Origin of the sequence: Bacteroides caecicola (assembly GCF_023337095.1) — a bacterium.
In the GTDB taxonomy this organism is placed as follows: domain Bacteria; phylum Bacteroidota; class Bacteroidia; order Bacteroidales; family Bacteroidaceae; genus Phocaeicola; species Phocaeicola gallinarum.
On the sequence record NZ_JAMBLM010000002.1, the window covers coordinates 173,014 to 288,356 of the forward strand.

Annotated in this window: 86 protein-coding genes, 6 tRNA genes and 1 pseudogene (1 of these 93 running past the window's edge); 32 read left to right on the forward strand and 61 right to left on the reverse strand. The window is 46.4% G+C overall.

Annotation, left to right across the window (positions count from 1 at the left end; translation table 11 throughout):
• The 5 genes in view from M3085_RS02435 to M3085_RS02455 are tightly spaced (at most 46 nt apart) and all read right to left on the reverse strand, a layout consistent with a single transcriptional unit that may run on beyond the window.
• A protein-coding gene (locus M3085_RS02435; protein ID WP_249052212.1) for a beta-N-acetylglucosaminidase domain-containing protein crosses the window boundary here: on the reverse strand, nucleotides 1-2,066 show its 5' portion. It extends 496 nt beyond the left edge of the window; only the first 2,066 of its 2,562 coding nucleotides appear in the window; it begins with the start codon at nucleotides 2,064-2,066; its stop codon lies beyond the left edge, outside the window.
• A gap of 35 nt (nucleotides 2,067-2,101) precedes the next feature.
• Complete coding sequence (locus tag M3085_RS02440) at nucleotides 2,102-2,875, reverse strand: prephenate dehydrogenase (RefSeq protein ID WP_191710401.1); 774 nt, start codon at nucleotides 2,873-2,875, stop codon at nucleotides 2,102-2,104.
• A gap of 26 nt (nucleotides 2,876-2,901) precedes the next feature.
• On the reverse strand, nucleotides 2,902-3,969 hold the full coding sequence (locus tag M3085_RS02445; RefSeq protein ID WP_178255682.1) for a bifunctional 3-deoxy-7-phosphoheptulonate synthase/chorismate mutase type II: 1,068 nt from the start codon (nucleotides 3,967-3,969) through the stop codon (nucleotides 2,902-2,904).
• A gap of 46 nt (nucleotides 3,970-4,015) precedes the next feature.
• A complete protein-coding gene (locus tag M3085_RS02450) occupies nucleotides 4,016-5,203 on the reverse strand; it encodes a pyridoxal phosphate-dependent aminotransferase (protein WP_178255683.1) in 1,188 nt (395 codons plus the stop codon).
• Complete coding sequence (locus M3085_RS02455) at nucleotides 5,178-6,020, reverse strand: prephenate dehydratase (RefSeq protein WP_178255714.1); 843 nt, start codon at nucleotides 6,018-6,020, stop codon at nucleotides 5,178-5,180. The genes M3085_RS02450 and M3085_RS02455 overlap by 26 nt, the downstream gene beginning before the upstream one ends.
• Nucleotides 6,021-6,423: 403 nt before the next feature.
• Here M3085_RS02455 and M3085_RS02460 point away from each other — a divergent pair, with 403 nt between their 5' ends.
• Nucleotides 6,424-7,599 carry a MalY/PatB family protein gene (locus M3085_RS02460; protein ID WP_249052213.1) on the forward strand — a complete coding sequence of 392 codons (1,176 nt, stop codon included), beginning with the start codon at nucleotides 6,424-6,426 and terminating at the stop codon, nucleotides 7,597-7,599.
• Between the two features lie 48 nt (nucleotides 7,600-7,647).
• On the opposite strand, the gene M3085_RS02465 is transcribed toward M3085_RS02460, so the two are convergent.
• From M3085_RS02465 to M3085_RS02545, 17 genes are all read right to left on the reverse strand, one after another.
• Complete coding sequence (locus tag M3085_RS02465; protein WP_249052214.1) at nucleotides 7,648-9,009, reverse strand: M56 family metallopeptidase; 1,362 nt, start codon at nucleotides 9,007-9,009, stop codon at nucleotides 7,648-7,650.
• A gap of 21 nt (nucleotides 9,010-9,030) precedes the next feature.
• A complete protein-coding gene (locus M3085_RS02470) occupies nucleotides 9,031-9,396 on the reverse strand; it encodes a BlaI/MecI/CopY family transcriptional regulator (RefSeq protein WP_178255686.1) in 366 nt (121 codons plus the stop codon).
• 203 nt (nucleotides 9,397-9,599) lie between these two features.
• Complete coding sequence (gene carB, locus M3085_RS02475) at nucleotides 9,600-12,827, reverse strand: carbamoyl-phosphate synthase (glutamine-hydrolyzing) large subunit (RefSeq protein ID WP_191710397.1); 3,228 nt, start codon at nucleotides 12,825-12,827, stop codon at nucleotides 9,600-9,602.
• 46 nt (nucleotides 12,828-12,873) lie between these two features.
• A complete protein-coding gene (gene carA / locus M3085_RS02480) occupies nucleotides 12,874-13,950 on the reverse strand; it encodes a glutamine-hydrolyzing carbamoyl-phosphate synthase small subunit (RefSeq protein WP_178255688.1) in 1,077 nt (358 codons plus the stop codon).
• A 50-nt stretch (nucleotides 13,951-14,000) separates the two neighbouring features.
• Nucleotides 14,001-15,884 (reverse strand): amidophosphoribosyltransferase, encoded by a 1,884-nt coding sequence (locus M3085_RS02485; protein ID WP_178255689.1) that lies wholly within the window; start codon nucleotides 15,882-15,884, stop codon nucleotides 14,001-14,003.
• 386 nt (nucleotides 15,885-16,270) lie between these two features.
• The gene (leuB, locus tag M3085_RS02490) at nucleotides 16,271-17,332 is read right to left on the reverse strand and encodes a 3-isopropylmalate dehydrogenase (protein ID WP_178255690.1); all 1,062 of its coding nucleotides are present in this window, start codon (nucleotides 17,330-17,332) and stop codon (nucleotides 16,271-16,273) included.
• Nucleotides 17,333-17,367: 35 nt separating this feature from the next.
• Nucleotides 17,368-18,894: an alpha-isopropylmalate synthase regulatory domain-containing protein gene (locus M3085_RS02495; protein WP_178255691.1), complete on the reverse strand. Its 1,527-nt coding sequence runs from the start codon at nucleotides 18,892-18,894 to the stop codon at nucleotides 17,368-17,370.
• A gap of 9 nt (nucleotides 18,895-18,903) precedes the next feature.
• On the reverse strand, nucleotides 18,904-19,500 hold the full coding sequence (gene leuD, locus M3085_RS02500; protein WP_191710395.1) for a 3-isopropylmalate dehydratase small subunit: 597 nt from the start codon (nucleotides 19,498-19,500) through the stop codon (nucleotides 18,904-18,906).
• A 15-nt stretch (nucleotides 19,501-19,515) separates the two neighbouring features.
• Complete coding sequence (gene leuC, locus M3085_RS02505; protein WP_178255693.1) at nucleotides 19,516-20,913, reverse strand: 3-isopropylmalate dehydratase large subunit; 1,398 nt, start codon at nucleotides 20,911-20,913, stop codon at nucleotides 19,516-19,518.
• Between the two features lie 14 nt (nucleotides 20,914-20,927).
• On the reverse strand, nucleotides 20,928-22,424 hold the full coding sequence (locus M3085_RS02510) for a 2-isopropylmalate synthase (RefSeq protein ID WP_178255694.1): 1,497 nt from the start codon (nucleotides 22,422-22,424) through the stop codon (nucleotides 20,928-20,930).
• 320 nt (nucleotides 22,425-22,744) lie between these two features.
• Entirely contained in the window at nucleotides 22,745-23,917 is a 1,173-nt protein-coding gene (pncB, locus tag M3085_RS02515) for a nicotinate phosphoribosyltransferase (RefSeq protein WP_178255695.1), read from the reverse strand.
• A gap of 11 nt (nucleotides 23,918-23,928) precedes the next feature.
• A complete protein-coding gene (locus tag M3085_RS02520; protein ID WP_249052215.1) occupies nucleotides 23,929-24,606 on the reverse strand; it encodes a cell division ATP-binding protein FtsE in 678 nt (225 codons plus the stop codon).
• A gap of 6 nt (nucleotides 24,607-24,612) precedes the next feature.
• Nucleotides 24,613-25,224 (reverse strand): bifunctional phosphoribosyl-AMP cyclohydrolase/phosphoribosyl-ATP diphosphatase HisIE, encoded by a 612-nt coding sequence (gene hisIE / locus M3085_RS02525; protein ID WP_178255697.1) that lies wholly within the window; start codon nucleotides 25,222-25,224, stop codon nucleotides 24,613-24,615.
• Between the two features lie 27 nt (nucleotides 25,225-25,251).
• Complete coding sequence (gene hisF, locus M3085_RS02530; RefSeq protein ID WP_249052216.1) at nucleotides 25,252-26,004, reverse strand: imidazole glycerol phosphate synthase subunit HisF; 753 nt, start codon at nucleotides 26,002-26,004, stop codon at nucleotides 25,252-25,254.
• A gap of 4 nt (nucleotides 26,005-26,008) precedes the next feature.
• The gene (gene hisA, locus M3085_RS02535) at nucleotides 26,009-26,728 is read right to left on the reverse strand and encodes a 1-(5-phosphoribosyl)-5-[(5-phosphoribosylamino)methylideneamino]imidazole-4-carboxamide isomerase (protein WP_178255699.1); all 720 of its coding nucleotides are present in this window, start codon (nucleotides 26,726-26,728) and stop codon (nucleotides 26,009-26,011) included.
• A 12-nt stretch (nucleotides 26,729-26,740) separates the two neighbouring features.
• Nucleotides 26,741-27,331: an imidazole glycerol phosphate synthase subunit HisH gene (gene hisH, locus M3085_RS02540; RefSeq protein WP_178255700.1), complete on the reverse strand. Its 591-nt coding sequence runs from the start codon at nucleotides 27,329-27,331 to the stop codon at nucleotides 26,741-26,743.
• A gap of 73 nt (nucleotides 27,332-27,404) precedes the next feature.
• The gene (locus tag M3085_RS02545) at nucleotides 27,405-28,340 is read right to left on the reverse strand and encodes a tetratricopeptide repeat protein (protein WP_204500845.1); all 936 of its coding nucleotides are present in this window, start codon (nucleotides 28,338-28,340) and stop codon (nucleotides 27,405-27,407) included.
• 369 nt (nucleotides 28,341-28,709) lie between these two features.
• Here M3085_RS02545 and M3085_RS02550 point away from each other — a divergent pair, with 369 nt between their 5' ends.
• From M3085_RS02550 to M3085_RS02595, 10 genes are all read left to right on the forward strand, one after another.
• Nucleotides 28,710-29,057 carry a PadR family transcriptional regulator gene (locus M3085_RS02550; RefSeq protein ID WP_178255702.1) on the forward strand — a complete coding sequence of 116 codons (348 nt, stop codon included), beginning with the start codon at nucleotides 28,710-28,712 and terminating at the stop codon, nucleotides 29,055-29,057.
• Nucleotides 29,054-30,103, forward strand: a complete 1,050-nt coding sequence (locus M3085_RS02555) for a PspC domain-containing protein (RefSeq protein WP_178255703.1) — start codon at nucleotides 29,054-29,056, stop codon at nucleotides 30,101-30,103. The genes M3085_RS02550 and M3085_RS02555 overlap by 4 nt, the downstream gene beginning before the upstream one ends.
• Before the next feature lie 50 nt (nucleotides 30,104-30,153).
• Nucleotides 30,154-31,323 (forward strand): formate-dependent phosphoribosylglycinamide formyltransferase, encoded by a 1,170-nt coding sequence (gene purT / locus M3085_RS02560; protein WP_204500854.1) that lies wholly within the window; start codon nucleotides 30,154-30,156, stop codon nucleotides 31,321-31,323.
• 282 nt (nucleotides 31,324-31,605) lie between these two features.
• On the forward strand, nucleotides 31,606-32,208 hold the full coding sequence (locus tag M3085_RS02565; protein WP_178255705.1) for a porin family protein: 603 nt from the start codon (nucleotides 31,606-31,608) through the stop codon (nucleotides 32,206-32,208).
• A 264-nt stretch (nucleotides 32,209-32,472) separates the two neighbouring features.
• Nucleotides 32,473-32,664 (forward strand): type II toxin-antitoxin system HicB family antitoxin, encoded by a 192-nt coding sequence (locus M3085_RS02570; protein WP_178255706.1) that lies wholly within the window; start codon nucleotides 32,473-32,475, stop codon nucleotides 32,662-32,664.
• Between the two features lie 24 nt (nucleotides 32,665-32,688).
• Entirely contained in the window at nucleotides 32,689-33,486 is a 798-nt protein-coding gene (locus tag M3085_RS02575; protein ID WP_191710391.1) for a UDP-2,3-diacylglucosamine diphosphatase, read from the forward strand.
• Nucleotides 33,483-34,598 carry a glycosyltransferase family protein gene (locus M3085_RS02580; protein ID WP_249052217.1) on the forward strand — a complete coding sequence of 372 codons (1,116 nt, stop codon included), beginning with the start codon at nucleotides 33,483-33,485 and terminating at the stop codon, nucleotides 34,596-34,598. Before M3085_RS02575 ends, M3085_RS02580 begins: the two co-directional genes overlap by 4 nt.
• A gap of 316 nt (nucleotides 34,599-34,914) precedes the next feature.
• Nucleotides 34,915-35,376 carry a hypothetical protein gene (locus tag M3085_RS02585; RefSeq protein WP_191710388.1) on the forward strand — a complete coding sequence of 154 codons (462 nt, stop codon included), beginning with the start codon at nucleotides 34,915-34,917 and terminating at the stop codon, nucleotides 35,374-35,376.
• Nucleotides 35,377-35,522: 146 nt separating this feature from the next.
• On the forward strand, nucleotides 35,523-37,595 hold the full coding sequence (locus tag M3085_RS02590; protein WP_249052218.1) for an RNA degradosome polyphosphate kinase: 2,073 nt from the start codon (nucleotides 35,523-35,525) through the stop codon (nucleotides 37,593-37,595).
• A 22-nt stretch (nucleotides 37,596-37,617) separates the two neighbouring features.
• Complete coding sequence (locus M3085_RS02595) at nucleotides 37,618-38,541, forward strand: Ppx/GppA family phosphatase (RefSeq protein WP_178255711.1); 924 nt, start codon at nucleotides 37,618-37,620, stop codon at nucleotides 38,539-38,541.
• A 123-nt stretch (nucleotides 38,542-38,664) separates the two neighbouring features.
• On the opposite strand, the gene M3085_RS02600 is transcribed toward M3085_RS02595, so the two are convergent.
• The 7 genes from M3085_RS02600 to M3085_RS02630 form a co-directional block, all read right to left on the reverse strand.
• Nucleotides 38,665-38,737 (reverse strand) — tRNA-Thr (locus M3085_RS02600).
• 328 nt (nucleotides 38,738-39,065) lie between these two features.
• Nucleotides 39,066-39,938: an aldose 1-epimerase family protein gene (locus tag M3085_RS02605; protein WP_249052219.1), complete on the reverse strand. Its 873-nt coding sequence runs from the start codon at nucleotides 39,936-39,938 to the stop codon at nucleotides 39,066-39,068.
• A 275-nt stretch (nucleotides 39,939-40,213) separates the two neighbouring features.
• Nucleotides 40,214-41,407, reverse strand: a complete 1,194-nt coding sequence (locus tag M3085_RS02610; RefSeq protein ID WP_178257421.1) for a pyridoxal phosphate-dependent aminotransferase — start codon at nucleotides 41,405-41,407, stop codon at nucleotides 40,214-40,216.
• Nucleotides 41,408-41,588: 181 nt separating this feature from the next.
• A complete protein-coding gene (locus M3085_RS02615) occupies nucleotides 41,589-42,290 on the reverse strand; it encodes a Bax inhibitor-1/YccA family protein (protein ID WP_178257422.1) in 702 nt (233 codons plus the stop codon).
• An 11-nt stretch (nucleotides 42,291-42,301) separates the two neighbouring features.
• Nucleotides 42,302-43,516 carry a bifunctional 3,4-dihydroxy-2-butanone-4-phosphate synthase/GTP cyclohydrolase II gene (locus M3085_RS02620; protein ID WP_249052220.1) on the reverse strand — a complete coding sequence of 405 codons (1,215 nt, stop codon included), beginning with the start codon at nucleotides 43,514-43,516 and terminating at the stop codon, nucleotides 42,302-42,304.
• Nucleotides 43,517-43,537: 21 nt separating this feature from the next.
• Entirely contained in the window at nucleotides 43,538-45,448 is a 1,911-nt protein-coding gene (locus M3085_RS02625) for an LptF/LptG family permease (RefSeq protein WP_178257424.1), read from the reverse strand.
• A 76-nt stretch (nucleotides 45,449-45,524) separates the two neighbouring features.
• Nucleotides 45,525-45,908, reverse strand: a complete 384-nt coding sequence (locus M3085_RS02630; RefSeq protein ID WP_178257425.1) for an START-like domain-containing protein — start codon at nucleotides 45,906-45,908, stop codon at nucleotides 45,525-45,527.
• Nucleotides 45,909-46,355: 447 nt separating this feature from the next.
• Here M3085_RS02630 and M3085_RS02635 point away from each other — a divergent pair.
• The 3 genes from M3085_RS02635 (at nucleotide 46,356) to M3085_RS02645 (ending at nucleotide 47,574) form a co-directional block, all read left to right on the forward strand.
• Nucleotides 46,356-46,429: transfer RNA gene (locus tag M3085_RS02635), tRNA-Met, on the forward strand.
• A gap of 57 nt (nucleotides 46,430-46,486) precedes the next feature.
• Nucleotides 46,487-46,560: transfer RNA gene (locus M3085_RS02640), tRNA-Met, on the forward strand.
• Nucleotides 46,561-46,725: 165 nt separating this feature from the next.
• Nucleotides 46,726-47,574 (forward strand): helix-turn-helix domain-containing protein, encoded by an 849-nt coding sequence (locus tag M3085_RS02645; RefSeq protein WP_249052221.1) that lies wholly within the window; start codon nucleotides 46,726-46,728, stop codon nucleotides 47,572-47,574.
• Between the two features lie 292 nt (nucleotides 47,575-47,866).
• Here M3085_RS02645 and M3085_RS02650 read toward each other — a convergent pair whose 3' ends face one another.
• Nucleotides 47,867-48,262 (reverse strand): hypothetical protein, encoded by a 396-nt coding sequence (locus M3085_RS02650; RefSeq protein ID WP_178256764.1) that lies wholly within the window; start codon nucleotides 48,260-48,262, stop codon nucleotides 47,867-47,869.
• A 383-nt stretch (nucleotides 48,263-48,645) separates the two neighbouring features.
• Nucleotides 48,646-49,221: a DUF308 domain-containing protein gene (locus M3085_RS02655; protein WP_204500110.1), complete on the reverse strand. Its 576-nt coding sequence runs from the start codon at nucleotides 49,219-49,221 to the stop codon at nucleotides 48,646-48,648.
• Nucleotides 49,222-49,681: 460 nt separating this feature from the next.
• Between M3085_RS02655 and M3085_RS02660 the strand changes: the two genes are divergently transcribed.
• The 4 genes from M3085_RS02660 to ccsA all read left to right on the forward strand — a co-directional run bounded on the left by M3085_RS02660 (nucleotide 49,682) and on the right by ccsA (nucleotide 56,577).
• The gene (locus tag M3085_RS02660) at nucleotides 49,682-51,040 is read left to right on the forward strand and encodes a hypothetical protein (RefSeq protein ID WP_249052222.1); all 1,359 of its coding nucleotides are present in this window, start codon (nucleotides 49,682-49,684) and stop codon (nucleotides 51,038-51,040) included.
• Between the two features lie 37 nt (nucleotides 51,041-51,077).
• Nucleotides 51,078-52,346 (forward strand): imelysin family protein, encoded by a 1,269-nt coding sequence (locus M3085_RS02665; RefSeq protein WP_249052223.1) that lies wholly within the window; start codon nucleotides 51,078-51,080, stop codon nucleotides 52,344-52,346.
• Between the two features lie 77 nt (nucleotides 52,347-52,423).
• The gene (locus M3085_RS02670; RefSeq protein WP_178256767.1) at nucleotides 52,424-54,091 is read left to right on the forward strand and encodes a di-heme oxidoredictase family protein; all 1,668 of its coding nucleotides are present in this window, start codon (nucleotides 52,424-52,426) and stop codon (nucleotides 54,089-54,091) included.
• Nucleotides 54,092-54,360: 269 nt separating this feature from the next.
• Complete coding sequence (ccsA, locus tag M3085_RS13885; RefSeq protein ID WP_317239266.1) at nucleotides 54,361-56,577, forward strand: cytochrome c biogenesis protein CcsA; 2,217 nt, start codon at nucleotides 54,361-54,363, stop codon at nucleotides 56,575-56,577.
• A 16-nt stretch (nucleotides 56,578-56,593) separates the two neighbouring features.
• Here ccsA and M3085_RS02685 read toward each other — a convergent pair whose 3' ends face one another.
• Nucleotides 56,594-57,214 (reverse strand): LuxR C-terminal-related transcriptional regulator, encoded by a 621-nt coding sequence (locus tag M3085_RS02685; RefSeq protein WP_249052224.1) that lies wholly within the window; start codon nucleotides 57,212-57,214, stop codon nucleotides 56,594-56,596.
• Nucleotides 57,198-59,093 carry a tetratricopeptide repeat-containing sensor histidine kinase gene (locus M3085_RS02690; RefSeq protein WP_249052225.1) on the reverse strand — a complete coding sequence of 632 codons (1,896 nt, stop codon included), beginning with the start codon at nucleotides 59,091-59,093 and terminating at the stop codon, nucleotides 57,198-57,200. Before M3085_RS02690 ends, M3085_RS02685 begins: the two co-directional genes overlap by 17 nt.
• 206 nt (nucleotides 59,094-59,299) lie before the next feature.
• On the opposite strand from M3085_RS02690, the gene M3085_RS02695 reads away from it, so the two are divergent.
• The 3 genes from M3085_RS02695 (at nucleotide 59,300) to M3085_RS02705 (ending at nucleotide 63,448) form a co-directional block, all read left to right on the forward strand.
• Nucleotides 59,300-61,183, forward strand: coding sequence for an Ig-like domain-containing protein (locus tag M3085_RS02695; RefSeq protein WP_249052226.1), 1,884 nt, complete (start codon nucleotides 59,300-59,302; stop codon nucleotides 61,181-61,183).
• A 116-nt stretch (nucleotides 61,184-61,299) separates the two neighbouring features.
• Entirely contained in the window at nucleotides 61,300-62,118 is an 819-nt protein-coding gene (locus M3085_RS02700; RefSeq protein WP_191710378.1) for a putative phage abortive infection protein, read from the forward strand.
• 586 nt (nucleotides 62,119-62,704) lie between these two features.
• A complete protein-coding gene (locus M3085_RS02705) occupies nucleotides 62,705-63,448 on the forward strand; it encodes a hypothetical protein (protein WP_191710377.1) in 744 nt (247 codons plus the stop codon).
• A gap of 87 nt (nucleotides 63,449-63,535) precedes the next feature.
• Here the strand turns inward: M3085_RS02705 and M3085_RS02710 are convergent, their stop codons facing one another.
• A complete protein-coding gene (locus tag M3085_RS02710) occupies nucleotides 63,536-65,974 on the reverse strand; it encodes a glycoside hydrolase family 127 protein (RefSeq protein WP_191710376.1) in 2,439 nt (812 codons plus the stop codon).
• 344 nt (nucleotides 65,975-66,318) lie between these two features.
• On the opposite strand from M3085_RS02710, the gene M3085_RS02715 reads away from it, so the two are divergent.
• Entirely contained in the window at nucleotides 66,319-70,305 is a 3,987-nt protein-coding gene (locus M3085_RS02715; protein ID WP_249052227.1) for a hybrid sensor histidine kinase/response regulator transcription factor, read from the forward strand.
• A 122-nt stretch (nucleotides 70,306-70,427) separates the two neighbouring features.
• Here the strand turns inward: M3085_RS02715 and M3085_RS02720 are convergent, their stop codons facing one another.
• Together M3085_RS02720 and M3085_RS02725 are read right to left on the reverse strand one after the other, a co-directional pair.
• A complete protein-coding gene (locus M3085_RS02720; protein WP_249052228.1) occupies nucleotides 70,428-70,811 on the reverse strand; it encodes a hypothetical protein in 384 nt (127 codons plus the stop codon).
• Entirely contained in the window at nucleotides 70,811-71,224 is a 414-nt protein-coding gene (locus M3085_RS02725) for a PqqD family protein (RefSeq protein WP_249052229.1), read from the reverse strand. The genes M3085_RS02720 and M3085_RS02725 overlap by 1 nt, the downstream gene beginning before the upstream one ends.
• A gap of 360 nt (nucleotides 71,225-71,584) precedes the next feature.
• Here M3085_RS02725 and M3085_RS02730 point away from each other — a divergent pair.
• Nucleotides 71,585-71,656, forward strand: a tRNA-Glu gene (locus M3085_RS02730).
• A gap of 50 nt (nucleotides 71,657-71,706) precedes the next feature.
• Nucleotides 71,707-71,781: transfer RNA gene (locus tag M3085_RS02735), tRNA-Glu, on the forward strand.
• Between the two features lie 52 nt (nucleotides 71,782-71,833).
• Here M3085_RS02735 and M3085_RS02740 read toward each other — a convergent pair.
• The 4 genes from M3085_RS02740 to mutY form a co-directional block, all read right to left on the reverse strand.
• Complete coding sequence (locus M3085_RS02740; RefSeq protein ID WP_249052230.1) at nucleotides 71,834-72,472, reverse strand: 4'-phosphopantetheinyl transferase family protein; 639 nt, start codon at nucleotides 72,470-72,472, stop codon at nucleotides 71,834-71,836.
• Between the two features lies 1 nt (nucleotide 72,473).
• On the reverse strand, nucleotides 72,474-73,826 hold the full coding sequence (gldE, locus tag M3085_RS02745; protein WP_178256240.1) for a gliding motility-associated protein GldE: 1,353 nt from the start codon (nucleotides 73,824-73,826) through the stop codon (nucleotides 72,474-72,476).
• Between the two features lie 73 nt (nucleotides 73,827-73,899).
• Entirely contained in the window at nucleotides 73,900-74,328 is a 429-nt protein-coding gene (locus M3085_RS02750) for a single-stranded DNA-binding protein (RefSeq protein WP_191710373.1), read from the reverse strand.
• A gap of 11 nt (nucleotides 74,329-74,339) precedes the next feature.
• The gene (gene mutY, locus M3085_RS02755; protein WP_204500132.1) at nucleotides 74,340-75,395 is read right to left on the reverse strand and encodes an A/G-specific adenine glycosylase; all 1,056 of its coding nucleotides are present in this window, start codon (nucleotides 75,393-75,395) and stop codon (nucleotides 74,340-74,342) included.
• Between the two features lie 152 nt (nucleotides 75,396-75,547).
• Here mutY and M3085_RS02760 point away from each other — a divergent pair, with 152 nt between their 5' ends.
• Both M3085_RS02760 and M3085_RS02765 read left to right on the forward strand, forming a co-directional pair.
• Entirely contained in the window at nucleotides 75,548-75,823 is a 276-nt protein-coding gene (locus M3085_RS02760) for an HU family DNA-binding protein (protein ID WP_191710371.1), read from the forward strand.
• A 322-nt stretch (nucleotides 75,824-76,145) separates the two neighbouring features.
• Nucleotides 76,146-77,720: a ribonuclease E/G gene (locus M3085_RS02765; protein ID WP_178256095.1), complete on the forward strand. Its 1,575-nt coding sequence runs from the start codon at nucleotides 76,146-76,148 to the stop codon at nucleotides 77,718-77,720.
• Between the two features lie 100 nt (nucleotides 77,721-77,820).
• Here the strand turns inward: M3085_RS02765 and M3085_RS02770 are convergent, their stop codons facing one another.
• The 4 genes from M3085_RS02770 to M3085_RS02785 all read right to left on the reverse strand — a co-directional run bounded on the left by M3085_RS02770 (nucleotide 77,821) and on the right by M3085_RS02785 (nucleotide 80,713).
• Nucleotides 77,821-78,477, reverse strand: coding sequence for a DUF2490 domain-containing protein (locus M3085_RS02770; protein ID WP_178256096.1), 657 nt, complete (start codon nucleotides 78,475-78,477; stop codon nucleotides 77,821-77,823).
• Nucleotides 78,478-78,851: 374 nt separating this feature from the next.
• The gene (locus M3085_RS02775) at nucleotides 78,852-79,484 is read right to left on the reverse strand and encodes an outer membrane beta-barrel protein (RefSeq protein ID WP_178256097.1); all 633 of its coding nucleotides are present in this window, start codon (nucleotides 79,482-79,484) and stop codon (nucleotides 78,852-78,854) included.
• Nucleotides 79,485-79,501: 17 nt separating this feature from the next.
• On the reverse strand, nucleotides 79,502-80,134 hold the full coding sequence (locus M3085_RS02780) for a DUF4136 domain-containing protein (protein ID WP_178256098.1): 633 nt from the start codon (nucleotides 80,132-80,134) through the stop codon (nucleotides 79,502-79,504).
• A 24-nt stretch (nucleotides 80,135-80,158) separates the two neighbouring features.
• Nucleotides 80,159-80,713 (reverse strand): DUF4251 domain-containing protein, encoded by a 555-nt coding sequence (locus M3085_RS02785; RefSeq protein ID WP_249052231.1) that lies wholly within the window; start codon nucleotides 80,711-80,713, stop codon nucleotides 80,159-80,161.
• Nucleotides 80,714-80,861: 148 nt separating this feature from the next.
• On the opposite strand from M3085_RS02785, the gene M3085_RS02790 reads away from it, so the two are divergent.
• On the forward strand, nucleotides 80,862-81,509 hold the full coding sequence (locus tag M3085_RS02790; RefSeq protein WP_191710414.1) for a hypothetical protein: 648 nt from the start codon (nucleotides 80,862-80,864) through the stop codon (nucleotides 81,507-81,509).
• Nucleotide 81,510: 1 nt separating this feature from the next.
• On the opposite strand, the gene M3085_RS02795 is transcribed toward M3085_RS02790, so the two are convergent.
• From M3085_RS02795 to M3085_RS02870, 16 genes and pseudogenes are all read right to left on the reverse strand, one after another.
• On the reverse strand, nucleotides 81,511-82,095 hold the full coding sequence (locus tag M3085_RS02795; RefSeq protein WP_178256100.1) for an epoxyqueuosine reductase QueH: 585 nt from the start codon (nucleotides 82,093-82,095) through the stop codon (nucleotides 81,511-81,513).
• The gene (locus tag M3085_RS02800) at nucleotides 82,095-82,463 is read right to left on the reverse strand and encodes a MarR family winged helix-turn-helix transcriptional regulator (RefSeq protein ID WP_178256101.1); all 369 of its coding nucleotides are present in this window, start codon (nucleotides 82,461-82,463) and stop codon (nucleotides 82,095-82,097) included. The genes M3085_RS02795 and M3085_RS02800 overlap by 1 nt, the downstream gene beginning before the upstream one ends.
• Before the next feature lie 4 nt (nucleotides 82,464-82,467).
• Complete coding sequence (locus M3085_RS02805; RefSeq protein ID WP_249052232.1) at nucleotides 82,468-84,918, reverse strand: FAD-dependent oxidoreductase; 2,451 nt, start codon at nucleotides 84,916-84,918, stop codon at nucleotides 82,468-82,470.
• Nucleotides 84,919-85,087: 169 nt separating this feature from the next.
• Entirely contained in the window at nucleotides 85,088-85,582 is a 495-nt protein-coding gene (locus M3085_RS02810; protein ID WP_178256103.1) for a GNAT family N-acetyltransferase, read from the reverse strand.
• A gap of 216 nt (nucleotides 85,583-85,798) precedes the next feature.
• Nucleotides 85,799-85,880: transfer RNA gene (locus M3085_RS02815), tRNA-Leu, on the reverse strand.
• Nucleotides 85,881-86,108: 228 nt separating this feature from the next.
• Nucleotides 86,109-89,815, reverse strand: a pseudogene (locus M3085_RS02820) (TIM-barrel domain-containing protein); the annotation flags it as partial.
• Between the two features lie 178 nt (nucleotides 89,816-89,993).
• Nucleotides 89,994-94,046, reverse strand: a complete 4,053-nt coding sequence (locus M3085_RS02825) for a glycoside hydrolase family 2 TIM barrel-domain containing protein (protein ID WP_410554086.1) — start codon at nucleotides 94,044-94,046, stop codon at nucleotides 89,994-89,996.
• A gap of 385 nt (nucleotides 94,047-94,431) precedes the next feature.
• Nucleotides 94,432-95,457, reverse strand: coding sequence for a S41 family peptidase (locus M3085_RS02830; RefSeq protein ID WP_249052275.1), 1,026 nt, complete (start codon nucleotides 95,455-95,457; stop codon nucleotides 94,432-94,434).
• 8 nt (nucleotides 95,458-95,465) lie between these two features.
• Nucleotides 95,466-96,314: a DUF3316 domain-containing protein gene (locus tag M3085_RS02835; protein WP_204500139.1), complete on the reverse strand. Its 849-nt coding sequence runs from the start codon at nucleotides 96,312-96,314 to the stop codon at nucleotides 95,466-95,468.
• A 5-nt stretch (nucleotides 96,315-96,319) separates the two neighbouring features.
• Nucleotides 96,320-98,959: a DNA gyrase/topoisomerase IV subunit A gene (locus tag M3085_RS02840; protein WP_249052233.1), complete on the reverse strand. Its 2,640-nt coding sequence runs from the start codon at nucleotides 98,957-98,959 to the stop codon at nucleotides 96,320-96,322.
• A gap of 140 nt (nucleotides 98,960-99,099) precedes the next feature.
• On the reverse strand, nucleotides 99,100-100,269 hold the full coding sequence (locus M3085_RS02845) for a TolC family protein (RefSeq protein ID WP_249052234.1): 1,170 nt from the start codon (nucleotides 100,267-100,269) through the stop codon (nucleotides 99,100-99,102).
• A gap of 3 nt (nucleotides 100,270-100,272) precedes the next feature.
• Nucleotides 100,273-103,368: an efflux RND transporter permease subunit gene (locus tag M3085_RS02850; RefSeq protein WP_249052235.1), complete on the reverse strand. Its 3,096-nt coding sequence runs from the start codon at nucleotides 103,366-103,368 to the stop codon at nucleotides 100,273-100,275.
• Nucleotides 103,369-103,613: 245 nt separating this feature from the next.
• A complete protein-coding gene (locus tag M3085_RS02855; RefSeq protein ID WP_178256398.1) occupies nucleotides 103,614-104,753 on the reverse strand; it encodes an efflux RND transporter periplasmic adaptor subunit in 1,140 nt (379 codons plus the stop codon).
• Nucleotides 104,754-104,860: 107 nt separating this feature from the next.
• Entirely contained in the window at nucleotides 104,861-105,274 is a 414-nt protein-coding gene (locus M3085_RS02860) for a DUF6769 family protein (RefSeq protein ID WP_178256088.1), read from the reverse strand.
• Nucleotides 105,275-105,297: 23 nt separating this feature from the next.
• Nucleotides 105,298-105,975, reverse strand: a complete 678-nt coding sequence (locus M3085_RS02865) for an FKBP-type peptidyl-prolyl cis-trans isomerase (protein ID WP_249052236.1) — start codon at nucleotides 105,973-105,975, stop codon at nucleotides 105,298-105,300.
• Between the two features lie 14 nt (nucleotides 105,976-105,989).
• Nucleotides 105,990-107,531, reverse strand: coding sequence for a glycine--tRNA ligase (locus tag M3085_RS02870; RefSeq protein ID WP_178256086.1), 1,542 nt, complete (start codon nucleotides 107,529-107,531; stop codon nucleotides 105,990-105,992).
• Between the two features lie 172 nt (nucleotides 107,532-107,703).
• On the opposite strand from M3085_RS02870, the gene M3085_RS02875 reads away from it, so the two are divergent.
• From M3085_RS02875 to M3085_RS02895, 5 genes are all read left to right on the forward strand, one after another.
• Nucleotides 107,704-109,065: an MATE family efflux transporter gene (locus tag M3085_RS02875; RefSeq protein WP_191710359.1), complete on the forward strand. Its 1,362-nt coding sequence runs from the start codon at nucleotides 107,704-107,706 to the stop codon at nucleotides 109,063-109,065.
• A gap of 176 nt (nucleotides 109,066-109,241) precedes the next feature.
• Nucleotides 109,242-110,165, forward strand: a complete 924-nt coding sequence (gene metA / locus M3085_RS02880; protein ID WP_178256084.1) for a homoserine O-succinyltransferase — start codon at nucleotides 109,242-109,244, stop codon at nucleotides 110,163-110,165.
• Complete coding sequence (locus M3085_RS02885; RefSeq protein WP_249052237.1) at nucleotides 110,165-112,012, forward strand: peptidase U32 family protein; 1,848 nt, start codon at nucleotides 110,165-110,167, stop codon at nucleotides 112,010-112,012. The genes metA and M3085_RS02885 overlap by 1 nt, the downstream gene beginning before the upstream one ends.
• Complete coding sequence (locus M3085_RS02890; protein WP_249052238.1) at nucleotides 111,999-112,952, forward strand: hypothetical protein; 954 nt, start codon at nucleotides 111,999-112,001, stop codon at nucleotides 112,950-112,952. Before M3085_RS02885 ends, M3085_RS02890 begins: the two co-directional genes overlap by 14 nt.
• Nucleotides 112,953-112,965: 13 nt before the next feature.
• Nucleotides 112,966-114,363, forward strand: coding sequence for a methyltransferase RsmF C-terminal domain-like protein (locus M3085_RS02895; protein WP_178256081.1), 1,398 nt, complete (start codon nucleotides 112,966-112,968; stop codon nucleotides 114,361-114,363).
• Between the two features lie 2 nt (nucleotides 114,364-114,365).
• Here the strand turns inward: M3085_RS02895 and M3085_RS02900 are convergent, their stop codons facing one another.
• Nucleotides 114,366-115,319: a hypothetical protein gene (locus M3085_RS02900; protein WP_225230950.1), complete on the reverse strand. Its 954-nt coding sequence runs from the start codon at nucleotides 115,317-115,319 to the stop codon at nucleotides 114,366-114,368.
• Between the last annotated feature and the right edge of the window lie 24 nt (nucleotides 115,320-115,343).

The window sequence follows — 115,343 nt, forward strand, 5'->3', positions numbered from 1 at the left end:
ACAGCGTGGTCGAAATAATCCACATCATCTACTGAGTTTCTACCCTGTATAATCGTAACCGCATTTACATCGCGTACGTCTCTCAAGTCTACGCCAATCCAGTCGTTCGGCTTCTGACCGATACCCGAAGTATAATGAGTATTCAGGTCATTATCAAGCATCAGTTTGCTGAGCACGGTTGTCGAGTTGCTGAACGAGCCGATTCCCTTATACTGTTTCGGAGTTTCGCCCGTCAGTTTTTTGAGGAATCCGAACGCCATGTCATCCATGATGTTCAGGTAGAAAGGTTGCAGCTTCAGCGTACCCGACTTGTGTTCTTCGAATGCCTTGCGGTCATCGGCATCCATCAGGTTCTGAACGTATTTGTTCCAGAAACCGGCATCGTCGTTACCGGCACGGTAAATGCGTGCCAACTCTATCGCCTGCTTGCCGCGCGTACCTAATTTGCCGAACTCTACCAGCCACGGACGTAACTCGCCTTTCAGCAAGTTATTGGAACATCCCTGCTCCATCTGTGCAGGCACTTTCTCGATGCGTTCAAATTCGTCTTCCAAAGCCTGAGCCGCTTGGTCTGACCAATCAGCCAACCGGAAAGTTTTCGTTTCCCACGATTCATCGCGGCGGTATCCCGTTTCCGTGTCACACGAGTGGATGGCAAAAGTCCGGTACGCTTCGCGTGCGTCGGGAGCCAGCTCGCCAAGTCCTCTTTCCCAGTTATCTATCGGGTTATAGGCAGCCACGTTCCACGTATAGTCTGCCACGCCATACAACGCAAGTTTCGATGCTTCACCATGCTCCATCGGGTTACTTACCACACCGCACGTTTCTTTGTCGGTAAGCGAAGTATCCAGTCCGTACACCGGTCCTTGAAGAAGGAAATTGCGTGCATAGTCGGTTACAGGATAGTTCCACCAATAGTAAGCCGGACGCTTGATACGTGAATCCACAAATTCCAATGTCTCCGGAGTCAGGTCGCTACAAACCACATCACCCGTCCAGAACACTTTGATTTCCGGATTCATCGTATTACCGTAAATGGCAAGACTGCCTTTCGGCGTGGGGTTTGCCCACAGCTTAGAGTAGTCGGTAGGACAAACGGTAAGCGGACTAACGTCTCCTTTTTCTTTCACGAACTCATCGGTCAGGCGGTTCAGCAACTCGGTTTGCTTGTAAGGATTGGTTCCCTCGCCTGAAATGTCATCAAAGAAAATAGCAAAATGACGCACGCCCAAGTCGTACATCAGATTAAACTTATTGACCAGATTGTTATAGTCTTCTTCGTTCCACTTGATGTCCTGTCCCGGATGGATTGCCCAAACAAAATCCACATAATTACGGTTACAAGCCTCTATCAGCTCTTTGATGTTTTGAGCTTCTTTTTCAGGATAAGGCAGACGCCAGTTCGGACAACTGTGATACGGGTCGTCTTTCGGTCCGTAAAGGTAAGTGTTCATTTTAAACTTGCCGTAGAAATCAATCAGCGACAGACGCACGGCGTGCGACCACGGCGTACCGTAAAATCCTTCTACCACTCCGCGGTTGGGCAAGTCGGGATAATCATTGATATCCATATACGGCAACTCACCGTCTTTCACTGCCGGGCTTTCCAGCAACTGGCGAAGAGTTTGAATACCATAAAAAGCTCCCCGCTCGTCATAACCAACGATGGTAACACCTTTTTTGTCGATACGCAGCATGTATGCGCCCGACACTTCTTTCACTCCAGCCTTTGCAGCAGCTTTGCCGCCGAAATCAACATTCAGCTTAACGCCTTTCTTGTCGAGGGTAGTAAAGCCAAAGGCATTGGCAAACTTATTCTGCTTGTCTTTCAAAGCAAACCCTTCAGAAACGTTCCATACATTGGCTCTATCGACCGTCATCCGGTGCGGCATCGGATTGACAATGAGACCCTGATGGTCTAATTTCTTACCCGTGACCGGCAAAACGTTCTGCACTTCCGATCGCTGAGACGACAGGTCAAACTCCGCCTCTTGAGCTGCCAAAGTGCCACACGCCATCGCGCAAGCAATCGCAGCTATCATCGATTTGTTACGACTTAAATACATACTCCTAAAATTTAAATATACACTAAATTTATAATTTACTTAATCTTTTCCCGAATCTTGCTAAGATAGGCGTGCATCCCCTCAGCATCTTTCCGGCTGATAATATCCAGCAGTTCGTTAAGCTCTGTGCGGATGCCTTCTACCTGTTCGGGGGTATGCGGGTTAAACAATATCTCTTGCAACAAGTAATCGTCTTCACTCAACACGCCTTTGGCTATGTCCATGTGACGCTTGAAAGTAGTACCCGGAGCGTCCTGATGCTTCATTACGGCAGCGAAGACAAAAGTAGACACGAAAGGAATGGAAAGCGAGTATGCCACCGTTTCGTCGTGTTCCTTAAACGTGTATTCAAAGATATTTAATCCCAAACGCTGATAGAGGTCTTTGAAAAAGATTTTCCCTAAATGGTCGCCTTCTTTAATGATGATGGCGTTTTCGGTACTCAGCTTATCAAGATTGGCAAACGTAGGGCCGAACATCGGGTGGGTAGACACGTAACGGAAGCCGCACGTATCGTAAAATTCCTTTAATCCGGTTTTAACCGAAGCTATATCGCTGATGATACAGTCTTTCGGAAGAACCGGAAGTACCTGATGAAAAGCATCGAGCGTATATTTCACTGTGGCGGCGTTAATCACCAGTTCCGGTTTAAACTCAGCGATTTCTTCCAACGAAGTAAACCGATAGCAGTTATACATAAACCGCAAGCGTTGGGGATTTACATCGTAAACAGCCGTTTCGTGCTCGAAACTCAATATGTCGGTAAAGAAGGAACCCATTTTTCCGGCTCCCAATATCAATATTCGCATTTATTCTTGATTTATATATTTATGGTTTATTTGTTAATGATTTCCATTTGCTGACGAACACTTTCTTCGTGAATCAGTTCAAAGACTTGCTTTACAAAATTAGCATCCATGCCACACAACGAACCTTGCGCACCGCGCTTGTCTAATATTTCATTGTAACGTCCGGTTTGAAGGATGGTCATGTTATGTTCTTTCTTGAAAGTACCGATTTCGCGGCATACACGCATACGTTTTGCAAGCACTTCCATCAGATCGTTATCACATTCGTCTATCTGCCGGCGCAGTTCGTTCAGGTTTTCGGTAGACTGGTGCTCGCTGCGGATAACCAACAGGTTTAAGATGTAATCTAATACATCGGGAGTAACCTGCTGAGAAGCGTCACTCCATGCTCCGTCGGGGTTACAATGAGATTCTACAATCAATCCGTCGAATCCCAAGTCCATAGCCTGCTGGCAAAGCGGAGCAATCAGTTCACGTTTTCCTCCGATGTGGCTGGGGTCGCACAATATCGGCAGATTCGGGATGCGGCGGCGCAATTCTATCGGAATATGCCATTGCGGAAGGTTACGGTATATTTTCTTGTCGTAAGACGAGAATCCGCGATGAATGGCTCCAATACGTTTCAGTCCGGCATTATTGATACGTTCCAATGCTCCAATCCACAGTTCCAAATCAGGGTTCACGGGATTCTTTATCAATATAGGAATGTCTACGCCTTTCAGTGCATCGGCTATTTCCTGTACGGCAAAGGGGTTTGCAGTAGTACGCGCACCTATCCACAACAGGTCGATACCTGCTTTCAGACATTCGTACACGTGTTTGGCAGTGGCAACCTCTGTGGTAACATACATACCGGTTTCTTTCTTCACTTCTTTCAGCCAAGCCAATCCCTCTACGCCGATCCCTTCGAAACCTCCCGGTTTTGTACGGGGTTTCCAGATTCCGGCACGGAATATTTTGATACCTTTGTCTGCCAACTGCTTGGCGGTAGACATTACTTGTTCTTCAGTTTCGGCGCTGCAAGGTCCTGCTATTACCAACGGACGTTCTTTAGATACGCCTTCCAATTCGATAGGTTGTAAATCAAGTTCCATATCTTTAAAGTTTTTAAGTATTCACATTCAGAGGACAAAACTTTCGTCAGTCCATAATCTTTTTAATACGGTTCAATGCCTCTGCCAGCTTATCTTCCTTTGCACAGAGCGAGATGCGGATGTAGCGTTTTCCGTTGCTGCCGAAAATAAATCCCGGCGTAATGAAAACGCGAGCCTCATGCAAAACTTTTTCTGTTAGTTCTTCTACATCGGCATAGCTGTCGGGAATGCGTCCCCACAAGAACATGCCCACCTGTTCGGGGTCGAACGTACAACCCAACGTGGTCATGATTTCTTCTGCCAGCCGGCGACGGCGACTGTACACTTCGTAGTTTGCTTCTTCATGCCACTCGGCACTGTTATGGTAGGCTTGGGCAGCAGCCAACTGCATGGGGCGGAATGTACCGGAGTCGATGTTACTCTTTATCTTCAATATCCATTGTACGAAGGTGGCATTGGTAGCCAGAAGCCCTACACGCCAACCGGGCATATTGTGGCTCTTACTCATTGAGTTAAACTCGATACAACATTCTTTTGCTCCCGGAACATTCAGAATACTAATCGGCTTGCGGTTCAGGATAAAGCTGTACGGATTATCGTTGACAATAACGATGTTATGACGGCGGGCAAAATCCACCAAACGCTCGTAAAGCTCCATCGTAGCATTGGCTCCCGTAGGCATATTCGGATAGTTGGTCCACATGATTTTCACGCGGCTCAAATCCATACGCTCCAGTTCCTCAAAGTCCGGTTGCCAGTGATTGTCTTCACGCAGGTTATAGTTCACTATCTCACTGCCTAAAATTTTGTTTAGCGAGGTATAGGTAGGATATCCCGGATTAGGTACCAATACTTGGTCGCCGGGATTTACCAGTGCCAGTGTCACGTGAAGTATTCCTTCCTTCGAACCGATAAGCGGTTGGATTTCCGTAGCCGGGTCAAGGTCTACATCGTACCAGCGTTTATACCAGTCTGCCATCGCCTTGCGCAGTTCGGGTATCCCCACCGTGGGCTGATAACCGTGGGCGTCGGGCTTACGGGCATTTTCACACAATACATCGATGGTTTCGGGCGAAGGCGGCAGGTCGGGACTTCCGATACCCAGACTGATCACGTCTTTACCTTCGGCGTTCATCTTTGCCACTTCTTTCAGCTTGCGGCTGAAATAATATTCGCTTACGCTTGCCAAACGGTCGGCAGGCTGTATATTATATGGTTGATTCTCCTTCTGCATATTCTCCTAATATTTTAAGTGCTTTAGTCAATGGGGTTACGGCGTCGATAGACTGTTTATAGCGCAAATAGTCGTTAAACATCACATCGACGTAAAACATATATTCCCATTCGCGTCCGATGATGGGCAACGACTGGATTTTGGTCAGGTTTATTTTATAGAACGAAAAGATAGACAATACTTGCGACAAACTGCCTTCGCTGTGAGGTAATGAAAATACGATATTCGCCTTGTTTACCTTCGAACGGTCTTTCAGTTCGTCTGCCAGCCACGGATCACAAATCACCAGAAAACGGGTAAAATTATGCTTGTTTGTCTCAATGCCTTCCTGCAAAATTTTCATGCCATACAGTTGGGCAGCATATTTCGAACAAATGGCAGCATGTCCTTTCAGTCCTTTTTCTTTTATATCACGTGCGCTTGCTGCAGTATCTTCGGTTTCTACCACCTTCAACTGCGGATGGTGTTGCAAGAAGTCACGACATTGCGCCAACGCCACCGGGTGAGAATTCACCTCGGTCAGTGTCCCCCACTCTTCACCGGGCAAACACATAATGCTGTGACTGATACGGAGTTTATGCTCTCCGATAATCGTTGCACCACTTTCGCGCAACAATTCATAATTATGGAGCAGGCTTCCTGCAATGGTATTCTCGATGGCTATCAAGCCCAATACGTTACTGTCTTTGCGCATCTGTTCGAACACCTCCTCGAACGTATTACAACAAATCAGCTCTATTTCTTCGTCTTTGAAATATTTATGGGCTGCAATGTCGTGATACGAACCCGGAACGCCTTGTATCGCTACTCTCTTCATTTTCATAATGCTTTCTTAACGTTAAAAAAAAGTCCCGCTTTCTTACGGAAGCGGGACTTTGAAATCTATCTATCGTATTACAATTTTATTCAATTATACACGCACAAACTCCCGCTTCACTTCATTGCTAAAGTAAAAGTAATAAAAGGAAAAGAAGAAGTAAGTCGCAATTGTTTTCATTGTTGTTATTTTGTTATGGTTTACGTTGCAAAAGTAATAATTTTCTTGAACAAACAAATATTTTGCAAACTTTTTCTCATATTTTTTTTCGACTCAAACAGACTTCTTCTTTTTTGTATTACCTTTATCCTTCGATTTACGTCCGTACAGACGTATGTTCCATCAATCCGGAAGTGAGAAATAAATCCGACAATTCAATAAACCAATAATTACTGATTTTACAATGAAGTATAATTTCGATGAAGTGATAAACCGAGCCGGAACAAGCGCAGAAAAAGTAGACGGCATGAAAGAGATTTGGGGACGGACGGACTTGATACCGCTCTGGGTGGCAGACATGGATTTTGCCACGCCGCCGTATGTCATCAACGCCATCCGCAAACGTTGCGAACATCCTATTTTAGGTTATACCGCCAAACCTGAAAGTTATTACCGGGCGATTACCGACTGGGTAAAGCGACGTTACGGCATGGAAATTGAAACGAAACACCTGAACTATGTGCCGGGTATCGTACCGGGGCTGGGCATGGCGCTGAACTGTTTCACCCGCCCGGAAGAGAAGGTCATGATTATGCCTCCGGTGTATCATCCTTTCGCGTGGTTAGTAAAACGGAACAACCGCCGTTTGGTGGAATGCCCGCTGCAACTTACCGACGGTCATTACCGTATGGACTTAGAGGCTTTCCGCCGCAACATCGAGGGGGTGCGTGTATTCATCCTCTGTAATCCACATAACCCCGGAGGAGTGGTATGGACGGAAGAAGAACTGAACGCCGTAGCCGACATTTGTGCCGAGCATCACGTGATTGTGTTCTCCGACGAAATCCATGCCGACCTTACGCTTCCTCCTTACCGGCATCGTCCGTTCGCCATGATTTCGGAACGCGCCAGAAATAATTCGGTTACGTTCATGGCTCCCAGCAAGGCGTTCAACATGCCGGGGATGGCGGCTTCGCATACCATTATATATAACGACAGTCTGCGCCGGCAGTTCCGTACTTATTTGGATGCGGGCGAGCTGGATATGGGGCACGTATTGGCATATCCGGCAGTAGAAGCGGCTTACACACAGGGCGAAGAGTGGTTGGAGCAGTGTCTGGCATACATTCAGGGAAACATTGATTACATCGACGATTTCCTCAAGACGCATACGCCGAAGATAAAGGCTATGCGTCCGCAGGCTTCTTATTTAATATGGTTAGACTGCCGCGAATTGGGATTGACGCACGACGAACTGAATGATTTCTTCGTCTCGAAGGCAGGATTGGCACTGAACGATGGGGAGATGTTCGGCAAGGAAGGGGCTGGCTTCATGCGGCTGAACGCAGGTTGCCCGCGTTCGGTGCTGGAGCAGGCGATGAAGCAACTCCGAACAGCTTACGAAGGTTTGGATTCTTGATCAGTACACACGCAGGCACGCCCGAAAGCGTGCCTGTATTATTTCTGTTTATTTAAGTGCAAAAACGATTGGGATAGTATACTTACAACGTACCTCTTTCCCCTTGTCTTTACCCGGAGTCCATTTAGGCATTTCCCGAATAACCCGCATGGCTTCGTTGTCTAAAGTTTCATTCACGCTGCGAAGCACCTTTATGTTGCTCACCGCTCCGTCTTTCTCTATAACAAATTGCAGGACAACCCGTCCTTGCCATGCATTTTTCATGGCTTCCTCCGGATAACTGACATTTTTCGATATGAATTCTAACAGAGCTTTATATCCGCCGGGAAATTCCGGCATTACTTCTGCCACCTCCAGTATGTCCTCTTCCGCTGAAGATGCTTCCGGTATAGCCTGCCCTTCCCCTACTTCAGCCACAGACACTGTCACGTTGGAAGATTCCGAAGGTACAGGTTGCTCTTTACCCGGCTCAGCCTCAACCGCAACTTTTTCCGGATTTTCTTGAACAGCCTCATCTGCCGGCTTGGTTTCGGAAGTACACGATACGTTTCCGGCTACCAGCAGGGCGAAAGCCGGGAGAGCGAACAGCACATACTTCAGATGCGCCGCGCCGTTGGTTTGCTTTTTGTTCATCATGATAATACGTTCTTTAAGGTGAGTGAAATTGAAATGATTCGACAATCCGATTTCAGGAAAACTGCATACCGCCTGTAACAGATGGTATTGATAATGGCGGGGAGCAACGCCCGACGCAATGACGCTGCGGTCGGCAAGGTACTCCAGATTGCGGCGCACCTCCTGCCTTACTAACCACGCGAAAGGATTCCACCAACAAATAGCGGTCAGCGCCTCCATCAGCAGGATATCTACCGAATGCCATTGGCGGACGTGTGCCAACTCGTGTGTCAGTACCTCTTTTACTTCATCGGGCTTCACCGAGTCTTTGCAGACGAATATCCATCCGAAGAAAGAAAATGCACCGGAAGGCTCTTGCAGGTAACGCACCCGCACCCCTTCCAGAACCCCTGAGGGGCTTATTCGGGCAAGCCGGAAAAGGCTGATTAACTGGATTAAAATTCTACCGCAAAGACACACCATTCCTACCCATAGGACGAGGGAACACAAGCGGTAGAATCCTACCGTTCTTCCCATAGAGTTCAGAGGCGTTACCAACACCTCCGGCAGAGCCAGTGTTTCGTAGTAATCTGCCACCCGGGTAACTGCCGTCTGCCCCTGCATCCAGTCGCTCATACCCACCCACGGGAGCAGGAAAGAAAGTACAGGTAACAAGAGCAACACTACCCTGCGCCACACCAAAAAGGTATCGCGGCAGCAGAACAATTTATAAAATGCATAAAACAGCGCTATACCTGCATTTACTTGGAGCAGATAGATAAACTCAGTAGCCATATCGGGTGTAAATTAGTACGGTTATTTTTCTTTTCCTTTCTCTATCAGGTTGATGATTTCTTTCAAATCGTCGACCGATACTTTCTGTTCTTTGGCGAAAAAAGAAACCATCTCTTTATACGAATCGGCGAAATAATTCTGCACGAAAGTGCCTACCGATGTTTTTTTATACTCGCTCTGAAGAACCAGCGGGGTGTACTGGTATGTATTTCCATACCGCTTCGCTTCCACAAAGCCTTTCCGCTTCAGGTTGTTGACAATAGACGCTACCGTAGTATAAGGCGGACGGGGTTCGGCATATTGATTTACTATATCTTTTATAAAACATGCCCCTATCCGCCAGATGTAGCGCATTACTTCTTCTTCTTGTATTGTTAATCGTTCCATGCTATATATAAGTTAATTACGAACTTTTCGCAAATCTACGATTTTTTCGTAATAAAACAAATCTTTTTATGTGAAATAATATAATCATCTGCCTTTAACGCAAAAAACACGGCTGATACAGGCAGTGCGGCTTTGTTTGTACCGCATCTGTCCGTATCAACCGTGTTACTATATAATTGAACGAGATGTCTTACCCGACGGGATTATTTATATTCATCCCAACCTTTGATGGCGATATCGTCAATCGTCATGGTGCAGAACGCATTGATAAATGCACTGGCAAGACGGGCGTTGGTTATCAAAGGAATATTCAAGTCGATGGCTGCACGGCGAATCTTGTAACCGTTATCCAGCTCTCCTGCCGACAAGTCGCGCGGGATGTTCACCACCATGTCTATCTCTTTGTTATGCAACATTTCCAACGCTTGCGGATGACCTTCTTCGCTGGGCCAGAACACGCGCGTATTTTCCACGCCGTTTTCGGTCAGGAATTTAGACGTACCGCCCGTAGCGAAAATGTTATACCCTTTAGCCTTCAATGCTTGAGCCGCTTGCAGCATATCCACTTTCTGCTTGGGCGCACCGGTAGACATAAGGATGTTTTTCTGCGGGATACGGTAGCCAACAGACAACATGGCTTTCAGAACAGCACATGAGGTGTCTTCGCCGATACATCCTACCTCGCCTGTCGATGCCATATCCACGCCCAACACCGGGTCGGCTTTCTGCAAACGGTTGAATGAGAACTGGCTGGCTTTGATTCCCACGTAATCCAATTCGAACAAGTTCTTTTCGGGCTTCTCTACCGGAATACCCAGCATCACTTTCGTGGCAAGCTCGATGAAGTTTATCTTCAGCACTTTGCTTACGAACGGGAATGAACGGCTGGCACGCAAGTTACACTCGATAACCTTGATGTCGTTTTCGCGGGCAAGGAACTGGATATTGAACGGTCCGGAGATGTTCAGTTCTTTGGCAATCTGACGGGAAATACGCTTGATGCGGCGCACCGTTTCAACATACAGCTTTTGAGGCGGGAACTGGATGGTTGCGTCTCCGGAATGTACGCCGGCAAACTCGATATGCTCGGAAATTGCGTATGCCACGATTTCGCCGTTTTGAGCCACTGCGTCCATTTCCACTTCCTTTGCATGTTCGATAAACTGGCTCACCACAACCGGGTGTTTCTTCGATACGTTGGCTGCCAACTGAAGGAAACGTTCCAGCTCTTCTTGGTTGGAGCATACATTCATAGCCGCTCCCGACAACACGTACGACGGACGAACCAGCACAGGGAATCCCACCTTTTCGATAAAGGCATTGATATCTTCCATCGAAGTCAACGCGCTCCATTCAGGCTGGTCGACACCGATACGGTCGAGCATTGCCGAGAACTTGTCACGGTCTTCCGCATTGTCGATGCTCTTGGCAGACGTACCGAGGATGTTTACTTTCTGAGCATCCAGACGAAGAGCAAGGTTGTTCGGAATCTGACCACCCGTAGAAACGATTACACCGTGCGGGTTCTCCAAGTCGAGGATATCCATCACACGCTCGAAAGTCAGCTCGTCGAAGTACAGACGGTCGCACATATCGTAGTCCGTAGAAACGGTTTCGGGGTTGTAGTTAATCATAACCGAACGGTATCCTTCCTTACGGATGGTGTTCAGCGCCTGCACGCCGCACCAGTCGAATTCTACCGACGAACCGATGCGATAAGCTCCCGAACCCAGTACCACAATACTCTTATGATCGCCTAAATAATGAACATCGTTAGCCACGCCGCTGTAAGTAAGATACAGATAGTTTGTCTGTGCCGGATATTCCGCAGCCAGCGTATCAATCTGTTTCACCACTGGAACAATGCCTACGCTCTTGCGGTAACGACGCACCTCAAGAATGCCGTCTTCCATATCGCCTTGATAACCAATCGCACGGGCTACTTGGAAATCGGAGAATCCCTGACGTTTTGCTTTATACAGCAGGTCTTGCGGGAGCTGGGCGATTTGGTTGTGATTGTTTCCCCAATCGTTCAGCTCTTTTGAAGTCTGCATGATGTTTTCCAACTTATAGAGGAACCACTTGTCAATCTTGGTCAACTCGTGAATCTGGTCAACGGTATATCCCGCACGCATAGCCTTTGAGATTACAAAGATACGTTTGTCGGTCGGCTCGCGCAACGCCTTGTCGATGTCAGCGATAACCAGTTCTTTGTTCTCTACAAAGCCGTGCATTCCCTGACCAATCATGCGCAAACCTTTCTGAATGGCTTCTTCAAACGTGCGTCCGATAGCCATCACCTCACCCACAGACTTCATACTTGAACCCAATTCGCGGTCTACGCCGTGGAATTTACCCAAGTCCCAACGCGGAATCTTACAAACCACGTAGTCTAATGCCGGTTCGAAGAATGCCGAAGTGGTCTTAGTAACCGAGTTCTTCAGGTCGAACAGTCCGTAACCCAAACCTAACTTCGCAGCCACGAATGCCAACGGATAACCCGTGGCTTTAGAAGCAAGCGCAGACGAACGAGACAGACGTGCGTTGACTTCGATTACGCGGTAATCTTCTGATTCGGGGTCGAAAGCATACTGCACATTACATTCTCCTACGATACCGATGTGACGGATGATGCGGATGGCAAGCTCACGCAACTTATGGTATTCGCTGTTTGTCAACGTCTGGCTCGGAGCGATAACGATACTTTCACCCGTGTGGATTCCCAGCGGGTCGAAGTTCTCCATGTTGCAGACCGTGATACAGTTGTCGAAACGGTCGCGCACCACTTCGTACTCCACTTCCTTCCATCCTTTCAAGCTCTTTTCCACCAATACTTGCGGAGAAAACGAGAATGCTTTTTCGGCAAGTACGTTCAGCTCGTCTTCATTGTCGCAAAAACCACTACCGAGTCCGCCCAGCGCATAAGCCGCACGGATGATAACGGGATAGCCCAAATCACGGGCAGCCTGACGTGCCTGTTCGATGTTCTCGCAAGCCTCGCTCTTTATGGTTTTGACATTTATCTCATCGAGTTTCTTTACAAATAACTCACGGTCTTCGGTATCCATGATAGCCTGAACGGGCGTACCGAGTACCTGCACATCGTACTTCTCGAATACGCCTGCACGATACAGTTCCACACCGCAGTTAAGCGCTGTCTGTCCTCCGAACGACAACAACACGCCGTCGGGACGTTCTTTTGCAATCACCTTCTCTACGAAATACGGAGTAACGGGAAGGAAATAGATACGGTCGGCAACCCCTTCCGAAGTCTGCACCGTGGCGATATTAGGATTGATAAGAACGGTTTGAATACCTTCTTCTTTCAACGCCTTGAGCGCCTGCGAGCCGGAGTAATCAAACTCACCTGCCTCTCCGATTTTCAAGGCTCCGGAACCTAACAACAATACTTTCTTTATATTTTCTTTCATAATAGCTTTCGTTAAAGTATGAGAATTAATAAACTGTGGATAACGGTTAGAGAAGTTTCACGAACTCATCAAACAAAAACTCGGTATCCGTAGGACCGCTGGCTGCTTCGGGATGGAACTGCGCCGAGAACCACGGATTCTGTTTGTGACGGATTCCTTCGTTCGACCCGTCGTTCATATTGATGAAAAGCGGTTCCCAATCTGCCCCCAGCGTATTGTTGTCTACGGCGTAACCGTGATTCTGACTGGTGATGAAACATTTTTCCGTACCCACCATACGCACCGGCTGATTGTGGCTGCGGTGACCATACTTCAACTTATAAATCTTGGCTCCCCCTGCTTTCGACAAAAGCTGGTTTCCCATACAGATACCGAAGATAGGCAACTTTTCATTCTGCATAGCCTTACGGATATTCTGCACAGCCTCATCGCAGGTGTCCGGATCACCGGGACCGTTTGAGATGAACAGTCCGTCGAATTCCAGTCCGTTGAAATCATAGTTCCACGGAACACGGATAATCTCTACGTCGCGCTTCAGCAGACAGCGGATGATGTTCGCTTTCACGCCACAGTCAACAAGCACCACTTTCTTCTTGCCTTCTCCTTCGTTATACCGAATCACCTCTTTACATGACACCTTATCAACATAATTCACACCCGCATAAGTAGCTTCGGGGATGTTATCCGGCTCATCGTCGAAAACAATTTTCCCCATCATTACGCCATGCTCGCGCAATACCTTTGTCAGCTCGCGCGTGTCTATACCCGTAATACCCGGTATCTGCTCTCTTTTCAACCAGTCGGCAAGACTTTCTACCGCGTTCCAGTGATTATACTTCTCGCTGTAATCGCTCACGATAATTGCCTCTGCATGAATTTTTTCACTCTCCATAAAAGTAGGCAGTCCGTTGGCCTCGATGGTAAACGGAGGTACACCATAGTTTCCTACAAGCGGATAAGTAAGCGTCATCAACTGTCCCGCATACGAGGGGTCTGTAAGGCTTTCGGGATATCCGGTCATGGCTGTATTAAACACAACCTCGCCCGCTACGGGCTTTTCGTAGCCGAACGACTTGCCGCTGAATCGGCTCCCGTCGTCAAGGATAAGGGTTACGTTTCTCATTAATTCGTTCTGTTAGTATGTTGTTATCTTTTTATAAATATCATCGGAAGTCAAAACGTGTAGTTCTGTTCTATATAGTCGATAAATGCCTGATTAACCAACTTCACGCCGCCCGGAGTGGGATAATCACCGCTAAAGTACCAGTCGCCTTCGTGCGACGGACATGCTTCATGCAATCCATCCAGTGTTTGGTAGACTATCTCTACTTTCGCCTGTGTTCCGGCAGGGGTGAGCAGTTCTACCATCTTGGCAGAAACTTCTTCGTCGGTAAACGGTGCATAGATTTCTTTCACATAGTTTACCATCTGTTCTTTCGGCAAACCCAGTTGGGCTTTCGATTTGCGGTATGCCGACTCGATGGTATCACGCATCCCCCGCTCTTCCAGCAGGGCGATGGCTGCACGGAAAGCGATAAACTGCTCCATGCTTGCCATGTCTATTCCATAATAATCGGGGTAACGCACTTGCGGAGAAGAGGATACGATGACGATTTTCTTCGGATGCAAACGGTCGAGGATGCTGATGATACTTTGCTTCAGGGTAGTACCGCGCACGATGCTGTCGTCGATAATCACCAGATTGTCTTCGTAAGGAATCAGACTTCCGTACGTAATATCATATACATGGGCGGCAAGGTCGTTGCGGGTGTTTCCTTCGGCGATGAATGTACGCAGCTTAATGTCTTTTATAGCCACCTTCTCGCTGCGGATACGCTGCGAAAGAATTTGCTCCAGCTCTGTATGGCTGGGCTTATGCCCCAAAGCCTCGATGCGCTGTACTTTCAACTGGTTCAAATAGTTGTCAAAGCCCTCCAACATGCCGTAAAAGGCTACTTCCGCCGTATTGGGAATAAACGAGAACACGGTATGAACCACGTCATAATCAACAGCTTTCAGTATCGGGTCCACCAGTTTTTTACCTAACAGCTTGCGTTCGCGGTAGATGTCGATGTCGCTGCCCCGGCTGAAATAAATACGCTCAAACGAGCAAGCCTTTTTCACCTTCGGCTCGTTTATCTGTGCAAGGTGCATCTCTCCCTTTTTATTAACAAGGATAGCCTGCCCCGGCTGTAACTCATGGATGCTGTCGACAGGAACATTCAGCGCCGTCTGGATAACCGGACGCTCCGATGCCAACACCATAATCTCATCGTCCATATACCAAAAGCCCGGACGGATGCCCCACGGGTCTCTCACGGCAAAGGTTTCTCCGCTACCGGTCAGTCCGCAGATAACATATCCCCCGTCCCACTTCGGAGTAGAGGTTTTCAGTACATTGGTCAGGTCGATGCGGTCTTCTATCGCATGGGTAATAGCCATGCCTTCCAGTCCCTCCGCCTTACATTCATTATATAACCGTTCCACTTCGCGGTCGAGGCGATGCCCCACCTGCTCCAACATGATATACGTATCGGCATACTTGCGCGGATGCTGACCGAAAGCTGTAATGTCTGCAAAAATCTCGTCGACATTGGTCAGATTGAAATTACCGCACAGCGCAAGGTTTTTCGCCCGCCAGTTATTGCGGCGCAAAAACGGATGGACGTACGATATTCCGCTCTTTCCCGTAGTAGAATAGCGCAAATGCCCCATATAAAGTTCTCCCGCAAACGGAAGGCATGTCTTGGCATATTCGGCATCGCTCATCTGTTCGGGTGTCAGATCGCGGAATTGCGAATGCACGGTGCTGAAGATTTCGGTTATCGCCCCCGCGCCCAACGCACGCTCGCGGAACATATATTCCTCTCCCGGATTTGCCTGTAATTTCACGCAAGCCAGCCCTGCCGCTTCCTGTCCGCGGTTATGCTGTTTTTCCATCATCAGATACAGCTTGTTCAGTCCATACATCCACGTGCCGTACTTTTCCTGATAATACTCCAAAGGTTTCAGCAGACGTATCAGCACGACCCCGCATTCATGTTTCAGTGGTTCCATAATTTCGTCTTATCGTTTAGTTTGCCTCTTCATAAATAAAAAAAATACCTGAATTACTGAAAAGTAATTTCAGGTATTAATTCTTATCCAATTCCCTATATTTATAAAAAAAACTACACATTGCGTCTTCCTATAATTCGGGATGCAAAGATAATAGTTTTGGCAGACACAAGAAAATGTTTCTCAAAAATAATTTATCGCAGAATAAACACTACCGCAAAGACGACTCATCCCTTGCGGTAGAAAGGGTGAGTTGTTCGAATAGAAACAGGCAACGCTACCGCTTGCGTTTTAATAAAAAAACTGCTGTCTTTTCTACCTGTTAATCAACGAATTAATTTTGGGTAGAAATAGACAGCAGCCTCAGTGTATATACGGGGTATGTATTATGCTTTCTTGATGTAGTCTACAATCCAAGCACCAACTTCTTTTGTTCCGTATTTCGCTCCGCCTTCTACTTGGATTTCAGGAGTGCGTACGCAAGCATCCAACGAGGCATCAACGGCACGACGAATCAGTGCACCTTCTTCTTTGCAGTCGAAATACTCGAACAGCATGGCTACGGAAAGGATTTGTGCCAGCGGATTGGCGATGTTCAGTCCCTTAGCCTGCGGCCATGAGCCGTGGATGGGCTCGAACACCGGCGTGCTTTCTCCGGTAGATGCCGAGGGAAGCAGTCCCATCGAACCGCTGATGCAAGAGCCTTCATCGGTCAGGATGTCGCCGAAGGTGTTTTCGGTTACCATGACATCGAAGAATGTGGGTTCTTGAATCATGCGCATCGCAGCGTTATCGACGAACATGTAGTCGGTGGTGACTTCGGGATATTTGGGAGCCATCTCCTGTGCAATCTGCCGCCACAACCGAGAAGAAGCCAATACGTTTGCCTTATCAACCACGGTGAGGTGTTTGCGGCGTTTCATGGCGTACTCGAATCCTACTTTCAGGATGCGTTCTATCTCCGGGCGGGTGTAATAATTCGTGTCGTACGCCTTATCATTGTCTTGGTATTTCTCGCCGAAGTACATACCTCCGGTCAGTTCGCGTATGCAGAGAAAATCGGCTCCCTCTACCAGCTCGGCACGAAGCGGAGACTTATGAAGCAGGCATTTAAAGGTTTGTACCGGACGGATGTTGGCAAACAATCCCAACTTTTTACGCATCGCCAGCAATCCCTGTTCGGGACGCACTTTCGCCGTAGGGTCATTATCGAACTTCGGGTCGCCTACCGCCGAAAACAATACGGCATCAGCCTCCTTACAGATACGGTAAGTATCTTCAGGGAACGGGTCGCCCACCTCGTCGATGGCATGTGCGCCGCAAAGTGCGTATTTATAACTAACTGTATGGTTAAACTTCTCACAAACGGCAGTCATCACATCTACGCCCTGAACCGAAATTTCAGGTCCGATGCCATCGCCGGCTAATACTGCAATTTTAAAATCCATGTTTTTTCTTCGTTTTAGGTTCTTATCGAGTAGGCTTACTCTTCTATTATATTCAACATCTTAATGGTTGCCTTGATTGCCGCTTCGGTCTGGTCGGCATCCAGCCCACGGGTACGGAACTCACGGTTATCGTAATTCCACGTGATAACGGTTTGCACAAACGCATCGGTGCGTCCGCCGGGCGGAATCGTCACGGCATAATTGGTAAGCATGGGGAATTTGCGGTTGAGCGTTCCCTTATAAATCTTACGGAGCGCACGCACGAAAGCGTCGTACTGTCCGTCGCCGGATGAACTCTCTTGATATACCTTTCCGTTGATTTCGATACTCAGCGTAGCCATCGGTTTCAGTCCTTGAGCCAGCGTAACGAAGTAGCTCAACAGTTTTACCTTGTTCTGCGCCCCGTCGTGTTTCAACACATCGCTGATGATGTAGGGCAGGTCTTCTTGCGTCACCAATTCCTTGCGGTCGCCCAGTTCGATGATACGTTCGGTTACTTTCCGCATCGAATCCTCGTCAAGCTCCAGCCCCAGACTCTCCAAGTTCTTGCGGATGTTTGCTTTCCCCGAAGTCTTTCCCAACGCATACTCACGCACCCTGCCGAAACGTTCGGGCAGCAGATCGTTACAATACAGGTTGTTTTTATTGTCGCCATCGGCATGTACTCCCGCCACCTGCGTAAACACGCTCTCGCCCACGATGGGCTTGTTGGCAGGAATCGTTACGCCGGAATACGACTCTACCACGCGGCTAACGTCGTTCAAGCGGCTCTCGTCGATATTCGTTATGGCATGGAAATGGTCTTTCAAGATAGCCTGTACGCTGGCGAGAGGGGCGTTACCGGCGCGTTCCCCCAATCCGTTGATGGTGGTATGCAGTCCCTTTACGCCGCTCAACACGGCAGCCAACACATTGCTTACTGCCAAATCATAATCATTATGGGCATGGAAATCGAAATGCAAATCAGGATAACGTTTTTTCATCTTGCGCATGAACTCTATGACTTGCAAGGGGTTCAGTATGCCCAACGTATCGGGCAGCATAAAACGCTTGATTCCCGTATCCCGCAGTCCGTCTACCAACCCGAACACATAATCGGGCGAATCCTTAATGCCGTTGCTCCAATCCTCTAAATAGACATTTACGTCCATATCGCGCTCATGAGCATAGGCAACCACGCTGCGTATGTCTTCGATGTGTTCGTCCAGCGTCTTTTGCAGTTGGTACTTACAGTGCTTTTCCGAACCCTTCGTGAGCAAATTAATGACGCGGCATCCCGCATCGTGTATCCAATCGACCGACACCTTGCCGTCGACAAATCCCAACACTTCCACCCGAGGCAGCATGTTACGTCGTGCCGCCCAGTCGCATATCATCTTCACCGCACCAAACTCTCCTTCAGACACACGTGCTGAAGCCACTTCGATACGGTCGACTTTCAAATCTTCGAGCAACAAGCGGGCTATCATTAACTTTTCATGGGGCACGAACGAAACGCCGCTGGTCTGTTCACCGTCGCGCAACGTCGTGTCCATGATTTCTATTCTCGGATGATTCTCCATATAAGCAGTTTATTTACGTGCCTCTTCGAAGGCTTCTATTTTACTTTTATTCTCTACCAGAAAATCAATGTCGTCCAGTCCGTTCATCAAACAATGTTTCTTATAGGCATTGATTTCGAAGGTCTCCGATTTTCCGGTTGCCTTGTTCGTTATGGTCTGCTCAGGCAGATTTACTTCAACCTCTGTTTTAGGGTCGGAATAAATCGAATCGAACAATTCTTTCAGAAATCCTTCGCTCACTACTACCGGAAGCACAAAGTTATTCAGCTCGTTATTTTTATGGATGTCGGCAAAAAAACTTGAAACCACCACGCGGAAACCGTAACCGGCAATCGCCCACGCTGCATGTTCGCGGCTGGAACCGCTACCGAAGTTTTTTCCTGCCACTAAAATTTCACCGCTGTAAGTAGGATTGTTCAATACAAAATCCTTATTCAACGAACCATCGGGATTATAACGCCAGTCGCGGAACAGATTATCGCCGAAAAACTTCTCATCGCGTGTAGTGGCTTTCAGGAAACGAGCCGGGATGATTTGGTCTGTATCTACATTCTCTAAAGGCAAAGGCACACAAGTGCTTGTTATGATATTAAATTTCTGTTTCATAATGTCATGATAAAATTACATTAATGTTCTGGGGTCGGTAATCACACCTGTTACAGCGGCAGCGGCAGCAGTCAGCGGACTTGCCAGCAGGGTACGAGAACCCGGTCCCTGACGTCCTTCGAAATTACGGTTACTCGTCGATACAGCGTATTTGCCTGCCGGAATCTTATCGTCGTTCATCGCCAGACAAGCCGAGCATCCGGGCTGACGGATTTCAAAACCGGCAGCTTCCAACACCTTGTCTAACCCTTCCTCGCGAATCTGTTCGTCGACCATCCATGAGCCGGGAACCAACCATGCGATGATGTTATCGGCTTTCTTCCGTCCTTTTACGATGGAAGCGAAAGCACGGAAGTCTTCAATACGTCCGTTGGTACATGCACCGAGGAATACGTAATCAACCTTCTTGCCCAACAACGATTCACCCGGCTCAAAGCCCATGTATTTCATTGATTTTTCAAACGAACCTTTTTCTACATCACTCATTCCTTCGGTAGTAGGGATATGCGCCGTAACTGCCATGCCCATACCCGGATTCGTGCCATACGTAATCATCGGCTGGATATCGGCTGCATCGTAACGCACTTCTTTATCGAATACGGCATCGTCGTCGCTCTTCAATGTTTTCCAGTAAGCAAGCGCCTTGTCCCATTCTTCGCCTTTCGGAGCATATTCACGCCCCTTAATGTATTCGAAAGTCACCTCATCGGGAGCAATCATACCGCCACGCGCTCCCATTTCGATAGACAGGTTACACAGCGTAAGGCGTCCTTCCATCGTCAGGCTGCGGATTGCTTCTCCGGCATACTCTACGAAGTATCCCGTAGCACCACTGGTGGTCATCTTCGACATCATATACAAGGCCACGTCTTTAGCCGTTACCCCTTTTCCCAGCGTACCGTCAATCGTGATACGCATCGTTTTCGGGCGAGACTGCAAGATACATTGCGAAGCCATTACCATCTCAACCTCGCTGGTTCCGATACCGAAAGCAATCGCTCCCATTGCCCCGTGAGTAGAGGTATGCGAGTCGCCGCAAACAATGGTCATGCCCGGCAAAGTCAGCCCGCGTTCCGGACCTACTACGTGGATAATACCGTTTTTCTTGTTCATCATCCCGAAGTGTGTCAGGCCGAAATCGGCGGCATTTTTCGCCAAAGCGTCTACCTGCGCTTTCGATACGGGGTCTTCAATAGGTTTATCTTGGTCATGAGTAGGCGTATTGTGGTCGGGCATACAATAGATACGCTCCGGACGGAAACACTTCAACCCCCTCGCACGCAATCCGGCAAAAGCCTGCGGACTGGTTACTTCATGACAGTAAAGTCTGTCTATATATAATTGTGTAGGTCCTTCTTTCACCTCCTGCACTACATGTGCATCCCAAATCTTGTCAAATAATGTGTTAGCCATTTTTTCTCGTTTCGTTATTTTCTGAATTTGTTGATACAATCAATGTAAGCCTCTACCGAAGCGGCAATGATGTCGGTATTTGCACCGAAGCCGTAATACATCTGTCCGTCATACTCTACCTGCATGTGAACTTTACCTACATCGTCACTTCCTTTGCTGATAGCCTGAATGGTAAATTCTTTCAGCGTCATCTGGCGTTTTATAATCTGCTTCACCGCTTTGATGGCAGCGTCTACCGGACCGTTTCCTGTGGCTGCCGCTTCAAAATGTTCTCCAGAAATATTCAATCCCAAGCTGGCAACCGAACGAACTCCTACCCCACTCGTCACCTGAAGATACTCTAACTTAATATGATGGTTTACGTTACGGTCTGCTCCCGCCAGAACCAGAATATCATCGTCGGTAATATCTTTTTTCTTGTCGGCAAGTTTCAAGAAGTCTTCGTACACCTTATCCAGTTTCTCCTGAGTCATTTCAACCCCCAGCACATGCAGACGATGTTTCAATGCTGCACGTCCGCTACGTGCCGTCAGTACGATGGCGTTATCATCAATACCCACATCTTTCGGGTTGATAATTTCATAAGTCTGTACATTCTTCAACACACCGTCTTGGTGAATACCCGAAGAGTGGGCAAACGCATTGCGTCCTACGATTGCCTTATTGGGCTGAACCGGCATGTTCATCAGACTGGAAACCATTCGGCTGGTAGGATAAATCTTCTGGGTATTGATATTCGTATCAATATGAATGTCTTTATGACAACGTAATATCATTGCCACCTCTTCCAGCGAAGTATTTCCCGCACGCTCACCAATTCCGTTTATTGTAACTTCTACCTGACGCGCACCGTTCAACACTCCGTTGATGGTATTGGCCGTAGCCATACCCAAATCGTTATGACAGTGGGTAGAAATTATCGCTTTGTCAATGCCGTCTACATGCTCCATCAGATATTTTATCTTGGCACCGTATTCATCCGGCAAGCAATAGCCCGTAGTATCGGGAATATTCACCACGGTAGCCCCCGCCTTGATCACAGCTTCGACCACACGAGCCAGATATTCATTTTCAGTACGTCCGGCATCTTCGGCATAAAACTCTACATCGTCTACATATTTACGGGCATATTTTACAGCCGCCACCGCACGTTCGATGATTTCCTCGCGGGTGGAATTAAACTTGTATTTGATATGCGGGTCGGAAGTTCCGATACCTGTATGGATGCGTTTGTGTTTGGCATATTTCAAAGCATCGGCAGCTACATCGATATCTTTTTGAACGGCACGGGTCAATGCACAAATAGTAGGCCATGTTACTGCCTTTGATATTTCAATCACCGAATTAAAATCTCCCGGACTTGAAACCGGAAATCCAGCTTCAATAACGTCCACTCCCAACGCTTCCAGTTGTTTCGCTACCTGAATCTTTTCTACGGTATTCAACTGACAACCGGGAACCTGTTCCCCATCGCGAAGCGTAGTGTCGAAAATAAATAATCTGTCACTCATAGTCTGATTGCTTTTATCTTTTTATCATTTGTTACTTCAAAAAAAAGCCTTTCGCACAAGGAAGTGAGAAAGGCTTTATATCATTTTTGTTTTTACATCTAACAATTATATGCACACGACTCACTTCCCACCGGGGTTTCCAGTAGATTAATCAAACCGCATAGCAAAATATGTAAAAACAATCTATTCATCTCTTCTTTTTTATTTTAACGCTGCAAAGGTAAACATTCTTTCGATACAATCAAATAAAATGAAAGTTTTTTATCCGATTTAACTACAAATTCACATAACAACACCGCTGATTGGAATTATTCGACATTTTATTCGCCTTCTATCCTTAATTCGTGCAAACAGGCTTCCACTTCACTGATACTTCCCATGTGTTTACCCATATCGTCTGACAATTTAACACATTCACGCCATTCTTGGTTCAGATTCATCTTACAGCGCGACAGTTTCATCACGATATTTGAAGGCTGATAACCGGTATCGTTCGTCAGGTTGGTACCGATACCAAATGAGCAGCGTATTTTCCCTTTACAATATTCATAGATGCTCAATGCTTTTTCAAAATCAAGCGCATTGCTGAAGATGATAGTCTTTGTGGTAGGGTCAATGCCCAGCTCTTTATAACGTGCTATCAGGCGTTCGATAAACTCAAATTCATCGCCGGAATCACAGCGGACACCGTCGAACAGCTTTGCCTGTTTCCTGCTAAAGTTACTCAAAAAAGAGTCTGAAGTATAAGTGTCCGACAGTGCCGTACCTAAATCACCATCGTAAACATTCACCCAGTTTTCCAAAGCCATATAATTGGCATGTTTATACCCGAACTGCGCTCCGTGGAACATAAACCACTCGTGCGGATGCGTCCCCATCGGTTTCATATCGTACTTCATGGCAAAGTAACAGTTTGAAGTCCCCGTACAGAAACGGGCGTGTTCCTTCAAATAGGCAACAACGATATCGTGTACCTCAAACGAAAAACGACGGCGTGTTCCAAATTCAGAAAAGAGCATTCCATGATTGTTCGACAAAACAATCTTCCCTTCCAATTTTTCCAAGATACTGTGCTTATCCGGTATCCTATTCAGGAATTGATTCTTTATTTCGGATATGATAGCCAGCAAAGGAACTTCATAAAGGGTTACTTTATACAGATAGTCGGTTACCTCCATGTGCAGATGGCGGTTTTCATCCAAATAAACCTCAATTTTCTGCGGATCGAAGCGGAACGAAGAAAGCCACTCCCAATACACACGAGGCAAAAAACGGCAATGGCTGCACATGTATTCCAATTCTTCCTCTGTCAACGCCACCAACTTCAGGTTCTGAATTTCATTTCTCAAAGCATTCAGAAAGCCTTCCGTATATTCGGTTTCATCGCGGTCTTTAAAAGAAAACGTTCCTACCGCATACGGAAACAATTTGATATAAGCATACGAAGTGGTAAACTTATATAAATCTGTATCTAAAATAGTTTTTATTACCATAAATATTTCTATTAGGAACTGATCTTTACCATTCGATGATTTTCACAACGGAATACCTCGCCGGGGTATTCTGAAAGCAGATTCAAATTATGGGTTGTCATGATGATGGCAGACCCTTGGCTGCATATCTCACGCAGCAATTCCACAATCCGGCATCCGGTTTCTACGTCCAAATTGCCGGTCGGTTCGTCTGCCAGTATAATTTCAGGCTTGTTCAAAATAGCGCGCGCAATCACGATTCGCTGCTGTTCACCTCCCGAAAGTTCGTTGGGCATTTTATATCCTTTATTGCTCATGCCTACCTGCTCCAGCACCTCGTTGATTCTTTCATCGATTTCGGTGCGGTTTTTCCATCCGGTTGCTTTCAACACAAATGCAAGGTTCTCGTATACGGTTCGGTCGGTAAGCAACTGGAAGTCTTGGAAAACGATTCCCAGCTTACGGCGCAAAGGCGCTATGTTCTTATATTTAATGGTACGCATGTTATACCCCAAAACCCATGCTTCACCTTCGCATACGTCCAATTCGCCATAAATGGTTTTCAGGAAAGTGGATTTTCCGCTTCCCACTTTCCCGATTATGTAAACAAATTCGCCTTTGTGCAGTTCGAAATCTATATCGCACAGGATTCCCAAGCCCTGCTGATTAATCGACACATTTTTATAGGAGACTAACGGTTGTTCTTCCATGCGTTATCAGTGTTTTTTCCAGTTTTCGCTATGGCGTTCTTTCAGCTCGCGCGCCAAATCTTCAATGCGATACCCCTTCGATGTCAGCAGCACAATCAGATGGTAAAGTAAATCCGCTCCTTCGTAAATCAGCCGTTCATCGGTTCCGTTACAAGCCTCTATGATGGTTTCTACGGCTTCTTCGCCAACCTTCTGTGCCATTTTGTTTACCCCCGACTTAAACAGGCTGGTGGTATACGACTTTTCGGGCATCTCAGCGTGGCGTTTGTCGATGAAGTCTTGCAGTTCTTTCAAGAACATGATGTCTTGCTCGTTTTTCTCTCCCCAACAAGTATCTGTTCCCGTATGACAGACCGGACCTTCGGGATGTACCTTTATCAACAAGGTATCCTTATCGCAGTCTGCCTGAATCGAAACCACGTGCAGGAAGTTCCCGCTTTCTTCGCCCTTCGTCCACAATCTGTTTTTTGTGCGGCTGAAGAAGGTTACCTTACCTGTTTCTACCGTCTTGTCATACGCTTCTTTGTTCATAAACCCCAGCATCAATACTTTCTGGGTATAATTATCTTGGATTATCGCCGGAACAAGTCCGTTCATTTTTTCAAAATCAAGTTCCATATTCTCTTTATATTGCTTTACATCATATTATCGTATATTAATTCCTTCGCTGCGCAGGTAAGCCTTTAATTCAGGGATGGGTATTTCCCCGAAATGGAAGACGCTGGCAGCCAGTGCAGCATCCGCCTTGCCCTCCAAGAATGCGTCGCGGAAATGTTCTTTCTTCCCGGCGCCGCCCGAAGCGATTACAGGGATGGTAAGGCTTTCACTCAATTCAGCCAAAGCAGCATTGGCATATCCGTTTTTCACGCCGTCATGATCCATGCTGGTAAACAGAATTTCTCCCGCTCCTCTGTCGTTTACTTCTTTTGCCCAATCCATCAGGTAACGGTCGGTTTCCAGACGTCCGCCGTTCAGATAGCATTTCCATCCTTGCGGAGTTTGGCGTGCATCAATAGCCACCACACAGACCTGCGAGCCGAAATATTTGGCTATATCATTCACCAACTGCGGATTACGGATTGCCGCTGAATTGACCGAAACTTTATCTGCCCCTGCATTCAGCAGGCGGTCGACATCTGCCAGCTCGCCTATTCCTCCGCCTACCGTAAAAGGTATGTTGATTTCGGCGGCAATACGGCGTACCAAGTCGGTAAACGTTTTGCGTCCTTCGTGGCTGGCGGTTATATCTAAATAAACCAGTTCATCGGCTCCTTGTTCGCTGTACATCTTGCCCAGCTCCACGGGGTCGCCTGCCTCGCGGAGATTGACAAAGTTTGTTCCTTTCACCGTCTGTCCGTCTTTTATATCCAGACAGGGGATAATTCGTTTCGCTAACATATATTTATATTAATGAGCTGAGTTCTTTCAACGTGATACGACCTTCGTAGAGGGCTTTGCCGAAAACCACAGCCGGGATTCCCGCCGCTTCCAAAGCCAATATATCATCCAGCCGGCTTACTCCGCCGCTGGCTATCAGGTGCAGCTCCGGATGCGCCTCCATGATTTGCTTATACAGGTTTACGGAAGGTCCTTCCAGCATACCGTCGCGACTGATGTCTGTACAGAGTACCTTCTTTACACCTTTATTTATATAGTCTGCCAAAAAAGGCATCAATTCTTGCGTACTTTCTTCCTTCCAGCCGTTCACGGCTATTTTGCCGTTCTTCGTATCGGCACCCAAGATGATTTTCTCGCTTCCGTACATGCCGAGCCATTTGTCGAACAGTTCCGGGTGTTTAACCGCCACACTGCCCAGCGTAACCATCTGCGCCCCGTTGTCGAAAGCAATTACCAAATCTTCATCGCTCTTGATGCCCCCGCCGAAATCAATTTTCAGCGAAGTCTGCCCGGCTATACGGTCAAGCACCCGATAGTTTACCACGTGCTGCGAAGCCGCACCATCCAAATCGACCACATGCAGGCGCTGGATGCCGTACGCTTCAAATTCTTTCGCCACCTCTACCGGATTTTCATTATATATTTGTTTGGTATCGTAATCGCCCTGCGACAGACGGACACATTTTCCATCAATCAGGTCGATAGCCGGAATCAGTTCTATCATAGTGTTATCGGTTTAGAGATTTAAAAAATTAGAAAGGATGCGTTCGCCTACCTTCCCGCTCTTTTCGGGATGAAACTGCGTGGCATAGAAATTATCTTTATGCAACGCTGCGCTGAAAGGCAGGATATAATCGGTTACGGCTGCCGTATGGACATTCACCGGAACGTAGTAACTGTGTACGAAATAAACGAACTCTTCTTTCCCGAACCCCCGAAACAGCGGGCTGCATGTCTGCCCTATCGTGTTCCATCCCATGTGAGGCACTTTATCCTCATGCTTCTTCGGGAGGAAACGGCACACATCGGTATCGAAAATACCCAGACAGTCGGTATCTCCCTCTTCCGAATGGCGGCACATGAGCTGCATCCCCAAGCAGATGCCCAGTACGGGTTGTTTCAAGTCTTTTATAAAAAGGTCAAGTCCGTTTGCCCGCAAGTGGTTCATGGTGGTTTCCGCCTCGCCCACTCCGGGAAAAATAATCTTGTCAGCCTTCAGCAACAGTTCCTTGTCCGATGTAATGACAGGCTCCACTCCGAGCCGCCTCAACGCATAGTCAACCGAAAAAAGGTTGCCGGCGTTATATTTGATAATAGCTACTTGCATTCCGTCAATTCATTTTTTGCAAAAATAACGAATTATACGTTCACACCAAGAATCTGTAACAAAAAGTTTCCTTTCAGCCATTCTTGGCTTCGTAATTCTTAAAATTCCCCGTTATCAGGTTTTCGCTTTCGGGGTTCAGTTCGATGGCTCGCTTCAGGTCGGCAGCGGCTTTTTCCTTATCGCCTTTCAGCAGATAAACACGTCCGCGCTCCTGATACAGGCGGGCGTTATCTTCCATCAGTTCCATCGCTTCGGTATACGTATCAATCGCCTTGTCAAAGTCTTTTTGCAAGAGGAATATCCCTGCCTTCAGCAAGTAACCTTCTTCGTGGAAAGGATTCAGCGATATTACGTGGTCGATGCCTTGCAATGCCGCCTCCACATTACCTAACGCCGCGTCTATTTTTCCGTTCAGCAGCAGAGCTTCTTCACTGTCGGGGCTCAGTTGCAGCACTTTCTGTATGTCTTCTTTCGCATCTTTCGCCTGACGCATCTCCCACAAGATTTCGGCGCGCAGCAGGTAGGCGTTGATAAACCCGTCATCCTGCACGAGGGCTTTGGTCAGCAACACAACTGCCTGCAAGTCGTTTTTCAATCCTTTAGCAGCACGTGCCGACTGGTAATACACGGTGGCGTTTTTGTCGTCTAAAGCAAGCGCTTTCTGGCAAACATCGTTCATGGTTGCATAGTCTTCCTGCATATAACATACGTTGGCAAGCGCCAGCCATGCACTCAGGTTCGTAGCGTCTTTTACAGTCAGCCGCTCCAACGTGTGGCGGGCGTCTTCCAAACGTCCCGTCTGCAAATAAGCGTTAGCCAGCAGCCCCAGAGTTTCCGGTTCGTCGTTCAGCGCAACGGCACTCTCGAAACATTTAATGGCGTAGGCAAGTTGCCCCATGTTCCGTGCGCGAATCCCATCGTATTTTAGTATTTCAAAATTTTTCTCGTCTTGTCCGGTCTGATTTCCATCTGTTTTACTTCCCCCGAACAGGGATGATAATAAACCCATAATAATGAAGTATTTATAGTCTGTTCAAGCATTGTCCTCCACCCGTTTGCCATACCGTGAAACCGGCTGTGATTTTGCCTTGCAAAACACTACCGCAAGAAACCCTCATCCCATGCGGATAAGTTCCTCCTTTCTTCCCATAGCGTTGGTTAACGCTACGGGTAGAATTTTTCAGGTTTCAAAACCAAGCTAAGCAACATTAAAACAGGCTGTTAGTTCGTACTGCGTACAAATATACGATTTCGTGCGCACAAAGGCTTGCTCCTTGCAGCTTTTTTTGTTAAAAACATCAAAAATAAAGTATTATGCAATACAAGGTATTTAAATAAAACATATATTTGTGCCATACAAACAATTATTGAAATACAAATGAATGTAGACAATGTAAAATCACAGATGCGTAAAGGGATGTTGGAATACTGCATTCTTTTACTGTTACACCGGGAGGCATCCTACGCTTCGGATATCATCATGAAGCTGAAAGAAGCCAAGCTGATTGTGGTAGAGGGTACGCTTTATCCGCTGCTCACCCGGTTAAAAAACGATGGACTCTTGTCGTACGAGTGGGTGGAATCGACACAGGGGCCTCCCCGCAAGTACTACCAACTGACGAAACAAGGCGAAGAATTTCTCTCCGAACTGGAAACTGCTTGGGATGACCTTTCGGATACTGTAAATCACTTAAGACAAAAACTTCTAACAGCTAACATATTATGAAAAAGACACTGACAATCAATTTGGGCGGAACCGTTTATAACATAGATGAGGATGCCTATGTTTTACTGGATAATTACCTGAATAACCTGCGCTATCATTTCCGCAAGCAGGAAGGGGCGGATGAAATTGTGCGCGACATAGAAACACGCATCGCCGAACTGTTTAACGAATGTATCCGCGACGGGAAGCAGGTGATAACGATAGAGATAGTGGAGAGCGTGATAGCCCGCATGGGTAAACCGGAAGATTTAAATGATGAGGCGGACGAGGAACAAGAGAAGAAGGATACCGACAAAAACATATCGCGCCGGCTGTTCCGTAATCCGGACGACCGCATACTGGGCGGTGTGATTTCGGGTATCTCGGCTTACTTCGGATGGGACCCCACATGGGTGCGTATCATACTCATTGTGTTCGGATGCTTCGTTCACGGACTGATACTGGCTTACCTGATAGCTTGGATTGTCATCCCGATGGCGCAGACGGCTACCGAGAAGTTGCAAATGCGCGGCGAACCGATCAATGTAACCAACATCGGCAAGACGGTGACGAACGGATTTGAACGCGCCAACGAGTTTGCACATTCCGACAAGCCCCGCTCGTTTCTCCACCGCTTGGGCAATGCTTTTGTGGCGGTCATCGGATTCTTGCTGAAGCTGTTTCTGATACTCGTAGCCATTTGTTGCGCCCCGGCATTGTTGGTAGGGCTGATTGTTTTGTTCGCACTGCTTATGGCTGCTACAGGCATACTGGTAAGCATCCCGGCAGCTTTTTATAACACCCTGCCTTACATTGACTGGAATCTGATTGGCAACTCGCCGACTATCGCCATCACCATAGCTGTTTGCGGACTGCTGGCTATCGGTATCCCGGTGGTAGGACTGCTGCAACTCATCCTGCAAGGTTTCGGTAAGTGGAAACCCATGTCTACCTCAACAAAGATTATCCTTATCCTGCTTTGGTTTATAGCGATGGCGGTGGGAATAATATTCTTGCTTCAAGCTCCGTTTTTCGAATATTCTTATTTCCCCGCCCTATTCACTTGATGCTTTCAATTTAAAAGGTTATCTTTGCCAATACCAAACTAAAAACGAATATGACTAAGAAAATACTTTTGCTGGGTTCCGGCGAGTTAGGAAAGGAATTTACCATTGCCGCACAACGTTTGGGGCAATACATCGTAGCTTGTGATTCATACGCGGGCGCTCCTGCCATGCAGGTGGCAGACGCTTGCGAGGTGTTCAATATGTTAGACGGCGAAGCGCTCGACCGCGTTGTAGAAAAATACCATCCGGACATCATAGTCCCCGAAATCGAAGCCATACGCACCGAACGGCTTTACCATTTGGAAAAAGAGGGAATTCAGGTAGTGCCGAGTGCGCGTGCCGTTAATTTCACCATGAACCGCAAGGCTATCCGTGATTTGGCTGCCAAAGAGCTGGGACTGAAAACGGCAAAATATTTTTATGCCACTTCGTTGGAAGAGCTGAAAGAAGCGGCTGAAAAGATTGGCTATCCGTGTGTAATCAAGCCGCTGATGTCTTCATCGGGAAAAGGGCAGTCGGTAGCCAAAGGGCCCGAAGACCTGCAATACTCATGGGATTACGGATGCAGCGGTAGCCGTGGCGACATCAAGGAACTGATTATCGAAGAGTTTATCCAGTTCGACAGTGAAATTACATTGCTTACTGTTACTCAGAAAAATGGGCCTACGCTGTTCTGCCCTCCTATCGGTCACGTTCAGAAGGGTGGCGATTACCGCGAAAGCTTCCAGCCTGCACACATTGCTCCCGAACATTTGGCGGAGGCACAGCGCATGGCTGCCAAAGTAACCGAGGCACTGACGGGATACGGGCTGTGGGGCGTAGAGTTTTTCCTGAGCCACGATAAGGGTGTTTACTTCTCTGAACTTTCTCCGCGTCCGCACGACACCGGCATGGTTACGCTTGCCAATACGCAAAACTTAAATGAGTTTGAACTACATCTTTACGCCGTATTGGGCTTACCCATTCCGGGCATTACCCAAGAACACATCGGGGCAAGCGCTGTCATCCTGTCGCCGATAGCAAGCAAGGAAACGCCGCGCTACCGTGGCGAAGAGCTGGTTTGCTCGCAACCCAACACGTATTTGCGTATCTTCGGCAAACCGTTTACCAAACTGAACCGCCGCATGGGTGTGGTAGTTTGTTACGACAAGAACGATGGCGACCTCAACGCATTGCGCGAAAAATGTAAAAAGCTGGCTTCGAAGATAGAAATCTATTAAACCCGGATATTGTCCTTCTTTTATTAAGACAGAAAGGCACGAGCGGCAGAGATATGCAGTTCGTGCCTTGTTTTTTATCCTGCCGTCCGGTGTGCCGTTTTTATGTAAATTTGTTCTTTTAATACATTTATTAATCAAGCTATCAAACAATTCGCTACTTTTGTTGTTAGCAAAAAAATAGAAACGAACCTTTCAAAAACAACAGAAAGGTAGCCCCTGCGTTTCGCGCAAATAAAAAACAATAAGTCTACCGGGGAAGGACTGAAACTAAAACAAACAAAAATGAAAAAGGTATTACTGACATTGATTATGGGAATGTTTGCGGTAGCAGGCTTCTCACAGCTGAGATGGGACGTGAAGTTCGGCATGAACTTTGGGAACATGACCAAGTTGGACAACTCAAAAGTATTGCCCGGATTTACAGCGGGTATAGGTATGGATTATGAGTTTAACGAACATTGGGCTTTTCAGCCGGGGCTGATGGTTACCTCTAAAGGTTTCAAATACAAATTTGAGGGAGAGAAGTTTACAGCCCGGCCTATTTACTTGGATATCCCTTTAACGGCTGCCTACAAATTCCCCATTACAGATGATGTGAAATTTGTTGTTAACGCCGGTCCTTATTTAGGTATCGGGGTAGGCGGCAAATCGAAACTGCACATTGACAATGCGAAAAGCAACAAAATGTTTGCCGACGACGGAATGAACTGGAAACGCTTCGACTTGGGTATCCAGTGGGGTGTAGGCGTAGAACTGGGAGAACACTACCTGATAAACATCACCGGACAAAACGGATTTATCACACCGTATCACTTTGACAACGATTACGACGGTGACAAACCCCGTAACATGAACTTTGCAATCGGTGTAGGATACCGATTCTAACCGTTGAGACGGCAAAAAAAGACACATTGAGTTTATGCAAAAACATAAGCGGTAAAGACAGGTAACTCTACCGTATGCGTTACCGAACACATGCGGATGCGTTAATGAAAACATCCGCATGTGTTTTTTACTTATAATCAGAAGGCTTTGGAAGGCATGATTCGTCTTCCGAAGCCTTTTTTCATAGAAACGTAATAACGAATACACGGGTTTGAAACACAAATTGATGACCTTTGGGCAGATTTAAATTCAACATGTATAGCTATGGAAGTTATTGCTGGAAAATACGTAGTAGAATGTTTGCCCGGAGGAGAGTATTACGCTTACCTGCTGGAGCATGAACAGTGTTTTGCTTACGGCGAAACGGTGGAAGATGCCATCGAAAACGTAGAGCTGATGGCAGAAGAATTTCTGTACGAAATCTCTTCGATGTACACGCTTGAAGACATGGCATAATGCGGTTTCTTAATCTGTAAAACTATGGAACAAAGACCTTATTACCGAACGGTGGTTTTATCGGACATCCATTTGGGAACAACCCACTCGAAAGTAAACGAAGCGAGCGACTTTTTAAGCAGCGTAGACTGTGAGCGTCTGATACTGAACGGCGACATCATCGACGGATGGAACTTACAGAAGTCGGGCGTGAAGAAGTGGAAGCCGGAGCATACGCGCTTCTTTAAAATCATTATGAACATGATGGAGAAACACGGAACGGAGGTTATCTACGTGCGGGGAAACCACGATGATTTTCTGGACAGTCTGGTTCCGCTGCGTTTCGGAAACATCCAGATAGTGAAAGACTACATGCTGGAGAGCAACGGACGTTATTACTTTGTAACCCACGGCGACGTGTTCGACCGCGTGACGACGGAAATGAAATGGCTTGCCAAGTTGGGCGACATCGGATATACGCTGCTGCTGTGGCTCAACGGACTGTATAACCGTTACCGGGTGAAACACGGAAAGCCTTACTACTCACTCTCGCAAGCCATCAAGCAGAAGGTGAAAACTGCCGTATCGTATATTTCCGACTTTGAGCGTGTGCTTGTGTCTTTCGCCCGCGCACGGGAATGCGACGGCGTTATCTGCGGACACATCCATCATCCGGAGAACAGCATGATAGACGGCATTCATTACCTGAATTCGGGCGACTGGGTAGAAACGCTTTCGGCACTGACCGAAGATAATGAGGGCAACTGGCAGGTGATGTATTACTCCGATTTTGCCCTGCGCGAATCCGGTTCCAACGTATTGGCTCTAAATATAGCATCATGAAAATATTATTCATCGTTCAGGGCGAAGGGCGGGGACATCTGACCCAAGCCATTTCGTTAGAAAAACTGTTACGCGACAACGGGCACGACGTGGTCGAGATTCTGGTGGGGAAAAGCGAAGCACGGCGGTTGCCGGGGTTCTTCGTGCGCAGCATTCACGCACCCATCAAGCAGTTCACCAGTCCCAATTTCCTGCCCACGCAGGCAAACTGTCGCGCCAACCTGCCGCGCAGCGTGGTTTATAACCTGTTCAAGCTGCCCGAATACGCCGAAAGCGTTTACTTCATCCATCGGCGGATAAAAGAGAGCAAAGCCGACTTGGTAATTAATTTCTACGAACTGCTTACGGGGCTGACTTACTTCTTCTTCCGCCCGTCGGTTCCGCAGGTATGTATCGGACATCAGTACCTGTTCCTTCACCGCGATTTCGAGCTGCCCAAACAAAAACGTTGGAGCATGTTTCTGCTCAATCTTTTTACACGGCTTACTGCGCTGGGCGCGAAACGGAAACTGGCGTTGTCGTTCCATCCGATGGCAGACGACGGAACCATCCGCGTCATCCCTCCCCTGCTCCGGTCGGACGTATTTATACAAGAAGCCACCGAGGGAAACTATATCCACGGCTACCTGCTGAATGCGGGCTTTGCCCAAAGCGTGCGCCGCTGGCATAAGGAATACCCCGACGTTCCCCTCCACTTCTTTTGGGACAATTTAGAGGAAAACGATCCGGTAAAGAAGATAGACGATACGCTGTATTTTCACCAGTTAGACGATGTAGACTTCCTGCGCCGCATGGCGGGATGTAAAGCATACGCCAGCACCGCCGGTTTCGAGTCTATCTGCGAAGCAATGTATTTAGGCAAACCTATCCTGATGGTTCCGGCACACATCGAACAAGAATGCAATGCGTTCGATGCCGTAAGAAATGGAGCGGGAGTAACCGATGAAGATTTCAACTTGGAACGCCTGCTTGCTTTCTCTGAAACTTACCGTCCCAACCCCGACTTCATGCGCTGGGCTAAATCGGCAGAACATGTAATCGTAGATGAGTTAGAATATTTCTTACCTCAAAGTCAGCCGCACCACATGTATATGGTAGAAGATTTCGTATAAACACACACCAACATATAACCAACCATTGTAACCGAGACTGTTTGATTCTGCTTATCTGCCGGCATCAGACAGTCTCTTAATTTATTACAAATTATTTGCATAATCCGATTTTTTAACATAAATTGCCCTGCAAAACGAAACAACCTTTAAGTTATACACGATGATAACCGACACTCCCCCCCCATCGGGCAGTTTATCCAACCGTTGCAGCGGTTGCCTACTTTCGTGCGCTTTCCGCCGGCATCTGCCAATAGCGTGACGGTATCCTCCTATTTCTAACACGAACAAATGATATTAATCACTTAATCAAAACACTATGAATAACCGAATTACCCAAATCTACAAACAGCGTTACCTATCAGAGTTTCAAAACATATTTATCATATTTTGGGTTATAGACTTAGTAGACGGAGTTGACTACGGATTCCAAAGCGACATGTTCTTCTATGCAATAATATTCACAACTGTAGTCAGTTTTTTACTATTAATAATCTATGCAACCCAAAAAGTACGAAACGACAAACTTTTCTACGGGAAAGTAACCCCGTGGGTAGAAGTAACAGAACCGACAGGCTACATCAAAACGAAAAAAACGTTGGCACGCTGGAAAGTAACCTACTATTTGTCGCTCTACGCCGTAATGCCTGCCATCCTTTTTTACCTATATTATCAAGGCAGCCCTTACGAGGAACTTTTACATGGAATCGTAACAACGATATTCATGATATGGCTGATCGCCGGATTTGTTCTTTTCTTCAATGGGGATGAAGATGCTTAAAACAATACACCATACGAATGAGAGCCTGTTAAACCCGAAACCTAATGATTTAGGCTTAACAGGCTCTTAAAAACAGAAAAAAGGGAGATTTTGAAATCCTTTTGTAACATAAAATGCTTTTCTTTGCAAAAAAGTACGAATTTGTTATGGTACAGAAGAAAAAACAAGAGACTTATTACCTTGAAAGGGATATCAGTTGGATGTATTTCAACCGACGTATTTTGCAGGAAGCCACGCGCACTCACGTGCCTTTATTGGAGCGTATGTCTTTTTTAGGCATTTACTCGAATAACTTGGATGAATTTTTCAGAGTACGCATGGCTACCCAAAACCGCATAGCCGAATGTGGCGACCGTGCGGCCTCGCACGAAAGAGAACATGCGATGAAGCTCATCAAGCAAATCAACAAGCTGAACTCCGGCTACATGAAAGAGTATGAAGCCACGGTTCATCAGATTACGCAGGAATTACGGAAAGAAAACATTTACCAAATCACAGATAGCGAGATTACTCCCGAACAGTTGGAGTTTATCCGTTCGTACTACAAAAAGAACCTGAGCGGACTGATGATTCCGGTGTGGTTTTCGGCGGTCAAACTGCTCGACAGTGAAAACGATGAAAATATCTATCTGGCAGTAAAAGTTAGCCGGAAATCGCCTAAAGCTCAATCGGACTATGCGTTTATGGAACTTCCCGTCAATGTATGCGGACGCTTCGTGCGGCTTCCGGATTCGGATGGAAAGAGTTACCTGATGTACTTGGATGACGTAGTGCGCTGCTGCCTGCCGTTAGTATTCGAAGGCTTGGGCTACACCGAATTTGAAGCCTACGCCTTTAAGTTTACACGCGATGCGGAAATGGAAATCGACAATGACCTGCGTACAGGTACGCTCCAGAAGATATCGAAAGGCGTAAAGAGCCGCAAACGGGGCGAACCGCTGCGTGTATTATACGACAGTGAGATGCCGAAAGACCTGCTGAAACGTGTATTGAAGAAATTAGATTTGGATACGCTGGACACGGTATTAGAAAGCGGACGTTATCAGAACCATAAAGACTTGATGCGTTTCCCCGACTGCGGACATACGGATTTGAAATATCCGGCGTGGACTCCTATCTTGAAGAAAGAGCTGGACGGCCCGGACAGTATCTTAGAAAAGATTCGCCAGCAAGACCGTTTCATCCACGTGCCTTACCATAATTTCGACTCTTTCATCCGGGTTCTTCAGGAGGCGGCTGTAAGCAAACAAGTGCAAAGCGTGAAGATAACGCTGTATCGGTTGGCTAAAGAATCGAAAGTAGTCAAGGCGTTGATAGCTGCGGCACGCAACGGAAAGAAAGTCACGGTTGTCATCGAACTGTTGGCACGCTTCGACGAGGCTTCCAACATCAACTGGTCTAAGAAGATGCAAGATGCAGGTATCAAAGTAATTTTCGGCGTAGAGGGATTGAAAGTCCACTCAAAGATTACCCACATCGGCATGAAAAAAGGTCCGGACATAGCCTGCATCAGTACCGGAAACTTCCACGAAGGAAATGCGCGCATGTACACCGACTGTGTATTGATGACCGCACTCCCCCAATTAGTAAGAGAAGTAGATTCGGTATTCGATTTCATCGAACGTCCTTACAGTCCGGTACGCTTTAAAAACCTGCTTGTTTCGCCCAACGAAATGAAGAAGAAGTTCATTACGCTAATCAACGACGAAATAAAGAATAAAAAAGCAGGCAAACCGGCATATATCAAAATAAAAATCAACCACATCACCGACCCTATCATGGTAGAAAAGCTATATGAAGCATCGCGGGCGGGGGTAGACATTGATTTGTTGGTACGCGGCAACTGTTCGCTGGTAACGGGCATCGAAGGAGTGAGCGACCACATTCGCATCCGGGGAATCGTAGACCGATACTTGGAACATTCGCGCATCTTCATCTTCGCGGCAGGAGGTGAAGAGAAAATATTTATCGGCTCGGCAGACTGGATGCCGCGGAACTTAGACCACCGCATCGAGGTGGTAACTCCGGTATTCGACCCGGCGATAAAGGGCGAAATGAAACGAATCGTAGAATACGGGCTGAACGATACACTTCAGGGACGCATCGTAGACGGCAAAGGAGAAAACCAATTCCAAGACATCGGCGAGAATCCCCCGTTCCGTTCACAAGAAGCATTATACGATTATTATTTAGCAGAAAACGCCGGTACAGGCGAATAATCATATAAAACTACAAAACATTATGGCAAAAGATAAAGAGGATTCAGCAACGTATGCAGCCATTGACATCGGTTCGAATGCTGTCCGGTTGCTGATAAAACGAATGTCAGAGAAAGACGGAGAAATCCGCTCTTCAAAAGAAATTTTATTACGTGTTCCGTTACGCTTGGGATTTGATGTTTTTGCGAAAGGCGAAATATCGGAAAAGAAAGAAAAAAACATGATTCGCCTGATGAAAGCGTATAGCAACCTGATGGAGATTTACGGCGTGAAATACTGCCGTGCATGTGCCACGTCTGCCATGCGTGATGCCCAAAACGGAAAAGACATTATAAAACGTATTGAGAAAAAAACAGGCATCCAAATAGAGATAATCGACGGACAAGAAGAAGCGAAGATTATCTATAACAACCATCTGGAGTGCATGGAAGACCGCAAGGGAAATTACATTTATGTAGATGTGGGCGGTGGCAGTACGGAAATCAACCTGCTGTCGCAAGGTGAACTGATGTGCAGCCGTTCTTACAACATCGGTACAGTACGTATTCTGAACAATGCGGTAAAAGAAAAAGAATGGGAAAGACTGAAGAAAGACATGGCAGAGTTGGCGCAGTCGTACCCGCAAACCAACATCATCGGTTCGGGAGGAAACATCAACAAGCTGTACCGCTTGGCAGAAAAAAAAGAAAAGAAACAACTGCGCATGTTGGTAACTACACTCAGTGCCCTGCATGAAGACCTGAAATCATTGTCGGTAGAAGAACGTATGGAAAAATACAGCCTGAAACCCGACCGTGCAGACGTAATCGTTCCGGCAGGAGAAATCTTTCTGACCATAGCCAACATTATCGGGGCTACGTATATTTACGTCCCGGTAATCGGTTTGTCTGATGGCATCATCGACGACCTCTATGCGCGCAACAAAGCAACACTCACAGCAGAATAGTTTCTTACAATACCACGATAAAAAAAGACTGTCATCTCAGGATTTTGAAATGACAGTCTTTCTTTTGCTTAATCTTTAACTTATATTCATCGCAATAAAAAAAGCGCATAAATGCGCTTGTCGAGCCGAAAGCGGGACTCGAACCCGCGACTTACTCATTACGAATGAGTTACTCTACCAACTGAGTTATTTCGGCAATCTTTTCTTCTGAAAAGCGATGCAAAGATACGGCTTTATTTGAATATACAAAACGAATTTGAGTATTTTTTCTAAGAGCCTGTTTAAATTTTGCTCTGCCTCAGTTTGAGAATTGTTTTCGAGGATGTTTTTCGGCTTTTACGAGGAGGATAGCGGGCTATCTGACGAATAAAAACGGGGAAACAGACCGGAAACAAACTCAAAAAGGGGCGGATAAAAATACTTAATCGGAAAATTTAAACAGGCTCTAAAAAATCAATAGAACTCAGGGGTACAAATGAAGGCTGTCTGAAAATGAACATCCATTTCAAAACAGCCTTTGTTCTTTATTTTATCTCAATGATATATCCGCCACGGAACACCTCGCCGGGAGCAAGATGTTGTATCCAGTCTTTATCTTTGAAATCTCCCGTATATCCATGACGGTCGCAACGACCGTACCACGGTTCGATGCAAACAAACGGGGCGTTTTTACCGGGAGGAGACCATAATCCGACTACCGGCGCATCGAAATACAGGCTCAAGCAAGGTTGCTTGTCGTTATCGTAAAGCGTCACTTCTTTTACCTGACTGTCTTCCAGTATCAGTGCATCGCGGTCGAATGTATGTATGTCAATAGGAAGCAACCCGTCTGCATCGAGCATAAGCGGATAGGATTTCGACGTGTCTGCACAACCTTTTTCGGCGATAAGCAAATATCTTAAACTTTCTTTACAGTCGAAACCGAAAAAGCCTCTGCGATTTTCCGTGGGGTTGAAACCCGGATAATAAAACGCCGGATGCGCTCCTATCTGGAAATAAATATCTTCATCCGAGGGGTTGCTTACTTGCCACATTACCCGGATTCTGTTTCCTTCCAAGCGGTAACCTATTTCCAGACAGAACGGATAGGGATATTTCGCACGAGTTTCCTCGCTGTCGGAAAGGCGGAAACGAATTTCATCGGCTGTTTCGGAAATCAACTCGAAATCCATGTCGCGGGCAAACCCATGCTGGGTAAGATTAAAAGAGCGGTTGTTTACAGAATAAGTATTCTGCCATACACTTCCCACGATGGGAAACAGTACCGGAGAATGGCGTTTCCAGAAAGCCGGATCAGCCTGCCAAAGATACTCTTTGCCGTTACAGACAATGCTGCACAGTTCGGCGCCATGCGGAGAAACCTGAATGGTAAGACGGGAATTGGATAATGTCTTCATAACGAATCTTTTTAAGTTGTGTTTTCTGATACAAATTTAATCTTTTTGCGCGAATATCCAAGCCGTTTTTGTTTTCATAAACACATGCGGATGCGCTTATGAGAACATGCGGAAGCGTTGAGTGACACATGCGGATGCGCCGGACAACACATGCGGAAGCGTTCAGGCGGGGTAATCGGCGGGATGTAAACGGATAAAAAACAAGCCTTTAAACATTTCCCGAACCTGCGGAAAACATTTAAAGGCTTGTTTCATGCCCTGAGTGTGCAGGATTTTTATTTCAATCGTGCCAAAGTTTCTTTGATGCGGCGCATTGCCTCAACGATATTCTCGTCGGAAGTGGCATAACTCATACGGATGCACTCCGGTGCACCGAAGGACGTACCTCCAACACAAGCCACATGGCCTACTTCAAGCAAGTACATAGCCAAATCATCGGCATTGGCAATTACGCGGTCGCCATCTTTCTTTCCAAAGAATGAATCGCATTTCGGGAAGAGGTAGAAAGCTCCCTGCGGAACGTTTACTTCAAATCCCGGAATTTCCTTTGCCAGCTTCACAATCAAATCGCGGCGGCGTTCGAAAGCCTTGCGCATTTCTTCTACCGGAGCCTGTGTACCCGTATAGGCAGCTTCGGCTGCTTTTTGTGATACCGAGCAAGGGCCGGAGGTATATTGTCCCTGAAGTTTGTTTACTCCTTTCACAATCCATTCGGGAGCGGCGATGAATCCGATACGCCATCCGGTCATGGCGTATGCTTTTGACACACCGTTTACGATGACCACACGGTCTTTTATTTCAGCAAACTGCGCGATGCTCTGGTGTTTTCCGATGTAGTTGATGTGTTCATAAATTTCATCGGCTATCACAATCACACGTTCGTGTTTAGCCAACACGTCGGCAAGCCCTTTCAGTTCTTCCTGCGTATAAACCGAGCCGGTAGGGTTAGACGGAGAACACAATATCAGCGCACGGGTTTTCGGCGTAATGGCTGCTTCCAACTGTGCAGGAGTAATCTTGAAGTCTTGGTCGATACCTGCACGCACAATAACCGGAGTACCTTCTGCCAGTTTCACCATTTCGGGATAGCTTACCCAATAAGGAGCGGGAACGATAACTTCGTCGCCTTTATTGACAAGTGCCATTATCGTATTGCATACAGACTGTTTGGCACCGTTCGCACAACTGATTTGGGCAGCCGTATACTCCAAACCGTTTTCGTTTTTCAGCTTTGCAACGATAGCGTTACGCAAAGCAGGATATCCGGCCACGGGCGAATAACGCGAATAGTTCTCGTCGATAGCTTTTTTGGCAGCTTCTTTAATATGATCGGGCGTATTGAAGTCCGGTTCGCCAACACTCAAATTAATGACGTCTACACCTTGTGCTTTTAATTCACTACTCTTTTGTGACATAGCCAATGTTGCCGAAGGCGACAGGCTATTTAAACGGTCTGAAAGTTGATTCATTGTTTTCGCTTGTTTAGGTTGTTAATTTCCTGCAAAAGAAATCATTTTCTGTCACATATAAAAACATTTTAAGAAAATTGTCATTTTCCTTCCAAGCACCTCCCGACAAGGCATAAAAAAACGGCTCTTATGCTACATCTCCAAGCAGATGACACATAAGAGCCGTCCGAATTAATATTCTTTATTTACGGTCGCCTAAAATACGCAGCAAGTAAATGAACAGGTTGATGAAATCGAGATACAGAGTCAAGGCTCCCATAAGGGCTATTTTCTGTGTCGTTTCGTTTACCTCTATGTCATCGCCACCAAGCAATTGCTTGATTTTCTGCGAATCGTAAGCTGTAAGTCCTACAAACAGCAACACGCCCACATAAGAGATAATCATATCCATCATAGAGTTCTGCAAAAAGAGATTCACCACCGAAGCGATGATAAGCCCGATGACTCCCATGATGCAAAGACTTCCGATGCGTGTCAGGTCTTTTTTCGTTACATAGCCAAACAGCGCCATCGCACCAAAGGTTCCCGCCGTAACAAAGAAGGTGGTAGCGATAGAGCTAAGCGTGTAAACCATGAACAGTATCGACATGGTTACGCCGTTTAACACCGAATAAGCGATGAAAAGCAGGGTAGCCGTAGTAAAGCTGATGCGGTTGATGCGTGCAGACATATACATCACAAGCCCTAATTCGGCTATAAGGATTCCCCAAAACATGATGCTGTTTTGAGCTATCATCGAAATAAGCGCGTACGATTTTGCCACATACATAGCCACAAATCCGGTAATAACCAGCGCGAGAGTCATCCAAAGATATACGCTACGAAACAAAGCAGTCTGTGCCGCTTTTGCCGCATAATTTCTTACTAAATTGTTTGTTTCCATAAAGCGATGTTTTATTTATTAAAATGTAATGTATGCCCCATACGGTCTTTCTTGGTATGCAGATAACGTTCGTTATAAGGGTTAGGCGTTACTTCGATGGGAACATTCTCCACGATTTCCAAACCGTAAGCCTCCAGTCCCACGCGCTTCACCGGGTTATTGGTTAACAGGCGCATTTTATGAATGCCTATTTCGCGCAATATTTGAGCACCTACACCGTAATCTCGCTCGTCTGCCTGATGTCCCAAACAGATGTTGGCATCTACCGTGTCCATCCCTTCTTCCTGCAACTTATAGGCTTTCATTTTTTCCATCAGCCCGATGCCTCTTCCTTCTTGGTTCAGATATACTACCGCTCCCTTTCCTTCACGCTCTATCTGCTGCATGGCGCGGTGAAGCTGTTCGCCGCAATCGCAACGCATTGACCCGAAGATATCGCCGGTTACACATGAAGAATGTACCCGTACCAATACGGGTTCGTCTGCTTCGAACGAACCTTTTATCAGCGCTACGTGTTCCAAGCCATTGCTTTTCTGACGGAAAGGAATCAACCGGAAGTGACCGTAAGCGGTAGGCATGTCAACCTCTACCCCACGTTCAACCAGCGATTCTTGTTTCAACCGATACGCTATCAGGTCGGCAATCGAAATCAATTTAAGTCCGTATTCGTCTGCCAGCTTTCTCAATTCAGGCAAACGTGCCATCGTACCGTCTTCGTTCATCACTTCCATCAGAGCCGCAGCCGGATAAAGTCCAGCCAAACGAGCCATGTCTACGCAGGCTTCGGTATGTCCGGCGCGCCGAAGCACTCCCTTTTCCTGTGCATACAGCGGATTGATGTGTCCGGGACGTCCGAAGGTTTCAGGTGTCGAAGCCGGGTCAGCAAGCGCACGGATGGTTGCAGCACGGTCGGCAGCCGAAACTCCGGTAGTACAGCCTTCCAGTTTATCCACAGTAACCGTAAACGGAGTTCCCAGCACAGATGTATTATTAGATACCTGATGAGGCAGGTCGAGTTCTTCACAACGCGAAAGAGTGATAGGAGCGCAGAGTACCCCCCGGGCATGTTTCAGCATAAAGTTGACCTTTTCGGGAGTGATCAGTTCGGCTGCCACCACCAAGTCTCCTTCGTTTTCGCGGTCTTCATCGTCTACTATGATTACAAATTCTCCTTTACGAAAATCCTCGATAGCTTCTTCGATGGTATTCAGTTTGACTTTTTCCATAATTTCTGTTCTTCTATTTTATTATTGTTGTTTATCATTATCATATATGTCTCTTATTCTGTTCTGTACATCGCGGCTGGTCTTCACGATAACTTTCAAGTCTTTATCCAGCCTTACACGATAACGCCAGATATTAAGCCATATCAGCAACCCGGCAGGAATAACCAAGCCACACAAAGCGTTCAGCCAGCGATTGTCGAACAAGCTCTTATGAGCTTTAACCGACAAGAACGGATAATTGTTCAAGTAATTCAGCAGAATGGTATCTTTCGTATTCGAAAGTTCTTCTACCAGCCCTTCCATCTGCTGACTTATCCCGGCAATAACATCGTCGTGTTCGTTATTTGTAAATACACGGAAATAATTGGGCGGGCCTAACAGCTTGTGTGTCCGGGCATAATCCTCACACTCTCCGATAAGCGTATCAAGCAGAAGCACGTCGTTCGCATAATCAGGAGTATGGATAATAACTTCTTTCTTAAACAAATGACGCGACAAGCGAAGTCCCAACAGTTTACGGAAGAAGGCGGCATATACATCAATATTAAATACGACAGAATCTTTATTCGACTTGTAAGTAAGGAAAGCTCCCAAAGGTGCCAGCACAAGGGTACTCATCCATGTTCCCAACACCACATTCATCTCACCGCTCCGCCCTACACGAGTAGCTCCGGAGTCGATAATGTAATAAAGAACGAATATCAGGACAGATATTACAACCGGCATTCCCAATCCACCTTTACGGATAATTGCACCCAACGGAGCTCCGATAAAAAAGAAAATAATACATGCCAGCGAAAGCGTTATCTTTTTATGCCAATCAGATTTATGACGAAGAATATTGTTGTCGGCATCACGAGTCATGAACGTTTTCATATTCCATTCAGACAATAAAGAAGAAATACGCCGTTCCGTATTGGTCAGCACCTTCAGCTTCTCGGCAGAAGGCAATGAATTAAACACACTGTCTGTATTAATCATTGTCAGCTTCGCTTTTTCCGCCTTAATAGAATCCACACGGTTCATCACAGGCTGCCTGTAAGTGGTTTGCATCATATCTTTGTGCATGGCGCGTCCCACACTGTCTACATACGTACTCAGCGAGTCGATAGCCTGTGAAATTTCACGCATGTTTTTGATGTCTGAACGCTGGTTCAGGAAATTTCCGTCTACCGTTTCAAAGTTCGTATCAAAATCAATCAGCGTATGCTTTTCGCGGAACGACTCACGGCGGTAAGGAACATTTCGGGAGATAACCGACTGCGAACGCAAGTTTTCAAACTGCTCGCCGTTATACAGATGCAGATAAAGGTGCTTTTTATCAGCAGTCAGCTCCAAGCTGCCTTCTTCACCCCAAATAATATGAGCGTTTTCAAATCCGTCCGAGAAGTTATATATCAAAATATCTTTCAGCATTCCCGTCTCACGGTCTTTATGCTTCACATAGATGTTATAACCTTCTATATCGCTGTAAAAAACCCCCTCCGGTATGTCAACTTCAGGAGAGGCCTGCTTGATAGAAACCAGCAGGGTCCATAAATCTTTCTGGGCCTTCGGACCTATAATATTTTGGAAGTAGAAAGAAACAACACCTAAAAAGACACAAAACAACACGACAGGGCGCATGATGCGCAGCAAAGGAATACCCGCCGCTTTCATGGAAAGCAATTCGTAACGCTCTCCAAAATTACCAAACGTCATAAGTGCCGCCAGCAAAATAGCCAACGGCAGAGACAGCGGAATCAATGTCAGTGCCGAGAGGAAAAAGAACTGAGCAAGTACGTCCATCTCCAACCCTTTTCCTACCAGCTCGTCTACATATCTCCACAAAAACTGCATCATGAAGATAAACAAACAGATAAAAAAAGTCCCGGCAAAGAGCAATAAGAAACTCTTTAAGACAAATATATCAAGTTTTTTTATGCGTAGCATTCTTTTGTTTAATTATCAGAATGCAAAAGTAGCACAAAAAACGGAGAGGAAAGGCATATTTTGTATATTTTTAGAGTTATAAACCAAACACGCGACGTAACATCTCGATTTGCGAATCCCACAAATTACGCACATCTTCCTCTTCATCTGCCTCTGCAAAATCTGTCACTTCCAGCAAGTGGTCGGTAGTCAGTTCGTTATAATACATTTTTAATTCAAAATAAGTCCGGGGCTCATCATCCATCCAGTGGAAACGGATAAACGACTCATAACGCATATTGATAATTTCAGCATTGCGAACCTCACTTTTTCCCCATCGGAACGTATATATTTTCCCGCTTTTAGAAACTTCGTCGGCGAACCAACGCTGTAATCCGGCAGGAGTACTGATAGCCGACCATATAATTGTTCCCGAAGAAGGATTTAACGGATATTCGATTCGTATCTTACGTTTCATAATTGTTTTCCATTTGCATTATTAAGTAACGGCGGCAAATTAAAAGATTTTTTCGCTTACTCACTATATAAAAAACTTTTTTTTTGCGTTGTTGCCTTTTTTTTCATACTTCTGCCTGCCAAGAGCCTGCTTTAATGCCCCGATAAGGTAATCTCCATTCCACAAGCAAATCAGTCTTCTCGTATAAAATTGTGAATTATATTCACAACGGACATAAACCGGGTCCGGTTTTGTCATCCAAACAATATCCGTATCGCCCTGCCTTTCTTTTTCAGAAGACTGTTTTCCAAACGTGTTTCAAAGAAACATTTTCACACTTGCCTTACCGGTTTATCGGCTTAAATCAGCCACGCCGTCAAGCAAAACTTAAAAAACTTTGCAAAAAAGCAACGAGGGTGTTGCGTAATTCAAAAAGTTGACTTACCTTTGCACCCGCAATCGTGAAACGATGGCGGGATAGCTCAGCTGGTTAGAGCGCATGATTCATAATCATGAGGTCACCGGTTCAATCCCGGTTCCCGCTACTAAGAAACGATTTTTGCCGTTGGGTGGCTTCCACGCCCGGCGGTTTTTAAAACGATGGCGGGATAGCTCAGCTGGTTAGAGCGCATGATTCATAATCATGAGGTCACCGGTTCAATCCCGGTTCCCGCTACTGAATAAAAACTCACACTACGAAGAAAAAGACATTTAAGAGATATTCTCTTGAATGTCTTTTTTTTCTATCCGCCCCTACCGCCAGCGAAGAAAAATCCGCAAGATTTGGGAATATACTACAAAGACATTATATTTGCTACCGAGAACTTTAGGAGATAAATAGATGAAAAAGCTAAAAAAACTCGACTTAATACCGAAAGAACAGAATATGACCGCAGGTATTGACCTGTGCGGCAATTTCAAACAACTTTTTAATGTTCCCAAACCTTCGCCGGGATGTATATTTCTGCTCTGTACGCGAGGAACATGCAACGTAACGATTTACCTGAACCAGTATGAACTGAAAGCCAATTCCATCGCTGTCATTTATCCGGAAGTATATTTTCAGATAACGGAACAAAGCGCAGATTGCCGTTTCTTCTTCGTAGGTTTCTCTAAAAATTTGGTCAGAAGCACGTATCTGTTTTCGCATACCATCAAGCATACGCCTTATATTTTCGAACGACCGGTATTGCACCTCGAACCTAAAGTTGCCGAAATATTCCGCGACTACATGAAACTGATGATTAAGTCGTTGCGCGTGGAGGATTTTATGAACGAAATACAGATTAATCTGACATACAGCCAGCTCATTCTTCTCTTGGGAAACATCTATCAGCGAGACATGCCCCAACTCGAACCGTCTCATTACAGCCGTAATCAGGAAATCGTGAAAGAACTGGTGCGCATCGTTATCCAATATTATAAGACGGAGCGAAACGTTTCGTTTTATGCCGAAAAGATGCACCTTTCTCCCCAACACCTGAGTACGACTATCAAGAAGATTACGGGAAAGACACTGACCGACATCATCTCGTCGTTCATCATCCGCGATGCGCAAGCCAAATTGCGCTCTACGGGCATGACCATCCAAGAGATAGCCTACTCGCTTAATTTCCCCGACATCTCTTTTTTCGGAAAATACTTCAAACGTTATACGGGCATGTCGCCCAAACAATACCGAAACTCTTAGAAACTGTTTTGAATTTATCGTGCGATGATTTGGGATGATTTTTTGAGGCATTTCCACTTGTGTGATAAGGAAGATAGCGGGCTATCTGACGAAGAACAGAAGTGGAAAAGACCGAAAAATCGCCCAAAGCGCACACGAAAACGGATACATCAAGTTAAGAAAAACTTTTTGTAGAAATTCAAAACAGTTTCTTAGGCTACTGCCGGAATGAACGCAGCCGAAGCATTCCCTTTTCTTTGTGTTGTGAGGAATACTCCGGCTGCGTTACCCGCTTTAACGTTTACATTTCTTGCTATTCCGATATCCCTTTCATGGACTCGGCATCCCGCTTCCTTCTGATATGACCGCAAACTGTCAATCCCGCTCCGAGCAGACAAAATACCGTGACACCGATAAACACCTTCCCGCTGCAATGCGTTATCAGTGCGAAAAATCCCCACAACAGAAGATAGACAGAGAAGTCAAACCAGATGTTGTCAATGACTTTCTTGACCTTTTCCAATTTCAACCGGCTTTTTTCGTCACCGGCTTCGGCTCTGCGATTCAAGAAGTACCATGACGTACCTGCCCAGTCCATTACCATCACCATCAGGGTCATAGCAATAATCAGCTCAACATATTCCATAAAGTAACACAGTAGGATTGCTGCTACCACATAAAACAACAATCTGATTTTAAGGAATTTCATAAGCAATATATTATAAATGGTTACTCCAATAATAAATACTATTTACCGATACGGCAATCATCAAAAACAGATTTTCTTTTTCATCAGCTGTGATGGTTGTCATAGAATCTATCGTCTTAATTTACTCATTAGAACCATGATTAAACAGACAAAATCAGAAAATAAAAAAAGTTTTTCATGAGCATTAAGAGTAAAGGGTTAACTATCTCTGTTTTCATTTTGTATTACAATACGATGTAAAGTTACAAAATATATTCAATCTTCTAATATGAAAGCAAATGTTTCTTAACAGTTTTTATATAAAAAACGTTTTAAAATCAGGTTATAGCGATCAGTTCGACCGCCTTCCGAATAAAATTTTCCATGCCCTCCCGCACAAGCTCTTACTCTTCTTTCGTTTCTTCGATGGGTGTAATGTCTTCTATCTGCCCGTTACGCTTACGGCGGAAACGAAGCAGACGAAACAGATCGGTCAGTGCGTAAACCACCGATGCGGCTCCTAATACGATAAACGGAACGGTAGCCGCCTGAAAGGGATTAAACAGCACCACGATGCCGGTAACAAGGATGGCGGAGGGCAACACATAGACCCCTGCCGGAACAGGAATGTAGGCACGCGCCGAAGCAAAGTTTACCAACTGGCTTATTCCTCCCAGTACCAGCAGTACACCCAATACATACATCAGGATGCCGATAAAGAACTCCGGCATTATCATCAGCCACAACCCGAACAGCGAACTGCCCAATGCGATGACGGGAAAAGCCTGTCGGATTCCGGCTTCCCTGCGCTTCCCGGCAGAAGCAAAATAAGAAAAAAGCCCCAGCAAACCCGGCAACAGGAACAATATCCCTACCGTTATTACCAAATAATTTACTGCCACATCCGGCCATACTATCAGCAATACACCGATAATCAAGGCGCAAAGACTGCTTATTACTGCATAGTTAAAAGGTTTCATAATTTTCTGTTTTTTTCGTTGTACGAATATAACAACTTCTACCGATATAAACAATCCGCCGAAAGACTTTGTTGCGGAAGAGCTGCATAAAACCTTTCCGTCCGCCACGGTTTGATGAACCAACGGCCTGCGGTTTATAACCCACCAAGCCGGGTCATACAACCCGCCATGCGGGGTTATACGACTCACCTTGCAGAGTTATATAACTCACCGTGGCGGGTTAAAAATCATTCGGGTTACGATTGAGAATCCTGCCGCAAACAGCATCAAAAACATCATACAAAAAGAATCAAAATCAGACATCAAACACCCGTCTGCCGCCTTTCGATATGTAATATATGCCCATAAAAATACCTACAATTAGGTATTTAACATTCTTTTTTACCTACAAATAGGTATTGTCCGATTTTTTAACCTCTCCTACCTTTGCAGCATAATAAAAACTAAAAAACTATAAGAAATGAAAGGAAAAGCCTTACTATTCTCACTGCTGTTCGCAGCGTTCGGCACTCACGGTTTTGCAACCAACCGTTACGAAACGACTTCCGACGACTCGAAAGACCAAAAGGAGGTGAATGAAAAGAAACGTTCTCGTTTCACCGTAGGCGGTTACGGCGAAGCGGTATATTCGCGCAATTTTTACAGCGATAATTACATGCGCTATTTAGATGAGAGCAAGGTAAATGCTCACAGCAATGAAAAACACGGACGTTTCGACTTGCCGCATGTGGTTATTTTCCTCGGCTACGACTTCGGGAAAGGATGGTCGATGGGAAGCGAAATCGAGTTTGAGCATGGGGGAACCGAAAGCGCCATCGAAATAGAGGAGGAAGAAGGAGGCGAATACGAAAGCGAAATAGAACGCGGAGGGGAAGTTGCCCTCGAACAGTTCTGGATACAAAAATCATTTTGTCCGGAATTTAACATCCGGCTGGGTCACATCATCGTTCCCGTGGGCGGCACGAACATGCACCATACGCCTACCGAGTTTTTCGGCGTCTACCGTCCGGAAGGCGAAAATACCATCATGCCCTGTACGTGGCACGAAACGGGTTTAAGCATCTGGGGGCAGGCGGGCGACTGGCGATATGAAGCCATGATTCTGCCGGGCTTGGATTCTGACCGCTTCAGCCGTAAGAACTGGATACAAGGAGGCGCAGGAAGTCCTTACGAATTTAAAATCGGCAATGCGGTGGCTGGGGCTTTCCGTGTCGACAACTTCTCGGTGAAAGGTTTGCGCCTGTCTGTCAGCGGTTATATAGGCAATTCGTTCAGCAACTCTCTGCGCGGAGCCACGAGCGAGAGCAACAACAGCAGCAGCGGAAACAACCGCTATCAGGACGTGAAAGGCACGGTAGCAATCGGGGCTTTCGATTTTGCTTATAACGACCACAACTGGATTGTACGCGGGAACTTCGACTACGGTCACCTGTCGGATGCAGCCATGATATTCCGTTTCAACAGCGGCATGACCAGCACTTCGCCTTCGCCCAAGCAGGCAATCGGTTCGGATGCCATCGCTGCCGGAATAGAAGCGGGCTACAACATATTCTCACAGTTCGACAAGCTCCACGAGAAAGGTCACAAACTATACATCTTCGGCAGGTATGATTATTACGACTCTATGTATAAAACAGAAACAAACATACAGAAATACGAATGGTGCGGACGCCAGCGCATTGCCGCCGGACTGAACTATTATCCGATGAAGGAAATCGTGATAAAGGGCGAATACTCCATCGGGTTGATGAGGAGTTTCTATAAAAACGAGCCGTCGATTTCACTGGGTGTGGCATACGCCGGACTGTTTACACGCTAAAACCAACAATCAATAATCCTCTAAAAAGTATTACAAAATGAAAATGACTAAGTTTTTTAAGATGCCCCTTTATCTTACGATGGGTGCATTCATGGCGATGGGACTGTATGCATGTAGTGACGAGAATGATCCGGGAACCGGAGGCGGTGAAGGAGAGCTTTCAGAACAGGAACAGGCGTTGAAGAACATTGTAACCGATTTTGCCAACAATACAGCCGTACCCACGTATCGGGGAATGGCAGATGCCGCCATTGAGCTTCATAACGCTTGCTTGGCAATGAAGAATGCCGGAGCAGGAAACGTTACCACGGCGCAAGTGGAAACGGCAGGCGAAGCATGGAAAAAGGCACGCCGCTACTGGGAGTTGAGCGAAGCATGGCTGTTCGGTCCTGCGGGAGATTATAACATTGACCCGCATATCGACTCGTGGCCTTTGGACAAGACTTCGATGGACGCACTGTTGGCTAACGAAGAACAAATGTCGCAGATGGACGAAGACGGTACGTATGTAGGCAATAACTTGGGATTCGGCTTACAGGGATTCCATGCCATCGAATATTTGCTGTTCGAACTGCAAGGTACGGGAGCCGATGCCAAAAGCATTGCCCACAATGTAAACTACACCACCCAAGAGCTGCTTTACATGACCGGCGTTACCGGAGACTTGCGTAACCAATGCGTGCTGCTGGAAGCATGTTGGGCAGGAACGGAAAACGTTACGGCAGAAAAGCAGGCCATACTGGAAGACAACGAACTGGACAAAGGGGTTAATTACAGTCAGGTAATGATGAACGCCGGACAAGCCGGCAGCGAATACGTGAACTACTTGGAAGCGGTTCAGGATTTGATTTCGGCTGGTATTCAAAACATTGCCAACGAAGTGGGAAATATCAAGATAGGTAACCCCACCGGATTAGGAGACCCCGCAGGAGGTATGGAGGAAGACCCCGGTTACATCGAATCGCCGTACAGCTTAAATTCAATCACCGACTTCAAGGATAACATCATCAGTATCCAGAATGCGTATGAAGGTTTCCAGAGCAGCGAATCATACAATGCAGGCGAAACCGTTATTCAGCCGTCTACCTATACGCTGAGCGCATACATCAACTCCTTGGATGCCGACTTGGACGAAAGAGTGAAAAAGGCAATAGACGATGCTTATAATGCCATTTCGCAGATGAAAGAACCGTTTGCTTATTGGGCGGGCAGAGACGATGCCATCAATCAGGCGGCTGTCGACGCATGTAATACACTGAACGATATATTCTTCGAAGTCGACAATATCTTATCTGCAAACCATTGATTCATGCAGGAATCAGCTTTAAAGCGGACGTTTTGCCACGTCCGCTCATTGTTACATTTCAAAACTAACTTTACGGTATGAAAAAACATTACTATTTCTTAATGACAACCCTGTTATGTGGCAGTCTGGCTGCTTGCAGCGATGACGAGACGGGGACGGACAACCCGGCAGGAGGAGACTCTGAAACCGAATTGCCCGAATGGTATTACACCGGAGGCGAATTGGGTACTTCGACCGACGTTACTTCCGTAGCTTTCGAGCAACCTACACCCGCAGTCGATCAGGGTGGCTTTACAGCTTCTTTCAACCGAGGCGAGCAGTTGTTCGAAAAGCCTTTTATGGCAAATGTCGATGGCGTACGTCACGGGTTAGGACCGCTTTATATCCGCAGTTCCTGTATGCACTGCCATCCGGGATACGGACACGGAAAGAGCCAGCCTTCGGGTTCATTTAATACAAACGAAATAGGGAACGGATATCTGCTGGTGGTTTACAATCCCGAAACCAACGCATACGTATCTTGGCTGTCGGGGATGCCGCAAACCAAAGCCGTGGCTCCGTTTAAGGAACCGCTCGATGAGTCACAAATACAGATTACATGGCATGAGTATACTGACTCGTATGGAAACAAGTTTGACGACGGCGAGACTTACCAGCTCCGCTATCCGGAGGTTACCATCCCGAAAAGCGCCATTTATGTTGCCAACAAGGGATACGACGTGGGCAACTATGAAGTGCGTTTGGAGTCGACCATCGGTATTTATGGAACCGGATTGCTTGATGCCATTTCCGATGAAGATTTGAAAGCGGAATATACGAAACAGGAACAGGCAGGCGTAACGCTTAATCCGGCAATCTTTGCCAACGGCGAATGGGTGGGACAGTATGCCAATACCACACAGGGAGGCGACGGAACGAAATACCCGTACCGTTACACGTATGCACTGAGCCGAGGTCCGTTACAGGATGCTGCCGGAGCCAATGCGTTTTGGAACATTACGAACGTTACCCGCAGCGACCGGCGTTTCCATTATTTAGACGCTGCCGGAACGTATGCCGACTATTCTTCGAAAGACCCGGAAGTACAGGCGGGATTCCGGAATTACATCGAGAACATCGACCCTGACCATACGCACCCCGACTGGCATACGACCAACTCTGACGGCACATATAACGAAGAGGCAAACATCAAGGCTTATCTTAATTCGAAAGAGCTTGACATTGAAATTACCGACCAAGAATACATCGACCTGATGGTTTGGCACAGAGGACTTGCTGTTCCGGCGGCACGTAATGTAAACGATGAAACGGTTTTGAAGGGAAAAGAATTATTCGAACAAATCGGATGTACGTATTGCCATAAGCCGAGCTGGACTACCGGAGAGGATGAAATACGCGACCCGGCACGGTTCTTCGTTGGCGACAGGGCAAACGAACTTCCCCGGTATCCGCATCAGAAAATCTGGCCTTATACCGACATGGTTCAACATCGGCTGTTTATGGTGAACGACATCCGCACGGGATGGTGCCGGACTACTCCGCTGTGGGGACGCGGACTGCACCAGAAATGTACCGGGGCTGAATATGCCGACCGCTTGCATGACTGCCGCGCACGCACCACGCTTGAGGCTATTATGTGGCACGGAACGAATCCTCAAAGCGATGCGTATGAGACGACTCAGAATTTCCGCAAGCTGTCGAAGGAAGACCGCGATGCCATCATTAAATTCATTGATTCCATCTAAGGCGGAACGGAGGCGGATTGGCTTGAAAAACGCTACCGCTTGCGTTACGTAATTCTAACCGTTAAGTCCAACGGTTCTACCCATAGGACTCCCTTGTCCTACGGGTAGAATTTTGAGGAATATTCCGCCTCGTTTAAAACGCTATTACACAGAATATAAAGGTTAGCTCTTCTTCACAAGCACGGATTGCAAAGCCAAGTTTGAATCTTTTTCCGGATACTCAAGCGCGAGGCTGTGAATCCGTGCTTTATTTCCCAACCCATAAAGACATGAAACTACTGAAAATAGTCAGCTTCGGAGGTATCGGCATTCTGCTTGTCGTTCTTATTACCGCCACCATACTCGAAAAACTGTACGGCACATCGTTTTCTTCACGCTACATTTACCACTCTTACGGCTTTGTCGGCCTGTGGGGAATAGCGGCCGTTGCAGGCATTGCCTACACACTGAAACGCAAACTGTACCGTTTTCCCATAACCTTTTCGCTTCACTTGTCGCTGGCTCTTATCCTGACCGGTGCAATGGTTACGTTTTTATTCGGCAGGCAAGGCAATATTCATTTGCGCATAAATTCCCCTGCGCAACAGATGTTTTGTGACGAAAAAGGCGACAGTATTCCACTTCCCTTCCGAATAAAGCTGAACGGTTTCCGTATAGATTACTATCCCGGTACCCAAGCTCCGATGGACTACGTAAGCCAACTGACGGTGACCGACGGCAGCCTCGACGACAACGGAACGGTTTCGATGAACAACATCTACACTTACCGTCACTACCGTTTCTACCAGTCGGCATACGACCCTGATGGGAACGGAGTAACTCTTGCCGTATCGCACGACCCTTACGGGATAGGCATCACTTACGCAGGCTATGCTCTGCTTACCCTCAGTTTTTTATTGTTTTTCTTCGTACCCGACAGTGGATTCCGTAAACTGCTCCGCCATCCGTTGCTTCGGAAAGGAACGGTAACGGCAACGATAATCGTGCTCGGATGTCTCCCCGCGGTATCTGCCGAAACGAATCGCCCCAACGTATTGCCGCCAAACGTAGCCGATGCTTTCGGTAACCTGTATGTATATTACAACGACCGTATTTGCCCGCTCCAGACACTGGCACGCGACTTTACGATGAAACTGTATGGAAAAAGTGTTTATAAAGGGCTGACAGCCGAACAAGTGCTGACCGGATGGTTGTTTTATTATGACGACTGGAAAAACGAGCCGATAATCCGCATCAAAAGCAAAGATGTACAACAGCGGTTGGGAATAACCGGATATGCCCGACTTACCGACTTTATAGGCAAAGAAGGTTACAAACTGAAAGAAACGCGAAGAAGCAATGCACCTGCCCTCAGAGGAGCCAAAGAAGCCGACGAAAAATTCAACCTCATCAGCATGGCGGCAACGGGCAGTCTCTTTAAAATTTATCCTTACCGCCCGACCAACAACGGACCAATGACTTGGATTTCGATGGTAGACCAACAACCGCAGGGCATGACTCCCGACCAATGGCTTTTCATCAGGAAAAGCATCGGTCTGATAGCCGAACAAATCATCCGAAACAATAACAAGCAGGCCCTTTTCTTCATCGGGAAAATAAAAAAATACCAAGAGAAAGAAGCGGCAGACATATTGCCTTCGCCTCTAAAGTTCAAAGCTGAAAAACTATACAACATGCTCCGCCATACCCGTCCGGTTGCAATGGTTTGCCTCTCAATAGGTATTATTTCATTTATACTCTGCTGCCGCAGCATGAGCCGGCGCAAGCGCATAAATCCAATACTCCGAACGGTGCTGCTTGCTTTGCTGGGAGGCATCGGAGTGTACTTGCTGGCTGTAATCTGCCTACGGGGATACGTAAGCGGCCACCTTCCGCTGTCCAACGGATTCGAGACGATGCAATTCATGGCTGTCTGTGTTATTCTGCTGACTTTCATTTGCTGCCGACGCTTTGAGGCTGTCATAGCTTTCGGATACATGCTCGGCGGACTTGCGTTATTGGTTTCGATGCTCGGCGAAGCCAATCCGCCGATAACCCAACTGATGCCCGTACTGGCTTCTCCCCTGCTGAGCATCCATGTAGTAACCATCATGATAGCTTACTCTCTGCTTGCCTTTGCCATGATGAACGGAATTACCGCTCTCTTGCTTAGCCGCTCACATCATGACTGTACCGAACAGATAGCGCGTCTGGAAGTTATCAGTCGGTTATTACTCTATCCTGCAGTCTGCTGCCTTGCCCTCGGTATCTTTATCGGCGCGGTATGGGCAAACGTTTCGTGGGGACGCTACTGGGGATGGGACCCTAAAGAAGTCTGGGCACTTATCACTATGCTTATCTATGCCTCTGCACTTCATCCGGCATCGCTTCCGTTTTTCCGCCGTCCGATGTTCTTCCATTGGTTCTGTGTTATCGCTTTCGCAAGCGTACTGATTACTTATTTCGGCGTAAACTTTATCATGGGCGGAATGCACAGCTATGCGTAAAACGTGATATACGCCGTCAGAGCGACCAGCGTTTCCATTTAGCAATCAACTGAGCCACGTTCTTGGCATCAAATTTCTCCATCAAGTGCCTGCGATGTGTTTTCACCGTATTGGGACTTATGAAAAGAGAATCTGCTATCTCGGCTGTATTCATTCCCCGTGCAAGGCAATCCAACACCTCTTTTTCGCGCCGTGAGAAATCAGGAACAGCAAAAGGGCTCAACGACCGACACGGAGCCAATGCCGTGTCGAAATACCTTCTTCCCTCACGCAATGCGGCAATGGCAAGATGAAGTTCGTTTATATCCGAATTTTTGGAAACGGCTCCATCAATATCCCAATCCGACAACTTAGCCGCCACCCACGGTTCATCGTGCATGGTATAAACAAGGATGCTGCACCGGGGCGCATGATTTCGCAACCGAATAACCAATTTTCCCATATCGACATCCGGAAACTCCAAATCTGTAATATACAAATCGAACCGCCCGGCAAACGATGCTTCCAGCGATTTCTTATCCGATACGCCCACACATAAGGTATTCTCTTTTTGCGCTATCAGTCCTCTCAACCCTTCACACACGATAGGATGATCGTCGATAACCAAAACCCGATATGCCTCAATCCCGTTGTTCATTTTCATTCATGTTAAAAGTCAAAATACATCCATGTCCTCCCTCGCCTGTTTCGCCTTTTTCGAATGTTCCGTGAATGGCTTTCACCCGCTCGCCAACCGTACGGAGTCCGATACCGTCACCGCCCGCAGGTTTCGCCGTTCCGTTATCCGTTACCTCCAGCCGATAAGCTTCTCCGGCATTGCCGATTAAACGGATGTCGACCCGCGTTGCGCCGCCATGCCGTATGGAGTTCATGGCAAGTTCCTGCACGATGCGGTATAACTCGTAAGCCGTCTGCGGGGGAATGTTGCTGCCCGCATCCGCAGGGGAAGCGCGATACACCACCTTGCAACCCGTATCGTGAGTCACTACATCGGCATAGCGGGACAGTATATCATCGAAACTCATCCGTTCAAATTCGGGAGGCATCAGCTCGTGCGAAATGGCACGAACTTCTCCACGCAATCGCCCGATGGATTCCGACAATTCCGCAGCCGAAAGTCCGTCCGAAGCCGAAGCGACCCTGAGCTGCAAACCTAACAGTTCATTGGCTATGCCATCGTGTAGTTCGCAGGCAAAACGTTTACATTCCACCTCCAGCCCTTCGATATACCGTTGTGCCGACACCAGCTCTTTTTCCTGCTTCAATTCCTTCAGACGGCGTGCAGTTACTTTTTGTTTGTGGCGCATCATACCCAATACCCCTACCACTAAAAGCAGCAAGACCGATGCACCGATACCCATCTTCAAGGTTCGAGCCTCCGTTTCGAGTGCCTGCCTCCGCAGTGCCGATATTTCCAATTCGCGTTCTTGAGCGCGGTACTTCGCTTCAAACTGAGCCATCTGTTCTGCCAGATTCTTCACTACCAACGAGTCGGTCCACATCCGCGCACTATCCATATAAGCAAAAGCCTTTTCTTCCATACCGATTCCTTTGTAACACCGCGCCATCGCTTCGTACATCGTATGAAAATCTGTTCCTGCAGATTTAGCCCTCAACCAATGAAAATCGCGCAACGCATCGGCATATTGTTTCCTGTTCAGTTGAATCTTTGCCCGTGCCTGAATGAACCCCACCACCGGAATAGATGATTCGGGAAGCTCCGGAAGCAAACGGTTTCCGCATTCCAAATAGTAGTTGATGGAATCGTTTTCGCCTGTGTCTCTGAAATACTGAAACAGTCCGGGCATACATCTCATTTGCCATACGGGATTTCCTCCGTCGGCACAAGCCAGCTTCCACGCCTGACGGATAGACATTCCCGCCTCATCAGTTTTCCCCACTTCCGACTTGATACTCGCTCTTACCTGCCAAACGCCAAACGTTACATACCGGTCATCGGTTTTCAATACCTGTTCCAATGCCCGGTCTATACACGCTTCGGCATCGGCAAAACGCTTGATATTAAAATATAACACGCTAAGATTTTGGTTCAGATGGGCAAGCCATCCGGCATCGCCGTATTTCAATGCGGCATCGAGGGCTTTATTATAACAATAGAGTGCGGAATCTTGCATGTGCCTGCGGCGGTAAAGGATTCCCAAATCGTTATATACGCTGATGTGTTTTTCCAAATCGGTTACTTGAGAGAGGTAAGGAAGTACGCTTAGCTTCATGTCAAACCCTTTCTCATTTTCGCCACGGTAGATAAACAGTGTGGCTTGTTCGTTCAGCAGGATGGGGTAAACCGGAGACTGCTCTACGCCGGGCGTGGCAAACGCTTTATCGAAGAAATATTGTGCCGAGTCGTACATACTTTCTCCCATCAGTGCAGCGGCCTTGTCGTAAAGGCGCATCAGCAAAGTATCTGTAAGCACCTTTTCTGCCCTCATCATACATACCGGGAGACAAACGGTAAAGAACAGAAGCATCACGCATCGCAAATAAAGTAGATTCATCGTTGTGTTGTCATTAGTATTGTGTGTACAAATTTAATATAAATATTTTATTATGACGAAAAGTCGCCTCAAAAAGCTCAAAATAACGAGATAAACAAACACCGTGCACATAAATCATCCTTTAGGGTGACTAAAAAGAAGATTAGATTTCGTTTATTTGAGCAAATTAACACATAAATACATATTAATTTTAAACCCCCTAAAACATGAAAAACTTTTTACTGAAACTAATGTTCTTGGCAATCCCGCTTGGGATGATTGCATGTTCTGACTCGGAAGACGAACCGGAGACTCCTAACGTAGAAGTGACCAGCGTAACAGTCTCACCCGAATCTATTAATATGGTTATAGGAGATACCGAACGTCTTACGCTGACCATTTTACCTGAAAATGCAAGTGTGAAAAGCGGAACTTGGGCTTCGTCTGACGAAGCGGTGGCAACGGTTTCGCAAGACGGAACTGTAACCGCCGTAGCCGAAGGTACGGCTGTAATTACCGTAACGGCGGGAAGCAAAAGCGCTACGTGTAATGTAACTGTCACGGCGGAGCGCATCGAGATTGAAAGCATTGAGATTTCACCTGCCGAAGTTACGCTGACCCAAATCGGGGAAACTGCCCAACTCACCGTTAAAATCATGCCCGAAGATGCTACCTATACGGAAATGACATGGACTTCATCGGATGAAAGCATCGCCACAGTCACACAAGATGGATTGGTAACTGCCGTTGCCGAAGGTAACGCAACCCTAACCGTCTCAGTCGGAGAAATAAGCGCTACGTGCAGCGTAACCGTAGCGGATGAGAGCATCGAGGTAGAAAGCATTGAAATTTCGCCTGCTGAAGTTACGCTGACCCAAATCGGAGAAACTGCCCAACTCACCGCACAGGTCATGCCGGAAGATGCCACCTACACGGAGATTACATGGACTACTTCTGACGAAAGCATTGTCACGGTTACGGAAGAAGGGCTGCTAACTGCCGTTGCCGCAGGAAATGCGACAGTGACAGCCGCAATAGGAGAAGTCAGTGCCACTTGCGCCGTTACGGTCAGCATTTCCATAGCCGAGATAAACGGCAACGAGGCAACCGTCGACCTTACGGGAGCTACAAACGAACAGGTAATACAAGCCATAGCCGACGCTTCCGCCGCCGGAGTTACCCGCTTCACTTTCAACGGCGATTATGCTGCACTGGCTCTTGGCGAAAGCACGCCGTTCTCAGGCATCCCCGTTGAATTGCTCGACTTGAGCGGCGTAACGGGATGGCCTTTGGTCAACGGGCTGAAAGGAGTACCGGAAAAAGCTTTCTATGCAAACGACTCCCAAATACAGGAAATCATATTGTCGGAAGAAGTACAAGCCATAGGCAGCTACGCTTTCTATGAAAACACATTACTGACTAAAGTCACCGCTCCGGGAGTACAAACCGTTATCGAATACGCTTTCCAGAAATGTTCCGCATTAGAAATGGCAGATATGCCTCAACTAACCACCCTCGAACGTTGCGGATTCTACGGGACGGCACTGAAAGAGGTCAACTTCCAACTGCTTACATCCATTGGCAGCATGGCGTTTTACAACTGTACTTCGCTGACTACCGTAAGCCTCCCCGAACTGACGGCCGTGGGAGAAATTGCTCCTACCGATGCCGAGAAACGTACCAACACTGCCCAATTCTGTTCATGTACGGCACTGACATCCCTCTCGCTACCCAAAGCCACCATCATTGGCGACATGGCGTTTGATGGCTGTTCGGCACTAACGGAAATAGAATTGCCGGAGGTTACAGATGTAGGGCTTTCCGCATTCCGTTATTGCGATGCGCTAACAAGGGTTCGCCTGCCCAAAGCCACCCGGTTAGAACAATATGCCTTCGGAGACTGCCCGTCATTAGTTAAAGTGGAATTGGTAGCCCCCGCAAGCATCACTGTAAGCAACCATGCCTTCGGTCCGAGTAGCTCGCAAACGTTGAATATAGACCTTACCATCGCTCAAAGAAACAGCTATCAGGTAGGACGGGTGGAAGACATACACGGAGAAGTAACTTACTCATGGAGAAATTATAACTGGAAGAGTGTTTCTTATGAATGATTAGGTGAAATATAAACGATTCAGCCAAACTGATAAAGCAAGAGGTTGCTGAAAAACAACCTTTTGCTTTATGTTTGCGCTTTATATCAGCACAATAAATTTAAACTTTTACAAATATGATAATAACTAATATCCTTTGCATTGATTGGCTTATTTTTATTATTGGTTGGTTAATCCACTTTATTTGTTGCTCAACATGTCCTATTATTGATTGGTTAACTCTCTCAACTGATATATCAACCTGCCATGCTACTTGGGTAGGCAGCATTGCTACTTTGGCAGGCAGTATTGCTACTTGGGGTGCCGCTATTTGTGCTTTAATTTCAATATATTTAGCATACAAAGCTTTCAGAGGACAAGTCAATGCATCACGTAGGGCTTCATTCGATGCTACATTTACTCAAATATTTGCACAACACAATACACTTCGTGCAAGAGTTATAAGTCATAGTAATAGTTTTTGGTGTGAAAAAAATGTTTTTACAAGATGTAAAGAAGAATTTGCTCAAAAAGGCAATCAAACTGTTTTGGAGTTTTGGAAACATTTCAATGAAAAGGTTATTAAAAATGAAGTTTCCGTTGATTTCAAAAACTTTTTTAAATACATATACCATGAAGTAACCACTGTTACAGATCAAGAAAAAAAGGTTTTAGATAACTACACAAAAAAGAAATATATACAACTTATCCAAGCTCAAATGAATAACGATGAATTATTCTGTTATCTTATTAATCAGATAGCTCATTATGATGAGCACGCTACAAATGAAAAAGTAAAAAAATATGCCGACAAACTAAAAAAATATGATTTCTTTAAAGAATTATGTGAGAGTAAGAACTACTACAGAGGTTTAATATATAGAATGTATAAAGACACCAATGATTCCGAAACCATGTGTAAATTTATAAAAAAAGAAAATATCAAAGATATATAAAAGAAAAGGAACAATCTTGTCAAAGATAGTATCATGCACCCTTAAAAATTCATGCGGTAGAACACACAAATTCATCCCATAGACATAATGGGGTTACTTCATACAATCATGTAGGGGCGTATCGCATACGCCCGAAAACACCCACAAAATACGCCCGCACATCAGTGCGTATGCGATACGCCCCTACAAGCTATTTGACAAAACATGTATATTCAATTACCAATATTATAACAATATTAACTAAAAAAGAAAAAACAACCCACACCCCTAAAAAGCCCATCATTTACCCCTTCAAAACATTTGCGGTAGAACACTTAAACCTTGCCCATAGAAAGAGGTAATTCATGCGGTAGAACAGGGGCGTTCATCCCATAGAAATATTGCCTCTATATAGAGGAATAAGAAATATATGTAAATCAAGCAGATAAATCCGGCTCTGCTTTAAAGAAAAAAGAAGAATAACCGTTTCACGCAATAGAGTATTCTATGCTTGAAACGGTTATTTAATTAACAAAAAAGTAATTATAATATTTTTTTTTTAATTTATTTCCCTTATTTTTGCCTCGACACTTCAATCTTACTATTTATGAAAAAGATTTTTTACGTTCTGGCTATTTCGTTCTTCCCCTTGATGGGAAAAGCCCAGTTTTGCAACCTAAACAAAAATGCGACTTTAGTGTATGTCAACTCGAACCGCGAAACAAATGAAACCCGCATTGATACGGTTACTGTTTCAAACGTTAACCGCAAAGGAGATTATACATGGGTAGAGCAAACGCTGTGTAACCCTGCTGCCCAAAAACAAAAAAGTTTTTATGAAGGATATAATACGGTGAAATTTGTCTATGAACCGAACGGGGTGACAAACCGCATCCTTATTGATGAGAAATGGGGCGTGGAAACCATGAAGAACTTAAAAAAGGAATTAGACAGTTATCAAAACAGCGCAACGAAAAGCAACAAGGATTTTGATGAGCAGTTAGCCAACGCCGAACATCAAAAAGGAGCCATCGCCATTCCGCTAAAAGCCGATGCTGCCAAAGGGGAAAAAATTCCCGACGGACGGTACTCGCTCAAGATGGACTACATGAAAGTGTCTTTCGATTTAAGCAACGGGAAATATGAAGGTTTTGAAAAAGTGACAGTACCCGCCGGAACATTCGACTGCTTGAAGGTTTCTTACAAAATCAAGGCAAACGTTCTTTACCTTCCGCAAACTCAATACATCACCCAATGGTACGCGCAAGGCATAGGATTGGTAAAAGAAGAAATAGCAAACAAAAAGAAAGAATTGACGCAAACCCGCCTGCTTGTTGCTGCCGATAAATAGCAACCGCTAATCACATACGAAAAAATGCCCGCACTCAAAGAGCTGAGCGCGGACATTTCATTCTTAATTAGTTTACTTAACTTCCTGTCAGTTTACTTTCCATTCAATGATACCGCCCGATTCCCCCTTCTGTAACTGAGCGGCAATTTTTAAGCCCGTTGTTGTAACAGGTTTGAAGTCGAGGCTGTTATAACAATCTTTCTTCACCCCGTACTCATTTTGTGCCTCTACTTCCTTCCATGTATTACCAGCCTTGTAATAGAGTTTCCAGCTTTGCGGAACACGGAAATTACCATCGTAGTGGTCGAAATCCAGCCAATACACCTGCACGTTTGATACAGTATAAGGTTTATCAAACTCGTATGCGAGTGTTTCTTCCGTTCCTTCTTTCAGCCACCAGTAATGATAGGGTTTCGATGTGTCGGATGAGCGTTTGGGTTCCCATTGGTCATTTACTCCCCATGCATACGAGATAATGGATGCCGATTCGGGAGCATCTTTCTGGATGGGAGCCTGAATGGTAAACGTCTTGGCTTTCGAAGCGATGGTAGGTTCAGGAGTCGGCGTAGCATATTCTTTTGCTTCGGGAATCCATACTTCCATCTGGTCGGCACCGCGGTTATTCCATGTAGAATACGGAATAGCCTTAAACGTTACGTCTTTCACCGTCCCGTCTCGCTCTACTTCTTTTGCCGCTCCGCTCAATACCATTACGCCGTTCAGCAAATCGGCATCGAAAGCTGCCTCTATCTTCGTATCAGGAGTAATGAACTTATTGAACACCGTACTGTCGGGCTGGTCTTTTCCTTCGAGGCAGAACATTATCGGTCCGCGTTCGAGTGCCAACATGCCACGGTCTACTTCTACCGCGTCATTAGCCTTGATGCGACGCACTTCCATCGGTAAGGTCAGTTCGATTACGTCGCCTGCTTTCCACGTACGTTCTATGGTTTCGTAACCGTCGCCTTCGGCAGCATTTGCCGAAGAACCGTTAACCTTCAATGTATATGCTTTCGGACTATCGGTATAGGCATAGAGGTCGGAAGCTACCGGCGCATTCTGCAACCATCCGGGGATACGTAAGCGAATAGCAAACTTACCTTCTTTTTCAGGAGTAACCTTGATGGCAATCTTTCCGTCCCACGGGTAATTGGTGGTTTGTTCCAGCGTCACCTTGTTATCGGCTGTCTGCATTTCGGCAGTACCCTGTATGTAAAGATTTACATAGATATCGTTCTGCTGAGTGGCATACGCATAGTTAGGAACAGAAGCCATGAAGCGGGTTACGTTTCCCGGACAGCAGGCACAGCCGAACCAGCGCTGGCGTTCATGCTCACCCATTGACTCCAGTGGATTATCGTAAAAGAACTTGTCGCCGCTTAGCGATACGCCGGATATGACGCCATTATACAATGCACGTTCCAATACATCTATATATTTGGATTCGCCCGTAGCGAGAAACATGCGATAATTCCAATACACGTTGGCTATGGAAGCACAGGTCTCACAATACGCCGTGTGGTTCTGGAGTTCGTAGTTAGGTCCGAATCCCTCGCCCTGCGCACGTGACCCCATTCCGCCGGTGATATACAACTTTTTGCTTACAAGATTATCCCACAAGCGGGTCAGCGCATGGAAATATGCCGTATCGTTTGTCAAGGCAGCTACATCTGCCACGCCCGAATACAGGTATCCGGCACGTACGGCATGGCCTACTATTTCATCTTGTTGCAGAATGGGTTTATGGTCTTGACTGTATTCGCTCAGTTTGTGTCCGTCGGTTCCACGCCCGGTTTCTTCTACAAAATATTTCGCCATGTCGAGGTATTTCTTATCACCCGTTACTTTATACAGCTTACAGAGCGCCATTTCAACGATGGGATGTCCCGACGGCACATGCTTCTGACCTTCGTTAGGACCAAACACCTTGCAAACCAAATCGGCATTCTTTATGGCAACATCAAGCAGCGAACGCTTTCCCGTAGCTCGGAAATGGGCTACGGCAGCTTCATACAAATGCCCGCTGTTATATAGTTCGTGGCTGTTTATCTTCTCCCATTTGGAGCGTCCCCACCAGCCTGACAGCCGATAACACTTATTCGTTACACACGTGGTAAGATAGCCGTCGGGCTCTTGGGCTGAGGCGATAATCGTAATCACACTGTCTAAATAGTGGTCCAGCTTTGCATCATACTTTACGGCAAGCGAGTAGGATGCGCCTTCTATAACCTTATAAGGGTCGGTATCATCGAAAGAAAAGTCTCCCCGATGTTCGCCTTTTTTCAGTCCTCCGGCAATGGCAAAATTATCGAAGCGACCATTTTTCTCACATTCTTTGAATGCCGAAGGAATAGACACCGTACGGTTAATCTCAATGCGTGGCGACCAGAAGTGGTCGTTGATATGCACTTGCGTAAACGGTACTTCTTCTATCGGAGCATCCGGCTGCGTATAAGTCGGTTTGCTGCAAGAAGCAGTTCCCATTACCATAAGCCCACCTAACAAAATTAATAGATTGTTTTTCATATTATAATTTTTTTTGATTTCCACTATCGCAAATTTAAGCGGAAACCTATCCAAACAATAAAAAGATAGTCCATACTTGTAAGAAAATAGTCGGAATTATTGACAACTGCACCTGCTCTACAAGGCTTCTGAGGGCGGTATTGGACTTTTTTATTATCGTTTTGGATGATTTTACCAGCAAAAAAACCGCATAATATGCCCCAAAAGATATATCCGACATTTTTCCGTCCGGCTTTGCCCTTTCAGAAATTTTTGAATAAAATTTAAGCAAGGAATAAATATTTTTGTAACTTGCGCCCGCTTTCCAACACACAATACGCAAACTTTCTTTTTAAACTAATATTATGGTAACAAGATTATTTATCTGTTTGCTGATTATTTGGCTGAATCTCCTTGCAACAACAGGAACTGTTCTTCCCAATCAATTTCAGTTCAGGCATTATAATATAGAAAATGGTCTGTCATCGAACACCGTATCCGATATTCTGCAAGACCAAAAAGGATATATCTGGATGGCTACAGACGGAGGACTGAACTGTTTTGACGGAACTACATTTACATATATCCAAAAAGGGAACCCGTATTACCCGGAACTGCAAACCAACTTAATCCAAAACTTATGTGAAGTGAATGCAGACGAACTTTGGTTTGGCACCGATTATGGGGTTTATATTTACAACCAGAAGAAAAACGAAATCACAACATTCCGGAAAGAAACAGCAGACAGCATCAGCATACATGCATGGATAGACCATATCATCTGCGATAGAAACAATCGTGTTTGGATTGCATCACGTGGGCAAGGCGTATTCTGCTACGATACACAGTCGGAACAACTCACTCATTATGCTTTTCCGAAGAATGACAGTGTTGTTCTTCGCTTTCTTTGTGATCAAAAAGGGATTCTGTGGGCTTCGAGCCGGAAAGGTTTATACAAATTAAACAGCCAGACAAACCAATTTGAGGCTTTTCCTTTACATGGTGCTGACGACGGCAACTTTTATGCTATGGCGTTATGGGAGGACCCGACGGGAAACCTTTGGGCAGGGACGTGGAAGCAGGGACTTTGGAAAATTGATCGGGAAAGCGGAAGAACCACTCGCTACATCCCACCTCAAAACGGAAAAGGAGCGTTTCATATTCATTCGATAGCGTCTTATACCCCTGACATCTTATTCATCGGTTCAGACGACGGACTGACTGTCTTTAACCTTACCACCGAAGAAAGCACATTTTATCCTTACTACGGAGAAGATACTTCGGCTTTATCCGGCAAATTTATTTACCCCATCTTAAAAGACCGCGAAGGAGGGGTGTGGTTAGGAACATTTTATAACGGAATCAACTATTTGCCCCCTTACAGCGGACAGTTTGAAGGATATTCACTGTCAGACGATAATCCGCTTTTTCAAGGGAAAGTCATCAGTCGTTTTTGCGAAGATAAAAACGGGAAAATATGGATTGCTTCGGACGATGGCGGACTAAGCTGCTTCTCGCCTGCTACTCGCAAGTTTGAAGATTTCCGGGGAAGGGCAGCGTTTGACAAGGACAATGTTCACGGCTTATGCCTTGACGGTGATGAGCTTTGGATAGGAACATATACGAAGCCTGTGCGTGTGTTAAACCTGAAAACGGGGGCTATCAGGAGCTATGACGGAAACGAAAGCGTCAGCATATATACCATATTCAAAGACAGCCGGAAAAGAATTTGGGCAGGTTCGCTGGAAAAACTTTGCCGATACGACCGTGAGAAAGACAGTTTTGTTTGCGTAAAAAACATCGGTTCGATGGTTATCGAAATAGCCGAAGACCCGCAAGGGTATTTATGGATAGCGACACAAGGACACGGTCTATTCCGCTACCAGCCTGAAACCGGCAAATGGAAACAATATGGAACCAAAGAGGGATTTGACAATCCCACCATCAATCATTTACACATAGACAGGAAAAGCAGACTGTGGGTGGCTACTGCCGAAGGATTGTACCTGTATCAACCGAGCAAAGACTATTTTTCCCGACAGTTATTAAACATTCCGAACGAATATATTAACGCAATGGTAGAGGAAGAAGGTGCGTTGTGGCTGACTACTGCTAAAGGGCTGGTAAAATACGTTCCCGGAGAAGGGACGAAGCAAGTCTTTACCCGAAGCGACGGACTGCAAAGCGAGGCGTTTATTTCGGCTTCGGCTTTGAAAGCAAGAAACGGCGACATCTATGTGGGCAGCATAAACGGGTTCAACCGGTTTACACCCGGAAAATTGAAACAAAACACCCAGCCGCCTGCTGTTGTTTTAACCGGACTGGAGATATTCAATCACGCCATCAAGCCGGAAAAGGGAGGTATACTGCCTGCTTCGCTCGACCGCTTGGACGAAATCCATCTCTCGTATAAAGACAATGTTATTACACTGAAGTATGCGGCTTTGAGTTACTGTACGCCTCAAAAGAACCAGTATGCTTATAAGCTGGAAGGATTTGACAAAGACTGGAACTTCGTTGGCTCGCAAAACAGTACGACGTATACCAACCTGCCTGCGGGGACTTACCGCTTCCGGGTAAAGGCTGCAAACAATGACAATGTGTGGAACGAGGAGGGCACTTCGATACGCATCGTGATACATCCTCCGTTCTACCTCTCACTGCCTTTTAAGGTGGCGTACTTCCTGTTATCCTTCCTCGCGCTGGGGCTGTTTATCCGATACATCGTGCGGCGCAGCGATAAAAAACATGCCAAAGCCATCGATGAACTGAACATCCGGAAAGAAAAAGAAATGCACGAAGCTAAAATCAAGTTCTTTACGATGATAGCCCACGAGATACGTACACCTGTTTCGCTCATCATCGGTCCGCTGGAAAAGGTCATGCAGTCTACGCCCAACCTGTCTGCCGAAGTGCGAAAAGACCTTGACATCATCGACCGAAACAGTCAGCGGTTATTGTTCTTGGTGAATCAGTTGCTCGACTTCCGCAAAGTGGAACAAAACGAAATGAAAATGCGCTTTGTGTCGCAAAACATCAAAGACATCATGGAGGCGGTATGCGAACGTTTCCGTCCCTCGATGGAGCAACACGGTGTGACTTTTACAGTGACTTATCCTGACGACAACTTCCGTGCCGACATCGACCGCGAAGCTGTAACCAAAGTGCTGAGCAACTTGCTGACCAATGCCAACAAGTATACGCACAGCCGGATAGACATCTTGTTTGAAACGCAACCCGGACAGCAAACGTTTTCTATCAGCGTTAACGATGACGGACGGGGCATGAAGCCGGAAGAGTTGAAACTCATTTTCCAGCCTTTCTACCAAGCTGCCGACAACAAGCCGGGAACGGGTATCGGGTTAAGCATCGTAAAAGGTATTGTGGAAGCGCATCACGGACGGATTGAGGTGAAATCGGAAACCGACAAGGGGTCTTCGTTCCGTGTCATCCTTCCCGTAAGGCAAAAGAATGCCGAACTGAATGATTCGGAACAAACGGATAGCAGTAATCTGCCGGAAGACATACTGCCCGAACAGTCGGCGGGACAATCGAACCGGAAATTACCTGTCATACTGATAGCAGAAGACAATGAAGACATGATACGGTTCCTCTCCGACAGCCTGCAACCGAACTACACCATTATAACTGCGAACGATGGTGTTGAGGCTTTGGAACGGCTGAAGGAGCAAGAGGTATCGCTTATCGTAAGCGACTGGATGATGCCGAACATGGACGGAGTAGAGTTCTGTAAAGCCGTGCGAAACGACCAGCTCAGCAACCACATTCCCTTTATCCTGCTGACGGCGAAAACCGATAATGCTTCGAAAACCGAGGGTATGAATTGCGGAGCAGACGCATACATCGAAAAACCGTTCTCACTGCAATACCTTGAGGCGTGTATCAAGAACCTGCTCGACCTGCGTATGCAGCTACGCAAGAAGTTCTCGTCGATGCCTACCGTACCTATCAGTTCCATTGCCCGAAACCAAGAGGATGAAAAGTTCCTCACCCGCATGAACCAACTGATAGAGGAAAACCTCGACAGCCCCAACCTGTCGATCGACTTCCTTGCCGAGCAACTGTATATCAGCCGTTCGGCGCTCTTTGCCAAAATTAAAGGATTGGCAAACCTGACGCCCAACGAGATGATTCAGTTAATCCGGCTGAAGAAGGCGGCTTCGCTCTTGTTGGAAAACAAATACCACATCAGTGAGGTAAGCTACATGATAGGTTTTAATAACCCGTCGTACTTCAGCAAGTGCTTCCAAAAACAATTCGGCATGACGCCGGGGAAATTCATTGAGAGCCATAAGGAGAAAGCGGAAGAAAAAATAAATGTCCGCAATTAACAGTGTAGGGGCGTATCGCATACGCCCGAAATCATCCACGTGGATAAGCTAACGCATTCAGGGCGTATGCAATACGCCCCTACATTCATGGCGAACATTTAGACAGTATTATTCCATTATAATTACGAAAGATTCTTGTCGGTTACCCACTCTTCTCCGTAAGCTAAATACTGATTACGATTCTGCTTAGTCTGGAAAAGTCTAAAACGATTAGCCTCATTTACATAACTATTACCTCCAGTTCCTATTATTTCCCATCCCCAATAAGATATATCTGTAATAGGCTGATCAGCAGCATTAGTAGTCACAAAATCTTTTATTTCACTATCTTCAGCCCTCCCATTATTATTTCTATCCAATGCAAACTTAGCACTTGAAGGATAAGGTTCTGCATCCGGTTTCGGCCTCCATTCTCCCGTTACTTCACACGCAGTTACATACTGGTCAACCACAAAACCCTCGTACACTGTACGAGGAGCTTCCCATCTTTCTTTCATTACATCCATTATAATACCTTTTTTATTAAATTATACATCAAATATTCATCTATAAATCTCAACACATCGCGCTCAGCAGCTTCGCTCTTAACTTCGAAAGAGCCAAGCATTTTGTTTACCACACCACGCAAAGTAACAGGTTCTTGAAACTGTTCCCACAGATAGCGGCTACTGTTGTTCAAAGTAAAAAAACCGTTTCGAGAGGTTGCCAATTCATTAACAGGCACCAATACCCACTCATCCAATATCCGCCTTAGTACTACCTCTGTATTTGCCACATACGTACTATCCAATCTCTGTTGTATACCCTCCCGATGGAGGTCCGACAATTCTTCATCACCCATTTGCTTCCAATCTTCATCCGACAAGAACTTTGCTATGGGTAAAAAAAAGACGGTAGGTCTTATATATTCTTTCTTCATATTAACCATAATTATATCTTTACAAAATTACCAAAATTAATAAATATACGTTTGTTTAATAATAAATTTTTCATGAGAAAACCCTGTTTAGAAGCGATTCAAATAACAAGCATCTATTACCCCCAAAAACGCATCCGTATATGTTAGCTAACGCATCCGCATGTGCAGACCAACGCATACGGATGCGTTACATAACATATACGGTAGAATTTTTAAGGATGCAAAACAGACCGGAAAATAGGCTTTTGGAACTTTTTTGTACGGAAAGATGTAAAAAATATGCTGTAAAATTTGCAAATCCGAAAATAATGCGTACCTTTGCACCCGTGTTTGAGAAATACCTCATCACGAGCTTAGGATGGCCCGTTCGTCTATCGGTTAGGACGCAAGATTTTCATTCTTGAAAGGGGGGTTCGATTCCCCCACGGGCTACATCAAACACAATTCAGCATCAGGCTGTCAGTCGATGCAATAATAAGGATGGCCCGTTCGTCTATCGGTTAGGACGCAAGATTTTCATTCTTGAAAGGGGGGTTCGATTCCCCCACGGGCTACCAAGCAAAATGAACCCGCATAAAAATTTGTTTTCATAATTTTTATGCGGGTTTGCTATTTTAAAGCCCACGTACATACAAAGTCGGGATGGGTAAGGTAATGCACCGTGAAACGTTGCGGGTGTTCCGTACGATATTCTTCTGCCGCAAACGTGCCCGACTGCTGCAAACGGAAAGCGTGGATACGCAAATGTTCCGAAAAATCGACTTCCTCGCAACCGATTATCTTATAAAGGGTTTCTTTTGCCGACCAATGGAGTAAAAGCATGTAAAGGCGCGTGGAATGGTCCGCTCCCTCGCAGGCAGACAGTTCCGTGGGGTGCATAAAGCGCGAAGCCACGCGGTTTACCCGCTCGCCGTATTGCTCAATGTCGATTCCCGGCTCGCGGGTGGGATGTATGCCTATGGCGACATACCCCTTTGTATGCGAGACACTTATCAGAAAAGATGCACCTTCTACGTAAGGTTTTCCCGACGGGTGATGGCTGATGATCAGCTCGCTGCCCGTCAGTTCGCGCAACAACACCCGGACAGCAGTCCGCTCCATGCGGCGCACGGGTGAGCCTAACGCCATCATTTCCGCACGCCATGCTCCGGCATCGCAAAACGAATCCGCCAGCTCGTCGAAGCTCTCCGTCACCTGCCAGATGCCCCACGTCGCTCCCCCGTCGGTCCATTTCTTCAGCAGCGGCATCTTATTCCTCTTTTTTATCCTCCGGCTCTCCGGAACATACCGTTACTTTTACTTTCAGAATGCGGCGCGCATTCATTTCGAGCACCTCGAAACGGTAATTACGGAAGTTAATAACCTCATGCAGGGCGGGGAACTCGCCTTTCAACTCCAAAAGCAGTCCTGCCACGGTATCGGCATCGCCTGCCGCTTCTTCGAAAACATCGGCATCTACTTTCAGTATCTTGTAAAAATCGGAAAGCAAGGTCTTGGCTTCGAATATATAAGTATCGTCGGCTATTTTGACGTAAGTAGACTCTTCTTCGTCGTACTCGTCATTAATCTCTCCTACGATTTCCTCGATGATATCTTCCATCGTTACAATGCCCGACGTTCCGCCAAACTCATCGACCACAATCGCAATGTGTATCTTGTTGGCTTGAAAATCGCGCAGCAGGTCGTCAATCATCTTGGTTTCGGGTACGAAAAATGCCGGACGAATCAACTTTTGCCAGCGGAACGTGTCGTCTTTATCAAGGTAAGGCAAAAGGTCTTTGATGTAAAGAATCCCCTTGATGTTATCGCGTGTGTCTTCGTAAACGGGTATGCGTGAATAAGCATTATCGACAATGCAACGCAAGACTTTAGAGAACGGAGTTTCAATATCCAAGTCTACCATGTCGAGCCGCGAGGTCATCACCTCCTTAGCCGTTTCTTCACCAAAACGGATAATCCCCTCTAACATGTTACTTTCTTCAGAGATTTCATTTTTATCGGTCAACTCCAAAGCCTGTGAAAGCTCGTCGACCGACAGGTTTGTTTTCTTCCGTTGGGAGAATTTATTGGCAACCAATGATGAATGTGCCAGCAAATTAGACAACGGGCGGAACAGCGAACATAACACGCTCATCACAGCAGCCCACTTCCTGCAAAAGCGCAAAGCATGTTGCGCGGAATAGATGCGAGGCATGATTTCGCCAAAGACCAAAAGCAAAAAGACAAGGATAACCGTGACAGAAACAAAACCGAGGACACGCATTTCGCCGAAATCAACCACACTGACAAAGAAATAATTAAGTAGCATGATTATTGCCACATTCACAAAATTATTCGACAAGACGATGGTTGCTTCTAACCGGTCTGAATTGGTCAACAACGCCTTTACACGCTTATCGGCAGGATGATTTTCTTCTTCTACATCATTCAAATCGGAAGGAGAAAGCGAAAAGAAAGCTATTTCTGAAGCAGAAACAAAGCCAGAAATACAAAGCAGCAACAAAGATAACACCAACGCCACAACAGCTCCGACGGAGGGAGTGGCTACAACAATGCCGTGACCCAAAGAGGCCACGCAGGATAAATACGAATCAGGGTCCAATGAATAAAAATTTAGTTAAACAATAAATCCGATGAAGAACGGCGGAAACAAGTGCGCGCTCTTCATCTTCCGGTTAAAACGGCAAATCGTCTGCCGCACTATTGGGCTGCGGAGATGCCTGAGGCGTTTGCACCGGTTGAGCAGGCGGAGTAGTTCCAGCCTGAGCCGGGCGCGAAGAGAGCATTTCCATGTTATCGCCAAATATTTCTACCACGTAACGTTTAATTCCGTTTTGGTCGTCGTAAGAGCGCGAGCGGATTTTTCCCTCTATATAAAGTTTATCGCCTTTATGTACATACTTTTCCGCCACTTCCGCCAAGCCGCGCCACAGCACGATGTTGTGCCACTCCGTACGTTCGGGCACTTGCGTCCCGTTAGCCAGCGTATATCCTTTTTCGGTAGTAGCCAACGGAAAAGTAGCCACAGCCACATGATTATCCAAATATCTTACTTCAGGGTCTTTCCCTACATTTCCTATTAATTGTACTTTATTCAATGACATGAATCAAACTTTTAATCAGGTGTCAAAAATAAAGAAAAAAAACGAGATAACAAACGCGACATCGGAAATTTGTACAAATCGGTTTCACTCACACACCGGTAGTCGGATAAAACCCGAATGTCATCTTTCAAAATGATTTCATAAAAATCGGCATAAATCACACGGTGGGATAGCACATGTTTTTCTTTCTTCCTTAACAGCCTTACACTTTCGGGCTGGCATCCGGCAAACAAATCAGCAAATTCAGGCAACGCCAACAGTGCTTCTTCACTTATTTCACCCGCGGTCTCTATCAAAGGAACCTCGTATAAATTCTGCCAGATATCACCCGCTCCACGCCTGCGAATAAAAGTATATTCCCCCGCGCGTACATATAAATAAATAAAATAACGTGCAGTAACTTTCGTCCGGTGCTGCTTACACGGCAGCATGTTGATTTTTCCCTGCCGAAACGCCACACAACTGTCGACCAACGGGCAGTCGGCACACTGCGGAGCAACAGGCACACACTGCAAAGCTCCGAAATCCATTATCGCCTGATTATAAAGCGCAGGCCGATGCTTGTCGAGCAACTCTTCAGCCAAAGCCGCAAAGAGTTTTTTGCCTCTTGCGGTATCAATCGGTTCGTCAACCCCCAAGTACCTTGCCAATACCCGATACACATTCCCGTCGACCGCCGCACAAGGCATATCGTAAGCAAACGAGCAAACAGCCGCCGCCGTGTAATCGCCTACCCCTTTCAGGCTGCGCACTCCGGCGTATGTGGTGGGGAATCCTCCCTGCTTCACAATCGACTTTGCCGCCTCATGCAGGTTTCTTGCCCGCGAGTAATATCCCAATCCCTGCCAATATTTCATCACCTCGTCTTCGTGTGCATCTGCCAATGTATCCACATCCGGAAAACGCTCTATAAAACGGCAATAATAATCATACCCCTGAGCAACCCTCGTCTGCTGAAGAATGATTTCAGAAATCCATATCCGATACGGGTCTTTCACTCTCCGCCACGGTAAATCGCGTTTATGCTCATCGTACCAATCTATCAGTTTATCAGCAAATTCACCCATTTCAAAACATTTCTGCAAAAATAGATGTTTTTAAAATGCCGGAAATACTTTCTCGAAAAAATGTTTGCAATATATTTTCTAAAGAACGAGAAAAGCTATATATTTGCAGACCAAAAAATTAAGATAACGTATAACAATAATTATTTAGCGAAATGACTAAAGCAGATATCGTAAACGAAATTGCTAAAAACACAGGGATTGACAAACAAACGGTGCTAACCACATTGGAAGCATTTATGGAATCGGTGAAAGAATCTCTTTCAAACGACGAAAACGTATATCTTCGTGGTTTCGGTAGTTTTATCGTGAAAAAGAGAGCGCAGAAAACCGCACGTAATATCTCCAAAAATACCACAATCATCATCCCGGAACACAATATCCCGGCTTTTAAACCGGCAAAAACGTTTACTCTTTCAGTAAAAAAATAATTAACTTAAGTATTAACCCTATAAAATTTTGAAGCTATGCCAAGCGGAAAGAAAAGAAAAAGACATAAAATGTCCACTCACAAACGTAAAAAAAGACTAAGAAAGAACAGACATAAAAGCAAAAAATAATTGTTAGTCTGTCTGACTTCAATAAAGAACAAACTTGCAAAGCGCTTCTCAATAGTCTTTCAGGTTTGTTCTTTGTGTATTGGGATTTTTACACCATAGATTACCGGATTATCGCGAACGACTGATTTTCCAAATCTGAGTAACCTGTGGTGAATTTTTATCATTTAACAACCTAAACAAACTAAGTAATCAAGTGACAAGCGAATTGGTAGTAGACGTACAGCCCAAAGAAATATCTATCGCACTTATGGAAGATAAGAACTTGGTAGAATTTCAAAAAGAAGAACGAAATCTTTCTTTCACCGTAGGGAACATGTACTTGGGAAGGGTTAAAAAACTTATGCCCGGACTTAATGCCTGCTTCGTGGATGTGGGCTTCGAAAAAGACGCTTTTCTTCACTACTTAGATTTAGGACCACAATTTCATTCTTACCAAAAGTATCTGAAACAGGTCATCAGCGACCGTAAGAAGTTACAACCTATCGCGAAGGCTTCCATTATGCCCGACATAGAAAAAGACGGCACCATATCAAACGTTCTTAAGCAAGGGCAGGAAGTAATCGTACAAATCGTAAAAGAACCTATATCGACAAAAGGACCGCGCCTGACGTGCGAACTCTCATTTGCCGGACGCTATCTGGTACTTATCCCGTTTAACGATAAGGTTTCTGTTTCGCAGAAAATCAAATCAAGCGCAGAACGGGCACGCCTCAAACAGTTATTACAAAGTATCAAACCCAAAAACTTTGGAATCATCGTACGTACCGTAGCCGAAGGAAAACGAGTAGCCGAACTGGATGCCGAACTGAAAGTATTGCTGAGACATTGGGAAGAAACCATTACCAAAGCACAAAAGGCAACCAAAATGCCTACTTTGGTATACGAAGAAACAAGCCGCACGGTTGCTATGTTACGCGACTTGTTTAATCCTTCGTACGAAAATATTTATGTAAACGAAGAAAACGTTTACAATGAAGTAAGAGATTATGTAGCGCTCATTGCACCCGAACGGGTGGGCATCGTAAAACGCTACACGGGGCAACTTCCTATTTTCGACAATTTCGGTATTACCAAACAAATCAAATCATCGTTCGGAAAAACCGTTTCTTACAAGAGTGGAGCGTACCTCATCATCGAACATACCGAAGCGCTTCACGTAGTAGATGTAAACAGCGGCAACCGTTCTAAATCTGCCAACGGGCAGGAGGCTAACGCACTCGATGTCAACTTGGGAGCTGCCGACGAATTAGCACGTCAACTGCGCCTGAGAGACATGGGGGGAATCATTGTTGTGGATTTTATCGACATGAACCTCGCGGAAAACCGTCAGAAACTTTACGAACGCATGTGTCAGAACATGCAAAAAGACCGGGCCAAACACAACATACTCCCCTTAAGTAAGTTCGGACTGATGCAAATAACACGCCAACGTGTGCGTCCGGCTATGGATGTCACAACCGACGAAGACTGTCCTACTTGCTTCGGTAAAGGAAAAATCAAACCGTCTATCCTATTTACAGATACATTGGAAAGTAAGATTGACTATATGGTTAACAAACTGAAAGTGAAGAAATTTACCTTACACATCCATCCTTATGTAGCTGCTTTTGTCAATCAGGGACTGGTGTCACTGAAACGCAAATGGCAGATGAAGTATGGATTCGGTATCAAGATTATTCCCAATCAGAATTTGGCTTTCTTACAATATAAATTCTACGACATGAACGGAGAAGAGCTGGATATGAAAGAGGAATTTGAAATCAAATAAATATATCTTCCAACACACATAAACACGGATTCCGACGATGGTAGCAGGGCTTGTCTCCGCACTTACACCACGGCAGAATCCGTGTTTTTTCATTGTTTTATTACAACGCCACCTTTACCTCCACTCCAAATATGTTTCTTGAGTTGTCCGACTCATACTGGCGACAATAGAACACATCCAGCGCACAACGTTTCGAACATGTTATTTCCACTCCCGGACGATAGCGCATCCGGGCTACCCGGAAAAAAGCACGGTCGCCTATCGGTTGATACAGTTCAGGAGCAAAATAAAGGCTCAGTTTCGGCTTGTCAAGTGCATAACTTATTTTCAGGCGAGAACGCAAACGGTTTTCCACTTCGCCTCCGGAAAAGGTTTGCTGGAAGCGTTCGCGCAAAGAGACCTTAAAGTTTCCACAACCTACCGTTCCCTGCGCTCCCAAGTTATAGCGATGACGGAATTTCCACCCTTTGTCTTCACCCAAGTTGCGATAATGAACCTCGTACACTCCTTCCACCTTCAGCCACGACAATACGGTGTACATCAAACCGATTTCTCCTCCCCAGCGGTCTGCCATCTTCAAATCATCTTTCGAACGAAACTCCACGGCACCCGACAGTCTTAAGTCATTCCGAAGCTGATGATTAAGTCTCACCATACTCCATGTAGCAAACTCGTCTGCCTGCGCACAGACTTTGCCTGCCGCCAACATGAACAGCATCAATATCCAACAGCCAACGTAGCTTTTCTTATTTTCCATAGCGTCAATCCATTAATGTCGATACAGCTCCACACCCGGTTCAGCCCAACCGGAAACTTCCTCCTGACAAATATATATTCATTTGTCGGGATATCCAACTAATAGAAAACAATAAAGGCTGCTTCAAGTCATTGCCCGAAACAGCCTTTGCTTCCAATATTGGTTGAATTCTATTGTTCAACCGTCAAATATAGGTAAAATACGCTTGCCTTTTTACACCCCCAAACGCTTCCGTTAGCGTTAAGGTGTCCTATGGGATAAACTGTCTGTTTCTACCCGAAGAGTTGACTGACTTTTCGGGTAGAAATTTCAGACCGTCTGACACGCCGGGCGGGATGTTAATAATCGTCTGATTTTTTATGTGCATAACCCGATCAGAATATCACACCCAGACGGAAACCCGCATTGTTTTGTCCGTCGATGTCACACGTCAAAGTCCGCGTCTTGTTCGTTCCATAACTATAATATCCGGCAACATGGAATCCCCAATGCTTTCCGGTAGGGAAAATCTTCAAGCCCAACTCCGGAGATACGTAAAATCCCCAGCCTTTATCATAAAGTCCGCTTGCCCCGAAATAAGTAGTATTGCGCGCAAACATGGCTCCCATTTTCGCACCGATATAGGGCTTTACATATTTTCCGTTGCATAACGTATAAGCCGCTGTCGCCCCGAAAGGAACTTGAAATGCCGAGCGTTGCTGGTCGGTAGTAATCGCCTCGGTAGAAGATATATCCAACGTCTGGCGTCCTACGTAATAATGGTTGGTATGGAAGGCTGCAAACACGCCCACATCCCAACGCGGAGCTACCTGATAAGTCCCTTCAAAATTCATACCCCAACCGCTTATTTTGTCTGCAAAATCGGTCGAGAAAGGAGCATTCATCTGCCAGTCTATCGTTACGTGTACTTTACGGGCATCCCACTGTGCAAAACTTTGGGCTGCAACTCCCATAAACATCACACAAGCCAAAGCCATTCTTTTCCAAAGCATATTTATCTTTTTCATAGGTAATTCCTCCTTTATTAGTTATCCGACTGTACATAAGCCGACTGCTCGAAAGCCTGATCGACCGCTTTTAACAACAACGATTGGTTATAGCGTCCGGAGTATTGGAAACCGGAAGCATTTGCATACCATATTACCGGGATGTTTGCTTTTTGTTCTCCTTCCGTACCCTTACCGGTCAAATCAAGCATCTCTACCACCAGCGTATTGGTGTTATAAGAGTAGGTCATAGTGAAAGGATAATACCATCCGCCCCACCACGGTCCCCAGAATCCCCAGTCCCACCAGCCTCCGTAATAAGAGCCGGTGGTAACGTAATTGGTCTGCGCCACGTAAGAGACCTGTACTCCCAAGTCAACCTCATCCTTCTTCGAAGCATCCGTTTCGCGGGTATATCCTCTTGCCTCCATATTGGCTTCCACTTGGGCGATGATAGCCTGTGCATTCTCATCTTTCCAATAAGAAGACTTATACCCTCCCGCTTCCAAGATGCTGTCGGGTAGGAAGTAGGTTTTATAAGAACCAAAATCTGCGTCTCCGTCATGGTCAGTATACACCACCAGATCTGCGTCTACTTTATCCATATCCGGATCTTTCTCGCAAGCCGTTGCCAAAAGTGCAATACCTGCCAACAATAAAATCTTTTTCATACTCATATCTCCTTTAATAATTTATCAAAGTGAACGTCCTTTAAACACATTGCTTCTTCCCGTAGGCAATACAACCCCATTCAAGGTCAAGCGGTTGGAGTTGAAGTTCGGAGTAACCGTTACCGAAGCCTGATTGCTTCCTTTCAAAACGTTGATGTCTACGCGCGCCGAAATGCCCGTACCCATCACGTTCATGGATACATAAAGATTACCCTTTTTATCCTTACGGATCTCATATCCTGAGACGCTTCCTTCCACCGTTATGCCTCCCAATCCGTTAAAGCCCGAAGCCGGGATGTTAAACGCTATCTGAACCACAGCCTCATCTCCACTCACCGCCACAAAGTTCGTATTGGAAGAGACGTAAGCCGTTTGTCCATATTTAAACACTACCTTATCGGCTTCCAGCGTAAATGCTTTTTGATTTATCGCCTGCTCAGCCTCAACATATAACAAACTGTCCAAGTGTTCCTGCATTGCTTTTTTCTCTTCACGTGTCAGTTCTCTTTCTTCCTGTGCTTGGATATGGCCCACCATTACGAAGAGAGCCAAAACCATCATTGATACTAATCGTTTCATAAGTCTGTTTTTTTGATGTTACACTTTATAAACAAACCTATTTCACATTTCATGCATCTACTTTGTATAAAAAAATATAACAGACGTTATTCGTACTGATTTATTTCTTATCTTTAAGGCAATAAGAAGTATCTGTATTATGACAAACATCAGTGACATTACCCTTTTAATCGCCGTCATTGCATTGGCTTTGTGGCCTGTTATTTTATTTGCCATGCGCTTCCTGCGCGAACGGCAAAAGCGGCTTGAGCACATCGAGCGAATGACAAAAGACGAACTGGACGACATTACAACTCGCGATTTGGTTATCAGCGTGTTGAAAAAGATAGGATGCCAGCCTGACATCAATGCCGAAGGCCATATTACGTTTAAGTATCAGGGAGATGATTTTTATATAGCGGCTGAAGAAGAAAACCGCTTTATCATGATATGGAATCCGTGGTGGGGTTCTATCAATGCCGATAACGAGGCCCTGCCCTACCTGAAGGAAATCATTAATCTGGTTAATGTAAACTCATTGGTTACCACCGTATTCATGTCGGACGAAGACGGGAAAACCATCGGACTACACTCGCGCTGCCACACGTTCTTTTCGCCCAACGAGGGGGAACTGGAGGAGCACATGAAGATGTTACTGGATTATTTCTTCGATACGCATAACGCCATCAAAGACAACATGAACCAACTGGGTTCGGCTGCCATCGGTGAAGAAGAGAAAAAAGAGCGGGTTAAAGTGAAAGGCTTCTCGGCATACAAAGACAACACGATGCCCATCGAAGCCAATCCGAACAAATAGTTTACTCGTCTTTGCGCATACTGAACTCGCACCCGCAGTATTGCTGATTATAAAAATTATATGCTTTGATAATGGCAATACGGCGTTCGCTCAGTCCGCCCTTGCGCCAGTTTTGTTCCCACCAAACCACATCGGGATACTGAGCCACGGCGTAACGTCCGGCTTCGTTTATCTGCTCCAGACTCTTCCAGCGCGATGAAGCAAGGGTTGTTGTTATGACGGCAAACCCGTGTTCATGGGCATAACGCGCCGTATCGAGCAGACGCATCTTAAAACATTTCAGGCAGCGTCCTCCCCTTTCAGGCTCGCTTTCCAATCCCTTTACGCCGCAGAGCCATGCTTCATGATCGTAATCGGCATCTACAATATCCAGTCCCAACGAACGGGCATAGCGCGTACACTCGTCTTTACGTATGTTATATTCTTCCAGCGGATAGATGTTGGGGTTACAATAGTAAATGGTGGGACGCACCCCGTGTTGCATCAGACATTCAATAATTGCCGATGAACAGGGTGCACAGCAAGTATGAAGCAATACCTTGTCTGCCCCTCCGGGAACTTCCAACTCAAATTTCTTTTTCTTCATCAGTCCTTATAAGCATTAAAAAAAGGCAGCAACACCTCCGGAACATCTACTCCTTTATCGGCTACTTCCTGCAAACAGGCATGGCCTTTTTCCGTCAATGTAAAATACATCTGACGTTTGTCTTTCTCGCCCAACGAGCGTACCAGCAGTCCTTTTTCTTCCACTTTACCGATTACTTTCGAGGTATGGGAAGCCATCAGTCCGGTACGTTCGCCAATGGTTCCTGCCGTTACCGTTTCTTTTCCTATGCTGCACAATACCATCGCTTCATTCAGAGAAACTCCGTATTTTGCCTCCAACTCTGACTCTAACGATGAGAGAGCCTTGAAAAGCTCTCTCATTACACATATACATTTTATTTTCTCCATGTCATCATATAAACAAATTAACTTTTGACTGCTCTGCACGCTCTATGTAGGTAGCCACACCTCCAATCGTCACGTTATCCAACAGTTCCGACTTGTCTATGCCCATTACGTCCATCGACATCTGGCAGGCTATGAACTCCACACCGTTTTCTATCGCCTGACTGCGCAGTGACTCCAACGAGTCAATCCCTTTCTGCTGCATCACGTAACGCATCATCCTTGCTCCGATGCCTCCCATGTTCATCTTCGACAGCTTTAACTTGCGGGAGTCGGACGGCAACATCCAGCCAAACATTTTACCGAAAAGGTCTTTCTTTACTTGAGGCTTTACCGCTTTCTTTATCGCATTCAGTCCCCAGAACGTGAAGAAGATGGTTACTTTCTTTCCGGTGGCAGCCGCGCCGTTAGCCAGCACAAAAGTAGCTAAAGTTTTATCAAGATCATCGCTAAACAAGATGAAAGTTTTACCTTCTTCACCGCAGGATGAACTTGCCGGAGGCGTACAGCGAAGCGGAGATTTCTCTATCGTCACCCGGAATGCACCGTCCGATGAGTCGGCAGCGAGGAAACGGTTTCCTGTGCTTTTGCACCAAGCCTCGGCATCGCGCGGAAAACCGGCATCGGTAGCCAATACTTCCAACCGCTCGCCCGGCTGCAACACTTCCATTTCTTTCTTTAATTTCATTATCGGACCCGGACATTGGATTCCGCAGGCATCTACCCGCACTACTTTCGCGGCGTCATGTTCTTCACGACAGGCTGACTCGTCCGACCGGCAAGGCTCATTCCATGCGTCGGGCAACGGCACGGGAGTAACTGCCGCCTGATAAGTTTTGATTCCGCCTATGAGGTTTCTTACATCCTTATAGCCGTTTTCTTTCAGGATATTGGATGCCAAATACCCTCGCAATCCTACACCGCAATATAAGAACACGGGCTTATCGGCAGGAATTTCGTTCATACGGGGTCTCAGTTCGTCAAGCGGAATATTTACCGAACCGGGAATAGAACCCAACTCATATTCATCTGCCGTACGGACATCTACCAAAGTGGCTTTTGTTAAGTCGGCTTCCGCCAGCTCACGCCAATAGAGCGGAGTCATTTTCCCACTCAATATATTGCCCGCAACGTAGCCTGAAACGGCAACGGGGTCTTTCGCCGACGAGAAGGGCGGAGCATAAGCATGTTCCAGTGCCATAAGGTCGTAAACCGTTCCTTTCTGCTTGATGGTCAGCGCGTACTCGTCGATACGCTTATCCACACCGTCGTACCCCACGATTTGCGCACCATACAGTTTGCCGTCGGTGGGCGAGAAAGTTATCTTGATATCCATCTGCGACGAAGCAGGATAGTAACCGGCATGTGAACCGGAATGGATGGTTGCCGAAAGATACGGGATATCCATCTGTTTCAAACGCTTTGCCGGAAGTCCCGTAGCCGCAACGGTCATATCGAACACTTTGGCAATCGACGTACCGATGGCTCCTTCGTATTTCACCCGATTACCGAACACGATGTTGTCTGCCACGATGCGCGCCTGCCTGTTTGCCGGCCCTGCCAGAAAATTCAGCCACGGCTTGCCCGTAATCGGATGAGGAAACTCGATGGCATCGCCCACGGCATAAACCGACTCATCGGAAGTTTGCAGGAACTCATTGACCCAAATCCCCTTCATGTCGCCTATCTTCAGCCCCGCTTCTACGGCAAGCCGGGTTTCGGCACGCACGCCGATAGACAGTATCACCAAATCGGCATCGAGCCGGATTCCCGATTTCAGTCCCACACGGACGCCCTGACCGTTTTCGTCAAAACGTTCTACCGCCTGACCCAAATAAAGACGGACTCCCTTTTGCAGCAGATGCCCGTGTACGAGCGAAGCCATCGAATAGTCGATGGGTCCCATTACCTGATTCGCCATTTCCACAATCGCTACTTCGGCCCCGGCGTGATGCAGGTTTTCCGCCATCTCAAGCCCGATGAATCCGCCGCCTACGATGATGGCACGCTTTACCGGATGTTGCTGCATGTATTGCTTAATCTTATCGGTATCGCCAACGTTACGCAGGGTAAAAATTCCTTTGCTGTCGATGCCCGGCAGCGGCGGACGGACGGGAGATGCTCCCGGAGACAACAATAGCTTATCGTAAGTTTCCGTATAAACCTTTCCGTCTGATGTACGTACCGTGACTTGTTTTTTCTTTGTATCAATAGCCGTGACTTCCGAACGTACCCGCACGTCAATATTAAACCGAAGCCCGAAAGCCTCCGGGGTCTGTACAAACAGGCGGTCGCGCTCCTTAATTACCCCGCCGATGTAATAAGGCAGTCCGCAATTAGCATACGATATATAATCGCCTCGTTCAAATAACACAATTTCTGCTTTCTCGGTATTCCGACGAATGCGGGCGGCTGCGGTTGCTCCTCCGGCTACTCCGCCAATGATGACATACTTCATAGGTTTGTTGATTTTATCTTGTTACTATTATTTTCCATTGGAAACATTGGCAAATGTAAGCTATTATTTCTTTACAGACAAACTTTCCAGTAGAAAATATTTACCCAAAACAAGATTTAACATCTGTTCTGACTTTATCAGCCCCTACGGAGCAACCGCTTCCGGCTGACTATATGCGCTGATAGGCGATGCGGGGTGTTCCATTGGCCACATAGATGATTCCGCAACGGACAAAGCCGTTGTTCTCCAACAGCTTCTGCATAATCTTGTTATCTTGGTGGGTATCGGCACGCAGGCTATGGCATTGCTCCCAACACCATTCGATACACGCCTTGCCTATTCCCCGGCAACTGCCGTCGGAAGCCAAGCGGTGGATAACGTAATAGGGGGCATCGTTCAGCCAGTTGCCCGACTCGATGCGTGCATAGTTCGGGTCGGGACTGGGCACGAAAGCAAACGTACCTACCACCTCTCCCCCTTCCTCTTTGCAACACACGTAACAATGGTTTGCCGCTATTTCGCCGGCTATCATCTCACGCTGCGGATAGCCGTTTATCCACTGGCTGGGATTTCCGGTGGCTTTCATGAAACTGCGTGCATGGTCAAAGATTTCCATCAGTCGGTCGAGGTCCTCCATGCGCGCCAAACGTATTTGTACAGACATATCGGTTTCGGTTTTTATAAAAGTTACTATCAATCAAGCAAAAATCCGGGTCAATCAAGACGCCAAAACGCAAGCCGTAGTGCAGGCTGACTCTACCGCTTGCGTTATAGCAAACATTGGGATGCGTTACGTAACGCAAGCGGTAGAATTTCGCGGGTAAAAGCAATAAAAAAAGGATTCAATAAATCAGCGATTTATCAAATCCTTTTCTTACCGTGCGCCTGATAGGACTCGAACCTACACGTCTCACGACACCAGATCCTAAGTCTGGCGCGGCTACCAATTACGCCACAGGCGCAAAAGAAACTTATTGTTTCTCATTTGCGGGTGCAAATATATAACATCTTTTTCTCTTTACAAAATTTTACAGCTACTTTTCAAATTTCAACAGCATAGAAGGAACTGTTTTCAGGACTTCATGCCGGCAAAGGCTATCAAAGACAGCTTCTTTTATACGAAAATAGCATGTGGAACAACAACGGACTGTTATTCACACATGCTATTTTCTTATCACGCCGGATGGCTATCAGAACTTGACTGTATTCAGATTCTTGTCGACCAGCATACCGTCAAGCACTTTCAGGTCAATCTTTTGTTTACGTTTCGCCTTGAACTTGATGGTCATCAGTTCTGCATCTCCTTCCAGATATGGCTTTTCTCCGATGTTTACAAAAGTAGGATACAGTGCCTTCGTACCGTTGGTATGCAGACGGTCGTTCGTCAGATTACGCATCTCTTTCATGCCGGCTGCCTCTGTTTCCACATATTCCAGTGCCTGCGGATCGTAAGGCAGTGCGAAGCTCAGGGCATTGACCGAACACATGCCTTTACCCGAAACCCGGATTTCCACAGTTTCGCCTTCATTATACGTCTTCTTTGACGGGGTAATCGAGATTTCGCCAGCCACTAACGGCACTTGACGGCTGCTGACTCCCGACTCCAAACGGGTAGCCACCGCCGAAATGTCGTAAGCGTCAATCAGACCGTTGTCATTCAAGTCTCCCATACTGATGTAACCTTCAAAATCAGAATCTCCCCTACGCAAACCGGTATAGTTCATATAAGAGGTCAAATCGTTTTCGTCCACCAATTTGTCTTGGTTGATATCGCCCGGAATGTAGCTTTCTGAGCCGGGAACTTTAAACACATACAGTTCACGACCTGAACCATACTTGCCCGTAGCAGCCGTAACAGACAGCTTAATGTAACGCGCAGTAGGATGATTTTCGAATACGAAAGTCTTCACGTCACTACCCTTCCAGTCGAAAGCGCCGGCTTCATGCCAATTTGATTTATCCATACTGTAATATACCGTACCTTTGCCCAACGTACCGTTTCCGGCATCCAGACGAGGCAGGTATTGGAATTTATCAAGCTGGTTCACGCTGTTCAGGTCAATAATCAAGTCGAACGGAACAGCTTCTTCGCTCCACTTCGTATGCCATGAATCTCCCTCATCGAAGTTGAATAGCCTATTCACACCCTGACCTCCCTGATTCGGGCAACTGGTTTCTCCCTTGATGCCACGGATAGCAAATTCGAGCGGGTCTGATTTCGTAGTAGCCGTCACACTTGCCCATTCGGACACACCCGAAGCATTTACGGCACGTACCTTGAACATGCAAGTTGTTTCGGGGCGCAAATCTTCAAACAGGAGCTGCGTATCGCGGATGGTACTGTACAACATACCCTTGTACTCAATTTCATAATAATCAGCATTGTTTACTTTCTTCCATGAAGGCGTCAGCGCATAAGCCCCCGTATTCTCCTCCGTCACCTCAGCTTCAGGAGTGGTCAGCGCACCTTGACTTACCAACAACTTTTCAGCGGGTGCAAACACATAGCCTTTCATCTCAAGCTGAATGCCATTTTGGGTTACATCTGTTTCTCCTAACTTCACATGCACTACCGGATTCTTGATTACATGCAGACGAGCCTGTTCACTGCCCGGTGTGGCAAAACGGTTCAGTTCCGGAGACGGTTCATAATAATATACATCCGTTCCTTGCTGCAATTCATCCAAAGAAGCCACCGGCGTAAGTTTCACTTTCTTTCCGCCCACACGTGCCGTCAGTTTCTTCGGCTGTGCAGTTACATTGATACGGAAGTAAGTGCTTTTATGAGTTTCCATTCCAGCAAAAGAACCTTGAACCGGTTCGACATACACATTCAAATCGGCTCCTTCTACCACCGAACGGATACGAGTAGTAGCGTATTGTCCCGAACGATAAGCCTCAGAAACTCCGTCGTCGTCATATTCAGTGAACTCCGTATTTCCGCCGGGATAAAGCTCATATACACGCAAGTGTTTATCCATCTGGCCGACATTGTTATGAGCCGTAGTCATTGGCAGGATGGCTCCCTGCTTAACAAACAAAGGAAGTTTCCATAAAGGAGCTTCAAAATTATTGAGAATCCGTCCGCCCTGATACAAGTCGCCGGTGAAATAATCTATCCAGTTACCTTCGGGCAGATAAATACCGTTACGCACATCGTTGCCCTCCTTATCTGCCTGCGTACTCTGATAGATGGGAGCAACTAACACATAAGGTCCGTAAAGGAACTGATAGCGGGTAGCCGTCCCCAGCGTGTAATCGTTCGGATAATCAAGGAACATGGCACGAATCATCGGTTTTCCGTCTATTGCTTCACGGGCTATGCTGTACGTATAAGGCATGAACTCTGATTTCATTTTCAGATACCAGCGGTTGATGGAAGTAGCCGGTTCGCCCAACGCCTGCGGATATTTCGGATTAGCTCCCCACCCATCCATGTTCAGTTGCATCGGTGTAAAAGTTTTCCATTGGAAATCGCGGACATTGACCGGAACGTTCTTTCCGCCAAAAATACCGTCCATGTCCGAAGTAATATTGGGCTGTCCCGACAAGCCCGAACCGATATACGTCGGGATATGGAAACGAATGTACTCCCATTCTCCTCCGGTCTGGTCGCCCGACCATATACCTGCATAACGCTGAGTACCTGCCCATCCGTCCAGCGAGATGATAAACGGACGTGCATTATTGCCGAAATAAGGCATAATCTGTCCTACATCTGCCACTCCGTTCAGCCCGAATGAATAACCGGCTCCTACCCAAGCCACATCGGTTTTCAGCACACGCACACCTGCATCGCGTACTTCCTTAACAATATCGCGTTGGAGCAAAGGTTCAATTCCTTCTTTGGGATGTAAGTCTGACTGCGTCCACAATCCGATTTCCACCCCTTTCGCACGGGCATAGTCACCCAGTTCTTTCAAGTTCTGTATGTTACCATCCAGTGTAGAGGTCTGTCCGTATCCGGCACCATAACCGTCATTAGGCAGAATCCATCCCAACGGCATATCGGCTGCGTTATAACGGTCAATTACCGCACGGGCTGAGAACTGGTAGTTATTCTTCTCTCCATTCAGTGACTCTTTGATTCCGCCATTGTCTTTCTGGCTCTCTTTATACTTCTTTCCATCCTCAAAAAGAATCCCCTTTTCGTCTTCTTTCCAATAGTCACGGTTATAGGCATTCAAATGTCCCTCATAAAAACCAAACTTAGGCAAGAGTACCGGATTGCCGGTCAGCTGATAAAAGTCGTTCAACAAAGCTACCGGTTCCTCATTTACCATGAAGAAGACATCCAAGTAATTTTCTTCATGAGACAATTTAACCACTCCTTTATCGGTTGCTCCAAAATCATAAAGTCCGGGACGGAACGTGTACCACATTACGCCATAGCCTTCGGTAGACCAATAAAAAGGAGTAGGAGAAGCCACTCCTCCATCAGTCCACTGGTTTGTATTAACGATACGAATGCTTTTCCCCTTGTGAGAAAAGCGTCCGTTCTGTACGCCACCGCCATAAAAATACTCATTGTCATGTTCTTTCAGTGACATACATACTTGTTTCTCCATAAAGTCAACCGGACGTACTGATTCCACTACAACTTTTTGGCGGATTTTATCCGTAATCTTAAACAAAGATCCAACTCAACTTGGATTCTGGCAGTAGAAACGGTAATCACTCCGTCTTTATCCGTCAGTGACAATTCTCCTACCTCTTTTCGGGGACGGTCTACCAAAATCCGGGCTTCAGGAGAAGCCTGTGGGTCACGTACAATACCTCCCATATTATCTTGGAACATCCGGAAAATATTCTCACCGTAAAAGTCAAGAGTCATTCGCTGGTGATTGGAAAAGACCACTTCCACCGCTGACGGATTCAAAACACTGGCACTGCTGATGGTTACCTCGGTCTACCGGGCAGCCCATACGGGAGTAGATGTAGTAAGCAAGCCTCCAAGTAGACACAGAGACAAAACAGAATAATACTTTAGTTTCATAGTATTTAATGATTGATTGTTTTAAAACATAGCGACCTTAGCATAAACACTAAGGTCGCACAAAAATATAATTATTTTTTTAATCGGCAATAACTGTAAACTCTGCACCTCCCGCAAAGTCTGCACCATTTTGTGAATTCAAGCCGATGAAGCGGATATAACGGGCTTTTACCGGATCAGGCAGCATCACTCGTTTTGCCTGAATGCCTTGAGCGAAGGTGCCTTGTGCGGCATCTGTCCAAGTCTTTCCATCCATACTTACTTGCAACTTATAATCCTTAATCACGCCATTCATCCCCCCATCCTGACGAGGAAGATATACAAACCCTTTGATTTCCTTTGCTTCACCGGCATCAAAATCAACCCAGTGCGGATACTTTGCTACGGTAACCGAATACATCGTATGCCACATTGTATTACTATCTCCATCTATCAGGTGAGAAGCATCGCCTTCTCCTACTTCCTGACTCGACGCATGAATAACCGTTAAAGGAATATTCTCTATCCGGTTAAAGCTCTCGGTGACGGATATCTTGGGATTATCGACATAAAAGGCTGTTACCGTTCCTCCTTCACGCAAGTTGAATGGAGCTGTATATAATGTAGCCTTTTTAGAATGATTCAACGAATACATTATTTTACCCTCCTTCTTGCCACAGTCAATGGAAACCATCCCGTTTTTATTACGTGAGACCAATAAGGGAGCATCTCCTGATACAGACACTTGGGCATTCCGGACAAAAGATGAATTGCTTACCGGACGAATCAAAAAGTTTATAAAACGGTTTCCTGCCTTAACGCAGTCTTCCTCCAACGGTCCGCCTTGTCCGCAACTATTTCCTCCCAGTCCGGTAACAGCTGCATCCAAATGCAGATGTGTTCCCGTAGACGCGGGTAACTGATAAGGATGAGGTGCCAAAGTCATCTCCATGGCAGACCACGGAAGAGCAGACGCCGACAACACAGAATCTGCAATAAACTCAATTCCGTTACCCTGTTTGTCTGTCAGCGCACACCAACGGACTGATTCTCTATTTCCCATGCTTTGTGGTTTGGGGAAGTTTACAAACAAGTCGCTAACCTTGCTTTGATATTGTTCTATAAAATATCCCGAACAACGGTCTGCATAGTTATTCCACGGTCCACGTCCATAATAAGTATATTGTTCAAACTCGGATGGAATCTGCATGGAATATCCGATACGAGCCAATACCATTTCAGGGTCGTTAGATGTTACACCCGACTGCAAACCGATTGAGCCATCAGGATATACAGTCCATATCTGGTTGCTGGTAAATTTAAAGTCATCTTCACCAAAAGGAGTTTCCGAAAGCTCTTTCACCTTATATCTCCCCGATACTCCACCTTCCAGCACGGCAGGATTGGGAGCTTGAGACACTACCGTATACATCAGTTTGATTACATTTTCCTCATGCTCTTTCGTTGAAATGCGAGTATATCCGGTAACACGGTGTTTCAAGTTATGCAATCCTTTTTCAAACCAACGGCGATATGCCCAGTTATCATTGTCTACGGGAGCTCGCCATGTATCCAATTCAGGTCCTTCTCCGTCACGGATAACCTTCTTTCCCCCATACTCCAAACTATAAATTGTACCTGTATGATTATCAAACTTCACACAGAATCCTTTTCCGGATACGGTGGTAAAATCGGCATTTTCCACTACCTCAGGCTTCGTCATAGAAGCAGTAAGCGATGCCAGCGAAGGCTTATCCCCAGCCTCTTTCAGCAATAACTGTTCTTCCATCTGAACATAACCGGCTTTTGCCCACGGCATGTCTTTCTTCAGCAGGAACTGTACTTTCACAAAATATTCGCTTTCGTCTTTCAGCTCCGTATATTTATAAGGTATCGTATAAACAGCTTTTTCGCGCGGCTTCACAATTTCAGCAGAAGCGGGAATCATGTCGCCTTCTTGTATCTTTTCACCATCTTTATAAAGCGACCAGACAAACCTGTAATCAGAAAGTGGAATGAAATAGTTCTTATTAAACACCTCCACTCTCCCCTGCTTCATGTCCAAAGGTTTTACGCTTACATTCTGATATACCTTTTTCACTTCATAAAATTCGGGTTTAGGAGAATGGTCGGGCAGCAAAATACCATTCATACAAAACATTCCGCTGTTGGGCTTATCTCCGAAATCGCCTCCATAAGCCCAAAAACGGTCGCCTGTATGAGGGTCATAATAATTCAACGCCTGATCTACCCAGTCCCAAATAGCAGCTCCGCAGAAGAAGTTGGTCGACTCAATGGCATCCCAGTAATCTTTCAGATTTCCTCCGGCATTTCCCATAGAATGGGCGTATTCCGACACATGGAAAGGATATTTGATGTCATACTTCCCTTTCACCGCTTCCCGCATCCATGCAATAGAAGGATATTGGTTCGAACCCATATCCACAATATCATTATTGCGCTCATACTGAACCGGACGAGAAGCGTCAAACGCATGTAGCGCATTATAGGCAGACACAAAGTTCTTACCCGGCCCGGCTTCATTTCCCAAAGACCATATTACAACGGAGGGATGATTTACGTGGGCATGTGCCAATTCCATAACCCGGGCTACATGGGCTGCTTCAAATTCAGGCACGTGCGACAAAGAAGCGGCTCCATAATAATATTCATGACTTTCCAGATTAGCCTCATCTTCCAGATAGATGCCATACTTATCGCACAAGTAATACCAGTAAGGGTCACAGGAATAATGCGAGTTCCGCACGTGATTGATATTGCCACGCTTCATGAGCATAATCTCATCTTCCATCTGGCTATGGGAAATGGCATTCCCGCTCTCCGGATTGATTTCCTGCCGGTTCACTCCTTTCAGCTTTACGGGTTTTCCGTTTATGTAATAATAACGTCCGGCCATCCCGAATTCATCCTGCGATGCCGGAGTATCTTTGATTTCAACCTTACAGAAGCCTAAAGCGGTAGAAAATGTTTCTGCCACACGCCCTTTACGGTCTTTTAATTGGCCTACCAATGTATAGCGGTAAGGCATTTCAGCAGACCACTTCCGAGGTGACTTGACCTGCATAACCGTCCGCACGGTCATGCTTTCCCCGCCTGATAATTCCGCAACCTCTACATCACTCACTTTTCCTTCTGATACCAACTCTGTTTCATCTGAATAAAGTTTGTTGGCATACAGCAAATAAGACAATGTATATCCTTTCATCTTCTTATCATCCAGATTGCGAATGTCTGCTTCTATCTCAAGACTCCCGTTGGTATAGTCTTTATCCAAATCAGGACGTACACGGAAATCGCGCACTTGCGCTTTCGACGTAGATGTCAATGACACCGAACGGAAAATTCCCGGCAACCGGAACATATCTTGTGCTTCCAGAAAAGAGCCATCCGAATTTCGATAAACCTCTACCGCCACGATGTTTTCGCCTTTCCGGTTCAGATAAGGAGTAATGCAAAACGATGAGGTATTTCTTGAGTTTTTTGAAAAGCCGACGTAATGTCCGTTAACCCATAAATAGAAGAAAGATGATACTCCGTCAAAATTCAGATAAACTTCCCGATTCTCCCATGCGGCAGGAACCTCAAAACTGCGGCGATAAGCCCCTACTTCATTACGGTGTTTGTAAGTAACCCAATCCTGAGGGGGAGTACGCATCACGCCTCCCTTCCAGTCGCCGACAGCCACTTTATGCTGAAAAATAACCGGTTGATTCGCATAAATAGGTACGCCATATTTCAATGAGCCGTCTTTCTGTATCCCTGCAACGTTCCACTGCATCGGCACCGTCACGTCGTCCCATGCCGATACGTCGAACGAAGGTTTATAAAAATCAGCCGACCGTTCTTCAGGATTACCTACCCAATAAAACTTCCAAGTTCCATCAAGCGACAGATAGAAATCACTGAACTGAGGCAACAGCCTGCGCGCACGCTCTACGTCGGAAAACGTAAAGAACCACGTATGAGGCTGCTCTTTGTTAAGTGACAGTTTCGTAGGTTGTTCCCATTCATTACCTGCGGGCGCAAGTTCTTTGCCATAGGCAAATCCGTCTAACAAAGGCTGTTGCGCACTCAAACCCATACTTCCACATAGTAGTAAAGCTCCAAAGATGTACTTTCTTGCATTCTTCATAAATCAGATTCAAAAAATTTAAACTTTTTGTATATTAACGTCAGTTATAATCAAAGCTACTCATTCCGCCCTTTCTTTTCAGAAAGCCCAACTTACGTACCTCCTACATTCCACTGTAACAAACAGACAATGAGATTATTAGCACATGAAGCAAATCCTCTTCCGCATATTCCGGAAAATACGACCGTTAGCATCGCTCATCCCAAGCGGAAGAGTCAACCGTTTCTACCCATAAGACTGGTCTGCACTACGGGTAGTGTTTTTTTAAACTCCGGATAGAGTCAGAACAAGTTCAATACAGATTAAAATAGTTTGACACTTTAAATCAATTCTGCCACGAGAGATATTTGCAGTAATAAGTCCTATCCACCATCCGGCAATCAAATCAATTCGTACTGCCCTTTAAAATCCTGCACGCTGTTTCTATCATCGTATCTTTCCCCTGACTGATGTCTTCGCTGGTCATGTCTACCTTCACATCGGGGTCGATGCCAAACTCCAGTTGTTCCATTTCCGGATCGAACATCGGACTTGCTGAAAAGCGGATAGACCATCCGTTGGGTATTTCGGAACTAAAAGGCAAGCCGGAACCTCCTCCCGTTTTGTCGCCAACCACGGTTACGTTGGGGAATTGTTTCATCGAGTTAACAAAATCGTTTGTTGCACTAAACGAACGTCGGTTCGTCAGCACCACTGCCTTTTTCTGCCAGCGTATGCCTGTCGACGGCTCGACATACACCGCTTTGGGAGAAGAAAAATCGTTGTGTCCCGGTCCGGTTTTATGGCACATATATCCTACCAGTACCTTTTCATTTGTAAACCGCGCGGCAAGTTTCTGAGCCGTTGTCAGATTGCCGCCCCCGTTATTCCGCACATCGATAATCAAGCCATCGCATATCGCCAACTTATCTAACGTTTCATTCAGGTTTCCATCTCCGATGCCGTCTGAAAAACTGGAGCAATATACATACCCGATGTTATTTTCAAGAATCTGGTATGTCAATCCCGACGAATTGATATAATCCTTTTCCAAATAGTTACTCTGAATACTGTCGCTGAAATTACGCGGGTAGGCATCGAACCATTCGCGGTACTGCGAGGTAGCCTGTGCGCTGCTCAGATTCACATGTCCGTCGCGCAGCTCGTTCACCATTTCAGACAATACCTCGAACAAGGCTTCCGAGCCCATTGACGAAGTGATACGTTTGGCATAACGCTCGTGTACCTCGTCCCAATCCAACCCGTACTCCTGATTCTTGTACTCAAGGAAACAATACTGCTCGTCGATGATTTTCCAAAGTGCTTCAAAATTATCTTCCGGCGAATTACCCGAAATATCCTCACGAATACACGAAAGCGTCAGTCCCGACAACAAAACAACAAGGAGGAAATGATATACCGAATGCTTCATATTCATAATCAATAAGGAGTAACGTTATTAGGCATACTGAGTTTGTTTTTCCCTTTCAGGATGTAGAAGTTCCGTACAAAACCTATCATGAAATTATGGGAATAAACGTGGGTTTTCAGGTTATTGACTTTTGCCTGCTGGATATCGCAAACATAGCCTATGCGCATTTTTATCCGGTTAATCGGGAAATCGAGTGTCAGCATCTGGCGAAGCGAGGGGTTGTTATGCAACGAGGTAAAGCGAACATTCTTTCCTCCATTTCCCAACGAAAAGATTTCGTAATAAGACTCTCCGTATTCGGGCGAGAACATAGCTCCCGCCAGCGGCAAGTTTGCCTGATAGCGCAAAATAAAAGGATAGCGCTTGATTCGGAATTTATAGATAAGCATCCCCGACGCTGCAAGACTGCCGTATGCTTTGGCTTGAGCCGGATTATTGGAATTCCGCTCGTTATAGATACATCCTCCGTTCAGGTCGAGCATCGGGCCGGCAAGAATCTTCAACTGTTCATTGATACGGAACTGATAGTGCAAGGCGTAATTCCAGTTTATAATGCCCGAATACATGCGTGCCGTTTGTGCCGGATTTTTCGTATATGAAAAATTAACTTGCAACAGGTTTTGGGCAGAGACATTGCCCCCCAACAGTTTGGTCATTCGCATGTTTTCGTACATTAGCCGTACTTCAGGCCCTTCGTACTCCAACGGCGAGAGGTAAGTATCCAACACGTTTGCGTGTCCTGCCCCGAACAGAAAAGAACGCATCACGTAACGGGTAGCATACAAACTGTCTTCCTGTGCTCCTAAACCTGCACACGCAAGCAATGCAAACCAAAGAGTCAGTAATCGCTTTTTCATGGATTCTAAAATAATTTCATTTGTCCGTTTTCTTCTTCCGCCGATTCGGTCTGTTCAGTCCCCTCGTCCGGCTGCAGGTCGTCTTCCGGCTCCGGTTCAGGCACCCGGGTTGGTTCCAGCTCTTCGATGCGGTCTACAGCATACGTGGTGAGACGTTTTCCTTTTGCTTTGAAACTCTTTATTCCCACAAAATCGCTCGCTTCTATCACCAGAGTTTCGCGGAAACTGTCGTGTCCGCCAAAGACTACTTGGATACGCGGATACACCTGACAAGTCAGCAATACCAGCTTATTCTGCTTATTTTCGCCTAAATAGTTCTGACGTTTCGATACGGCATCGAATGTAAACCGCTTCAGATACGGGTAATTCTGCTGGTCGGCATCGTAAAGCACAGCCGTCCAAACCTTTTCCTGATCAAATTTTTCTATTGCCAAGATATCGGCGTCATAATGGTTATTTAAGTCGAAATTGGTAGTATAGAAGTCTCCGTTTTTAAGGATAACCAAAATACTGTCTTCGCTCTGAAACTCTCCGAGGTATGCCCCCCGGCCATCGTAGTTCAGGCGCAACACATCGTGGTCGAACCAAACTTTGCGTCCTCCCAAAGTAGAGCCTCCACGCTGTTTCAGCGTAATCTTATGAACCTCGCATTTGGTCAACAGATTTCCCATCGACTGACGACCTTTGATGTTTATCGTACTGAAATCTTTCTCGAAAATAAGTTTCTTGATACGCGGATTCGGACGTAATGTTACCTTAATAACCTCTGCCTCTCCATTGGGATTTGCCGTAAAATAAACAATCTTCGAGCCCGGAGTACCCTGAGTTACATCGTATTCACGGTCACGAATCATCGAGGTTACATTAAATCGCTTGATGTAATGGAAACCTTCCTTCCCATCCCGATAAATTACATTATAAATCGTACGCTTATCGTTTTTCTTAAAGATATTGACATAAAGGATATTCTTACCGACAAACAGCTTATCGGAAATGCGCACGATTTTGTATTTTCCGTCTTTATAGAAGATAATCACATCGTCAATGTCGGAACAGTTACAAACAAACTCGTCTTTCTTCAGTCCCGTCCCGATAAAGCCTTCCTCGCGGTTGATATACAGCTTTTCATTGGCTTCCGCCACTTTGGTTGCCACTATCGTATCAAAGTTACGTATTTCCGTGCGTCGCGGATAATTCTTCCCGTATTTTTCTTTCAGACGTAAGTACCAGTCTACCGTATACTCCGTGATATGCGACAAATGATTATCTATCTCTTCTATCTCTGCTTTCAGCCGGGCAATAGCCTCATCCGCTTTGTCTTTATTAAACTTCAGGATGCGCGCCATCTTTATTTCCATCAACTTCAGGATGTCTTCTTTCGTAACTTCGCGTACGAATTGAGGATAAAAAGGCGTCAACCGTTCGTCAATATGTTCACAAGCGGCATCCATAGTCTCTGCCTGTTCAAACTGTTTATCTTTATAAATACGTTCTTCTATGAATATCTTTTCCAGCGAAGCAAAATGCAGGGTTTCCAACGTTTCGTTACGCTGAATCTCAAGTTCCTTACGCAGCAAGCCAAGCGTATTGTCGACCGACTTACGCAACACATCACTTACCGAGAGAAAATGAGGTTTCTTTTCGTCAATGACGCAACAGTTCGGGGAAATGTTTACTTCGCAATCAGTGAAAGCATACAACGCATCCAGCGTTTTGTCAGAAGAAGTACCCGGCGCCAAATGAACCAATATTTCTACTTTATCCGCCGTATTGTCATCTACCTTACGTACTTTGATTTTGCCTTTTTCTACAGCTTTCAATATCGAATCGATGAGCGAAGATGTCGTTTTACCGTAAGGAATTTCGCTGATACAAAGAGTTTTGTTATCAATTTTCGATATCTTGGCACGCACACGCACCACACCTCCACGCTCTCCGTCGTTATAACGGGATACGTCGATGGCACCTCCTGTAAGGAAGTCGGGGTACAGATGAAACTCCTCACCGTGCAGATAAGAAACTGCGGCATCACACAGTTCGTTGAAATTATGGGGAAGAATTTTCGACGACAAACCTACGGCGATACCTTCTACACCCTGAGCGAGCAAAAGCGGGAACTTGACGGGAAGCGTAACCGGTTCGCGGTTTCGTCCGTCATACGAGGCTTGCCATTCGGTTGTCTTAGGATTGAATACCACATCGAGCGCAAACTTCGAGAGGCGGGCTTCGATGTAACGGGGAGCAGCCGCACTGTCGCCCGTGAGGATATTCCCCCAGTTTCCCTGACAGTCGATAAGCAAATCTTTCTGTCCCAACTGCACCAGTGCGTCGCCTATGGAAGCATCGCCGTGAGGATGAAACTGCATCGTATGCCCCACGATATTCGCCACTTTATTATAACGTCCGTCATCCAGCCGTTTCATCGAATGGAGAATACGCCGCTGCACAGGTTTCAGTCCATCGTTGATATGAGGTACAGCACGCTCCAATATCACATAAGAGGCATAATCGAGAAACCAATTCTGATACATGCCACTTAGCTGATATTTTACCGCCTCATCTGTCGGGGAAGCCGGTTTATAACTTGAATGTTCTTCTTTTTCAGGAGTATTTGTTGATTCTTTATCCAATGTATCTTCGCTCATAATCGTATGCTAACATGCGCAAAGATACAGAGAAAAAACGAGAGGAAAAACAAGGCAGAGCGATTGCTTTCATATTTTTAAGAAAGAAACAAAGGCACACACCCTTGTTCCTTTGCCGGGTGTATGCCTGAGTAACCGATTTATAAACGATTTTCGTAAATCGAAGCCATCAGTTTCTGATACTGATTTTCAAGTGCTATGTAGGCTTGCAGGTTTTTATATACATTTTCCGCCTCCACGTAGAAGTCGATAACAGACAGTTGTCCTGCTTTTACGGCATCGTTAAGCAAGCGCAAGGTTTTGTGCATCAGGGTTACATCGTAGGCTTGCATGGCTTCGCGAAGCTGCTGCATCTCATTAAAGCGGCTTTGCACTTGGGCTTCGGTCTGCAAACGAGCATCATCCAACTGTAATTGGGCACTAAGTGCCTGAGCGCGGGCTATCTTTGTTTTCTTCCGGTTGGAAAACAACGGCAGACTTCCTCCTACAAGGAAACCGTTGCTTTTTTCTCCGACACTCGTATTACGCCGGTACCCCACTTCAATCTTGGGAAGCCAGCTTTGCTTGTTTACGTTCACCTCTTTTGTGGCGGCTCGTACAGCTGCATCGGCTTCCAACAGTCCGGCGTTGGTAGTCATCACTTCGTTATATAAAGTATTATAATCATTAATCGGCTCTACTTGCGGATAGGTATCTGCCGAAAATTCCAGCGGAAGATTTCCGTTCATGGCAAGCAGTTGCTGAAGCGCCGTGCGGTGAGCCGCATTGTTTTGAGCCACTTCCGTTTGGATGCTCATCTGCTCCATCTTGATTTTATTGACTTCCAAGATACCGGCGTCGCCTTTCTCAAAACGTTCTTCAAAGAGTTTCAGCAGTTCGTCGGAATTTCGTTTACGCTCCGTAAGCAAGGCATTCTCTTGATTCAGCCGAATCAGGTCGAGGCAGAGGTTCTTTGCCGTAAGCAATACTTCGCGACGGGAGACTTGCTGTTGATGTTCCAATACTTCTTGCTGCAACTTGCCCGACTGCCGGCGTGCGGCGTAAAGAGTCGGAAAGTCGAAGCCTTGCGTTACTACCAGTTCCGAACTTGCCATGCCGTCTACGCCTTTTGCGAAAAACGGACTGTATTCTACCGATGGGTCTTCTAAGTTATTTCGGGTTTGTATCTCCATTTTGCCGGCTTGGGTAGCCTGCCGTTGCGCCTGCAAGGTCTTGTTGTTTTCCTCGATGCTGCGCAACACGTCATCAATAGTCTGCGCCTGCGATACGACAGCAAACGCCAGACAGAGGGTTGTCAGTATGGTTTTCATAAATCACTTATCGTTTTGTTTACGGTTCATCAATTCGTATACTATCGGCACTATAAAGGCGTTAAGGAAAGTAGAGGTAAGCAATCCGCCTAAGATTACTTTTGCCATCGGACTTTGGATTTCGTTTCCGGGCAATCCTCCGCGAAGAGCAAGCGGGATAAGTGCCAATGCCGACGACAGGGCAGTCATGAGGATGGGGTTCAAACGGTCGAGCGAACCATGAACAATACATTCCCGAATGCCCATACCCTGCTCTTCACGTAACAGATTGTAATGACTTATCAGCAACATGCCGTTTCGGGTAGCTATACCGAAAAGCGAGATGAAGCCGATAATGGCAGGGATGCTCAGTTCGCCCGTTGTTACCAGCAGGGCAAACACGCCACCGATTAACGCCAGCGGCAGATTGAGCAGGATGATGCCACTTTGGGTGGCATTCTTAAACTGCATGTAAAGCAACAAAAAGATGACCACGATGCTCATCACTGAGGTTAAGAGCAACGTGCGGCTGGCTGCCTGTTCGCTTTCAAACTGACCGCCGTATTCGATGTGGTATCCTTCGGGCAACTTGATTTGCTGGTCTACGCGGGCTTGTATGTCGTTCACCACACTGCGCAAGTCGCGCCCGCTGGTGTTGGCAGAAATCACGATTTTACGTTTTACGTTTTCGCGGTTGATGGTGTTCGGTCCCATTGCCGATACCACATCCGCCACGTAGCTGAGCGGCACCTTTTGTCCTTGTGCATCGTCGATCATCAAGTCTTTTACCCGCTCCATTGTCCCGCGATAATCCTCGTCTGCCCGAACCACCAAGTTGAATGCCTTTCCCTGTTCGTAGACTTGAGAGACTACTTCGCCTGCCATATTTACTGTTACAAACTCATTGAATTGCGGCAATGAGATACCGTATTTTGCCAGCATTTCCTGACGGGGGATAATCTTCAGCTCCGGACGCTCTATCTGCTGTTCCACGTTCAGGTCGGCTATGCCTTCCACGTCGGCCACGGCATCTTTTATCTGATTGCCTATCTGGAACATCCGGTTCAGGTCATCGCCAAACAGCTTGATGGCGATGCTTGCCTGCGTACCGCTCAGCATGGCGTCGATACGGTGGCTGATGGGCTGTCCTATTTCAATGTTTGCACCCGTAAGTACCGAAAGTTTATGACGGACCTCTTCCAACAACTCGGCGTGAGAGCGGTCTTTCAGTTCGAACGGGGCTTCTATTTCAGACACATTTACTCCCAAAGCATGTTCGTCCAGCTCGGCACGTCCGGTTTTACGCGCCACGGTCTGTATTTCGGGGATAGACATCAGTATCTCTTCCGCCTGTCTGCCTATCTTGTCGGATTCTTCCAGCGATATGCCCGGCATGGAGCTTACGTTGATGGTAAACGAGCCTTCGTTGAAGGGAGGAAGGAAACTGTGCCCCAATGTAAAAAAGCAGCCTAACGCCACAAGGAAAAGAGCTACCGTACTACCTAAAACAGCTTTTTTATGTTCCAGTGCCCACAGCAAGGCACGTTCGTAATGTTTTTTCAGCCAAACGGCTACAAAGGCTTCTTTCGGCAGTCCGTCTTTTTTAGGATTTCCACCCAACAGATAACTGCACAACACGGGAGTAAGCGTCAATGCCACTACGGTTGAAGCGAACAGCGAAACGATAAAGGCTACACCCAGCGGAACCAGCATACGCCCTTCCATACCGCTCAAAAAGAACAGGGGCACGAAGCTGACGATAATAATCAGCGTAGAGTTCAATATCGGCATACGGACCTCGCGTGAGGCGTTGAACACCACATCGCGCACCGGCTTGCGTTCTGACACGGGTAGCATCCGGTTTTCGCGCAAGTGTTTCCATACATTTTCCACGTCTACGATGGCATCGTCTACCAGCGAGCCGATGGCTATCGCCATACCTCCCAAGCTCATGGTATTGATACTCATGCCCATGTAATGGAGTACGAGAATCGCCACCACCAGCGACAGCGGAAGGGTAATGAGCGAAATAATCGTCGTACGTGTATTGGCCAGAAAAAGGAAAAGGACTATTACCACAAAGATGGCACCTTCGTAAAGCGAATCTTTCACGTTGCTGATGGAGCTTTCGATGAAGCGCGACTGGCGGAACGTGTCGGTAGATATTTTCACATCTTTCGGAAGATTTTTCTGCAAGTCATTCAACGCCGCCTCCAGTTGGGCAGTCAGTTCGATGGTTCCAGTGTTAGGCTGTTTGGTTACGGTTATCAGTACGGCAGGCTTCCCTTTTTCCGAAGCCACCCCCAGCTTGGGCTGCTGCGAGCCTACCTTTACTTCGGCTACGTCTTCCAGCATCACGGGTACGCCTCCCACGGTCTTTACCACTGAGCGAGCCATGCGATCGACGTCGCTGGTCGATACCACGCCGCGCACGATGTATTCGTTTCCGTACTCGTAGATCACACCGCCGTTCGTGTTTTGGTTCATTCCGCGCGTAACTGCCATAACCTCACCCAGTGTTACGCCGTAATGCTTCATGCGGTCGGGGTGTAAACGCACCTGATATTCTTTTATGTCACCACCCAACACGGCTACTTGGGCAACACCTCCCGTAGAAAGCAGACGGGGACGAATCGTCCAATCTGCCAACGTACGAAGGTCGAGCATCGAAGTGCTGTCTGCCGTCAGTCCTACTATCAGCAATTCTCCCAAAATAGACGACTGTGGTCCCAGCGTAGGTTTTCCCACATTTTCGGGAAGACCTTCGCTTGCCGCCGCCAGCTTTTCGGAAACAATCTGACGTGCCAAGTAGATGTCTGTATCCCAATCGAACTCTACCCACACCACGGAAAAGCCTGTGGTGGATGACGAACGCACGCGGCGCACATTCGTCGCCCCGTTTACTGCGGTTTCGATAGGAAACGTAACAAGCTGCTCCACTTCCTCGGCTGCCATGCCGTTTGCTTCGGTCATCACTACCACAGTAGGAGCATTTAAATCGGGGAATACATCGACTTCGGTATGGTATGCGGTATACGTTCCGCCTATCAGCAAAAGCACCGAAGCCACCAAAATCAGCAAACGATTTTGTAACGAGAAATGTATAATTTTATTAAGCATTTGATGTGAGTTTTTTAGTTACAGGTTTACCAGCTATTTATCAACGCATTACGAGATAAAAGCCGTATAAATCCGGAACTTGTCATCAATCGGTTTCGGTCTTTTCCGGGGCTTGAAAAATTCTATTCGAAAGACGATCCAACTCTCCGAATAGAACCGGACGGTTTATCCGCATGAAACAAGTAACACAAGCCGAAGCGTTTTTCCGCCTTCCGAAAAACGAACCGCACCGTTAAGACAAGTTCTTAATGATTATGTGTATGTCCCGGAATGGCTGTCGAAGCCGAAGCTAATTTGACATGGATAGCTCCCTGCGTTACAACCTTTTCGCCTCCTTTCAGTCCGGATAAGATTTCCACCCGCTTGCCGTCGTTTGCCCCTACGGTTACTTCCTGCTTGCGGTAACACTCCTCGTCAATCTGGCAATAGATGAAGTACAGACCTTGTTCTTCGGTGAGTGCCGACACGGGGACGCTGAGCACGTTCTGCCTCTCGGATGCCAGCAGATACACCTCGACAAACGAACCGGGTATCACATCGCCACGGTTGTCGAACTCGAAGGTTACGGGAACGTAATACGACGTGCCATCCGAAGACTTTCCGAACGAGAGCAAACGTCCTTTCAGGTCGGTAAGACTGTACACTTTGTCATCGTATGGTGTCTGGAAATTGGCCGAAGCAATGTTATGCAGTCTTGAATAATAACGCTCCGACACTTCGGCACGCAGCATGAGCCGACGGGTTTGGGTAACGCTAAGCAGCGGTTGCCCTACCGTAACATAGTCGCCTTCTTTTACGAAACATGCCTTGACGTAACCTGCCATCGGCGACTTCACCGCCACGCCCTTACCTGCCTTGCTCGGCGAAAGTGCCTCGTAAGCAATGCGTGCATTCTCATAATTTTCTTTCAATACATTAAATTCTTTTTCCGACACGATACGTTCGCCGATGAGTTTTTCCGCACGTTCGTATTCTCCCTTCGCCCGTTCGTAAGCGATGCGTGCGCGCTTCACCGGGTCGCCGTCCTGCAAGTTCTCTGCCGATACGCTCAGCAGTTCCACATCCCGACCTACGGACATTCCCTCGGTAACGGTTCTCGAAAAAGAAACCACGCCTGCCGTAGCAGCTACCAGCGTATTCTCGTCTCCCTGAGCAGCCAATACCTGTCCGCTGGTGGGTATTACTTCCCGGAATGTTCCCGGAGTAACGGTTTCTACCATCACTCCCGCCGCTTTTGCTTTTTCGGGAGTCAAAATAATTTCATCGGAATGTCCGCCATGACTTTCTGCTTCATGGGCTGCTTCTTCCGCTTCGTGGTTGTGTTGTTGCGTACATGCTCCGCACAGGAACAATAACGCTGTCCCCATAAAAAGATATTTCTTCATAAGTTTGGTGTTTTAATAATGCAAAAGTATGTCTTATTTTTGGCAACCGGGTTGCAATGTGATTGCCGGAGAAAAGCAACAGTTTCTAAGACTGCAACCCTTTAAACTTATGACAATGCGGGAGGCGCACGAAGGCTCCGGACTGTAACGCAATACAATCCGTGAAGACGCTCGATATAATAAAAGACATGCTTAGCCGATACTCCGGACGACAGATAATGTTCTAACACGTCCAGTAACGGGTAAGTAAGGAAATAGAATGTATAATCGGGAGTAAAATCGAAAGGGCGATTACTCGGAGAAGAGAAAGAGAAATGAGTAACACACGTGGTTTTACACGCATGACTGTCGGTATCGCCCGGATAATGGGTTTCGTTTTCCGCTGTGAGCGGAGAAGTACAGCTCGTCAAATCTGTGTTTAAACAGAACCGTTCTTCGTGATGATGATGAGGAAATGCACCCGCTATCAGCACGACTATGCTGACTACCAACATACAGTATGTACGGAAGCGATGTTGCATTTCCTCATCAGGTTTTATTGTTTTTATTCGATTTCAGACATCAAACTTCTGTCATCCGGTCCTTCCGGATGGGTTACGCTGACTAACTTCATGTGGAAACTCAGCACGGAATATCCGCGAATATCCAGATATCCGCTGGCACCATAACCTAACTGATACGGAATGTAGATATCTACGTTATCGCCCGGCTTCATCCCCGGATAAGAACCGTCGTGAAAAGCCATCAGAGCCGTCTGCCACCCTGTTATCAATCCACTCACCAAGAATCCTCTCGGAGTATAGATTTGCGGGGTCTGCACATCGTCCCAATCGCCCTGATAGTTACTATCAAACTGTTCTCCGTTTATCAGGCTTCCCCTATAATAAGTAGTTATACTGTCGGTATACAGCGGGGCACTTCCTGCAGCAACCGGCTCGCTACGGAAATGAACATACACAGAATCGGTCATATCGAAATTATCATCAAAAACGATACCACCAGTTCCTGCCATTCCGTCGTTCCAGATTTTCCAATTCTGCACACAATACCATCTCCCGTCTGCGTTGGCACGAGCTACATCTACAATCGAATCCAAATAATGCTCATTGCGCGCCTGCCAATTAGCGTACGGATCTTCAACCTGTGTATCTTCTGCACACGAAGCAAAGCCGAACGATAATGAAACCAATACGACAATCAGCCAAAGAATGTTTTTATTCATGCGTTATTCTTTAATTATTGCAGCGTTTTCAGCAAACTTGTAATGCTTACCTTATCTGCAATGATGTTATTCAATTCAGAGATTGCCACCCGTTCCTGTTCCATCGTATCGCGGTTACGCAGCGTAACGCAATTATCTTCCAATGTCTGATGGTCGATTGTTATACAGTACGGAGTACCGATGGCATCCTGACGGCGGTAACGTTTACCGATACTGTCTTTCTCATCGTACTGGCAGTGGAAGTGGAACTTCAAGTCGTTCATGATTTCACGTGCTTTTTCGGGCAGTCCGTCTTTTTTCACCAATGGCATGACAGCCAATTTCACCGGAGCAAGGGCGGCAGGCAACTTCAAGACTACGCGAGTTTCGCCGTTTTCCAGTTTCTCTTCGCAGTATGCCGCACTCATTACGCTGAGGAACATACGGTCAACCCCGATAGAGGTTTCGATGACATACGGAGTATATGATTCGTTGATTTCCGGGTCGAAATACTTAATGCTCTTACCTGAGAACTTCTCATGCTGGCTCAAGTCGAAGTTTGTACGGCTATGGATACCTTCTACTTCCTTGAATCCGAACGGCATCAGGAATTCGATGTCGGTAGCAGCATTGGCATAGTGAGCCAGTTTTTCATGGTCATGATAACGGTAGTGGTCATCGCCGAAGCCCAATGCCTTGTGCCATTTCAGGCGGATTTCTTTCCATTTCTTAAACCAGTCGAGTTCGGTTCCGGGTTTTACGAAGAACTGCATTTCCATTTGTTCGAACTCACGCATACGGAAGATAAACTGACGCGCTACGATTTCATTACGGAATGCCTTACCGATTTGAGCGATACCGAACGGTATTTTCATACGGCCGGTCTTCTGCACGTTCAGGTAATTTACGAAAATACCCTGAGCGGTTTCCGGACGAAGATAAACTTTCATTGCGCCGTCTGCCGTAGAACCCATTTCGGTAGAGAACATCAGATTGAACTGACGTACCTCGGTCCAGTTCTTTGTGCCGGAGATAGGACAAACGATTTCTTCATCCAATATAATCTGACGCAACTCATTCAGGTCGTTGGCATTCATTGCCTTTGAGTAACGTTCATGCAATGCGTCGCGCTTAGCCTGATGCTCCAATACGCGGGCATTCGTAGAGCGGAACTGCTGTTCATCGAAAGCGTCGCCAAACTTCTTGGCTGCCTTTGCCACCTCTTTATTTATCTTTTCGTCGTACTTGGCGATTTGGTCTTCGATTAATACATCGGCACGATAACGTTTCTTCGAGTCGCGGTTATCAATCAACGGGTCATTGAAGGCGTCCACGTGTCCGGATGCTTTCCAAATAGTAGGGTGCATGAATATGGCCGAGTCGATGCCCACAATGTTTTCATGGAGCAACACCATGCTCTGCCACCAATATTGCTTGATATTGTTTTTCAGTTCCACGCCGTTCTGTCCGTAGTCGTATACAGCGCCCAGTCCATCGTATATTTCACTTGATGGAAAAACAAAACCATATTCTTTGCAGTGTGAAACTAACTTCTTAAAAACGTCTTCTTGTGCCATTGTTTATTTGTTTTTTATACCTTGTCAATTAACTTTTTGTATAGTACGGGCGCAAAGATACGTAATTATGAGGAAAAAAGAACGATAGGTGTCTTAATTTATCTTTTTTTCCTACTTTTGCATCGCTTTTCGGTACAAGCCGACGACGCTTGCTTAAAATACTACTGTGCTTATGAAACGGAAATATAAAGATAAGTATACAGAAATGACCACGGCGCCCGTTCCGCGCCTCATCGGTTCGCTTGCTATTCCTACGATTATCAGCATGTTGATTACTTCGTTCTACGTCATGGCAGACACTTATTTCGTGGGGAAAATCAATACGCAGGCAACGGCGGCAGTAGGTATTTCGTTTTCTATCATGGCGATAATTCAGGCATTCGGTTTCTTTTTCGGACACGGGTCGGGCAACTATATTTCCCGCAAGTTGGGCGCACGCGATTACCAGAGTGCCGAAAAGATGGCATCGACGGGATTCTTCTGCGCCTTCATCGTAGGAGGCATCATTACGCTGCTTGGATTGATATTCTTGAGTCCTATTTGCCGGGCGTTAGGCTCTACCGACACGATTCTGCCCTATGCCGAAACGTATTTGGGCATCATCCTGCTGGGAGCACCTTTCATGGCTTCTTCGCTGGTACTGAACAACCAGATGCGTTTTCAAGGAAATGCGGTGTATGCCATGATAGGGATTATGGTAGGCGCCGTATTGAACATCGGACTTGACCCATTGCTGATTTTTGTTTTCGATATGGGCATTGCGGGTGCGGCGTGGGCCACACTTATCAGTCAGGTATGCAGTTTCAGTATTCTGATTTACATGGACAGCCGGGGAGAAAACATCCGCATCCGTTTGCGCAATTTCACTCCGCGCCCTGCCATGCTGAAAGAAATAGTTTACGGAGGAAGTCCCTCGCTGTGCCGTCAGGGGCTGTCGAGCGTCGCCACCATCTTGCTCAATGTAGCTGCGGGGGCTTACGGCGATGCCGCCATTGCCGGTATGTCTATCGTAACCCGCGTTTGCATGTTTATCAACTCGTTTCTTATCGGTTTCGGACAAGGCTTCCAACCCGTTTGCGGCTATAACTACGGAGCAGGCATTTATCCCCGTGTGCGTCAGGGATTTTGGTTCTGCGTAAAGATTGGCGTGGTTTTTCTGACGGTATGTTCCGTCATCGGCTATATCTATGCTCCCGAAATCGTAGAGTGGTTCCGTAAGGGAGACCCTGAAGTAACAGCCGTAGGAACGCAGGCTTTGCGCTGGCAACTCATTACCCTGCCGCTGGGCACGTGGGTCATTCTTTGCAACATGTTGCTGCAAACCATCCGCCGCCCGGTACGTGCCGTATTGCTGGCTTCGGCACGTCAGGGATTGTTCTTCATTCCCGCCATTCTGATACTGCCCTGCTTCTTGGGCTTACAAGGAGTGGAAATGAGTCAGGCCGTAGCAGACTTGTGTTCGTTCCTGTTTGCTCTCCCCGTTGCCATACCGGTTTTAAACTCGCTGAAAGTGCCAAGAGAATCAACCAATTAGCAAAGGCTAAAATTCTACCCATAGCGCACCATTACGCAACCGTATATGTTGGTTAACGCATACGTATGTGTTGACCAACATATACGGTAGAATTTTTTCAACGACTTTTTAAGGAAGGTGCGTGGTATCGAGGCAACAAATTTATTACCTTTGCCCGAAAATAAAACTAACCAGCTATGCCACTTAATTTACCCGACCGGCTTCCGGCTATTGACCTGCTGAAGGAAGAAAATATATTTGTTATCGACAGTTCGCGTGCCACCACGCAGGATATCCGTCCGCTGAAGATTGTCATCCTCAACCTGATGCCTATCAAAATAACGACGGAAACCGACCTTATCCGTTTGCTTTCAAACTCTCCGCTTCAGATAGAAGTCAGCTTCATGAAACTGAAAAGCCACACGTCGAAAAATACCCCGATAGAACACATGAAAGCGTTTTACCGCGATTTCGACCTGATGCGCGACGAGAAGTTCGACGGCATGATCATCACCGGTGCGCCCGTAGAGTTGTTAGACTTTGAAGAGGTGAATTACTGGCATGAGATTCAAGACATTTTCAACTGGACCCGCACGCACGTCACCTCTACTTTTTACATCTGCTGGGCGGCACAGGCGGGGCTGTATCACCATTACGGCATACCGAAATATCCGCTTCCGAAAAAGATGTTCGGCATATTCGAACACCATATCTGCGAAGGTTTCCAGCACTTGCCTATCTTCCGCGGATTCGACGATGTGTTTTTCGTTCCCCACAGCCGCCATACGGAAGTGCGCCGCGAGGACATCGAACGCTGTCCGGCGCTACGCATCATCTCCGAGTCGGCCGATTCGGGCGTACACATCGTAATGGCACGCGGCGGACGTGAGTTTTTCGTAACCGGACATTCGGAATATTCGCCCTACACACTCGACACGGAATATCGCCGCGATTTGGCAAAGGGGCTGGCTATCGACATGCCGAAGAATTACTACCGTCATGACCAGCCCGATGAGGGACCGCTGGTGAGATGGCGCAGCGTGGCAAACCTGCTGTTTTCTAACTGGCTGAACTATTACGTTTATCAGGAAACTCCTTACGATATTAACCAAATCAAGTAATGAAGAAACAACGCTTGATAGAACTGCTTGCTCCGGCAAAGAATGTGGAGTGTGGCATAGAGGCTGTAAACCACGGGGCAGATGCTGTTTACATAGGCGCACCCCGATTCGGGGCACGTGCGGCGGCGGGAAACTCGATAGAGGACATCGCTGCATTAGTGGCGTATGCACATATATATAATGTACGTATCTACGTAACGGTGAACACGATTCTTCGCGATGAAGAGTTAAGTGATACCGAAAAACTTATCTGGGAACTTTACCGCATCGGTGTGGATGCACTGATTATCCAAGACTTGGGCATCACGCGACTGAACCTGCCCCCTATCCCGCTTCATGCCAGCACGCAGATGGACAACCGCAGTGTGCAGAAAGCCCGGTTTCTCGCCGAAGCGGGATTCCGCCAGATAGTGCTTGCCCGCGAACTGACACTCGATGAGATAGCAAAGATACACGCAGCCTGCCCCGACACGTTGCTCGAAGTATTTGTTCACGGTGCGCTGTGCGTAAGTTACAGCGGACAGTGTTACGTCAGTCAGGCGTGTTACGGACGCAGCGCCAACCGTGGTGAGTGCGCACAGTTCTGCCGCCTTGCTTTCGACATGGTAGATGCCGACGGCAAAGTGATAGCAAAGGACAAACACCTGCTTTCGCTGAAAGACATGAACCAAAGCGAGAATCTGGAAGCCTTGCTCGATGCGGGAGCTTCTTCGCTGAAAATAGAAGGCAGACTGAAAGACGTGGCTTACGTAAAGAACGTTACGGCATATTATCGGAAAAAGCTGGACGAAATATTCAGACGCCGTCCGGAATATGCCCGCGCGTCTTCCGGACGTGTAAAGCTGGGATTCCGTCCCCAATTAGATAAAAGTTTCAGCCGGGGCTTTACCGATTATTTCTTGCACGGGCGTAACCGCAATATTTTTTCGTTTAACACACCGAAGTCGATGGGCGAAGAGGTAGGAACGGTAAAAGAAGTGCGGAACAATTATCTGAGTGTGGCGGGTATCACTTCTTTCAATAACGGTGACGGACTGTGCTACATAGACGAGCAGGGTAAGCTGTGCGGATTCCGGGTGAACCGCGTGGAGGGCAACAAGCTATTCCCTCAAGAGATGCCCCGAATAAAGCCCAAGACCAAGCTGTACCGTAATTTCGACCAAGAGTTTGAACGGCAGATGCAAAAGAAATCGGCAGAAAGGAAAGTGGCAATAAACATGGCGTTCGAAGAAAACGCTTTCGGCTTTACACTTTCGCTGACCGATGAAGACGATAACCGCATCAGCGTTACGTTGCCCCGCGCAAAAGAGGCGGCGCGTACCCCTCAAACAGAAAACTTGCGCAATCAGTTAAGCAAGTTGGGCAATACGCCTTTCGAAGCGGAAGCCATCCAAATCAACCTTTCTGCCGATTGGTTCATTCCTTCTTCCGAACTGGCAGACTTGCGCCGTCGGGGAATCGAAGCATTATTAGCCGCCCGACGCATCAACTACCCGCAACAATGGGAACGATTACCCGAAACGCATCATGCTTTCCCGGTACAAGAGTTAACGTATGCAGGCAATGTGATGAACAAATCGGCATACGGATTCTACTTGTCGCACGGGGTACGGCGCATTGCTCCTGCCTTTGAAAAAGAAGCACCGGCCGATGCCGTACTCATGACGTGTAAGCACTGCCTGCGTTACAGCATGGGATGGTGTCCTACCCGCCAAAAGACACGCTCGCCTTACCGTGAGCCTTACTATCTGATAAGCGGAGACGGACGACGCTTCCGTCTGGAATTCGACTGCAAAGCATGTCTCATGAAAGTTTTAACGGATACCGACAGCCATGCGACCCACTAAATATTTGCTATTGCTATTCTTGCTGGCTATATGTGTCAGTGCCTGCCATTTCCGGACAGGGGCATCCGCTTCCGTCAATGGACAGACGGAACTAACAGATTCTTCCATTCAAACACGCCCCTATCCGTTAAGTTCCAACTTCAAGGTACTTGCCGATACGCTTTGGCTGCACCAGCTGCCGTTTACCGACTCTGTCCCGGTAACGTGTGACGATGAGCTGGTGTTTGCCGAATTTGCTATTCATCCTGAAGACTCAGCCGATTCGGTATGGGTTAAAGTGGCACGCGACCAAGCCACCATCGGGTGGATTCAGGAAAAAACGCTTTTAGAAAACATTGTCCCTGTTGACCCCATTTCGCAATGTATCCACTGGTTCAGCAGTTCACGTGCCTTAGCTTTCTTCTCCATCTTAGGAATATTCTTCTTATGGACTGTTTATAGAGCCGTAAGTAAAAAGCAAATCAAACTGATTTGGGTTAATGATATAGACAGCATATTTCCCATCACACTGTCATGGCTACTGGCGGCAGCAGCTACCCTTTATAACAGCCTGCAACAGTTTGCTCCGCATACGTGGGAGTGTTATTATTATAATCCTTCGCTCAATCCTTTCGAACAAACATTTTTATTAAGCCTATTTTTGCTTTGCCTCTGGCTCATCGCGCTGGTAGGTATAGCCATGCTCGACGACCTTTTTCACCAGACCACGCTTGAAGTTGCTTTCTTCTACCTCCTCGGATTAGCCTCATGCTGTATTTTCTTATATATATTCTTTACATATATATGGATTTACGCAGCCTATCTTTGTTTTGCTGCTTATACGATATGGTGCATCCAACGATTACGAAATGCAGCGTGTTATCCGTATGCCTGCGGAGCTTGCGGAGCCAAAATGAAAAACAAAGGAATCTGTCCCCACTGCGGAGCATTAAACAAATAAAAAAGAAAAGATAATGAACCTGCCTTTTGATTTTATAGAACAGACTCGCCAACTGATGGGCGCGGAAGCCTGTAACGAACTTTGCGAAGCGCTGACCCGCGAAACGCCTGTAAGTATCCGCATGAATAACGACAAATGTCCGCTTCATCCGCTTCATGCAACTCCCGTAGCATGGAGCAAGGGATGGTACTTAGACTATCGGCCCACGTTTACATTCGACCCCCTGTTTCACGCCGGGTGTTACTACGTGCAGGAGGCGTCATCAATGTTTGTCGAGCAGGCGTTACGACAATATGTTCACGAGCCGGTGGTCATGCTCGACCTTTGTGCAGCTCCGGGAGGTAAATCCACATTGGCACGCTCCGTATTGCCAGAAGGCAGTCTGCTGGTGGCAAACGAAGTTATCCGGAACCGTTCGCAGGTATTGGCCGAAAACCTGATAAAGTGGGGGCATCCTTCGGTAGTTGTTACAAACAACGACCCAGCCGATTTTGCAGAATTGGGAGGAGTGTTCGATGTTATCCTGACCGATGTTCCCTGTTCGGGAGAAGGCATGTTCCGCAAAGATGAAACAGCCGTTTCGGAATGGAGTTTGGAGAATGTAAATGTATGCTGGCAGCGTCAACGGCGCATCTTACAAGCCATTTGGGGATGCCTGAAACCAAACGGCATACTGATTTACAGCACATGCACATTCAACCGCGAAGAGAATGAGGACAATGTAGCGTGGATTGCCCGTGAATTGGGGGCTGAGGTGCTTCCGATAGAAACCGATGCTGCTTGGAATATTTCCGGAAACCTTACCGGAGGTGAGTTCCCTGTTTACCGCTTCCTGCCTCACCGCACAGAAGGAGAAGGTTTATTTCTCGCTGTATTGCGTAAAACTTGTGAAGACTCTTATGAACCGGCATCCAAACGCAACAAGAAGAACAAGCCGACAGACAAAAAACAAACCGTAGCTTACCCCAAAGCTGTAACCGAATGGATAGCAGACCACAAACAATACGAGTTTTCGGCAGAAAACGGTACGATAACCGCTTTTCCTGCCACTTGGAAAGATTTATACATGCGGATGAAACAAACGCTCCGAGTAATTCATGCAGGTATTACGCTGGCTGAGCAAAAAGGTAAAGACTGGCAACCGTCTCATTCACTGGCTATGAGTACACAACTTGCCCCACAGGTTTTCCCGCTGGCAGACCTCACTTACGAGCAGGCCATTGCTTACCTCCGCAAAGAAGCTATAACGCTGGATGCTTCCATTCCGAAAGGCTACGTCATACTAACGTATCAAAACCATCCGTTAGGCTTCGCTAAAAATATCGGAAACCGAGCCAACAATCTTTATCCTCAAGAATGGCGCATCCGCAGCGGTTATATGCCTGAAGAAGTCAAAACACTTTTATTCTGATTTTATTTGCGCTTTAATACCTTGCGGATATTATCAAGAATTTCAGGAGTCGGAACTTCTGTCTTATTTAATATTACGTACGAAAAATTATCGGCAAGTATTTCTTCGGGATTCGTAACATTACGGGTGTTCTTACCTATCTGCGTATAGAGATCGGTAGCCTTATCAAGCGGATAAATAACTGTTTCTCCGTTCATCTGCACCGGAACGAACTGGTTGTTCAACGGAATTAATCCGACGCAAACGTACTCATTGAGGCTTCCGCTTTCGTAAGGACGGCTGGTATACATAATCATGGCACAATTCCGCTTACTGCCATCAATCGTAAATGTAGCATAATTGTCGTAACGGTTGATGTCGGGGTCGGATATGCGTTTCTCGATTACATCTGCCGGAAACAGAATCTCCCGATTAAGCACCGTGAAGCCTATCGTTTTATACATCGCACGCTTGAATACCAAGTCACTCCGTGTAAGGATATGGAAAAGTTCATGCGTCAACACCTGCTGCAAGCTGTCTTCCGAAGCCCCGCTCAAAAGGTTTTCGCCCAAAGCAATCCAGTTTTTACGCGCATATCCACTGCGGTTTCCCTCTTCTTTCATAGAGGTCTTCAGCAGGATTATCTCTTTCGGAAAATGAAGCGTAAATTTCTGCTTTTGTATCTGGTCGCTAATAGCCTTCATTGCTTTATTCACTTTTTCGCGGTCTTGGTCGCTCCAGTTTTGCGTTTCATTCATCGCCAATGTCAGAAATTGCGATTTGCGTCCGTCCTTCTTCTGCAAACGCACCTCTACGTCAAACTGATTCAAACTATTCGTATACTCGTCGATATCGGTTATCAACATTTGAGCTTCTGCCCGCGTTGCAAAGCGATAAGGGATCGTATTCTGCGCCCATGCAGCAGCAGTCCATAAAAAGCAGCCTAAAACAGCCAGAAATATGTTCGAGAATTTCATAATTGTATGTCGTTTAGCGTTATT

Bases quoted from the DNA above. Each gene is read 5' to 3' on its own strand.
- M3085_RS02440 (WP_191710401.1), bottom strand. From the start codon at position 2,875: ATGCGAATATTGATATTGGGAGCCGGAAAAATGGGTTCCTTCTTTACC.
- M3085_RS02445 (WP_178255682.1), bottom strand. From the start codon at position 3,969: ATGGAACTTGATTTACAACCTATCGAATTGGAAGGCGTATCTAAAGAA.
- M3085_RS02450 (WP_178255683.1), bottom strand. From the start codon at position 5,203: ATGCAGAAGGAGAATCAACCATATAATATACAGCCTGCCGACCGTTTG.
- M3085_RS02455 (WP_178255714.1), bottom strand. From the start codon at position 6,020: ATGAAGAGAGTAGCGATACAAGGCGTTCCGGGTTCGTATCACGACATT.
- M3085_RS02460 (WP_249052213.1), top strand. From the start codon at position 6,424: ATGAAGTATAATTTCGATGAAGTGATAAACCGAGCCGGAACAAGCGCA.
- M3085_RS02465 (WP_249052214.1), bottom strand. From the start codon at position 9,009: ATGGCTACTGAGTTTATCTATCTGCTCCAAGTAAATGCAGGTATAGCG.
- M3085_RS02470 (WP_178255686.1), bottom strand. From the start codon at position 9,396: ATGGAACGATTAACAATACAAGAAGAAGAAGTAATGCGCTACATCTGG.
- carB (WP_191710397.1), bottom strand. From the start codon at position 12,827: ATGAAAGAAAATATAAAGAAAGTATTGTTGTTAGGTTCCGGAGCCTTG.
- carA (WP_178255688.1), bottom strand. From the start codon at position 13,950: ATGAGAAACGTAACCCTTATCCTTGACGACGGGAGCCGATTCAGCGGC.
- M3085_RS02485 (WP_178255689.1), bottom strand. From the start codon at position 15,884: ATGGAACCACTGAAACATGAATGCGGGGTCGTGCTGATACGTCTGCTG.
- leuB (WP_178255690.1), bottom strand. From the start codon at position 17,332: ATGGATTTTAAAATTGCAGTATTAGCCGGCGATGGCATCGGACCTGAA.
- M3085_RS02495 (WP_178255691.1), bottom strand. From the start codon at position 18,894: ATGGAGAATCATCCGAGAATAGAAATCATGGACACGACGTTGCGCGAC.
- leuD (WP_191710395.1), bottom strand. From the start codon at position 19,500: ATGAAACAGAAATTTAATATCATAACAAGCACTTGTGTGCCTTTGCCT.
- leuC (WP_178255693.1), bottom strand. From the start codon at position 20,913: ATGGCTAACACATTATTTGACAAGATTTGGGATGCACATGTAGTGCAG.
- M3085_RS02510 (WP_178255694.1), bottom strand. From the start codon at position 22,424: ATGAGTGACAGATTATTTATTTTCGACACTACGCTTCGCGATGGGGAA.
- pncB (WP_178255695.1), bottom strand. From the start codon at position 23,917: ATGGTAATAAAAACTATTTTAGATACAGATTTATATAAGTTTACCACT.
- M3085_RS02520 (WP_249052215.1), bottom strand. From the start codon at position 24,606: ATGGAAGAACAACCGTTAGTCTCCTATAAAAATGTGTCGATTAATCAG.
- hisIE (WP_178255697.1), bottom strand. From the start codon at position 25,224: ATGGAACTTGATTTTGAAAAAATGAACGGACTTGTTCCGGCGATAATC.
- hisF (WP_249052216.1), bottom strand. From the start codon at position 26,004: ATGTTAGCGAAACGAATTATCCCCTGTCTGGATATAAAAGACGGACAG.
- hisA (WP_178255699.1), bottom strand. From the start codon at position 26,728: ATGATAGAACTGATTCCGGCTATCGACCTGATTGATGGAAAATGTGTC.
- hisH (WP_178255700.1), bottom strand. From the start codon at position 27,331: ATGCAAGTAGCTATTATCAAATATAACGCCGGCAACCTTTTTTCGGTT.
- M3085_RS02545 (WP_204500845.1), bottom strand. From the start codon at position 28,340: ATGGGTTTATTATCATCCCTGTTCGGGGGAAGTAAAACAGATGGAAAT.
- M3085_RS02550 (WP_178255702.1), top strand. From the start codon at position 28,710: ATGAATGTAGACAATGTAAAATCACAGATGCGTAAAGGGATGTTGGAA.
- M3085_RS02555 (WP_178255703.1), top strand. From the start codon at position 29,054: ATGAAAAAGACACTGACAATCAATTTGGGCGGAACCGTTTATAACATA.
- purT (WP_204500854.1), top strand. From the start codon at position 30,154: ATGACTAAGAAAATACTTTTGCTGGGTTCCGGCGAGTTAGGAAAGGAA.
- M3085_RS02565 (WP_178255705.1), top strand. From the start codon at position 31,606: ATGAAAAAGGTATTACTGACATTGATTATGGGAATGTTTGCGGTAGCA.
- M3085_RS02570 (WP_178255706.1), top strand. From the start codon at position 32,473: ATGGAAGTTATTGCTGGAAAATACGTAGTAGAATGTTTGCCCGGAGGA.
- M3085_RS02575 (WP_191710391.1), top strand. From the start codon at position 32,689: ATGGAACAAAGACCTTATTACCGAACGGTGGTTTTATCGGACATCCAT.
- M3085_RS02580 (WP_249052217.1), top strand. From the start codon at position 33,483: ATGAAAATATTATTCATCGTTCAGGGCGAAGGGCGGGGACATCTGACC.
- M3085_RS02585 (WP_191710388.1), top strand. From the start codon at position 34,915: ATGAATAACCGAATTACCCAAATCTACAAACAGCGTTACCTATCAGAG.
- M3085_RS02590 (WP_249052218.1), top strand. From the start codon at position 35,523: ATGGTACAGAAGAAAAAACAAGAGACTTATTACCTTGAAAGGGATATC.
- M3085_RS02595 (WP_178255711.1), top strand. From the start codon at position 37,618: ATGGCAAAAGATAAAGAGGATTCAGCAACGTATGCAGCCATTGACATC.
- M3085_RS02605 (WP_249052219.1), bottom strand. From the start codon at position 39,938: ATGAAGACATTATCCAATTCCCGTCTTACCATTCAGGTTTCTCCGCAT.
- M3085_RS02610 (WP_178257421.1), bottom strand. From the start codon at position 41,407: ATGAATCAACTTTCAGACCGTTTAAATAGCCTGTCGCCTTCGGCAACA.
- M3085_RS02615 (WP_178257422.1), bottom strand. From the start codon at position 42,290: ATGGAAACAAACAATTTAGTAAGAAATTATGCGGCAAAAGCGGCACAG.
- M3085_RS02620 (WP_249052220.1), bottom strand. From the start codon at position 43,516: ATGGAAAAAGTCAAACTGAATACCATCGAAGAAGCTATCGAGGATTTT.
- M3085_RS02625 (WP_178257424.1), bottom strand. From the start codon at position 45,448: ATGCTACGCATAAAAAAACTTGATATATTTGTCTTAAAGAGTTTCTTA.
- M3085_RS02645 (WP_249052221.1), top strand. From the start codon at position 46,726: ATGAAAAAGCTAAAAAAACTCGACTTAATACCGAAAGAACAGAATATG.
- M3085_RS02650 (WP_178256764.1), bottom strand. From the start codon at position 48,262: ATGAAATTCCTTAAAATCAGATTGTTGTTTTATGTGGTAGCAGCAATC.
- M3085_RS02655 (WP_204500110.1), bottom strand. From the start codon at position 49,221: ATGAAACCTTTTAACTATGCAGTAATAAGCAGTCTTTGCGCCTTGATT.
- M3085_RS02660 (WP_249052222.1), top strand. From the start codon at position 49,682: ATGAAAGGAAAAGCCTTACTATTCTCACTGCTGTTCGCAGCGTTCGGC.
- M3085_RS02665 (WP_249052223.1), top strand. From the start codon at position 51,078: ATGAAAATGACTAAGTTTTTTAAGATGCCCCTTTATCTTACGATGGGT.
- M3085_RS02670 (WP_178256767.1), top strand. From the start codon at position 52,424: ATGAAAAAACATTACTATTTCTTAATGACAACCCTGTTATGTGGCAGT.
- ccsA (WP_317239266.1), top strand. From the start codon at position 54,361: ATGAAACTACTGAAAATAGTCAGCTTCGGAGGTATCGGCATTCTGCTT.
- M3085_RS02685 (WP_249052224.1), bottom strand. From the start codon at position 57,214: ATGAACAACGGGATTGAGGCATATCGGGTTTTGGTTATCGACGATCAT.
- M3085_RS02690 (WP_249052225.1), bottom strand. From the start codon at position 59,093: ATGAATCTACTTTATTTGCGATGCGTGATGCTTCTGTTCTTTACCGTT.
- M3085_RS02695 (WP_249052226.1), top strand. From the start codon at position 59,300: ATGAAAAACTTTTTACTGAAACTAATGTTCTTGGCAATCCCGCTTGGG.
- M3085_RS02700 (WP_191710378.1), top strand. From the start codon at position 61,300: ATGATAATAACTAATATCCTTTGCATTGATTGGCTTATTTTTATTATT.
- M3085_RS02705 (WP_191710377.1), top strand. From the start codon at position 62,705: ATGAAAAAGATTTTTTACGTTCTGGCTATTTCGTTCTTCCCCTTGATG.
- M3085_RS02710 (WP_191710376.1), bottom strand. From the start codon at position 65,974: ATGAAAAACAATCTATTAATTTTGTTAGGTGGGCTTATGGTAATGGGA.
- M3085_RS02715 (WP_249052227.1), top strand. From the start codon at position 66,319: ATGGTAACAAGATTATTTATCTGTTTGCTGATTATTTGGCTGAATCTC.
- M3085_RS02720 (WP_249052228.1), bottom strand. From the start codon at position 70,811: ATGGATGTAATGAAAGAAAGATGGGAAGCTCCTCGTACAGTGTACGAG.
- M3085_RS02725 (WP_249052229.1), bottom strand. From the start codon at position 71,224: ATGAAGAAAGAATATATAAGACCTACCGTCTTTTTTTTACCCATAGCA.
- M3085_RS02740 (WP_249052230.1), bottom strand. From the start codon at position 72,472: ATGCCGCTGCTGAAGAAATGGACCGACGGGGGAGCGACGTGGGGCATC.
- M3085_RS02750 (WP_191710373.1), bottom strand. From the start codon at position 74,328: ATGTCATTGAATAAAGTACAATTAATAGGAAATGTAGGGAAAGACCCT.
- mutY (WP_204500132.1), bottom strand. From the start codon at position 75,395: ATGGGTGAATTTGCTGATAAACTGATAGATTGGTACGATGAGCATAAA.
- M3085_RS02760 (WP_191710371.1), top strand. From the start codon at position 75,548: ATGACTAAAGCAGATATCGTAAACGAAATTGCTAAAAACACAGGGATT.
- M3085_RS02770 (WP_178256096.1), bottom strand. From the start codon at position 78,477: ATGGAAAATAAGAAAAGCTACGTTGGCTGTTGGATATTGATGCTGTTC.
- M3085_RS02775 (WP_178256097.1), bottom strand. From the start codon at position 79,484: ATGAAAAAGATAAATATGCTTTGGAAAAGAATGGCTTTGGCTTGTGTG.
- M3085_RS02780 (WP_178256098.1), bottom strand. From the start codon at position 80,134: ATGAAAAAGATTTTATTGTTGGCAGGTATTGCACTTTTGGCAACGGCT.
- M3085_RS02785 (WP_249052231.1), bottom strand. From the start codon at position 80,713: ATGAAACGATTAGTATCAATGATGGTTTTGGCTCTCTTCGTAATGGTG.
- M3085_RS02795 (WP_178256100.1), bottom strand. From the start codon at position 82,095: ATGAAGAAAAAGAAATTTGAGTTGGAAGTTCCCGGAGGGGCAGACAAG.
- M3085_RS02800 (WP_178256101.1), bottom strand. From the start codon at position 82,463: ATGGAGAAAATAAAATGTATATGTGTAATGAGAGAGCTTTTCAAGGCT.
- M3085_RS02805 (WP_249052232.1), bottom strand. From the start codon at position 84,918: ATGAAGTATGTCATCATTGGCGGAGTAGCCGGAGGAGCAACCGCAGCC.
- M3085_RS02810 (WP_178256103.1), bottom strand. From the start codon at position 85,582: ATGTCTGTACAAATACGTTTGGCGCGCATGGAGGACCTCGACCGACTG.
- M3085_RS02825 (WP_410554086.1), bottom strand. From the start codon at position 94,046: ATGAAGAATGCAAGAAAGTACATCTTTGGAGCTTTACTACTATGTGGA.
- M3085_RS02830 (WP_249052275.1), bottom strand. From the start codon at position 95,457: ATGAAGCATTCGGTATATCATTTCCTCCTTGTTGTTTTGTTGTCGGGA.
- M3085_RS02835 (WP_204500139.1), bottom strand. From the start codon at position 96,314: ATGAAAAAGCGATTACTGACTCTTTGGTTTGCATTGCTTGCGTGTGCA.
- M3085_RS02840 (WP_249052233.1), bottom strand. From the start codon at position 98,959: ATGAGCGAAGATACATTGGATAAAGAATCAACAAATACTCCTGAAAAA.
- M3085_RS02845 (WP_249052234.1), bottom strand. From the start codon at position 100,269: ATGAAAACCATACTGACAACCCTCTGTCTGGCGTTTGCTGTCGTATCG.
- M3085_RS02850 (WP_249052235.1), bottom strand. From the start codon at position 103,368: ATGCTTAATAAAATTATACATTTCTCGTTACAAAATCGTTTGCTGATT.
- M3085_RS02855 (WP_178256398.1), bottom strand. From the start codon at position 104,753: ATGAAGAAATATCTTTTTATGGGGACAGCGTTATTGTTCCTGTGCGGA.
- M3085_RS02860 (WP_178256088.1), bottom strand. From the start codon at position 105,274: ATGCAACATCGCTTCCGTACATACTGTATGTTGGTAGTCAGCATAGTC.
- M3085_RS02865 (WP_249052236.1), bottom strand. From the start codon at position 105,975: ATGAATAAAAACATTCTTTGGCTGATTGTCGTATTGGTTTCATTATCG.
- M3085_RS02870 (WP_178256086.1), bottom strand. From the start codon at position 107,531: ATGGCACAAGAAGACGTTTTTAAGAAGTTAGTTTCACACTGCAAAGAA.
- M3085_RS02875 (WP_191710359.1), top strand. From the start codon at position 107,704: ATGAAACGGAAATATAAAGATAAGTATACAGAAATGACCACGGCGCCC.
- metA (WP_178256084.1), top strand. From the start codon at position 109,242: ATGCCACTTAATTTACCCGACCGGCTTCCGGCTATTGACCTGCTGAAG.
- M3085_RS02885 (WP_249052237.1), top strand. From the start codon at position 110,165: ATGAAGAAACAACGCTTGATAGAACTGCTTGCTCCGGCAAAGAATGTG.
- M3085_RS02890 (WP_249052238.1), top strand. From the start codon at position 111,999: ATGCGACCCACTAAATATTTGCTATTGCTATTCTTGCTGGCTATATGT.
- M3085_RS02895 (WP_178256081.1), top strand. From the start codon at position 112,966: ATGAACCTGCCTTTTGATTTTATAGAACAGACTCGCCAACTGATGGGC.
- M3085_RS02900 (WP_225230950.1), bottom strand. From the start codon at position 115,319: ATGAAATTCTCGAACATATTTCTGGCTGTTTTAGGCTGCTTTTTATGG.